The following is a 112,463-nucleotide window of genomic DNA, read 5'->3' on the forward strand; positions in this document are numbered from 1 at the left end:
ACTGCCGACACTCTCGAACCGATCCCGTTCTTACCCCGCCCCGTCGGGCGACCGGCGGGGGAAGCGCACCAAATGAGTCGCGCAGCCCGAACCCCAGACGCGGGTCGGGCCCCTCGCCATGCCCACCTCCAAGGGACCCCAACGCACACCAGTCACCGATCACCGGCTCCCGGCTCCCGGCTCCCGGCTCCCGGCTCCCGGCTCCCGGCTCCCGGCTCCCGGCTCCCGGCTCCCGGCTCCCGGCTCCCGAAGATCCTGAACCGATCCGACCCCAGGCCCACACCCCACCACCATCCCCAGCTCACCGTCGCCGCCCGACTGAACCCCGACCCGACCCTGCGGAACTGCCGGCAACCGACCCCGACACACCACCTACCGCGCCGTCGCCGCCTGATCGAACCTTCGCCCGCTCCGGCCCGACAGTCCGAGTCCGACCTTCCCGGTCGGTTCCGTCCTCGTCCCTCCAGGCTCCTATAGGGAAGCCAGGTACTCCTCCAGTGACGCCGCATAGGCGACCGGGTCCTCGTTCCAGGAGGCGGTGTGGCCAGAGGCGGTGGTGACTACGGTGGCCCGCTCCGGCGGCAGGAGCTCAGCGAAGTCGAGCGTGGCGGTGTGGTCGACCGTCTCGTCGGCGGTGTCCACGAACAGCAGCACGGGCAGGTCGAACTCGTCGGCGAAGTTGCGCTGGTCTAGGTCGTCGAGGTCGATGTCGGCGCGGAACTCGACGATCCGCTTGGCGGCCCAGGTGATCGGGGCGATCACGTCGCGGTCCTCGGCCTGCATGTCGAGGGTGGAGTTCCAGTCCATGACCGGCGAGTCCAGGACCAGGCCCCTGACCACGTCGGTCCCGGCCAGGTCGCGGACGGCGACCGAGACGGCGGCCCCGCCCATGGACCAGCCGTGGAGGACGACGTCCTCGGCCCCGTTGTCCAGCGCGTACTCGACCGCGTCGACCACGTCGTCGGCCTCGTGCTCGCCGAGGCTGTGCTTCCCGTTCGGCGCGTCGGGCGCGCCCTCGTCGTTGCGGTAGCTGACCGCCAGGACCGGATAGCCGAGCTTGCTGTAGACCTCCACGCCGCGGAGGGTCTCGCCGGGGGAGGCGTTGCGGCCGTGGACGGTGATGACCCAGGTCGACTCGCTCCCGGGCAGGTACCAGGCGGGCATGTCGCCCAGCTCGGTGGGGACGTCGACGTCCTCGTACTCCAGCCCCATCGCGGCCGGGTCGGGGCCGTAGGTCCACTTGTCGATGCGGACGGCGGTGCCCTCGGCCAGCTCTCCGGACTGGACGGCCTCCAGCGAGCGGGTCACGGTCTCCTCGTCGGAGGAGACGACCTCGCCGAGTACGGCCCGGCCGTCCTCCCATTCGAGCCCCCAGACTCCCGGCCTCTCGGTGTCGTCGTCCAACGGCAGCGTCACCGTCTCCTCGTCGACGGCCTCGACGGTCAGCGAGTACGAATCGGGCCCGTGCTCGACGTCGATGACCTCCCCGGAGAAGTACCACCCGGCGCCGAACAGCGCCCCCAGTGCCAGCACGAGGACCACCGCGAGGGTGATGAGCCACGGCAGCAGCCGACGGCGCCGGGGAGCGGGGACTTCGGTCTCGGTCTTCGTCGTCACAACGGGTCCTCTGGGATCGAAGGGGCTGCAACCCGATCATAATCCCGCTCCGCGCACTCGGGATCCCTTGGGAGCTGCCGTTCTCGGCTATCGTCGCTTTCTGAGAACGGCGAGTTCCACCGCGGAGACCCATGTCCGACGGCTCCGGCCACATCCTCATTCGACGCGGTCGAAGAACTCGGTCAGGTCGGCGGCGATCAGCTCCGGGTACTCGCCGTTGACCGCGTGGGAGGCGTCCGGGTAGACCTCGACCGTCGCCTCCGGAAGCGTCTCGCGGGCGACCTCGGCGGCCTCCTCGGCATCGTGCATCCCCGACTCCTCCGCCAACACGACCAGCGTGGGGACCTCCATACGCTCGAGCTGCTCGGCAGACGGCCGGACCGGCGGGGAGAGTTTGAGGACATAGGACTGCATCCCGGCCTCGATCATCCGGGCGATCGGCTCGTCCTCCACGGGAGCGCCGCCCGCGGTCCAGCTGGTGAAGCCGTCGCGCCACGACTTGGGGAACCAGTGGACGCTGGCCGGGATCGAGCGCACCACGGCCTCGCCGGACAGGTCGGCGAAGGTCATCACCGGATCGAGCAGTGAGAGACTGGCGACCTTTTGCGGAAGGTGGACGGCCAGGTTCATCGAGGTCCAGCCGCCGATCGAGAGCCCGAGCAGGTGGACGCGCTCCTCGGGCAGTTCCATGAGCACCTCGTGCAGCCATTGCGCGTGGTCCTCGGCCGAGGTGATCGGACGCTGCTGGACGCTCATGCCCGGCTCGCCGAGCAGGTCGACGGTGTAGACGCTGCGGATCTGGAGCAGGTCGGGCAGGTTGTCGGCCCACACCGGCGAGGCCGAGGCCCGGCCCGGCAGCAGCAGGAGCGGCGCGGCTTCGGGCTCGGCGCCCTCGAAGTGGTAGAGGCGCACCACCCCGTAGTCGGTGCGCACGTCCAGCGTCCGGTCGGGCTCGGGCAGTTCGGCCATGGCCTCGTCGTAGGCGGCCATGAAGTCGTCTTCGGCCTCGGCGGACCGGAAGTAGCCGACCGGCGACGGGTCGCGGAGGAGATAGGCGAGGCCGAGGACCAGCACGGCCAGTACCGCCGCGGTGATGCGGACGGTCCGGCTCCGCCGCATCCGAGAGAGCATTCTGCGCATTGTGGAGTTCCTTCCTGGGTTCGACTGCACCATGATACTAACCGATTGGTATAATTTCTGACCATGCGGTAAGTTGCTATTGTCGGGGACACCGTGCCGAGAGGGGAACGATGTCAGCCAAGGCAGCCGGGCGGGACCGGCCCACGCTCACCGAGCGGGCCCGCCGCGCCCAGTTCATCCAGGTGACGATCGACCTCGTCGCCCGCCACGGCTACGCGGGGACCTCGCTGGCGAAGATCGCCGAGGCCGCCGGGGTGTCCAAGGCCGCCGTGCTCTACCACTTCCCCACCAAGAACGCGGTCGTCCAGGCCGCCTACGCAGAGGTGATCGAGGCGCTCACGGACCACGTCGGAACCGAGCTGTCGGCCCGTTCGGGCGCGGCGGCGCTGGAGACCTACGTGCGCTCGCTGGTGTCGTACATGACCGCGCACCACGGCCACGCTCGGATGATCATCGCGGCCATCACCGAGGACAGCGGCGTCGGCGACGGCACGACCTCGGCCAGCCGCTGGCAGAACGTCGGCCTCCTGATAGACGCGGCCAAGGGCGCCGGCGACTACCGGCCCGAGATCGACTCGCGGGCGACCGCCGTCATCGCCAACGGGGCGGTCGACGCGATCGTGGCCCAATGGCTGGAAGATCCCGGCTTCGACGCCGCCGCGGCGGCCGAGGCGCTGGTCGAAATGCTCGACCGGTCCTTGCGGGTCTGAACCGGTAGGATCGGCCCCGAATAGGAAGGGTCTTCATGCGCCGTCATCCGCTGCTCCTCGTTCCTCTGCTCGCCTCGGCGCTCCTGCTCGCCTCCTGCGGGCAGGGACAGGCCGGAAGCGAGGGCGGGTCGGCACAGCGGACCGGCTGCACCGAGGACGGCGTCAGCGTCTCCGTCACCGACATCGGCCAGGTCGAGGACACCGGATTCCTGACGATCGGCCTGTCCAACTGCGGCGAGGAGACGGTGCTGCTCGACAGCCGCCCGAACGTCGGGGTCTTCGGCGGCGACGTCGTGTTCAGCCGCGACGGGAACGAGCCCGAGTCCTTCCCGATCGAGGCCGGGCAGACGGCGTTCGCCACCGCCTCCTGGGGAGCGGTCGATCCCGAGGCGGAAACGGTCACCGTCGACCGGCTGCTGATCAACGCGCCGCCGCTGGCCGCCGCGTTCGAAGTGGACGTCGCCGAGCCCTTCGAACTGAACTCCGACCAGCGCGCCGACCTGACCGCCTGGCAACTCGCCGGGCCCGACGCTCCAGTCGACGAGACCGAACCGACCGAGCCCGCCGAGACCGAGGAGCCCGACGCCGCGACCTGCCCCGAAGAGGGCTTCCGCGTCACCGTCAGCGGCATGGACGCGGCCATGGGTCTCCGCGCCACCGGCATCGAGCTGGTCAACTGCGGCTCCGCGGACATCGAGGTCAACGGCTACCCCGTCATCGAGATCCCCGGGGCGGACGTCGAGGTCCGCGAAGGCTCGGACACGCTCGAAGACGCAGGCCCGACCCCCATCACCGTCGCCCCGGGCGAGTCGGTCAACGCCGGGATGATGTGGCGCAACAAGGTCGAGTCGGCCAACTCGGAAGACGTGGTCGACGCGACCGAGATCTACGTGGGCTACGCCGAGGACTCCCCGACCCAGCTCGTCGAACCCGAGCACTCCATCGACCTGGGCACCGAACGGTCCCTGGAGGTCACCGCCTGGCGCTGACCTACCAGGCCGCGGCCGTCGAGCCGAGGGCCAGCGCGAGGTACGCCCCGGGGAAGTGGATGTTGTAGAAGACCCGCGCCCGGATGTGGGCGATCATCGCGCCGACGAAGAACAGGGCCAGCCCGATCGCGGCGGCCAGACCGACGAAGGGGACGCCGAGCAGGCCGAGCAGCAGGCCCGCCGCCCCGGCCGCCTTCAGCGCGCCCATGGCCGGCAGCCAGGACTCGGGCACCCCGACCTCCGACGAGTTGGCCAGGACGAACTTCGCCCTCAGCAGGTCGGCGACGGCCATGCCCCCGTTCGCCAGGATCGTGGCCGCGATGACCGCGGTCGCTGCGATTTCCATGCGGTGCTCCCTCTCAGTTCCAAGGCGCCTCGGTGCGCTCTCGATTCCACGACGAAGGCCGGGGCGCGAACGTGAGGAGCCGCGCGCCGACTCACATTCCCGCGCGCCCGTTCGTCGTAGAGTCATGGGAGATCTGTTGTTGGGAGCACGAATGGCGTCCGAACGGGAAGCCGACCGGGGCCTGCTGCTGAACGTGGCCTACCGGATGCTCGGCTCGGTCGCCGAGGCCGAGGACGCCGTACAGGAGGCGTACGCGCGCTGGTTCGCGATGGACCCCGGCCGCCGCGACGCGGTCGAGCGGCCCACGGCGTGGCTGGTGACGACCGTCGGCCGCGTGTGCCTGGACGTGCTGGGCTCGGCGCGGCACCGCCGCGTGCGCTACGTGGGCCCGTGGCTGCCCGAACCGGTCTCGGGTTCGGCATCGTGGACCAGCCGCGCCGGGGCGCAGCGCGCGCAGGACCCGGCCGAGTTGGTCTCGCTTGACGAGTCGCTCGGCTTCGCGATGCTGGTCGTGCTGGAGTCGATGACCCCCGCTGAGCGGGTGGCGTTCGTCCTGCACGACGTCTTCGGCTACCCCTTCGACGACATCGCGGCGATCGTGGGCCGCTCGAACGCGGCCTGCCGCCGGCTGGCGTCCTCGGCGCGGCGGCGGGTCCGCGAGGGGCGGCGGCGCGAGGTCGCCGGACCCGAGGCCGGCCGCGCGGTCGAGGCGCTCAAGTCCGCCTGGCGGACCGGCGACCCGGACGCCCTGATCGCGCTGCTCGACCCGGAGGCCGCCGCGGTCGCGGACGGCGGCGGCAAGGTCACCGCCACCCTCCATCCGGTGCGGAGAGCGGCGAACGTGGCCGCCCTGCTGCTCGGCGTCCGGCGCCGGGAGCCCGGGCTGACTCTGGAGTCGGCCGAGGTCAACGCCGGTCCGGGGCTGGTCGCCCGCGATCGGGACGGCCGGGTGGCCGCGGTCGTCGCGGTCGACTGCGACCGCGGGACCGTTCACCGCCTCTGGGTGATGCGCAACCCCGACAAGCTGAGTATGTGGCGGTGAAGGGCGCCGAGCTGGGCGTGGCGCGCCGGTCCCCTCCTGCGGTGCGCGCCCGCGTAGAGCGGATGGGCGCGGTAGGCCCGTACCCCCAGCGCGGCCAGCGCGGCGGCCGCGGGGACGGCGATGATCGCGATCCACGGGAGCCCCGCGAACTCGCTCGGCGCGGCCGAGAGTTCGGCGCTCTCGCCGCCGCAGTCCTCGGGCAGGCCCTGGCCGCGCAGGTAGGCGCAGGCGACGGTCCCGGCCTCGCGGCCCAGAGGCAGGTCTTCTGAGAGGTGGACCGTGGTCTCCACGGTGGTCTCGGACTCGGCGGGGACGTCGACCGTCCACACGATCCAGCCGTCTACGACCTCGCCTCCCGGCGAGCTCGCCGACTGGTACTCCTTGGGGAGGCGCTGCTCCAGCCGCAGGTCCTCCAGGCCCTGCCCGCTGCGGTTGCGGACCGTGACGGTGTAGACCACCTCGTCTCCGGTCACGGCCCGCTCGATCCCGTCGTCGACCCGGACCGAGAGTCCCGGCTCCTCGGCCTCTGCCGTGCCGGGCGCGGCCGAGGCGGCCGCCAGCACGGCGAGGGCGAGGGTGAGCTGCCGGGCACGCCTCCGATTCGCCATGGAACCGAACGTAAGGGCCCCGGGGACGAAACCGGGGGAACCGGGCGCGGGCGGCGTCCCGGTTCCCCCGAACGAGTCGGCGGTAAGTGAATCACGCGTTCCCGGCGCCGGCTTTGAACTTCACCAGCCACGGCACGGCCCAGGCCGGGTGGATCCGGCCGTGGAACTCGGGCCCGCGGTCGACCTCGCCGCTCATGGGGTCGTCCGGGTACGCCTCGTTGTAGGCGTCCAGGAGGTCGGTGCGGCGGCCGTTGAAGAGGCTGCCCTCGATGTGGACGGCGTCGCCGCCCCAGTTGCGGAGGACGTCCCCGGCTTCGACCGAGGGCATGTAGAAGGCGTTGTTCTCCGCGTAGACCGCCGAGTGCGCCCCCGCCCCGATGGAGTAGAAGTACGGGTACCCCGAGTCAGGGTCGTAGGTGTAGAAGTTGTTGTAGACGTGGTTCTGGCCGTAGCGCAGGCGCGGGGCGCGCTGGCTGATGTTCTCGAACCAGTTGTGGTGGATGGTGACCCGCAGCTCGTCCCACTCGTCGTAGCGGTCGGAGTCGGTGTTGCCGATGAGCATGGTCTTGTCGTGGGTGTCGATGTGGTTCCACGAGACGGTGATCATGTCCGAGGCCCGCACGATGTCGATCGCGCCGTCGAGGCGCTCGACCCGGGCGTCCCAGATGACCGGGGCGTCCTCGTGGTCGTTGTAGTCGCCGTCGGAGATGTCCAGGTGGTCGAGCCAGACGTGGGTGGCGCCGGACAGTTCGAAGTTGTCGAACTGGGAGTCCCAGGAGTCGCCCTCCCAGCTGGGGAAGCAGTCGTAGGCGTTGTGGACGCCCAGGTTGCGGACGATGACGTTGTCGACGCCGCTGAGGTAGAAGGAGCCGTGGGTGACCGAGGCGCCGCGCTTGCCCACGATGGTGGTGTTGGAGCCGATGTCCAGCAGAATGTGCTCGCGGAATGCCTGGTAGGAGCGGTCGCGGGCGTCTTCGACCGGGCCCGAGGGCTCGTTCCACCCCCAGACCTCGGGGTCGTAGGTCTCCAGGTACAGCTCCCAGCTGTACTCGGGGTCGTTGAAGTCGTCGCAGGTGAGGGCATTGCCGTCCGCGTCGGTCCAGGCGTCGATGTCGCCCTCGACGTAGACGATCTTGGATTCGTCGCCCTGGACGGCCTCCTTGAGCTCGGACCAGGTCTCGACGGTGAAGACGTTCTCGTCGTCGGCGTCGGAGCCGCCGGTGGTGCCGCCTTCGGCGGCGGCCCAGCCGTCGTCGGAGTCGAGCGTCTGGCGGCCGAGGTCGCGGTCGGGGTGGTGGGGGTGCGCCTGGGCCGCCCCGGCGAGGGCGGTGGCCGCCAGCGCCGCGACCGCGGCGGCGCCGACTAGGCGTCGAGCAGGACCGTTCATCATCGAATGCGTCCTTTCGAGGGTTGATCAGGGGGTTGCTGGCAAACGGTTGTGCAACCGCTTGCTACAGCCTCTCGAATACATTCCGAGATGTCAATACCAATTTATGGCTCGCAAGCTTCGCCAAGAGTGCCCAGACAGAGAAAAACGCCGCCGGAGCCGGTCCAGCGGCGTGAAATGTTGACTGTGTACGGATTTATCCGGCGAGCTCGGCCAGCGCCTTTCGCCAGGCGCCCTGGTCGCGGGCGTCTCCGGGCAGGTTCATCTCGCTGAACCTGACCACGCCGGTCTTGTCGATGACGAAGGTGCCGCGGTTGGCCATGCCCTTCTCCTCATTGAAGACCCCGTAGGCCTGGGCCACCGCGCCGTGCGGCCAGAAGTCGCTCAGCAGCGGGAACTCGAAGCCCTCGCGCTGGGCCCACACCTTGTGGGCGAACGGCGAGTCGATCGAGACGCTGAGGACCTGGACCTCGTCGGTCTGGTAGGTGTCGAGGTCGTCGCGGATCCCGCACAGCTCGCCCTCGCACACTCCGGTGAACGCGAACGGGTAGAACACCAGCAGGACGTGCTTCTCTCCGCGGAAGTCCGCGAGCGAGACCTCCTGGTTGTTCTGGTCCTTGAGCGTGAAGTCGGGGGCGAGTTTTCCGGGTTCGATCGGCATGGACGCTCCTTGCTATGCCCTCGCGCGGAGGGCGCTCGGCGGTTTGACGGGCTCGACGTTAGCGCCGGGACACCGCCATCCGGGAGGCGACCCAGCCCGGGGAGATGTTGAGCGTCTTGGTGGACTTGAGTCCGGCCAGTTCGGCCGATTCATCGACCGTGACCGGGTCGATGTGGCCCTCGCGCCCGGATTTGGGGGTCAGCAGCCAGACGATGCCGCCGTCCGCCAGGGGATCGCGGGCGTCGAGCAGGAGGTCGACCAGGTCGCCGTCGTCGTCCCGGCACCACGCCAGGACCACGTCCACGATCTCGTCGGATTCCTCGTCGAGGAGTTCGCCCACCGCTTCGATCACGGCGGAACGCAAGGTCGCGTCGACGTCGGTGTCGAAGCCGATCTCGATGACGGCGTCCACGCCGTCGAGTCCGAGCCGTTGGGCCAAGCTGGTCGCGTCCACCGGGCTGCCCGGAGCGTTCACGTCGTCGCCTCCATCTGTAGTGATTCTTGTCTGAGCTTGTAGCACAGCATATGAACTAGAGCATATGAGGTGAAGCATATGGGCCTCATGCGCGCCGCGGAGCACGACTCCGAATCGTCCCCGGGTACGCACCTTCGCCGGGAGCTGAGGTGAGCGCACCTTCACAGGACTGTGATCTTGACTGCGGGCCCGTCGGCAAGCGATTCCCCAGGTAGGCGACGGGGAACGCCCCCGCAGGTGTGGGCGTCGCCGCTCCGAGCCGGGTGGCCACAAGATGGTCGCGGTAGATTCGAGGGAGGATGGTAAAAAGCCATTGCACATCTCTGCCCTACTGCCAACACGAACGCAACGCGCAGTCTAAGAACGAGGGATCGCCCGTGACCACGGAACAGAACCGGCCGCCCATCAGTGACGGATTGCCGACCCAAGTGCCGGACACTGACCCAGACGAGACCAGCGAATGGCTGGAGTCTCTCGACGGCCTCCTCGACAGCGGCGGGCGAACTCGGGCCCGATACGTCGTGCAGCGACTGCTGGAGCACGCGCGCAAGCGACAGATCGCCGTGCCGGCCTCGACCACGACCGACTACGTCAACTCCATTCCGGTCGAGGGCGAGCCCCACTACCCCGGGGACGAGGAGATCGAGCACCGCATCCGCGCCTTCGTGCGCTGGAACGCGGCCATGACCGTGCACCGGGCTCAGCGGCCCGGCATCGGCGTGGGAGGCCACATCTCCACTTACGCCTCGGCCGCCAACCTCTACGAGGTCGGCTACAACCACTTCTTCCGCGGCCGCTCCCACCCCGGCGGCGGCGACCAGGTCTTCTTCCAGGGCCACGCCTCCCCCGGCATGTACGCCCGCTCCTTCGTGGAAGGGCGCCTGACGGCCGACCAGCTCGACGGCTTCCGCCAGGAGGTCTCCCGCCCGCAGGGCGGCCTGCCCTCCTACCCCCACCCCCGGCTGATGCCCGACTACTGGCAGTTCCCGACCGTCTCGATGGGCATCGGCCCGATCAACGCGATCTACCAGGCGCTGTTCAACCGGTACATGCAGGACCGGGGCATCAAGGACACCTCGCAGCAGCATGTGTGGGCGTTCCTCGGCGACGGCGAGATGGACGAGGTCGAATCGCGGGGAGCGCTCCAGTGGGCCGCCGGAGCCGAGCTCGACAACCTCACCTTCGTCATCAACTGCAACCTCCAGCGCCTCGACGGCCCGGTCCGCGGCAACGGCAAGATCGTCCAGGAGCTCGAGGCGTACTTCCGCGGCGCGGGCTGGAACGTCATCAAGGTCATCTGGGGCCGCGAGTGGGACCCGCTCCTGGCCGCCGACAACGACGGTGCGCTGGTCAACCTCATGAACACCACGCCCGACGGCGACTTCCAGACCTTCAAGGCCGAGTCCGGCGCGTTCATCCGCGAGCACTTCTTCGGCCGCGACACCCGCACCAAGGCCATGGCCCAGCACCTCAGCGACGACCAGATCTGGGACCTGCGGCGCGGCGGCCACGACGACCGGAAGATCTTCGCGGCCTACCGGGCCGCCATGGAGCACGAGGGCCAGCCGACGGTCATCCTCGCGCACACCATCAAGGGCTACCGGCTCGGATCGAGCTTCGAGGGCCGCAACGCCACCCACCAGATGAAGAAGCTGACGCTTGACGACCTCAAGGGCTTCCGCGACTCGCTCGACATGCCGGTGGAGGACGAGCAGCTCGAGGCCGACCCGTACCTGCCGCCGTACATCAAGCCCGAGGAGGGCAGCCCGGAGGCCGAGTACCTCGCCGAGCGGAACGCCCAGCTCGGCGGGTCGATCCCCTCGCGCCGGAACACGGTCATCCCGCTGAACCTGCCGGGCGAGGACGCCTACAAGTCGGTCAAGCGCGGCTCGGGCAAGCAGAAGGTCGCCACCACCATGGCGCTGGTTCGCCTGCTCAAGGACCTCATGCGCGACAAGGAGACCGGCAAGCGCTGGGTGCCGATCATCCCCGACGAGGCGCGCACCTTCGGCATGGACGCGATGTTCCCGACCGCGAAGATCTACTCTCCGCAGGGGCAGCAGTACCTCTCGGTCGACCGCGACCTGTTCCTGTCCTACAAGGAGTCCGAGCAGGGCCAGCTGCTGCACCTGGGCATCAACGAGGCCGGCTCGATGGCCGCGTTCACCGCCGCCGGGACCGCCGGCGACACGCTCGACGAGCCGATGATCCCGTTCTACATCTTCTACTCGATGTTCGGGTTCCAGCGCACCGCCGACGCGATCTGGGCGGCCGCCGACCAGCTGTCGAACGGCTTCCTGGTCGGGGCGACCGCCGGGCGCACCACGCTCAACGGCGAGGGCCTCCAGCACGAGGACGGCCACTCGATCCTCATGGCCCACACCAACCCGGCCGTGCTCTCCTACGACCCGGCCTTCGGCTACGAGGCAGGGCACATCGTGAAGGACGGCCTGCGCCGCATGTACGGCGACGGCGAGCACGTCTTCTACTACCTGACCGTCTACAACGAGCCGATCGTGCAGCCGGCCGAGCCGGAGGGCGTCGACGTCGACGGCATCCTCAGGGGCATCTACCGGCTCTCCGAGTCCTCGGCCCAGGGCCCGCGCGTCCAGCTGCTGGCCTCCGGCTCGGGCATGCCGTGGGCGCAGAAGGCCGCCGAGCTGCTCGAGTCGGACTGGGGCGTGGCCGCCGACGTCTGGTCGGTCACCTCGTGGTCCGAGCTCAACCGCGACGCGGTCGAGGCCGAGAAGCACAACCTGCGCCACCCGGAGGCCGAGAAGCGGATCCCGTACGTGACCGAGAAGCTCTCGGGGGCCCAGGGGCCGTTCGTGGCCGTCAGCGACTACATGCGCGCGGTACCTGACCTGATCTCCCGGTGGGTACCCGGCGACTACACCTCGCTCGGCACCGACGGCTTCGGCCACTCCGACACGCGCGGGGCGCTGCGCCGCCACTTCAACGTCGACGGCGAGTCGGTCGCGGTGGCGGCCCTCCAGCAGCTCGCCGCCCGAGGCGAGGCCAAGCCGGAACTGGCCGCCCAGGCGGCGGCCAAATACCAGATCACCGACCCGACCGCCGCCGAAGCCGGCGAAGCGGGCGGCGACTCCTGAGAAACGCTGAAATGGGGGCCGGGAGCTTCGCTCCGGGCCCCCATTTCATGCGTCGACTATGAGGTGCTCGCCGGATCTGGAGACGCAGGGGTAGAAGTACGGGGCGCCGTCGGGGGCGTTCGGTTCGGGGACGTGGGGCGGGTTCTCGGGGTGGCCTTCGAGGACGCGGAGGCGGCAGGTGCCACACGCGCCGATCTCGCAGGAGGAGGGGACGTCGACGCCCCCGGCGTTGAGGGCGTCGAGGGCGCTCTGCTGGACGCCGACCTCGACGGCGGTGCCGGTGCGTTCGGCGAGGATCTCGAAGCGCTCGCGGACTCCCGAGCCGGAGGAGAAGCGCTCGGTGCGGAGTTCGATGTGGGGCGCGGCCCGGCCGATGGTGCCGGCGAGCGCGTTCAGGAGGCGGTCGGGGCCGCAGGCGTAGACGCCGGTGGCGCTCGGGAGCCCGGCGACCTCGGCGACCAGGTTCGGGCGTCCGGCCGTGGCGGTCGGGTAGAGGACCACGTTGCCGGGCCAGGTGGTCGCCAGTTGGTCGGCGAAGGCCATCCTCGATCGCGTCCTGCCGGTGTAGACCAGTCGCCACGGCAGCCCGGCCCGTTCGACCTGGAGGATCATCGAGACGATCGGGGTGATGCCGATGCCTCCGGCCACGAACAGGTAGTACGGGTGCAGTCCGAGATAGAACATGTTGCGCGGCAGCGAGAGCCGGACGACGTCGCCGGGCCGCAGCCGGTGGGCCTCGCGGGAGCCCCCTTGACCGGCGTCCTCGCGGAGCACCGCGATCCGGTAGGCGAGCCGGTCGGCGGAGTCCGAGCACAGCGAGTAGTGCCGCACCAGGCCCGAGGGCAGTTCGACCTCGATGTGGGCGCCCGCTTCGAACGGCGGCAGGAGTCGGTTGTGCAGTCCCGCCAGTTCGATCGAGCGGACCTTCTCGGCCAGGTCGGCGACCCTGCGCACCCGCACTTCGAAGCGGCCGTCGTCCTGCGGGCGCTCGACCGCCGGCCTGACCGGGCCCCACGGGCGCGCGTATGAGACCACCGCTGCGAAGGCCAGCAGCGCGAAGGCGAGCGCGACGCCGACGGTGAGCGTGAGGTGGGCGGTGCGGTGCGTGCCGCCGACGGCCACGAGGTGGTCGCCCAGGTAGGTCGCGCTCGGCCGCAGCACGAGCAGGCCGCCGACGATGACGGCCACGGCCGCTCCGAGCTTGGCGATCACCCACCAGTGGCGGACCAGGCCCCACCTGGTCGACAGGCCCAGCGCGACGCCGGTGCCCAGAACCACGAACGAGACGACTCCGGCGCCCAGGTCGTTGAAGACCTTGACGGCCATCCACACCTCCCCGGCCAGTACCGGGTCGTCGGCGAAGTAGACGTAGACGGCCAGTACCAGCACGAACGTCACATAGGCCAGCCAGCCGACCGAGGCCAGGACGTGGCACGCGACCAGGGCCCGGCGCGCGGGCTCGGGGAGCCGGATGCGGGGCCGGTGGCTTCGGCGGGATTTCGGGGCGCGTTCGGTCGGCACTGCGATCTCCTCGACGAGAATCGACTTCCGTTGCTGACCTTCGCTTCAAAGTAGCATGTGAGCAGAGCGGACAAACCCGGGCGGGTGCGCACGGAACGCACCCGCCCGGTCACGAGTATGCGGTTGTCCCCCCTCGGCCGGACGCCTAGTGGGAGTGCTCCTCGGCGGACTGGCCCTCTTGAGCCTCCTCCTTGGCGATCTGCTCGCGGACTTCGTCCATGTCGAGCGCCTTGACCTGCTTGATCACCTCTTCGAGCGCCTCTCCGGGCAGGGCCCCCGGCTGGTTGAACAGGAGGATGCCGTCCCGGAAGGCCATCAGCGTCGGGATGGACTGGATTCCGGCCGCGGCCGACAGCTCCTGCTGGTCCTCGGTATCGATCTTCCCGAAGACGATGTCGTCGTGCTTCTCGCTGGAGGTCTCGTAGGTCGGCGCGAACTGCTTGCAGGGTCCGCACCAGTCGGCCCACCAGTCGACCAGCACGATGTCGTTGCCGGTGACGGTTTCCTCGAAGGTGTCCTTGGTAAGTGCAACCGTGGCCATGAATGGCCGCCTCTCTCTTTCGGCTCTTCTGGTGCTACTCGACCAACGATAGTGGCCCCTTCGGTATTCCGACCGACGTCGGCGCGCGGCCGGGTCCGCGTCTGGCAGGCTAGGGGGCATGGATCTGGCCTCCACCATTCAGAACATCGAGCGCTCCTCGTCGGCGCTGACGACCCAGTCGCTCGCCCGAATGGACGAGCGCCTCCCCTGGTTCCGCGATCTGCCGGCAGAGCAGCGTTCGATGGTGACCTTGGTCGCCCAGGCCGGAGTGCGGCAGTTCCTGGAGTGGCTGCGCGAGGGCGGCCGGGATCTGACCACTTCCGACATGGTGTTCGAGGCCGCCCCGGTCGAGTTGGCCCGCGCCATCAGCCTCCAGCACACGGTGGCGCTGATCCAGGTCGTCATCGACGTGGTCGAGGAGCAGGTCCCGGCCCTGGCCGCCGAGGGTGAGAAGGAGGCGCTGCGGGAGTCGGTGCTGCTGTTCAGCCGCGAGATCGCCTTCGCCGCGGCGCGCGTCTACGCGCGAGCGGCCGAGACCCGCGGCGCCTGGGACGCGCGCCTCCAGGCGATGCTGGTGGACGCGCTGCTGCGCGGCGATTCGCCCGACGAGCTGGTCGGGCGCGCCGCGGCGCTCGGCTGGTCGGAGTCGCAGTCGATCACGGTGGTGTGCGGGAGCTCTCCCGGCGGGGAGTCGACGCTGGTCCTTCACAGCGTCCAGCGCGCCGCCCGCCGGCTCGGGCTGGACATCCTGGCGGGCGTCCACGGCGCGCGCCTGGTGCTGCTGCTGGGCGGGGTGAACGCGCCGATGGAGATCGTGGAGAAGCTCACCGGCCAGTTCGGCGAGGGCCCGATCGTGGTCGGGCCCAGCGTGACCGGCCTGGCCGATGCCTCGGCTTCGGCGATCGCGGCCGTGTCCGGGTACCGGTCGGCCGCGGCCTGGCCGGAGGCGCCGCGTCCGGTCTCGGCTACGCAGCTGCTGCCCGAGCGCGCCGTCGCCGGGGAGGAGGCGGCCCGCCGCCAGTTGCGCGAGGGCGTTTACGTGACGCTGCGGCGCGCCGGCGGGGAGCTGCTGGAGACCATGGACGCGTTCATCGCCTCCGGCGGGGTCCTGGAGGGCACCGCCCGCGAGTTGTACGTGCACCCCAACACGGTCCGGTACCGCCTGCGCCGCATCCAGGAGGTGACCGGTTTCTCCCCTACCGATCCGCATGAGGCCTTCGTTCTGCGTGTGGGTTTGACCATAGGGCGGCTCGACAACGCCCCCGCGAGCCTGCGTTCCCGCAGTTGACAACGAACGTTGTAGGATTCCTCCAAGAACAGGGCGGGCTTTCAGTCCTCCCACCGCTCCCGTTTCGGGTGTTCACTGAGCGAAAGTCTTAGATGTGCTTGCCATAGTCGCTCCCGGGCAGGGTTCGCAGAAGCCCGGGTTCCTCACTCCGTGGATCGAAGCCGACCCCGCCGCCGCCGAGCGGTTGCACGAGTGGTCCGAGCTGATCGATCTCGATCTCGTGCGCCTCGGCACCGAGGCCGACCAGGCCGAGATCACCGACACTGCCAACACGCAGCCGCTGCTGGTCGCCGCGGGCCTCCTGGCCGCCGGGAAACTGCCGGTGGGCGCCGCGAGCGTCGTAGCCGGGCACTCGGTCGGCGAGCTGACCGCCGCCGCCCTGGCCGGGATCCTCACTCCCGAGGCCGCGGTCCGGCTGGCCGCCGTGCGCGGCCGCGAGATGGCCGCCGCCTGCGGCATCGAGCCGACCACGATGGCCGCCGTCCTCGGCGGGGTCGAGGACGAGGTCCTGGCCGCCATCGAGACCGCCGGGGCCTGGCCGGCCAACCGCAACGGCGCCGGCCAGATCGTCGCCGCCGGGCCGGTGGCCGCGATCGAGAAGCTCACCGAGAACGCCCCCGAGCGGGCCCGCATCATTCCGCTCAAGGTCGCCGGGGCCTTCCACACTCCGCACATGGCGCCCGCCCAGGAGGCCCTGGAGTCGGTCGCCGGGGACGTCCCCACCGCCGACCCCGAGCGGACCTTCCTGTCGAATCGCGACGGAAAGGCCGTCGAGACCGGCGCCCAGGCGCTGCGCCAACTGGTGGAGCAGGTCACCTCTCCGGTCCGCTGGGACGCCTGCATGAGTACGCTTGGAACACTGGGCGTCACCGCAGTGATCGAGCTGCCCCCGGCGGGGACGCTCACCGGGCTGGCCAAGCGGGCTCTCAAGGGCGTCGAGCGACTGGGCGTCAACACCCCCGAGGACCTCGAGGCCGCCGCCGAACTCGCCGCCAGTGAAGGAGTCAAGTGAGCATCGGTTCTCGTGTGATCAGTCTCGGCCACTACCAGCCGGAGAAGATCCTCACCAATGACGACCTCGCGAAGATGGTCGACACCAGCGACGAGTGGATCGTCAGCCGCGTCGGCATCAAGGAGCGGCGCATCGCAGCCGAGGACGAGAAGGTCGCCGACCTGGCGGTCCGTGCCGCCCGCCAGGCCCTGGAGAACTCCGGCCACGGTCCCGGCGACATCGACATGGTCGTGGTCGCCACCGTCTCGGCCAAGGACGTCTGCCCCAACACCGCCTGCCGCGTCGCCGACGAGCTCGGCATCGCCACGCCCGCCGCGATCGACGTCAACACCGCCTGCTCGGGCTTCGAGTACGCGCTGGCCCAGGCCGACATGGCGATCCGGATCGGTTCCGCCGAGCGGGCCCTGGTCATCGGCGCCGAGAAGCTCACCGCCGTGACCGACTGGGACGACCGCTCCTCGTGCGTCCTGTTCGGCGACGGCGCCGGCGCGGTCGTGGTGGAGGGCACCGACGACCCGGAGCTGGCCATCAGCCCGGTCGTGTGGGGCTCGGAGCCGTCGATGAGCGACGTCATCCGCATCGAGGAGGACGTACCGTACATCAAGCAGGCCGGACAGACTGTGTTCCGTTGGGCCACTACGCAACTGGCCCCGCTGATCGAGCAGGTCGCCGACCGGGCCGGAGTGAAGATCAACGAGCTGGCGGCCTTCGTCCCCCACCAGGCGAACCTGCGGATCATCCAGGGCATCGCCAAACGCCTCGACTTCAGCGAGGACTGCGTCGTCGCCGAGGACATCGTCTATTCCGGCAACACTTCGGCGGCTTCGGTGCCGCTGGCGTTGTCGAAACTCGTACAGGATGGCAATATCGCCTCCGGCGCCCCGATCCTGCTGTTCGGGTTCGGCGGCGGGCTCACCTATGCCGGGCAAGTCATCCGCTGCCCGTAACTATCGAGAGGAAACTACTCATGGCTGAACTGTCTCGTGACGAGATCCGCGAAGGTCTTGCGGACATTCTCGAAGAGGTCGCGGGCGTCAACCCCGACGACGTCGCCGACGGCAAGTCGTTCACCGAGGATCTTGACGTCGACTCGCTGGCCATGGTCGAGGTCGTCGTGGCCGCCGAGGAGAAGTTCGGTGTGAAGATCCCCGACGACGAGGTCGCCAACCTGAAGACGGTCGGGGACGCCGTCTCCTACATCGAGAAGGGCTGACGTTGACTGAGGTAGTCGTCACCGGACTCGGCGCGACCACACCGCTCGGCGGGGACGTGGCGTCGACATGGGAAGGACTCGTGGCCGGGAGGTCGGGCGTCGTCGCTCTCACCGAGGAGTGGGCGCAGGAGCTTCCGTCGCGCATCGCGGCGCAGCTGGTCGTCGATCCCTCGGAGGTGCTGCCCAGGGTGCGGCTCCGCCGCCTCGACCGCTCCGAGCAGATCGCGCTCATCGCCTCGCAGCAGGCGTGGGACGACGCGGGGCTGAGCGACGACCTCGACAAGGAGCGGCTCGGGGTGGTGTTCGGCTCCGGTATCGGCGGTGCGCTGACGCTGCTGGAGCAGGACGACATCCTCGAGGAGAAGGGCCCGCGGCGGGTCTCGCCGTTCACCGTGCCCATGCTCATGCCCAACGGACCGGCGGCCGTGGTCGGACTGGAGTTCGGCGCCCAGGCCGGGGTGCACGCCCCGACCAGCGCCTGCGCCACCTCGGCGGAGGCGATCTCGTGGGCGGCCGACATGATCCGCGCCGGCCGTGCCGACGTGGCCGTCGCCGGCGGCTCCGAAGCGGTCATCGGCGGCCTGCCGATGGCCGGGTTCGCCTCGATGAAGGCCATGTCCACCCGCAACGACGAGCCCGAGCGGGCCTCGCGTCCCTGGGACGCCGACCGCGACGGCTTCGTCATGGGCGAGGGCGCCGGGGCGCTGGTGCTGGAGCGCCGCGAGCACGCTGAGGCGCGCGGCGCCCGGATCTACGCGGTCGTGGCCGGTTCGGGTCTGACCTCGGACGGCTTCGACATCGTGCAGCCCGATCCGGAGTGCAACGGCGGCGGTCGCGCGATGCGCGCGGCCATCCGCCAGGCCGGGATCGACCGGAAGGACGTCGGACACGTCAACGCCCACGCCACCTCGACTCCGGTCGGCGACATGGCGGAGATCAAGGGCGTCAAGCGGGAGATCGGCGAGCACCCGGTGCTCACCGGGACCAAGTCGATGACCGGGCACCTGCTCGGCGGGGCCGGCGCGGTCGAGTCGATCGCGACGATCATGGCCCTGGTCGAGGGCGTGATCCCTCCGACGATCAACCTGGAGAACCCGGACCCCGAGCTCGACCTGGACGTGGCCGCGAACGAGGCCCGCAAGGTCGACCTGGTCGCCGCCATGAACACCGGCTTCGGCTTCGGCGGGCACAACGCCGCCATCTTGTTCACCAAGCCGTAGGCGGAGTGAACCTGAAGTAGAGCACCGAGCCGTAGGTTCCCTTTTTTCGGGCCCCATCGCGAAAGCGGTGGGGCCCTTGGCGTCCCTGCGGTCGCCGTCCTCGCTCTCGGAGCTCGGCCGCTCCGGGCATGCCACCGCCGCGACGGGACTCCGGTGCGGTCCGCGAAACCTTAGACTGGGGGGCAGGAAACCCTTACACCGCATTTTGGAGCCGATCATGGCCACCGCATCCGGGCCGACGGCGGAAGCCGCCGCGCCCACTCCCCCGACCTCCATATCCAAATCGGAGCGCTCGCTGGCGCCCGACATCGCGCGCGGCGCGATGCTGCTGTTCATCGCCCTCGCCAACGTCCCGATCTACCTGCACGGCCGTTCGCTCGACGACCACAACCACATCGCCGACTCCAGCACGGCCGACACGATCGCCCTGTTCATCGAGCAGCTGTTCATCGCCGAACGCTCCCGGCCGATGTTCGCGATCCTCTACGGTTTCGGCATCGCCGTGATGGCCTCGCGCATGTTCTCGCGCGGCATGGAGGCCAAGGGCGTCCGCAAGATCCTCCGCCGCCGCTCCTGGTGGCTGATCGCGTTCGGCTTCGTCCACGCCACGCTCCTGTTCTTCGGCGACATCCTCGCCCCCTACGGCGCGACCGGGCTGATCGCGCTGGGCTTCGTCCACCTGTCGAACCGCGCGCTGCGCCGCTGGCTGTGGGGCAGCGCCATCTACTTCGCGGTCGTCGGCACTCCGCTGTTCTCGATCATGCTCACCAGCGCCGGGTCCGAGCCTCCCGGCGTCGAGGGACTACCGCCCTATGTGGATCAATTGGTGACCGGGTCGATCGCCTCGGTGGCGGTCGTGTTCATCTCGGTCCTGACGGCGTGGTTCATTCCGCTCGTGATCGTGGGCATGATGATCCAGCGCGCCGGGTGGATCGACCACCCCGAGGAGCACCTGCTGCGGCTCAAGCGCGTCTTCGTCTCCGGGATGGCCGTCAACGTCGCCAGCTCCCTGCCGATCTCGTTGATCGCCCTCGGCGCCTGGGACGCCTCACCGAGCATGCACTCGGTCTCCTACGGGGTGACGATGCTCGGCGGCATGTACGCCGGGCTCGGCTACATCTGCGGGTTCGCGCTGCTGGCCCACCGCTGGCGCTCGCGCGGGCGGCGCGGCGTGCCCGGCGCGCTCGCGGCGGTCGGCGAGCGCTCGCTGACCTGCTACCTGACGCAGTCGATCATCATGGCCCCGCTGCTGTCGGCCTGGGCCTTCGGGCTCGGCGACGGCATGGGCTACCTGGCCGCCTTCGTGGTCGCCATGGGCACCTGGGCGACGACGATCCTGATCGCGGTCCTGCTCGACAGGGCAGGCAGGCGCGGACCGTTCGAGGTGCTGCTGCGGCGGCTGACCTACGGCAAGGGGCGTCCCGCGCGGACGTGAGAGAATGCTCGGGTGCATGTGAGGCAGGCACCCTTCCGGCTGTACCGATCGGCCGTGTTCGCGGCCGTGACGGTGTCGGCCTCGGCCCTGCTGCACATCTGGGGCGGCGGGGCCGTCCCGCGCCCGGCTCCCTTCGCCGGTGCGCTGATCCTGGCCTTCGTGCTCGCGTTCGCGGTGGGCGGCCGCGAGCACGGCTTCGGCTCACTGGCACCGCTGTGCCTGGCGATCCAGGTGGGCATGCACGTCTTCTTCCAGTCCGGGGCGGTCACCGGCGAGCTCCATGACCACGGCTCGGGCGTGGCGATGCTCTCGGCCCACCTGATCGCGGGGCTGACGCAGGCGGCCTGGCTGGCGCGCGGCGAGGCCGCGCTGGCGGCCCTGCTGGACCTGCTGACACTGTTCTTCGCGCGGGTGCTGCGGCTCCGCCAGTCTCGCACGCTCGTGGTCGTCCGTCCGCGGACGGCGCCGCCCGGACCGGCGCCCCTGCGGCGCCTGGAGTGGGTCGCGGTCGCGATCCCGCGCCGCGGTCCACCCGTTCCCGCTCTCTGAACCCCCGTCAGTCCCCTCGGCGCTTCGGCGCCGCTTCGTCATGCCCGAGCACCTCGGGCACCTCAGAGAGTGAGCCATGTCCAACACCAGAGTTCCGGCTGCCCTGCGGCAGCTGCTGCTCCGGCTGCATTTCTACGCCGGAGTGTTCATATCCCCGTTCCTTGTCATAGCGGCCCTCACCGGGCTGCTGTACGCCTCCGCATACGCCGTCGAGGACGTCCTCTACGACGACCTGCGCACCGTCGCCGGCTCCGGCGGCGAACCGGTGCCGCTGGCCGACCAGGTGCGCGCCGCCGCCGAGGCCCACCCCGAATGGGCCGTCACCGGCGTGCGGCCCGGCCACGAGCCCGACGACTCCACCGGCGTCCTGATGGACGACGGCGTCGCCCGCGAGACCGGCGCGGTCGCCATCGTCTACGTCGACCCCTACACCGGCGAGGTGCAAGGGGACTCGACCACCTACGGCAGCTCCCAGGCGGGACCGTTCCGCGAGTGGGTCGCCACCTTCCACCGGACCCTCCACCTCGGGGACCTCGGGCGCAACTACAGCGAACTGGCCGCGAGCTGGCTGTGGGTCATCGTCGGGGCCGGGCTGGTCCTGTGGCTGTGGCGCAAGCGCCGCCAGAGCGAACTTACGGCTCGCAAGCGTCGCCGAGGGGGCAGGCTCCTGTGGCCCCGGCGGGGCGCGAGCGGCCGCACGAAGTCGCTGTCCTGGCACGGGCCGATCGGCCTGTGGCTGGCGGTGCTGCTGCTGTTCCTGTCGGCCACCGGCCTGACCTGGTCGCGCTTCGCCGGTGAGCACATCGGCGAGCTGCGGCAGCAGCTGTCGTGGACGACGCCGTCGCTGGAGGCCGCAGGCGGCGGAGAGCACGCCGCCCACGGCGGCCACGACCACGCCCACAACGAGGCCGGGATGCTCCCGGTCGACTCCCTCGACACGGTGTACGAGACCGCTCGCGACGCCGGCCTGGAGGGCCCGCTGGAGCTGACGCTGCCGACCGGCGAGAGCGGCGAGTTCGTCGCGTCCGAGACCCAGCGGTCCTATCCGGTGCAGCAGGACAAGATCGCCGTCACCGTCGACGAGACCGGGGCCGCGCAGGTCACCGAGGAGCTCCGCTTCGCCGACTGGCCGTTCATGGCCCAGGCGACCAGCGTCGCCATCGCCCTGCACATGGGTCTGCTGTTCGGTCCGGCCAACCAGATCTTCCTGGCGGCGGCGATGTCGGCGTTCCTGACCCTGATCTTCCTGGGCTACCGCATGTGGTGGCAGCGCCGCACCACCGACTCGATGCTCGGCAGGCCCTACCCGCCAGGGGCGCTGCGCTCGCTGCCGTGGTGGATGGTCGCCGCCGCCGTCCCGGCGGTCGCGCTCGTCGGCTGGTTCCTGCCACTGTTCGGCATCCCGCTGCTGGCCTTCCTGATCGCCGACGTGCTCATCGGCCTGTGGCGGCGCCGCCGACCCGAGCCCGACCGGGAACCGAGCGAGGGCGTCACGCGCCGCACCGCGCTGGGAGCGGCCACGGCCACCGCCGCGGTCGCCGGGGGCTTCGGATACAGCCTCGACTCGAACCACGAGCACGAGGACGCCGACGGCGCCCACGACCACGCCGCCGGGGGCGGGGCCGAGCCGTTCTTCGGCGAACGCCAGAGCGGCATCGCCACTCCGGCGCAGGCCCACGCGATGTTCGTCGCCTTCGACCTCGCCGGAGACTCCTCCCCGGACACGCTCAAGAGTCTGCTCCAGCAGTGGTCGGCGGTCGCAGACGCGCTCATGCGCGGCGAGGCCCCGCCGCCGACCGCCTACGACACCGAGGAGCACTTCGACGCCGAGGCCGTGGCGGCCGGGCTCGACCCGGCGCGGCTGACGGTCACGTTCGGGCTGGGTCCGAGCGCGTTCACCAAGACCGGGCTGGAGTCGGCGCAGCCGACGCGGCTGGTCGAGCTCCCCGAGTTCGACGGCGACCGGCTCAACCCGGCCTGGTCCGGCGGGGACCTGATCATCCAGGTCTGCGGCGACGACCTCCAGGTCGTCTCCAACGCGTTCCTGGAGCTGCGCAAGCGCGCGGTCGGCCTGGCCACGCTGCGGTGGATGCAGCAGGGCTTCATCTCGACCCCCGCCGACGGCGGCACGCCCCGCAACCTCATGGGCTTCAAGGACGGCACGCTCAACCCCGAGCTCGGCGGCGTCGAGTTCGACGAGCGGGTCTGGGCGGGAGACTCAGAGCCCGACTGGTTCTCCGGCGGCACCTTCCTGGTGTTCCGGAAGATCCGGATGCGGCTGCCGAACTGGTCGATGGCCACCGCCGAGGAGCAGAACCTGACCATCGGCAAGGACCGCGACACCGGGGCGCCGCTGAGCGGCGGCGGCGAGTTCGCCCACCCGGACTTCGAGGCGGACGACGGCAGCGGGCTCCCGGCGGTCCCGCCGGACTCGCATCTGGCGCTGACGCACATGGCGAAGATGTTCCGGCGCGGATACAACTACGACTACGGGTATCTGACCCAGGGGGACGTCTCCTCGGACGCGGTCGAGCACGAGCATGCGCCGGGCACGCCCGACGACGATCACGCCGAGCATCCCTATGACGCGGGGCTGCTGTTCGCGTCCTTCCAGGCCGATCCGCAGGTCTTCATCGACACGCAGGAGAAGATGGCCGGCGGGGACCGCCTGATGGAGTTCATCGTCGCCGAGGGGAGCGGGATCTACGCGGTCCCGCCCGGCGCGTCCGAGGGCGGCTTCGTGGGCGAGGGCCTGTTCACCGAGTGACGGTCCGGGCCGTTCCCTGCCCGCGCGGGGGCGGCCCCCTCCCGAACCAGGCGGCCGCCTGCTGCGGAGTGGCGCTGAGCTGCCCGTACCAGAGGCAGAAGGTCAGGACCGCCCCGATCTTGCGGGCGTTGTCGCGGCGGCGGTCTGGGCGGCCACGTCGATCTCCTGTGCCGCTCCGGGGTCGGTGAAGTGCGCGGTGAAGGTGAGGATGTTCGGGTTGACCTCCCGGGCCAGGGCGACCACGGCGGTCGAGTCGATGCCGCGGTCCTGCCGGTCGCCGGTGCGCACCTGGCCATCGCTGCCGGCGGCGGTCACCAGCGCCGCCCGGTGAGGCGCTCGTACGCCTCGACGTATTTGGCGCGGGTGGCCTCGACGACCTCGGCGGGGATCTCGGGGGCGGGCCCGGCGTCGGGCTTCCAGCCGGTCGAGGAGGCCCAGTCGCGCACGAACTGCTTGTCGAACGACGGCGGCGGACGGCCGGGCTCCCACTTCGCGGCGTCCCAGAACCGCGAGGAGTCGGAGGTGAGGACCTCGTCGGCTAGGCGGAGGGTCCCCTCGGCGTCGGTTCCGAACTCGAGCTTGGTGTCGGCGATGATGATGCCGCACTCGGCGGCGATCTCGGCGCCGCGCCGGTAGACGGCCAGGGTCAGCTCGCGCACCCGCTCGGCGGTCTCGGCCCCGAGGTCGGCGGCCACGTGGTCGAAGCTGACGGCCTCGTCGTGCTCGCCGACCGGGGCCTTGGTGGTGGGGGTGTAGATCGGCTCGGGCAGCCGCGAGCCGTCGACCAGGCCGGGCGGGAGCGCGATGCCGCAGACGGCGCCGGTCGCGTTGTAGTCGGCAAGGCCCGAGCCGGTGAGGTAGCCGCGGGCGATGGACTCGACCTTGAGCATGTCCAGGCGCATGACCCGCACCGCGCGCCCGGCGAACTCGGCCGGCACGTCCTCAGTAGAGACGATCTGGTTGGGCACCAGGTCGGCCAGCCGCTCGAACCACCACGCGCTCAACGCCGTCAGCAGTGCGCCCTTGTCGGGGATCTCGGTGGGGAGGACGACGTCGTAGACGCTCACCCGGTTGGAGGCGACGAGGATCAAGTCGTCGCCGTCGGCGTACAGGTCGCGGACCTTGCCTTGGTAGATCAATTCCACCGTGTCATTACAGCAGCCGGGCATTCATCCCACAACTCGTTCGCGGCGCCGCTGTGCCCAGCGACACCTGCCGCCGCCCGGACCCGCGGCGTACCCTAGGCACCGTGACTTCCGAACAGCCCAAGGAACGCCGCATGCTGCGCCTGGAGGCGCGCAACGCCGAGACTCCGATCGAGAAGAAACCCTCTTGGATCAAGGTCAAGGCGAAGACCGGCCCGGAGTACACCGAACTGCGGAGCCTGGTCAAGAGCGAGGGACTCCACACGGTCTGCCAGGAGGCGGGCTGTCCCAACATCTACGAGTGCTGGGAGGACCGGGAGGCCACGTTCCTCATCGGCGGCTCCCAGTGCACCCGCCGCTGCGACTTCTGCCAGATCGACACCGGCAAGCCCAGTCCGCTGGACCGGGCCGAGCCGATGAAGGTCGCCGACTCGGTGAAGACGATGGGCCTGAAGTACGCCACGGTCACCGGCGTCGCCCGCGACGACCTCGAGGACGGCGGGGCCTGGCTCTACGCCGAGACCGTGCGGCAGATCCACGCGGCCGTCCCCGGCTGCGGGGTCGAGCTGCTCATCCCCGACTTCAACGCCGAGCCAGACCAGCTCGCCGAGGTCTTCTCCTCGCGCCCCGAGGTGCTGGCCCACAACGTCGAGACCGTGCCGCGCATCTTCAAGCGGATCCGCCCCGCCTTCACCTACGAGCGCTCGCTCGGGGTCATCACCAGCGCCCGCGAGGACGGCCTGGTCACCAAGTCGAACCTGATCCTCGGCATGGGCGAGACCCGCGAGGAGATCTCGCAGGCCCTGCGCGACCTGTATGAGGCCGGGTGCGAGCTGATCACCATCACCCAGTACCTGCGCCCGACCAAGCGGCACCACCCGGTCGACCGGTGGGTCAAGCCCGAGGAGTTCGTGGAGCTGAGCGCCGAGGCCGAGGAGATCGGCTTCGCCGGGGTCATGAGCGGCCCGCTGGTCCGCTCCTCCTACCGGGCCGGACGCCTCTACCAGCAGGCGGTCGAGGCCCGGTCCCAAGCCGCCTCGGCTCGGCAGATTTACGCCTCGCAAACTTCGGCGAGCGGGCTTGCGAGCCGTTGATCGGCCCATCTCTCGAACCCGCGGGTCGCACACTAGAATTGAGCACATGGCAAAGCAGCAGGAGAAAGAGACATTCGGGTCACGGCTGAAGACCATCGGCATGGCCATCAAGTTCACGGCCAAGCGGGACAAATGGTTCCTGCCGTTGGAGGCCGCGGCGATTCTGCTGCCGTTCATCGCCGTCACCGCTCTGGTGATCTTCGCCGGGTTCTCGCTGCTGTGGTTCGTCAGCTCGCTGTTCGTCGCGCTCCTGGCCGGGATGATCGTGCTGAACATGCGCACCAGCAAGGTGGTGAACCGGGAGGCCGTCGGCCGCCCGGGCGCCGCTTACGCGCTCATCGACGGGATGCGCGGCTGGACCGTCACGGCGGGGGTGGCCGCGGTCTCGGAGACCCAGATGGTGCACCGCGCGGTCGGCAAGCCGGGCGTGGTGCTGCTGGGCGAGGGCGGCGGCAAGGTGAAGAAGCTCCTCGGGCAGGAGAAGAAGCGGATCTCGCGGGTGGTCGGCTCGACGCCGATCTACACGTTCATGGTCGGCGAGACCCCGAACGACGACTTCTCGGTGACCGAGGTCCGCAAGCGCCTGACGAAGCTGCCGCGGAACATCAACTCCAAGGACGCCAACCACGTCGCCAAGCGCCTCGACGCGCTCGGCCTGGGCATGGCGATCCCGAAGGGCCCCATGCCCACCAGCGCCAACCAGGGCCGTGCCGCCCGGCGGGCTATGCTGCGCGGCCGCTGAGCCGCGGAGATCGAAGAGACGAAAACAGCGGGTCGAGCTTCACGGCTCGGCCCGCTTCTCCATTCGGTCCAAGATTCAAGAGCGGTTCAGAACAGGTCCCCGCCGTCGCGGCGTCGGCGCCAGCGCTCCTCCATGCGGGAGGTGAAGCCGCCCGGCTTCGGGGCGCCCTTCGCGCGGCCGCCTCCACCGGTGGTGCGGCTGGCCTTGCCGTCGACGGCCGTCAGCTTGCCGGTCGTGCCGCGGCGCTGGGCCATGAGCCCGATGATGAGACCGCCGAACATGAGCACCGCGCCGATCGGAGCGCCCCAATTCGCGGCACCGGCGATGACGGTGCCGACGACGACGCCAATTCCGATGACGGTGACGATGCCGGCCAGGATGAGCCTGCGACGGGTGACGTGCGCCGGGTCGTGGTTGCGCACAGCAGAGGCGAACTGCGGGTCTTCGGACAAGGACTGCTCGATTTCTTCGAACAGGCGTTGTTCGTGGTCGGAGAGCGGCACGACACTCCTCCTGCGCTAGTCTCGGCAGGTCCGCCGCTCCGGCGGGCCTAGGTGCTTGTGCTTCAAGTCTACGAGGCTTTCGCCCGAGGCGGAAGGCAGTTCGTCCTCGAATCTACGTGTTCCCGCCAGCCTGGAGCGGATACCCACGGGAACCCGGTTCCAAGCATGCCACGGGCCACTCTCCTTTATCTACTCACGAGTCGGTTTTCCGGAGCCGCCCGGCCGACCGGATCGTGCCCTTGCCGAACTTGGCGGCCGCGTCGTCGATGGCGGTCTCGATGTCGCGCCAGCCGTGGTCGGGCTCGCCGAGTGCGACCTGCCTCCCGACGCTCGCGGATTCGACCAGATGATCGAGCTTGACACCTATGAGCCGAACCGGCGCGGTGGCCGCGGCGTCGGCCATCTCGCGGGCGGCGGCGTGGATCTCGTGGCCGACGTCGGTCGGGGCGGCGAGCATCCGGGAGCGGGTGATGGTCTTGAAGTCCCCGAATCGGATCTTCACTGTCACGCCGCGTCCGGCCCATCCGGCCGAGCGGGCGCGGGCGGCGACCTTGCGGGACAGCTCCAGCAGGACCGGGCCCCAGACCGAGGCGTCGGGCGCGTCGTGGCCGAAGGTGGTCTCGTTGCTGATGGACTTCTCGACCCGCTCGGGCCGGACCGGGCGGGTGTCGATGTTCCGAGCGAGTGCGTACAGGTGTTCTGCATTGGCGGATCCGACCGAAGCGGTGAGGCGGTCGACCGAGAGCCCGGCGATGTCGCCGACGGTCCGCATGCCGAGCCGGTTCAGTTTCTGGGCGGTCTTCTCGCCGATGCCCCAGACCGCGCGTATGGGCAGCGGATGGAGGAACCGGAGCTCGGTCTCGGCCGGGACGACGCCGAGGCCGTCAGGTTTGGCATGCTCTGAGGCCAACTTCGCCAGGAACTTCGTGGAGGCGATGCCGACGGTGCAGGTGATGCCGTGCTCCTCGCGCACCCGGCGGCGGATCTCGCGGGCGATGTGAGCGGGGCTGCCGACGAAGCGGCGGGCCCCGGAGACGTCGAGGAACGCCTCGTCGACCGAGATGGGCTGGACGTGCGGGGTGTACTCGCGGAACATCGCCATGACCTGCTGCGATATCTCCCGGTAGGGGCCGCTGGGGGTGATGAACACCCCGTGCGGGCAGCGGCGGCGGGCGATCGCGGTCGGCAGCGCGGAGTGGACGCCGTACTCGCGGGCCTCGTAGGAGGCGGCCGAGACGACCCCGCGCGGCCCGAGACCGCCCACGATGACCGGTTTGCCGCGCAGGCTGGGGTCGCGAGCGATCTCGACGGACGCGAAGAACGCGTCCATGTCGACATGCATGATTCCAAGCCCGTCATCGGACAGATCGGGCCCGATGAACTCCGACTCAACCCCGGCCACACCCGTAGGCTAACCGGCTCCCCCGACAATCCGGTCTAGGTCCGGTACGTCCACAGCGGGACGGCCATCTCGGCGCCGGTCAGGCCGCCGTGCTGGCCGATCAGGCGCGCCACGTGCGGCGGCTCCCCCTCGACCCCGACCACGGCGAAGGTGTCTTTGCAGGCCACGACCAGGTCGCCGATCCGCCTCCGGTTCTCGTCGGTGACCGTGGGGCCGTACCAGCCTCGGCCCACCGCCTCGTCCCGGGTCAGGATCTCGGCCCGGCCGCCCACGGCCTCGCCCCAGGTCGCGGCGACGTCCTCGATCGCCCCGGGCACGGCGTGCAGGTACCGCATCCGTCCGTCCCCGGCGATCGCCTCGACCCCGTGCAGCAGCTCCGGGTGCTCGTCCACGCGGAGCCGCTCGGTGAGGTTGACCATCCCGTGGTCGGCGGTCACCAGCAGCGCCGCGTCGCGCGGCAGGTACGTCAGCAGGTCGTCGACGGTCTTGGCCACGGTCGCGACCGCGTCCAGCCACTGCGCCGAGCCGATCCCGTAGAAGTGCCCGGCCGTGTCGACGTTCGGCAGGTAGGCGTAGACCAGGCTCCGCTCCCCGCGCGCGAGCGCGTTGATCGTCCCTTCGGCGACCTCCTCGGGCGTGGCCGCCGGGAGCCAGTCGGCGCCGCGGTAGATGGCCCTGGTCAGGCCCGTGTCGCGGAAGGCGCCGTCCGAGACGACCGTGCACACGACACCGTCGGCGGCGGCCCGCTCGAACGCGGTCGGCTCCCGCTGCCACAGCTCGGGGTCGGGCGCGCCGTCCCACCGGATGTGCGTGACCAGCTCGCCGGACTCGGGCACCCGCAATGTGAAACCGATGATTCCATGATTCCCCGGCGGCGTACCGCACGCCAAGGACGCCAGGCTGATCGGTGTCGACGACGGCACGGTCGCGGTGATCGCGGTGAGCCGCCCGAGCTCCCCGTTGTGGATGGCCTCCACGGTCGCGCTCGCCTGCGCGGCCTGCCGGAGCAGGTGGTATCCGAAGCCGTCCAGCAGCAGCACCGCGATCCGCCGTGCACCGGCCAGTTCCCCGGCCCGCAACGGCATCGCGTCGTCTGAGACCGAAACCCCAAGCGCCGCTAGGGCGGTAGGCATGACATCGGCGAGGGTTCCGGCGCCGTAAGCGGGTCGGACCGGTTCCAGATGCGCCTGAGAAGACATGCCACGAGGCTAGCGGCTCGCCACGACCGACGCCAGGTGCCGGAGTGTCACGGCTCGGGGATCTCCAGGCCGCTGCGGTAGGCGATGGCGACCAGGCCCGCACGGTCCCGGGATTCGAGCTTCGACAGCAGGCGGCCCACGTGGGTGCGGACCGTGGCGGGGCTGATGTAGAGGTGGCGGCCGATCTCGTCGTTGGTCAGGCCGGTGGCGACCCAGCGGAGGATCTCCAGTTCGCGCTCGGTCAGCTCGCCCAGTCGCGGGTGCGGGCGGGCGGTGCCGGTCTTGCCTTCGGCGTAGGCGTCGATGACCTTGCGGGTCACGTCCGGGGACAGCAGGGAGTCGCCGGCGGCGGCGAGGCGGACGGCCTTGAGGATCTCGGCCGGGTCGGTGTCCTTCATGACGAACCCGGCCGCGCCGTTCGAGAGCGCGTCGAAGATGTAGGAGTCGATCTCGAAGGTCGTCATCATGACCACCCGGGTCGCGTCGAGGTTCGAGTCGCGGCTGATGCGGCGCAGCACCTCCAGGCCGTCGATGCCGGGCATCCTGATGTCGAGCAGGGCCACGTCCGGGCCGATCTCGCGGATCAGCCGCCACGCCTGCTCGCCGTCGGTGGCCTCGGCGGCCAGTCGCAGGTCCGGCTCGTCGGCGATCAGGGTCCGAAGCGCCATCCGGATCAGGCTCTGGTCGTCGGCTACGACGAGTTCGATCATGCGCTCTCCTCCAGGTGCCGTCAGCTGCCGGTGTACGGGATCTCGGCGTGGACGGCGAAGCCGCCGCCGGGGGCCGGTCCGGCGCCGAACGTCCCGCCTTGGGCCTCGACTCGTTCGATCATGCCCGCCAGGCCCTGGCCGGGCCGGTCCGGGTCGACCTCTCCCCCGCGGCCGTCGTCGGTCACCTCGATCGTCAGCGACGCCTCGCCGCACTCGAGGCGCGCGGTCGCCCGGCTCGCGGCGGCGTGCCGGATCACGTTCGTCAGCGACTCCTGCACCACCCGGTAGGCCGCCGCGGCCACCCGCCCCGGGACCTGGGCGGCGTCGCCGGTCTGCCGGTAGTCGACGGTCAGGCCGCCCTTGCCGATGTCGGCGACCAGCGCCGGGATGTCGTCGAGCGTGCGGGTCGGCCTCAGCTCGGGGGCCTGCCCGTCGCGCAGCGGGGCCAGCGTGGAGCGCAGGTCGTCCAGCGCGCGCGTCGAGGTGTCGCGGATCGCCCGCAGGTTCTCGACCACGCCGGGGTCCGCCTCGGGGCGCTTCTCGAGCATGTGGAGGGCCACTCCGGCGTTCATGCTCACCACCGCGAGGCTGTGGCCGACCACGTCGTGGATCTCGCGGGCCATCGCCACACGCTCGTCGGCGCGGTGGCGTTCGCGGTTCGCGGCGGCGGCCTGGGCGCGCGCGTTCCGGGCCTCGCGGGCGATCACGCCGCCGACGGTGGGGATGGACAGGTAGATGGCGGTGAGGGCGATGTTCACCAGCAGGCGGTCCCGGTCGTGGAGTATGAGCTCGTAGAAGACCGGGAACGCCACCAGCAGCGCGCCGACGAAGATCAGGCTGTGCTTGAGGGGGCGGGCCATGACGTAGGAGAACACCGCCACCGCGGGCAGGAGATAGACCGGCCCCTCCTGGTAGCCCAGGGCCAGGTAGTACCACAGGACGAGCATGGAGCCGATCAGGGACGCCTCGGGCCACAGGCGCCGGACCGACAGCGTCGCCGCGCACAGCCAGATCAGGGCGAACGCGCCCGCTCCGGGGTGCTGCCCGCCGCCGGCTCCGATCGTCCCGGCCGACACCAGGGCGGCCAGCACCACGGCGATCGCCGCGTCGGCCGCGGTCCGCCACAGCCTGGCGCGGGAATCGTTTCGGTGCGTGGTCACCGGTTCAGCCTACGGTCGCGGCGGGCGCCCGGCCTCGGTGCGAGACCGTACTCTCCGCTACGCCTGAGCGCGTACGGGCTTGCGGGCCAGCAGGTGGATCTGGGTGGCGATGTCCCTGAACGGGATCCTCGCGGCCGTGGCCAGTTCGAACTCACGCAGCTCCTCCTCCGCTCCGGCCTCGGCCTCGGCCGCCGAGGCGGGGATGAGGTCGCCGACCACGCCGACCCCGTGGACCTGCTCGGTCACCAGGCCGGAGCGGCCGATCAGGGCGGTCAGGGTGGCCGTCTCGAAGCGGCGCTTGAGGGTGTCCGTGCCGTCGACGATGCCGTCGACGTCGGCCAGCAGGTCGAGCGCGGTCGTGAACTGCCCGGTGAGGGCCTTGCCGAGGACGGCGGCGATGCGGTTGGCCACGAGGATGCTGACCGCTCCGCCTTGGGCGCAGGCGCCCGCCAGTGCCTCGATGGCCAGCTCGGGGTCGTCGATCATCTCCAGCACCGAGTGGCACAGCACCAGGTCCGCCGATTCGGGCTCGATCACCTCGGGGATCTCGTCGGCGTCGGCCTGGACGGCGGTCACCCGGTCGGTAACGCCCGCGTCGGCCGCCCGCTGGCGCAGCGAGGCGAGCGCATTGGCGCTGGGTTCGACGACGGTGACGTCGTGTCCGAGCTCGGCCAAGGGCACCGCGAAGCCGCCGGAGCCGCCGCCGACGTCGATGATCCGCAGCCGCGCGCCGGTCCCGGCCGCGAACCGCTCGATCTCGGACGACAGCACCGACCACACCACGGCTACGCGCGGGTGGTGGGTCTTCTCGGCGCTCTCCTTGGGTATGTCGACCATGGCCAAAGCCTATCGTCGAGGGGGTGCCCGGTCTGATCCACCGGGCACCCCCTTAGTCGCGAAGGTGAGGGGGATTGCGGCGGATCGCCCGCAGATAGGCGGGGTTGTTGCGGAAGTAGCGTCGCCACAGCCGCTTCGGTTCCTTGGTGAGCCGGTAGAACCACTCGAGGCCGTTGCGCTGCATCCACGGCGGCGCCTGCGGGACGAGCCCGGCGTGGAAGTCGAAGGCGGCGCCGACGCCGAACATGGCGGGGGCGGCCAGCCGGTCGCGGTGCGCGGCCATCCAGCGCTCCTGCTTGGGCGTGGACAGCCCCACCCACACCAGTTGGGCGCCGGAGTCGTTGATGCGCTGGACGATCTCGTCGTCCTCGGCCTCGGTCAGGGGACGGAACGGCGGCGAGTAGGAACCGGCGATCTTGACCCCGGGGATGCGCTCGGAGAGCTTCTTGGACAGCAGCTCGGGCACGCCCTCCTTGCCGCCGTACAGGAACGACGACCAGCCGCGCTCGGCGGCGCGCTGGAGCACGTTGAGCATCAGATCGGGCCCGTAGACGCGGTCCATCCACTCCGCGCCGGCCTTGCGGCCGGCCCAGACCATCGGCATCCCGTCGGGGGTGGTGAGCCCGGAGCGGTTGTGGATCTCCTTGAGCTCGGGGTCGCGCTGGGACTCCATGACGCCGTGGACGCCGGTGACGCACACGTAGTGGCGCTCCCGGGAGTCGATCCAGCGCGTGACCTCGGCCAGGGCCATGGCCTGGTTGACGGTGGACACGCCGACGCCGAGGACGTCGACGCGGCGGAGCTTGGGATCGGCCATCAGCGGTTGAGTTTGGCCTTGACCTGGTCGTAGACCCACTCGTAGGTCTTCGCCATGCCCTCGCGCAGGCTGATCGAGGGCTCCCAGCCGTAGTACTTCTGAATGAGCGTGTTGTCGGAGTTGCGGCCCCGCACGCCCAGCGGCCCGTCGATGTGCTTGAGGGTGATGTCGATCCCGGCGATGTCGGCGACCAGGTAGTAGAGGTTGTTGATGGTCGTCAGCTCGGAGGAGCCGAGGTTGAGCGGCTCGGTGACGTCGCCGCGGGTGAGCATCTTGGAGCCGTGGACGCAGTCGTCGATGTAGGTGAACGAGCGGGTCTGCTCGCCGTCGCCCCAGATCTCGACCTCGGTCTCGCCGGTGAGGGCGGCGACGGCGATCTTGCGGCAGGTGGCGGCGGGGGCCTTCTCGCGGCCGCCGTCCCATGTGCCCTCGGGGCCGTAGATGTTGTGGTAGCGGGCTATGCGGGTCTGGAGCCCGAAGTCCTCGCGGAAGTGGCGGCACATGCGCTCGGAGAACAGCTTCTCCCAGCCGTAGCCGTCCTCGGCGTCGGCCGGGTAGGCGTCCTCTTCCTTCAGCGGGGCGATGTCGGCCTCGGTCTGCTTGTAGCCGGCGTAGACGCAGGCCGAGGAGGAGTAGAAGAAGCGGCCGACCTCGGCGTCCTTGGAGGCCATGAGCATGTGGGTCGAGGGCAGGACCGAGAGCATGCACAGGGCCTTGTTGTTCTCGATGAAGCCCATGCCGCCCATGTTGCAGGCGAGGTTGTAGACCTCGGCGGCGCCGTCGCCGACCGCCTCGCGGCAGTTGCCGAGGTCGGCCAGGTCGCGCTCGAGGTTCTCGACCTCGCCGTGGACCTGGTACCACTGGTCGAGGGGTTTGATGTCGACGGCGCGCACGGTCTTGCCCTCGTCGAGGAGGTTCTTGACCAGGTGCCCGCCGATGAATCCGCCGGCTCCGGCCACTACCGCGTCCACGCTTGCCGCCATCGTCGCTCCTCATGCTCTCGGCTACGGGGAAAGGGAGTCTTCAGCCTACCCGCCGCCCGGGCGCGTCCGCCCAGCGGGAATCGCGCTCTATGTCACTCTCTGAGTAGAAGTTCCGGGCCCACTCGGAACAGGTCCGGGTCGGGGTCGGCGGCGATCGCCGGGTCGACTCTGGGGGCGATGCAGTACAGGCGCACGGGCGGGTCGCCGAGCAGGCGCTTGATGTAGCGCAGCCGCTTGAGCTGGCGTTCGCGCATGCGCAGGCCCCAGCGGACGGTGCCGATCGCGACCAGGCCGCCCTGCTCGTCCCAGGCGGCGAGTTCGAGGGTGCGCATCTGCCGGTACTCGGGGTCGGGGACGAGGATGCGGGTGGTCGTGGCGGTGCGGGGGTCGCCCAGGGCCCATTCGCGGGCCAGGGAGACGAACTCCGGGCGGCAGCAGTAGCGCCGGAAGCGGGCGCGCGTCCATCCCCACAGCCTGTCGGCGATGTAGCCGCGCCGCCACTGGGGCAGGTAGCGCTCCATCACCGCGTAGTAGAAGCGGGCGGGCCGGTGGCCCATGGTCCAGAACGGCAGCTCGGGTTCGAGCGGGTTCGGGTCGGTGCGGGCCAGCCCGGCCTCGGCCAGGCGCTCCAGCTCCCCGGCGAAGTCCTCGCGTTTGGTGATGCGCGCGATCTCAGGCACGGTGCGGGGGCGGACGGCCAGCAGCCGCAGCAGGCGCTCGGTCTCCTCTTCGGGCTTCTCCCCGAGCGCGATGGGGACGGCGTTCTCGAACTGCTCGAACAGCGTGCCCTTGCCGTTGAGGACGGTCGACTTGATCCAGGCCGGGAACGCGTCCGGAGTCTGCGGCAGGTCGCCGGTGTGGGCCAGCACGGCCGGGTCGGAGCCGATGGCACTGTGGGCGGCGATCGCGGTCTCGGGGTGCGGGATGCCCAGGGAGCGAATGGATTGGCGGAGTGCGCTCATAACTTGAGAAGCCTATACATCAGGTGCATCCCGACCAGTCCGCGGACCGGGTGGCGGAAGCCGTCGGGGATGACCGCGAGCGTCTCGAACCCGAGCGAGTGCCACAGTTGCACGGCCCGCTCGTTGGTCTCGACCACGGCGTTGAACTGCATGGCGTGGAAGCCGTCGCGGGCGGCCCGCTCGATCGCGGCCTCGCCGAGCGCGCGGCCCAGGCCCCGGCCGCCGAAGGCCGGGTCGACCATGAACCCGGCGTTGGCGACGTGGGCGCCCTGGCCGGGCAGGTTCGGGTGGATCTCGACGGTGCCCGCGATCCGGCCGTCGATCTCGGCGACCAGGCGCGAGGCGGGTTCGGGCCGCTCTATCCAGTACGCCCGCGCCCACTCCTCGGTCGTGTCCGGCGGCCACGGGTAGGTCTCGGCGGCCTCGATGATCGGCTTCATGAAGGCCCACATGGCGGGCCAGTCGCCCGGCTCGGCGTCTCGGATGAGCATGGTCATACGATATTTGGTCAGCGCGGCGGCTGCCAGTCCGCCAGGGACACCGCGCGGCTGGTCAGCCACGAGTCGGGCATGGCCCGCAGGATGCCGCGGGCGACGCCGGGGCCGCCGGAGGCGACCAGGTGGGCGCGGCGGCACAGCCGGGCGACCTTGCGGATGCGGCCGGCCCGGGCCCGGTCGTAGGCGTGGAGGGCGTCGGGGACCGATTCGGGGTGGTGCCGCAGCGCCCAACCGAGGGTGACCGCGTCCTCCAGGGCCAGGCTCGCGCCGTGGGCGAGGACCGGGGCGGTCCCGTGGGCGGCGTCGCCGGTCAGGACCAGTCCCCTGTCGCCGTCGGTGTGGTAGACCTTCGCCGGGAGCGGCCAGACGAAGCGCACCGCCTGCTGGGTCAGCTCGGTCGGCCGGGTGGCGGCGATGAACTTGCCCACCGGCGCGGGCCAGTCGCCGAACCACCGGTTGATCAACTCGTGCTGGATCTGCGGGGACTCCGGGCGCATCCCGCCGGGCACGGTGGCCCACCAGCAGGCCCCGGAATGGCCGAGGTCGGCGTAGCCGAAGCGCCGCCGGTCGGGCCCGTAGATCTCGACGGCCTCGCTGCCGCGCTCGGGGGCGCGGTGGGCCGGGATGGTGGCGCGGAAGGCCACGACCCCGGCGTCGACGGTCGGGGCGCCGGAGGTGATGAGCGCGCGGGTGGGCGAGTCGACGCCGTCGGCGGCGACGATCAGGTCGGCGTCCCAGCGTCTGGTGGCGTCCCCGGCGGCGAGGTCGACCAGGTCGATCCGGGAGACCTGGGTGTCGGGGTGGACCTCGACGTCGCGGCCGAGGTGGCTGACGAGCGCCTCGTAGAGCACGGCGTTGTGGATCATGACCGACGGCGCGCCGTCGTCGGCGCCGACGGCGGCCGCCGAGAAGGACCCGACCTGCCGTTCGTCGGTGCGGATCTCGAAGTGGTGGACGGGCGTCCCGCCCGCGTCGAGGGCGGCGTCGATGCCGAGGGCGCGCAGCGCGCGCACGCCCGAGGCCCACAGGACCATTCCGACGTTGTCGCCGCGCAACCGCTCGCGCCGCTCCAGCAGCGCCACCCGCCAGCCCAGTTTGGAGAGCATGATGGCGCTGGCCAGGCCGGCTATGCCGGCGCCGACGACTACGGCTCTACGGTTATGCACGTTGCACCTGCCCGGGGGAAGCGGTGGCGGTCAGCGGTCGTCGCGGATGCGGCCCGCCTCAATATACGTCTCCTCGGCCCCGTCCTTTGGATTCTCCGTCTCGTTCCCGTTTCGGGGGCTCGTCGTCGGAATCCCCGGACTCGCCGGGTTCGTCCTCGTCATCGGACTCCTCGGAGTCCTCCTCGAGCTTCGGCTCGGTCCCGGCGGGCAGGGCCCCGCCGACGTATCCGGCGGACTTCGCCTCGGAGGAGTCCCAGTCGAACGGCACGAGGGTCTCGCCGTCGAGCAGCAGGACCTGCCGCTTGCCGCGCGAGCGCAGCAGGTAGATGATCGCGCCGACGATGATGGCCAGGCTCATCCACTGGTTGAGCCGCATCCCGCCGAATGCCTCGGCCGGGTCGATGCGCATGGCCTCGATCCAGAACCGTCCGACGCCGTACAGCAGGACGTAGATGGCGAAGGCCCGCCCGGCCCCGAACCTGAACCTGCGGTCGGCGGCCCACACGACCAGCGCGACGCCGACGTTCCACAGCGCCTCGTACAGGAACGTCGGGTGGAAGGTGGCGTACTGGGCGTAGCCCTCGATTCGGTGCTCGGGGTCGATCTCGAGCGCCCACCAGACCTCGGTGGGCTTGCCGTACAGCTCCTGGTTGAACCAGTTGCCGAGCCGCCCGATCGCCTGCGCGACCGGCAGGCCGGGGGCGAGGGCGTCGGCGACCATCGTGAACGGCAGGCCGAGCTGGCGGCAGGCGAACCAGACGCCGACGCCGCCGAGAACGACGGCGCCGGGGATGCCCAGGCCGCCCTCCCAGACCGCGAGGATCTTCCAGGGGTCGCCGTCGGCCCCGAAGTAGGCGTCGGGGCTGGTGAAGACGTGGTAGAGGCGGCCGCCGACGACGCCGAAGGGCACCGCCCACACGGCGATGTCGAGCACCGCCCATTTGGGGGCTCCGCGGGAGCGCATCCGCGCCTCGGTGATCCAGCAGGCCGCGACGATGCCCGCGATCAGGGCCAACGCGTAGGCGCGGATGGGGATCGGGCCCAGGTGCCAGACGGATTCGCTGGGACTGGGTATGAATGCGAGGTCCACGACGATAAACCGTATCGGACGGCTATCGGGCCACTCCCTCGGCCAGGTCGGTTGTCAGTTCGGCCAGGCGGCGGTGCCCTGCGGGGACGTCGTCGGTCTCCAGGTAGCAGTTCACGATGGCCGAGCCGACGATGACGGCGTCGCCGTAGGCGGCGACCTCGGCGGCCTGGTCGCCGTCGCGCACACCTAGGCCGACGCCGATGGGCAGGCCGGTGTGGGCGCGGGCCCGCTCGACCAGTTTCGGGGCGGCCGCCGAGGTGGCGGCGCGGGCGCCGGTGACGCCCATGACCGACTGGGCGTAGACGAAGCCGCGGCAGGCCGCGACGGTAGCGGCGATCCGCTCCTCGGTCGAAGAGGGCGCGACCAGGAAGACCCGGTCGAGGTCGTGCGCGTCGGAGGCGGCGATCCAGTCCACGGCCTCCTCGGGGATCAGGTCGGGGGTGATGAGCCCGGCCCCTCCTGCGGCGGCGAAGTCGCGGGCGAAGGCGTCGACGCCGTAGTGCTCGACGAGGTTCCAGTAGGTCATCGACAGGATCGGGACGCGCCCGGCGACGGCCTCGACGACCTCGAAGACCTGCCTGGTCCGGAATCCGGCCGCCAGCGCCCGGTCGGCGGCCCGCTGGATGGCCGGGCCGTCCATGACCGGGTCGGAGTAGGGCATGCCGACCTCGATGAGGTCGGCGCCGTGGTCGATGAGGATGTCGATGGCCTTGATGGAGTCGGCCAGGGTCGGGAAGCCCGCCGGGAGGTAGCCGACCAGGGCGGCGCGGCCTTCAGCTTTGGTCTTCGCGAATGCGTCGGCGCTCTTCATCACTCGGTTCCCTTGTCGCTGGGCTTCTTGGTGAAGTCGAAGTAGTCCACGACGGTGCCCATGTCCTTGTCGCCGCGGCCGGACAGGTTGATCAGCACCAGCGATCCGGGGGCGAGGTCCTTGGCGGCCCGCAGGGCGCCGGCGACGGCGTGGGCGGACTCGATGGCGCAGATGATGCCCTCGGTGCGGGCCAGCTGCGCGAGCGCGTCCATCGCCTCGGCGTCGGTGACCGCCTCGTAGGTGACGCGGCCGGTGGCGTGCAGGTGGGCGTGCTCGGGGCCGACGGCCGGGTAGTCCAGGCCCGCCGAGATCGAGTGCGACTCCTTGGTCTGGCCGTCCTCGTCCTGGAGGACGTAGGTGCGGGCGCCGTGGAGGACGCCGAGGCCGCCGGAGTTGATCGCGGCGGCGGTGCGGTCGGTGTCGGCGCCGTCGCCTCCGGCTTCGAAGCCGTAGAGCTTGACGTCGTCGTCGAGGAACGCGGTGAAGGTCCCCATCGCGTTCGAGCCGCCGCCGACGCAGGCGGCCACGAGGTCGGGCAGGCGGCCGACCCGGTCGAGGATCTGCGCGCGGGCCTCGTCGCCGATGCCGCGGCACAGGTCGCGCACGACCTTGGGGAACGGGTGGGGCCCGCCGACCGAGCCGATCAGGTAGTGGGTGTCGTCGACGGTGGCGACCCAGTCGCGGAGCGCCTCGTTCATGGCGTCCTTGAGGGTGCGCGAGCCGGTCGTGACGGGCACGACCTCGGCGCCGAGCAGGCGCATGCGGGCGACGTTGAGCGACTGGCGGCGGGTGTCCTCCTCGCCCATGAAGACCGTGCACTCGAAGCCGAAGTAGGCAGCGGCGGTGGCGGCGGCGACGCCGTGCTGGCCCGCGCCGGTCTCGGCGATGACCCGGGTCTTGCCCATCCGCTTGGTGAGCAGGGCCTGGCCGAGCACGTTGCGGATCTTGTGCGCGCCGGTGTGGTTGAGGTCCTCGCGCTTGAGCCAGATCTCGACCCCGGCCTCCTCGGAGAGCCGCTCGGCCTTGTAGAGCGGCGAGGGCAGGTTGCCGTACTCGCTCGACAGCTTGGCGAACTCGGCCTGGAACTCGGGGTCCTCCATCGCCTTGTTGTGGACGGTCTCGAGCTCCTCGAGCGCGGCGATGAGCGCCTCGGGGACGAACCTGCCCCCGAATGCACCCCAATGCCCGTTGAGGTCAGGGTTGGTCACGATGGTTCCCCTCTTAGATCGGTCGTGGCGTGGCCGGGTGCGACCCGGCGGTGACCAGTTCGGCGACGGCCTCGCGCGGGCTCCGCTGCTTCACGACGCCCTCGCCCACGAGCACGGCGTCGGCCCCGGAGGAGGCGTAGCGGATGAGGTCGCGGGTGCCGCGGACGCCCGATTCGGCGATCTTGACGACGTCGCGGGGCAGGCCCGGGGCGATCCGCTCGAACACCGAGCGGTCCACTTGGAGCGTAGTCAGGTCGCGGGCGTTGACGCCAATGACTTTCGCCCCGGCGGCCAGCGCCCGGTCGGCCTCGGCCTCGGTGTGGACCTCGACCAGGGCGGTCATGCCCAGGCCGGTGACGCGCTCGTGGAGGGACACGAGGGTGTCCTGGTCGAGGGCCGCGACGATGAGCAGGACGACGTCCGCGCCGTGGGCGCGGGCCTCGAGCACCTGGTAGGGCGAGACGACGAAGTCCTTTCGCAGCAGGGGGACATCGACCCTGGCGCGGACGGCGTCGAGGTCGTCCAGGCTGCCTTTGAAGTAGTTGGGCTCGGTCAGGACGCTGATGACCGCGGCGCCCCCGGCGGCGTACTCCGCGGCGAGGTCGGCCGGGTCGGGGATGTCGGCGAGGGAGCCTTTGGAGGGGGAGGCGCGCTTGACTTCGGCGATGACGCTCACGCCGCCGCCGTTGAGCGCGGCGTAGCCGTCCAGGGGGGCCGCGGCGCGTTCGGCGGCCTCGCGGATCGCCTCGAGCGGCACCTCGTTCTCCCGCCGCTCGAGATCGGCGCGGACATCGGTGATGATCTGCTCCAGCACGTTCACCTAAGATCGTCCCTTCTCCTGCGCCGCTGCCGTGATATTAGGCGACGAGGGGTCCTGACCGGAGTCGAGGGCGTTCCACAGCTTGGCCGGGTCCTCTGCTATGGCGTCGCCATCGACGGGATTCGAATCGTAGCGGGCTGACGGCTCGGGCCAGCGACCGGAGCGGAGCACCGCGGCGGCCCCGGCGAGGGCGATGAGGAGCCCGGCGGCGGCCAGGCCGATCGGGGCGAGCCCTTCGGCGGCGTAGAGGGCCCCGGCGAGGACGACGGCGAGCCCGGCGAGGGCGGCCACGACCCCGAGGGCCCGGCGGGTGCGGCGGCCGACGACGAGCATGGCGAGGAAGGCCGCTCCGGCGGCGAGCGCGCAGCCCAGGCCCCACGGGGCGAGCTCGGTGCCCGGCTGGGAGGCGGTGGAGGCGATGCCGACGGCGTTCTCGACGGTCTCGGAGGTCCAGTCGCGGGTGGCGGCCAGCGCGGCGCCGCCGGTCGCGGCGAGCCCGAACAGCACGGTCCGGGCCCTCTCTGCCGACCCGTTCATACGATCCGCCTTCCGGTGAAGCAGGTGCGGGTGCCGGTGTGGCAGGCCGGGCCGGTCTGGTCGACCTGGAGCAGCACGGTGTCGCCGTCGCAGTCGATCGAGACGGACTTGACCTCTTGGCGGTTCCCGGAGGTGGCGCCCTTGACCCACAGTTCGCCGCGGCTGCGCGACCAGTAGGTCCCCTCCCGGGTGTCGACGGTGCGGCGCAGCGCCTCGGCGTTCATCCACGCGAGCATGAGGACCTCCCCGGTGTCGTGCTGCTGGGCGATCGCGGGCACCAGGCCCTGCTCGTTGAACTTGACGCCCGCTAGGGCGTCCTCGCTGCTCTGTCGGCCTTCCACGTTTAATGATTGTGACCGCTGCCGTGACCGGACCGCCACTCGGGCCCGGGTCGGCGCAGATCATGGGATGCTCGTGTCGTGAATCGTCCCTATGTGATCGTTTCGGCCGCGATGAGCATCGACGGCTTTCTCGACGACGACTCGGACAAGCGGCTGACACTCTCGAACGCGGCCGACCTGGACCGGGTGGACGAGCTGCGGGCGAGCGTGGACGCGATCGCGGTCGGCGCGGGCACGGTCCGGGCCGACGATCCGCGGCTGCTGGTGCGCTCGCCGGAGCGGCTGGCGCTGCGCCGGGCGGCCGGGCGGGAGCCGACGCCGATGCGGGTGGTCTTCTCCCCCTCCGGCGAGCTCGACCCGCAGGCGCGCCTGTTCAACACCGGCGACCCGGTGCCGATCGTCTACACCAGCGAGGCCGGGGCCGTGTCGTGCCCGCTGCGGCCGGGGTCGTCGGTGCTGGTGCCGGTCGGTGAGGACTCGGTGGACCTGACGCGGGCGCTGGCCGACCTGTCCCGGCGCGGGGTCGGGCGGCTGCTGGTCGAGGGCGGCGGGGTGGTGCACACCGCGTTCCTCTCGCAGGGGCTGGTCGACGAGATGCAGTTGGCGTTCGCGCCGTTCCTGCTGGGGGTGTGGGGCGGGGCCCGGTTCGTGCAGCCGGCGGAGTTCCCCCAGTCGCCGCGGAACCCGATGGAGCTGGCGGAGGTCCGGCGGATCGGCGATATCGCGCTGGCGGTGTACCGCACCAGGGACGACCTCGGGTTATCGGTGGGCCGTGTGTGCGGAGGAGCCCGGCGTACCGGACAGGGCCGCTGATACGTTGTTCCTTGTCTCCGGCGGAAGGATTGGTCATGAAGGCGATCGTGGTCGAGCAGACCGGCGGCCCCAACGTGATGCGGCTGCTCGAGGGCGAGGACCCCGGCCCCGGGCCGGGCCGGATCTCGGTCCGGGTGGCGGCCGCCGGGGTCAACTACATCGACACCTACCACCGATCCGGGCAGTATCCGGTCCCGCTGCCGTTCACTCCGGGCTTGGAGGGCGGCGGCACGGTCGCGGCCGTCGGCGAGGGCGTCACCGAGTTCAAGCCCGGCGACGAGGTGGCCTGGCCGCAGGTGCCGGGCTCTTACGCCGACATCGTGATCGGCCCGCCCGAGGAGTTCGTTCCGGTGCCGCCCAAGGTGTCCCCGGAGACCGCGGCGGCGGTGATCCTGCAGGGGCTCACCGCCCACTACCTGTGCAACTCGGTCCACGACGTGCAGCCGGGCGAGACCGTCCTGGTCCACGCCGCGGCCGGGGGCGTGGGGCTGCTGCTGACGCAGATGATCAAGTACAAGGGCGGCACGGTCATCGGCACGGTCTCGACCGATGCGAAGGCCGAGCTGGCCCGCTCCAACGGCTGCGACCATGTGCTGTTCTACGAGGACTTCGCCGAGCGGGCCAGGGAGCTGACCGGCGGCGAGGGCGTGGCGGCGGTGTACGACGGGGTCGGCAAGGCCACGTTCGAGGCCGGACTGGACGCTTTGCGGCCCAGGGGCATGATGGCCCTGTTCGGGCAGGCGAGCGGGGCGGTCGAGCCGTTCGATCCGCAGCTGCTCAACGCGAAGGGCTCGCTGTTCCTGACCCGGCCCACGCTCAAGCACTACATGGCCGATCGCGAGGAGTACCTCTCGCGCGCCGCCGACGTGTTCGGGATGATCGAGGACAACAACCTGCATGTGAGGGTCCATGAGACGTTCCGCCTGGACGAGGCCGTCGAGGCCCACCAGGCACTGGAGTCGCGCAAGACCACCGGCAAACTGATCCTCGTTCCGTAGGGGCCCGGCGCGATGGCGAAACTGGTGCTGGACCTGCACGACATCTACAACCGGGGCGACCAGATCGAGAAGGCGCTGCGGGAGATCATCGACGAGGCGGTCGCGAAGAAGATCGACCTGGTCGAGATCATCCCGGGCAAGGGCTCGGGGCAGCTCAAGAAGAAGGTCCTGCGGTTCTTGGACCAGAAGGACATCAAGGCCCTGTACCACCGGGTGGACAAGGACTCCAAGAACTTCGGCCGACTGTTCGTCCACTTCCAACATGGGCACGGCCAGCACAGTAGGGGCCAGGGCAAACGCCGCAAGCGCTAGCACGGCAGCCGTAATCTGTTGTGTCGCCACCGGTGCGCTGACCGAGCCCCGCTTGGCCGAGGCCATGATCGGCCGCGCACTCGCGGCCGGGCTCGAGGCCGGCTGGGTTGCGGCCGACTCGGTCTACGGCCGCGACGGGCGGTTCCGGTCCTTCCTGGAAGCCCGCCGGATGCCATATATGGTCGAGGTGCCGGCCGGGCAGACCGTGGCCGACCTCGACGGCGACCGGCGGGTCGACACCCTCATCGCTCGTGCCCGCGACCAGTCTGGTCAGGTCGGCCGGAATCGCCGAGGTGCGATCGTCGCCGCGACTCCTGTGGCCAGCAGCCCCAAAGCGAGATACGCCGACCACACGTGCCCCGACTCCGTGTTGATCCATGACCACGGGAGCAGCCGTCCGTCGGGAGTTCTTCCAAACGAGACCGAAAGGAGCACGACCACTGTCATCAGCGTATTCGCGGTCCTTCCGGCGAAAATTCGCAAGAGGATGAGTGAATATCCGATGACGCCCGCCAGGTTCCGCACCGCCCGGTCCCACAGCTCGGCATCGGCACCGTCGCCGAGGACCGCACCCGAGACTGCCGTGACTACCAGCACGGTCGCGACCACTGCCAGGTTCAGCGCGGTCAGCGGTCGCGCCGCAGCCCCCTCCACGTTCTTGTCGGCCGGCTCCATGCTCGAGATCAGCGCGACCGCGACCAACAGGGGCAACACCGTCACCAGTGGGATCGCCGATGCCGCGCCAACCACCGGTAGCGGAATCGTCCGGGAGCCCACTAGCTCGACTCCCGCGCAGAACACCGCCATCGCCGCCGCGACTGACCACAGACGGCGGGACTTCACCCACCAGATCACCGTTGCCGCTCCTCAGCCGATCCGGTTCCAGGGCATTCGGCCAGTTCCGCTGCCGCCGAGTCGAACCACGCACCCTGGTCAGCGGCGGGCTGGGAAAGCAGATCTTCGAGAGCCGACTTCTGGTCGGGGCCGAGCCTGAAGTCATCGGCGGCCTCGTCCGGTGTGACTTCCGCGAGCACAACCTGGATCCATGCGGTCGAGAGGATCTGCATAGCGTAGAACCTGTCTTGGGGGTCGTCGCAGTGGGTGCTGCTCGGTTGAAGGGCCGAGATCATTGACTTGCGCATCAGATCGGCGTTGAAATCCTCGCGTATGACGAATCTCCACTGGCCGGGTACCGCGCGGTTTCCTTGCCGGAACCCGTTGGAGAGGTCGACTTCGTACGGCTCGAGTTCCGACGCGATCTGGTCGGCGGTCTGGACCGCCAGCGGCAGAAGTTCGCGGGATTCGGGCCAGACGCAGACCTCGACACGTGAGGTCTCGCAGGTGAGATCGTCGTCGTCGCGTGCGACGACCGGTATGTATCCCAGTCCGGAAGCGGCGGGGAACGCGATTGCTCCGGCGGTGGCCACGGCGGCCACGGCGCCGAGTCCGCGCGTCCAGAACCGCCCCAGATCGGACAGCACCAGGATCGCGGCCAGTGCGAACGCGAGAGCCAAAGGCAGTGAAGCCCATATCAGGGTCGGATCCGGCTGCTGGTCGACCGTGCAGCATTCGGACCATGAGTAGCCGGTCAGGTGACGCCACTTCGGGTCGGTGAGCGCCGCGGAGCCCGAATAGAGAACGTACCCGCCTATGGCCGCGGCAGGGGCGGCGGCGACTGGCGGTAGATACGCACCCGCTGCTGCACCTACGAGTGTCCATGCGGAGAGCACCGCCAAGGAGACGACCAACGGCGCGAGATTGAACGAATCGAACGGGTCATCGGCCATTCGCATGGCCGCGGTCAGCATCACCGCCACGGTCCAGAGACCGCAGGCCCACCCGGGGAGGGTCATTTGGGCCAGGACTCGGAGCCGATTGCGAGCGGGAGCCGTCCTCAGCAGTCCGGATTGGCGCAGCCGTCCTATGTCCCAGGCGGCCGTAGCCGCCGCGGGCAGGATGGCGAACGGCAGGGAAGCCGCGACATGGCTGGTGACTCCCGGGAAACCGTCGAATCCGGGTGGCTCCAGGGCGGTCGTGAGGTACCAGCCGAGCAGGGCGAGGATCGGCAGTAGATACAGGCTCGGGGAGGAGGTCCACAGCGTCTTCGCTCGCACGTCAGGACTCCTGTACCAAGGAACGGTATGCGGCGGCCGCGCGAGCCGAGTCGCTCCCGTCCCGCTCAGCCAGCTCCATGAAGTCCTTCGTAGTGCCCTGGAAGCGCACTGAGCCGCCTGCCAGGACCACGACGTGGTCATACTGGGAGCCCATGTCGTCGGTATCGTGGGTGGACACGATGAGGTCGGCGTGCTCGCCGGTCTGAGCGAGCGTGACTCTCAGATCCTCCCGTTGAAGAGGGTCGAGTCCTGCCGAGGGCTCGTCGAGCATGAGGACCTTCGCGCGATGGACCAGTCCCATTGCGATGCCCAGGCGTCGGTTCTGACCGCCGGACAACGCCTTGGACGGGCGTTCGGCCAGGTCGGCAAGGCCGACCTTCTCGATCGCGGGCATCGCCGCATCCCAGGCATCGTGTTTGGGCATGTCCTTGAGCCATCCGGCGTAGGCGACCTGCTCTCGCACGTTGAGACCCGGCATGGCGTTGACGCGCTGCGGGACCCAGCCGACGTTGCGGCGGAAAGCCGCCTGTTCCCGACGGCGAGACGGTCGCAGTTCTCCGAAGTACACCTGCCCCTCTTTGGGCATGACGGCTGAGGCCAGGAGGGCCATCATCGTGGATTTTCCGGCCCCATTTGGCCCCAGTAGAAGCGTGCGTCCCGTGTCGAACTGAACGGAAAGCCCGTCGAACACGCGATGCTCTCGGAACAGGGGACGGTACGAGAATCGGCAGTCACGCATACCGAATTCCAAAGTGTCGTTCCTCTCAGTATGTATGGTGTAGGTCCCGGCTGCTCGATGAGCAGCCGGGACCTGTACTGGGACGGGTCCTCAGTAGCTCACATCGTGCGTGTCGGCGCTGGCTACGACGCCGCCTATGATGTCATCGAATGTGATGTGGAAGTCGCCCTCGCTTCCGGGATCCCAGCTCACCGAGTCAGAGGAGCTGTCGCAGTCCGATGTCAGATCCCCGTAGCTGACATCGGGCCGGAGGCTCCGCTCGCGGTACAGGATCTGCTCGATCGAGCCGTATTTGTAGTCCCCGTCGCTGTCACGGACCTCGCAGTTGTCGATCGTCGACACCGTGTTGACGCTGTCGCTCTGGTTGTCGTGCCACGACCGAGTCTCGAACCCGTCCCGGACGCCGTTGAAGTAGCTGTCCCAGCTGCCCTCGGCCATGGCCGGAGAGGCGAAGCCTGCGACAGCTACCGCGACTGAAGTCGAGAAGAGCCCCACTCTGAGCTTGTTGCGCATGCATGTCCTTTCGCTTGGGCGGACGAGGACGGCGGCGTTGCTACGATCTCGTTGAGAACAGGTGCCGACGTCGTTCGTCCGAGCGCTGTCTCGGTCAACCTGGCGAGGCGTTCGGGAGAACTCAGCGCCAGGTTGACACCACCGACACGGGTCGGTGACCAATCGAGCGTGACGTCGTCACTGCCAGTTGACAAGCGGCGCATGCAAATCTGTCAAATAGGGGCATAGTTTGGCGTTTTTGCGACATTCCATGGCGGTTGCATACCGTAGGTAGTCATCTCAACTCGGAAAGATGGTCATCTCTGATCACGCCGACTCGATACGCCTCGAGCACGACCGCCGTGCGCGTCGGCATCTCGAGGGCCTCGCAGGCTTCCTTCACGTCGCGGTCTACTGAGCGTCTTGAGACGAACAGGCGGTCGGCGATCTGCCGGTTGGTCAGTCCAGCGGCCGCGTAGATGAGGACCTGCTTCACGCGGGCCGACAGGTGATCGCTTGGCTCGAGGTGTGGACCGGGGGAGTGCATGGAGTTGTTCCTTCGCAATTCCGGGGTTCCTGGGGGAAGGAACTAACATCACTTTCCGGACGAAATTCTATCATGACAGCCGTAATTTGTTGTGCTGCTTGAGGTTTCGCTGTTAGTGAGACTTGCGTGCGCGGGTTTGATGGCGGCGTCGCCAGTGGGCAACCGCGAGAGCGTCGGTGAGGGTGCGGGCGGGGTGGGGCACTATCGCCAGGAGACGAGGAGCCGTTCCGCCCTAATAGTCGAATTGGGACGGCGGTGCCTCGGTGGTCCACAGTGCCGAGATGGGGAGGCAGCGGAGCCGGTCCCCGAATGACAACGAGTTGCCGCCGCAGTACAGGACGAACCCGGCTAGGAATCGATCTCCAAGCCTATCGCGGAGCAATTCCAACCCACGAAGGTCGTCCTTGCGAACCGTTTCACCGGCCTTTACCTCGATGCCGATGATGTTTCCTCCCCAGTCCTCAAGCATCAGGTCAACTTCATTCTGGCGACGGTCGCGGAAATGGAACATCTCGAATCGTTCCTCTGCCCAGGTGGCCTGCTTGCCGATCTCGGCAACGACAAAGTTTTCCAAGAGTCCACCGTCTAGGCCGTCGGACTTCTGTCCCCCGGCTACGTGTCCAGCGAATCCCGTATCGGTGAAGGCGATCTTCGGCGCTGACACCGTTCGGGCCACCGCGCCCGAAGACCAGGCAGGAATCCTCCTGACCAGGAAGATCAGTTCCAGAATGTCGAGATAGGACTGGACTGTATGCACATTCAAGTCGAGACGCCGCGCGAGCGCGCTGTAGTTGACCAATCCGCATACCTGCCCGGCCAGGAGACTGATCAGATGCTTCACCTCAGACGCCCGCCTTACATCGGCCACCTGCTTCACATCCCTGTTGATGATGTCGGCGAAGTAGCTGTCGAAGAAGTCCCTGCGTCGCTTCGGCGACTCCCTTCGGACAGCCTCGGGGAATCCTCCGCGACACATTCGATCGAAGTAGTCCCGCTTGCGCAGCCCAAGGTCGACGGCCGTGATATCCGGGCCGTGCGCGAAACAGGCGTCGACGAAGCCATCTGGAGCGCTGTCGATCTCACCCTGTGACAAGGGCCATAGTTCAATGGTCTGATTGCGTCCTACCAGTGAGTCCGGCAGCTCTTTCATCGCCAGAAGACGCGCGGACCCCGTCAGTAGGAACTGGCCTGGTCGCGGGTCTTGATCGACCAGGTACTTCATAGTGAGCCACAGGTCGGGCACTCGCTGAACCTCGTCGATCAGCATCAGGCCCTCATGCCGGGCGAAGCTAAGCGGATCGCCCTCTGCCGCCAGTCGGGTCTCGGCATCGTCAAGATACCGGCTGACGCTGTCCGGGCGATCCTTGGTAGCACGCTGAGCCAACGTGCTCTTGCCTACTTGTCTCGCACCGTTGATCACCACGATGCGGGTATCGTCAAGTGCCTCGTTTACCAGCTCAAACGCTCGCCTCGGGCGATATCCAGGTACTTTCACCATGGCCAGGACTCTACCAGCTAATGACAAATCCGCCGCCGCCAAACCGCAAATCCGCCAGATCCTAATTACAAATCTGCCAAGGCTCAATCGCAAATCTGCCACTCCCACGGCGCAAATCCGCCAGCTTCGCGCTCCAGATCTGCACCCGGTGGCCACCACGAACAGCGGGGTCGGGAACCGTACGGCTCCCGACCCCGGACGCAGGCTGAGGACTGCGGGGTTGGTCGGAGGTCGCTAGTTCGCGGCAGCGGCAACGAAGCCGCGCCAGGTGTCCGGGGAGACATCGAGGATCGGGGACTCTTCGCCGAGCTTGGTGTCACGGACCTGGACCGCACCGGCGAGGGCCCGGGCCTCCACACACTGGTCATTCGCGCCGCCGGAGCTGCGGCTAGACTTCCGCCACTCGCTGGACAGGAAGCGAGCTTCCACGCACTGGTCATTCGAACCGGCGCCGCTGCGGCTAGATTTCCGCCACTCGTTTGTCAGCATTTACGTACGCTCCTAGCTCTATACACTCGCGCAAGGTGACTTTGAAGAGCGTACGACACTGGCCTATCAGGCTCGTATCCTCCACCCAGCTCGCTCCGGCGATCGACGGCACGTAGGCGAGCTCGAACCCTTCCGGATGGTCAAACCCCATAATCGTGAACGACCCCATGTACGCTGCGTGGATTCCCTTCGCTACCGGCAGGATGTAGACGCCGATCCCATACCGCTCAATCAAGCCGAGCATGTGTTCGATCTGCGGTTCGTAGAGCGCCGAGTTCGCGATCCTGAGCAAACTTTGCTCGTTGAGGATCACTCTCATTTCAGGAGGATCTCCCTCTTCGAAGGCGAGCTGCTGGCGTTCGAGCTTGTTCTCGACCGAGTTGAGTGGACGCCTAGGTGCACCATCATGGTGAACCCGAACAAGCTCCTCCATGTACTCACGTGTCTGTAGGAGTCCATTGACTAGGCCCTCCTCATAGACGTCCATCCGCTTGGCAGCCAGCTCGATCAAGCCGAACGGCGAATCCTTCGCAGGCACACTCGTCCCTGGTGACTCCTGGAAGCCCGAGGCGTTCGTGACATGAGTCTGCGCTGCCAGCTCGAAGAGCTGCTGTGCTACACCTATCGGCGCACCGAGCCGGATCGCCATGCCTTGCACCCTGCTCGGATCGAACTGCTTCGTGGTCCCGTCGAGCGCCCTGGCTAGCGTGTCCTTGTGCATCACCAAGAACCGGGCACCCTCCCGAAGAGACGGAAAGTCGTGCTTCTCGTAGAGCCGGTTCAGGGTGTTGACAATGACCCAAGCGTCAAACCTCGGATTCGATGGCATGCCGGTCATGATGGCATATGGTGCGTTGTCTCACATCCCCCACTTGAACCACCTGTCGCAAATCAGTGGCGCACAGTGGCCATCTCAATGAGACACCGGTTCCGCGGCCGAGCCGTTCGGTCGGGACACGACCGCAGATGAGATCTGGTTCTGGCTATTGACCTGCGAATACGGTGGCTTCGTCAACGGGAGGAGAACCGACATGACTGACATCCACCGATCAAGATCAATGGCTCCGGCCGGGCTCGACCGCGGGCGGTTCAGCGACGGCGTCCGCCGCTTCACCGTCCGGGCCTCCGGCCCGGACGCTCCGGACTCATTCCAGGTCCATGCGGACGGCAATCGTGCCGAGGTGGTGCTCGTGGTCTCGGGCATCAACACCGGAGAACTCCGCGCCACCTGGGGTCCGCACTGGCGCACCGCGTCCGAGTCCTGGCGGGACTGGTTCGAGGCCAGTTCCTTCATGGTCTTCTACAACGGCCAGGGCCCAGCGGCCGGAAGCGTGAGGCTGTGCAGTGGCTGAAGCCGACATGATCGACTCCTATATGGGCGAGTTCCGGCGCGGCCCGGCCGTCTTCGTCGTCTTCCGGTTCGACCCGGACTCCTACCGGGTCGACTGCGATGACGGCAACGGCCCGTCCCAGGTCTGCCGCATCCCCGCCGACCGAACCGAGGCGATCCGCTGGCATGGGCCCTGGAACGGCGACCGCTGGTGCTCCTGGATCGCGGCCGAGGCCCGCAAGATCATCACCGACCCCGAAACCGGATAACCGGCCACCGGGCCACTGGGCTGCCAAGCTCGGGTGCGGCGGTGGGGCCATGCCGTTGTTCGCGTCCCTGCCGGACGCAGGTCCTCCACAGCACCGCCGCACCCGACCCGACTCCGCGCACGCCCAAGTAGGTAGTCCCGTGTCCGGTATGGGGTTGTTGGCTCCCTTCATGAGTCGGCCGAAGCAGGTCATGGCGGCAGCGAGGGTGCCCATGGCCAGGTAGTCGTGGCTGCGGCGTTCGTATCGAGGGCTCAAGCGGCGGAAGCCGGTCAGCCAGGAGAACGTGCGCTCGATGACCCACCGGTGGCGGCCCGGGCGCTGGGACGATTCGATCTCCTTCCGGGCCATCCGGGGGGGGTGATGCCCCGCTTCCGCAGCGCGGCGCGGCAATCATCGTAGTCGTATCCCTTGTCACCGTGGAGTTTGTCCGGGCAGTGCCATGGCCTGCCGAAACGCTGCCTGATGGGACCGATCTTATCGACCGTGCGCCCCAGGAGGCGCTTGTCGCGGACGCCTGCGGCGCTGACCTCGACACTGAGAGGCAGGCCGATTCGGTCGGTCGTGGCGTGGATTTTCGCGGCTCTTCTTACTTAGGGTTCTTCGACGAACAAGTTGACCTCGATGGGTGTCGCTTCCGGCGCAGCGCCGCTGAACCGCAGATCCGAGAGGTCAAGTAACTCTTCCAAGAGCCCTGACCGACCCGGTATCACAGCCGGGGCGATTCATACGGCTCGCCCTGCATGCACACCCGCGAACCCTCACCGAGTTCCCCGGTGACGGCGACCTCGCGGCCGATGTACCACGGGTTCACGGTGCCGATGAGCACGTACTCCCGGGTATCGGTGCGCAGGAAGGATTCACACGCGTGCGGTGATCCAAGCCCGACACTCACGCGCCCTTGCACGAGTCTCGTACGAATGCCGGACGGCCGACTGATGTCCCGCCGATGACGCTCTCGTGCGAATCTATTGCACATTTCATGCACACCCCACTGAGGATCGGTCGGAAAACCCACTTCATCAGAAGGAGCCGAGCCCATGGACGACATACGCGCCTGGAAGCGTCCGGAGGAGCGAACCGCCGCAGCGGACGGCACTCACCCCGCAGGATTGGTCGATCTCGACGAAGATCTCGCCGAGCGGGCTTTGGGCGGCGGCACGGTCAATGCGACCGCGACGCTGAGCCCGCTCTGCGGCACCGCGACACCGCTCTGCGCCTCCACGAGCCTGAACCTCACCTGCGCCTGATCCCCACGCTCGAATACCACGGGTACCTAACTGAGGAGCATCTCACATCTTCCGCGCTGCAATAGAACCGTCGGTTCCAGAGGCGGCCGTTGCGGAACTGATGCAAATCTCTTGCCACATCCGCTGAAGATCAGATCCATCGGACCCATCGGGACGACGACAGAAGGCGTTCCGATCGGACCGATGCGAGCGGGGATGGACCGTTCCCTCTGACCGGGGGTCCATCCCCTCCCACGGGCCCTACCAAGGGTTCGTGGCCATACCACCCTACCTCGAGAAAGAGGTCGTCACATGAACGACATTCGCGCTTGGAAGGACCCCGAACGCCGGCACGAGCTGGGCGGCGACGTCCAGGACAACCCGGCCGGCCTGGTGGATCTCAACGACGACGCCGTCCTCGACGTCACCGGCGGCACCTCGTGGTGGTGCGCCACGGTCGCCCTCACCGCCACCTTCTGCTCTCCCACCGGAACCATGTGCGGCAGCTGCCAATTCGGCACCCGCGGCTGCTGCTGATCCAGAAAGGACATCGCATGGACACCGTGCGCGCTTGGAAAGAACCCGAGTACCGCCGTTCCCTAGGCGAAACGGCCCCCGAGCACCCCGCCGGGACCGGCTTGACGGAAATCGACGAGCTCGCTCTCGGCGAGGTCGCCGGTGCCGCCGGAACCCATCACATCTGGACCGGAGGCTGCTGCTGGTGCCTTCCCTGGTACTCGGGCATCACCGTCTGCGGCTTGGCCTGCGACGTGCCTACCTGCACGTAGCGACCACAAGAGGGGCGGCGGTGCGCCGACCGCCGCCCCGGCCATCGAGACACCGACCGCCTTCCCACAACTTGGATTGGAACCGCCATGGACCGCATACCGCCCCAAGGTCCCGAGCTCCCCTGGCACCTTGCCGCGACACTGCCCGAGCGTCTCGAGTGGGGAACAGAGCCAAGCGAGAGCGACTACCAGCGTGCGGTGCGCCGTCTGGAGATGTGGGCCGAACTCAAGTGTTTCAGGGAGGAGGGGCGCGGAATCGCCGAGTGGTTGGACTCCGCGGGCCTGACGTTGGAGGACTTCAGCGGTCTCCTGGGGGAGACTGAGGTGTCGTTGCGGGCGCGTCGACCCGAAGAGCCCGATTGGCATCAGTCATTTCGGCGCTGGTGGAGCAGCGGTCGGCAGGCTGAGGCACGTCGGGTCCACGGCGACTTGCGGATGCTCGAGTGGGCCCGGCCGCTTCTCGAAGGCGCTCTCGAAGAGCTCGAGGCCAGGCTCGCCGCGATCGTGACCGAGCAGAACGACCCGGTCTTCGCGGACGCACATGTCGTCGAGCGCTTCTTGGAGACCGTGCCACTCAAGCACCTCCAGAGGTACATGCAGCGGGTATCCGTTCTGGAGCTCAACGTGTTCCGGGTCGAAGGGCGCCTTTCCGGCGACGACCCCTCCGCCCGCTTCGCAGATTTCTGCCGTCAGTTGTCAGAGGACGCCGCAGCGGTGCCGCTGTGGGAGGAGTACGTCGTACTCGCACGCCTGGTCGTCACGCAACTACGGTACTGGATGGAGACCCAGGTCGAACTGCTCACACACCTTGCGGACGACCTCGACACGATCCGCACTGGCATTCCAAGCCTGAAGGACGCCGCGCGGCTCGAGTCCATCGGCATCGGCGAGGGCGACCGCCACCACCACGGCCGCTCGGTGTGCATCCTCCACTTCGACCAGGGCTCGGTCGTCTACAAGCCGCGATCCCTCACCATGGACATGGCGTACAACGGCCTCATCGACTGGATCAACGCGCAAGGCCTCAGACTCGACCTGGCCGCCGTCACTACCGTCGACCGCGGCGACCACGGCTGGGTGCGATTCCTGCGGTCCGATCGAACCGTCGGCACCGACGGTGTCGACCGTTTCGCCTGGCGCACCGGCGCGCTCGCCGCGATCCTCTACGCGCTGCACGCCACCGACTTCCACTTCGAGAACGTCATCGCCGACGGCGAGTACCCGGTCCTGGTGGACTTGGAGACGCTCCTCCACTCCGACAAGACCGATGCCGTGGCCAAAGTGGAGGGCACCAGCGACGCCGCGGCCGTAGCGCTCGCCCAGTCGGTCCACTCGACCGGACTGCTCCCCAATCCGATCGTCATGCGCGATCGCGACGGCACCCACGCGCTCGACATGTCGGGCGCCTCCGGCCACGGAGGCCAGCTCACCCCGATGCCCGTGCCGGACTGGGATGGCGCCGAAACCGACACGATGAGACTGGTCAAGCGCCGCATGGAGATGGACGCCGAAAACAATCTCGCCGTCGCCGAGGATGGATCCAGTATCGACATAGCCCAGCGCCGCGGCGCCGTCTCCGCAGGGTTCAGCGAGGTCTACGACCTCCTGCAGCGGCGCGCGGCGGAACTCCTCGCCGACGGCGGGCCGATCGCGGCATTCGAGTCCCTGCACACCAGGCACATCGCCCGAGCCACGCACGTCTACGGCACCGTGCTGCTCGAGAGCACACACCCCGACTTCCTCCGCGACGGACTCGACCGCGACCGGTCCCTCGCGCGGCTCCGCACCGGCCACGAGTCTCGGCCCGAGCAGAACGCCATGATCGCCGCCGAGACAGCCGAACTCGCCAACGGGGACGTGCCCGTGTTCACGATCGAAACCTCGACGGGAACTCTGTACGGGGGTACCCCGCCACGGCCGATCGGCGAACGGGGGCGTCCGATCGAGGCGGTCCGGAAGCGCATCGGCGGGCTCGCCGAGGCCGACCACCTGCGCCAGAAGTGGATCATCGACGCCGCGCTCGCCGCCACCACCATGACCGGCAAGGAGGCCCGCTGGCCGAACTGGTCTCAGCCGCTGCCCTCCGAGCCCGCAGAGGCGGGAGACTTCGAGGAAACGGCGCTCACCGTCGCGAAGCGCATCCAATCGCTCCTCATCCGCGGGGACGACACTATTGGCTGGCTCGGCCTGGACCTCTACGACGAGCAGCACTGGATGGTCGCCCCCACGCCACTCGGGCTTTACAATGGCGTCAGTGGGATCACCCACGCCCTCGACGCTGTCGCCACGGTCACCGGCAACCGCGCCCTCACCGATGAGGTGCAGCGGCTCGACGACTACCTTGTCGCACGCGCCCATCTGCTCGGCCGTATCGTCGACGATCCCGAGACGGCGCCCGACATCAAGTTGACCCCGATAGGCGCGTTCAACGAGACGGCCGGGACCGTGTACGCGCTCGCCCACGCCGCCGTCAGGCATGGCCGCGAGGACTGCGCCGAGGCCGCGATGAAACTGGCACCGATCCTCGACCTCCTAGTGGACCAGGACGTCAGTTTCGACATCGTCTCAGGGGCCGCGGGCCTGATCCTCGTCATGGAGTCCCTGGAAGCCGCCGCCCCAGGGCGCGGCGCGCTCGACCTCGCCCGCAAGGCCGGCGAACGCCTGCTCGAAGCCCGACTCGACCTCGGCGACGACGGCTGGGCCTGGGCGGGCCCGTCCAACGGCGGCGTCCCCCTCAACGGGTTCTCGCACGGCACCGCCGGCATCGCCGCCGCGTTCGCCCGGCTCAACGCGATCAGTCCCGACGAGCGGTACCCGGAGGCGATCGAGCGCGCGCTCGCCTACGAAGCCTCCACGTTCGACCGCGAGAACGGGGTGTGGACAGATCTGCGGATCGACAACCCCGGCGGCCGCACCGTCATGAACGCCTGGTGCCACGGCGCGCCGGGCATCGGGCTCGCCCGCAGGATGATCCGCGACGCCGGAGGCCACGGGCTCGACCTCGAGCGGCTCCGGTCCGAACAGGACCGGGCGGCTGTGATTCTCAACGCCGCCGGCTGGGACGGAGACCCCGTTACCGGGACCGGCAACCACTCGATTTGCCACGGCGACGTCGGCAACCTGCTCATCCTCGACACCATCGTCGATGACGACAGCATCCGCGAGCGCCTGCCCCGCCTCTGGAAGGCCATCATCGCCGACGGGACCGGCAACGGCTGGCTCTGCGGCGTCCCGCACGGGGTCGAGACACCAGGACTCATGACGGGCCTCGCCGGCATAGCCTGGGGACTCGCCCGCAAGGCGGACCCGACGCTCGTCCCCGACCTGCTCCGGCTCGAGGCCCCGGTGGTGCGGGATGACCGATAATGAGCGGCCCGGACTCTACCGGCAGGAGGCGGTAGACGCCTACACGCGCCTCGACGGACGCGACGCCGCGCCGGATTTCGACCCGGGTGCGGCGATGCCGCGACGCCGCTCGATCGTCGCCGGAGTCCTGTGCATGGCGGCGCTCGTCGCGAGCGGACTCGCTTACCGTGTCGACCGCGGGCCCGGCGCCATGGTCGTCTACACCGACGAGGAGTCCATCGTCCTCGCTTTCACCGAGCCGCCACCGGACCTGGTGGGCGAACGGGTCGTCATGACGCTTCCCGACGGCGGCGAGATCGAGGGCACCGGCGTCCAGAGCGAGCAGGCCACCGCAGGTGGGGGCATCACCGCGACCACGGTCATGGTCGAACTCGACTCTCCCGGCTCCGCCGACAGCAGCTACGGCGAGACCGTCCTGGTCAACGCCGAAGCGGTGCCGCTGCTGCTGGACCTGTTCGACGACGAGGAAGGGGCCTGAACGTGCGCCGTCCGAAGGTCCCGCTCCAACTCCAAGCCTCGCAGACCGAATGCGGCGCCGCCGCGCTCGCGATGGTCCTCGGCTACTACGGCCGGCACACACGGACCTCTGAGATCCGCGATGCCCTGGGCTTGGCTCGCGACGGTGCCAGCGCGGCCCAGATCCTCGCGCAGGCCCGCGAACACGGCTTGAGGACGAAGTCCTACCGGGCAGAGCCCGATGCACTCCGTGAGCTCGTCATCCCGATGATCGTGCACTGGGAGATGAGCCATTTCGTGATTCTGGAGTCGTTCACGGACGACGGCGTCGTCATCGTCGACCCCGCCCAGGGCCGCCTCCGTCTCACCGACGCCGAGTTCAGTGCCAAGTTCACTGGGATCGTCTTGGAGATGTACCCCGACGAGGGCTTCGAGTTCCGGCGACGCAAGGGCTTCGGGGCGTTGTCGTTCATCCTGCCACACCTGCCGCGCAACCCGGGCGTTCTGGGCCTGATCGTCTTCGCTTCAGCCGCGCTGACGCTGCTCGGGCTCTTTCCGGCCTTCCTCACTGGATACGTCATCGATCGGGTGTTGCCCACGCGCGCCGAGGATCTGCTGTGGGTGCTAGCGGGCGGCGCCATCACCTTCGCGCTGACGCATGGTCTGGTCACGCTGGCCCGGTCCGAGCTGCTGCTGTGGATGCAGACACGCACCGACTGGTCCATGATGACCGGCTTCCTGCGCCACCTCATGTCGCTGCCATATCGGTTCTTCCAGATCCGTTCCAGCGGTGACATCATCGTGCGTGTCTCCTCGACCTCGTTCGTCCGAGACCTGCTCAGCAGCCAGATCCTCGCGATCGCACTCGACCTGGTCCTCCTGGTCGTCTACCTCGCGGTGATCGGGCTCCATTCGCTCCTGTTCGTGGGGATCCTCCTAACGGTGGCAGTCGCGCAACTCGCGCTCATGGCCGCCACCGCGGGGAAGGCTCAGCGACTGACCGAACGCGAACTGCATTACCTGGGCGAGGCGCAGTCTACGATGTTCGAAGCAGTCGGCAGCGCCGAGACGGTGAAGGCGTCCGGCGCCGAGGCCGTCATGGTCCGTCGCTGGTCGCACCGCTTCGCGTCGCAGCTCCAGGCATCGCTGCGCCGCCAGCGACTCGACAACGTGATCGACGCCACCATGACGCTCATCGCCGTCCTCACGCCGATGCTGCTGCTCACCTCCGGTGCGGCACTCGCGTTCCAGGGAATCCTGTCGGTCGGCACACTGATGACACTCATCGCCTTGTCGGCCGCTGCACTGTCGCCTGTCACGCAGCTCGGCCGCAATTTCAAGAACTTCCAGATCGTGCGCGTCCACCTCGACCGACTCCGCGATGTCCTCGAAGAACCGCCCGAACAGGACGGCGCCGACCGGCCCGCACCGGATCTGAACGCGCCCATCGAGGTTGCGAAAGTCGCCTTCAGCTATTCTGGAAACGGGCCCCTCGTCCTCCGGGACATCGCCTTCACGCTCGAACCGGGCACCACCACTGCGATCGTCGGGGGCACCGGGGCCGGTAAATCCACGCTCGCCCGGATCGTCCTCGGTCTCTACAAGCCGACCGAGGGAGCGATCCGATTCGGCGAGCTCGACCTGGAAAGCGCAGACCTGGCAGAACTGCGCCGGCGCACCGGGATCGTCACCCAGGATACCGATCTGTTCAGCGGTACGATCCTGTCGAACCTCACCATCGGCGCCGAGGCCACCGAATTCGGCGATGTCGTCGCGGCCGCGCGGCTCGCATGCGTCCACGACGACATCGTCACCGCGCCGATGGCGTACGACACGGTTCTCGGCGAGGGCGGCTCAGGCCTGTCCGGCGGGCAGCGACAGCGGCTCGCGCTCGCCCGCGCGCTCGTGCGGCGACCCCGGCTGCTCCTGCTCGACGAAGCAACCTCACACCTCGACGCGGTTACCGAGCAGCGCGTGCACACCAACTTGCGCACACTGGACTGCACCAAGGTGATCATCGCGCATCGTCTCTCCACCGTGCGCGACGCGGACACCATCCTCGCGCTCGACAGGGGACGGATCGTGGAATCGGGGACGCACGACGAACTGGTCGCGCGCGGCGGCGTGTACGCCGAGCTCATCGAACGACAGCTTCAGACCGTATGAAGGACAGGACATGCCGCTGCAAGTGATGGATCGGCTCCGCCACGAGAGCGCGAACGCCGCCGGAGCCGCGCTGACCGTCTGGTTGACGTTGAGGATGCCGGCCACAGTCGGGCACGATGCCGTGACGGCGCCGATGGCGGCGGCGTTCGTCGCGCCACTGGTGGTCGTCTCGATCCACTTCGGCGCCGAATCCCGCCGAATGGTGCAGCAGACCCGTCCAAGGGACACGCGCCTGCTGCGGCTCGCCTGGGCTCTCTGCGTCGCACTTGTTCTCGGCGCGGTCGCCGATCTTGCCTGGAGATGGTCCGCGCTCGGCGGCGTGGAGCGGTTCTCGACCATGTCGGTCATGATTGGAGCGGCGCTGTCCTATGTCGGCTGCTTCCACCGCCGGATCGCGTGGACTTCAGCGGGCCGCCCGCGACTTGCGCGGAGTTCGATCCGCCAGCGGATCGACAGGGGAACGACGTCGCGGTCGAGTCGATCCTGACCGTTCGGGTGCTCGTGAAACGCATCATCGGACGATGTCGCACAACGGTGCTTCGGCACCTGCGATTACAGTCGCGTGAGCACTTCTCGGACCACCGCGGCGGTTCCGGGCGCGTCCCCTTCGAGGATCGCCGTCTGGAGGCGCTGAACCGTCGAGGGGAGACCCACGCCGTAGTCCCGGTGGCGGTGCAGCAGTCGCTGGATCCCGTCGAGCGAGCTGAGCCGGTCGCCCGCGAGGAAGCTTGCAGCGACCGCGAGCTCGGCGAGCTGCGGGTCCTCGCCGGTGCCGGCCCGAGCCTCCGAATGAGCTTCCTGGTAGGACCCGATGACGATGTGCAGCGCGACCGAGAGCCGCCGCAGGGACCGCCGCGTGTTCGCGAGGGAGGTCTTGACTCCCGTGAACCAGTTCGTCGCGGGGAAGTCCACGCCGAAGCCCTCCAAGTCGAGCGCCAGCAGGTCCCGGCAGCCGGCGAGAGCCACCACAGGATCCTCGGAGACTCGCCCCCGCACTGTCCTCAGCCGGTGCTCCAATGCCAGAAGATCCACATGGGACGGATCGATCTCCAGGCTGTAGCCGCCCTCACCGCCCCAGGCCGCACGATGCGTTACCACCCGCACCTCGTTCCCCAAACTGGCCGACTGAGTCGCAGACCGGACCCGCGCGACGAGGGTGCGGACATTGGCACGCGCGGTCACCGGAGGCTCGTCCCAGAGGACGTGCGCGAGCTTGGTCTGCGTGACCACGTGGCTCGGCTGGAGTGCGAGCACCGCCAGGAGCGCCCTCGCCCGAGCGGGCCGCAGCGTCTCGGCACCATCGCGACCCATGAGGCTCACGGGCGGCAGGAGCTGGACGAGAAACGGACGGACAAGAGACTCAGGCAAGGGGTCTCCTTCATCGATGATGGGCCTTCAAAGATGAGGTCAGCAGGCTCGGTTCGAGGGGCATTCGGGGATCATGCTCGAACATCGTTCGGATTCTATTGCGACCTGCCTGAATCTAGAGCCCCAGCGCACAGATCAAGCACGAGTTATGCACGGATCCTCCCCGCCTGCTCGGCGCACTGGCGGTACTCGCCACCGGAGGCATCGTTCTATGGAGACCCGGGTCATTGGTGCGTGGAACTGAGGCACGCTCGACCACCTCGCTACGACGGTGTGGTTACCCGGTTCTGTCGGAATGTCTTGCGGTACACCGATGGGGAGACGCCCAGGGTCGCCCTCAGGTGCTGGCGCAGGGAGACGGCGGTGCCGAAGCCGGTCTTCCCGGCGATCTGGTCGACCGAGAGGTCGCTGGATTCCAGCAGCCGTTTGGCGTGCTCCACTCGCTGCTGCGCCAGCCAGCGCGCCGGGCTCATTCCCGTCTCCTCGCGGAACCTCCTCGTGAAGGTCCTCCTGCTCATTCTCGCGCGGCGGGACAGCTCGTCGATCGACAGCGGACGGTCCAAGTGCTCCAGTGCCCAGGCTCTGGCTTCGGCGGTCCCGGCCCGGTCGTCCCCGGGGACCGGCCGGTCGATGAACTGGGCCTGGCCGCCCTCCCGCCACGGCGGCAGCACGCATCGGCGCGCGGCCGCGTTGGCGACCTCGCTCCCCCAGTCGAGCCGCACCATGTGCAGGCACAGATCCACCGCCGCGCCGGCTCCGGCCGAGGTCAGGATCCTGCCCTCGTCGACGAACAGCACGTCCGGATCGACCTTCAAATCCGGGAAGCGCCGTTGGAGCTCGTCGGTCATCACCCAGTGGGTCGTCGCCGTCTGTCCCTCCAGCAGGCCGAGTTCGGCCAGCAGGAACGCCGCGGTGCAGAACGACACGATCCGCGTCCGCTCGCCGATCCGCGCGAAGGCATCGCGCAGGCCCTCGGGAGCCCGCGGGACCTCGCACCCCGAGCCGGGCCGCTCGGTGGTCGGCACGATCACGGTGTCGACCTCTTCGAGCAGTTCAGGACCGTGGTCGACCTGGATCGAGAAGCCGCTCGCCGACCGGACCGGGCCGCCGTCGAGCGAGCACACCCGGACCTCGTAGCGCGGGGTCGAATCGTCACGGCCCGCCGCGGCGAAGACCCGGTGCGGGACGCCGAGTTCGAACGCGATGACGTCTTCCAGAGCCAGAACAGCGATCTTGCGGGATAGCGTCATGGCCCGATTCTTTCACATCATGACCTTCAGGCCACTGGGCGGGACCGGCGGAACCCCGAAGACTGGAAGCCGTTCACCCGCAGACCGCAGAAAGGGAGACCCGATGGCAGCTACGATGCGCGCCGTGATCCAGCACAGGCTCGGAGGCCCGGAGGTCCTCGAGCTCGCCGAGGTACCGCGCCCCGAGCCCGGCCCCACCGAGGTCATGGTCCGGGTCCGCGCCGCGGGCACCAACCCCGTCGACTTCAAGACCCGCGAGTCCGGCGGCCTGCGCGGCAGCGAGCCGCCGTTCACCGTCGGCTGGGACGTCTCGGGGACGGTCGAGGCGGTCGGTCCCGGCGTCCGGATCCTCGAACCGGGCGACGAGGTCTACGGCATGCCCCGGTTCCCGCACCTCGCGGGCGGCTACGCCGAGTTCGTGACCGCACCGGCCCGGCACTTCCACCGCAAGCCCGCCGGACTCGGCCACGTCGAGGCCGCGGCGCTGCCGCTGGCCGGGCTGACCGCGCACCAGGCGCTGGTCGACATCGCGCGGGTCCGCGGCGGACAGCGGGTCCTGGTCCACGCGGCCGCGGGCGGTGTCGGGCATCTAGCGGTCCAGATCGCGAAGGCCAAAGGCGCGTTCGTCATCGGCACCGCCAGTGCCGCCAAGCACGACTACTTGGACTCGATCGGCGTCGACCGGGCCGTCGACTACCGGACCGAGGACTTCACCGAGTCGCTGAGCGACCTCGACATCGTGGTCGACCCGATCGGCGGGGAGTACGCCGCCCGCTCGGCCTCGGTCCTCAAGGACGGCGGCTTCCTGATGTCGGTCATTCCCGGCGAGCTCCCCGAGGCCGAGGAGCGGCGGCTCTCGGCCGGATTCATGCTCGTCGAGCCCGACCTGGCCGGACTGGCGGCCCTGAGCGCCATGGTCGAGGCCGGGCAGATCGCGCCCACGGTGTCGCAGACCTTCCCCCTCGCCGAGGCGGGGAAGGCCCACGAGGCGCTGGCGTCGGGGCGGACGACGGGCAAGATCGTCCTGACCGTCGACTGACTCGAGCGGGCCCGCTCGGGCCACGAGCCATGGAGGTCGGGCTGTGGTGCTCCGCGCATACAATGTCCACCGGCATCGGCATCACCACAGCGACAATGAGCGAGGAGGGCCGTGGACATGGACAAGACCGCGGGACCGCGTCCGACACCGCCCTCGACCCGGCGCGGACTCCTCATCGGTGTCGTGATCGGCCTCTGCGGCACGCTCGTCCTGGTGCTCGCGGCGGCGTGGATGCTCGGGTGGCTCGACGAGGATTCCTCCTCCATCGCCGATTCCTCGTCCGACTCCTCCGAACACACCGTGTCCATCGACACCGAGCATCTGGCGGTGGAACTGACCGTCCCGGGCGACGTCGCCATCAACCACGTGGACGTGGGCCCCATTCAGCACCCCGAGCTCGACTGCCGCACCGTCCGGTACGAATTCGGCGGCGGCCTGACCGTCGAGGCGTTCGCGGCCGACTGCGAGGTCGACGCCTCGCAGCAGATCCAAAACGGCTGGCACGGCGCCTACCGGACGCTGGAGGACGTGCCGGACCCGGTCGACGTGACCGACATGGCGACCGGGGCCGGTCCCGCCGAGATCTTCGTCCAGGAATACGCCGAGTACACCAACTCCAGCAACTTCTGGGACGAACCGGTCGCGATCGTGCTGCTCACCGAGCCGGTCGACGCCGACTTCCCGACCTTGGTGCTGCGCAGCGATAAAGGGGAGCTCTCACGGGAGGAGCTCACCGATATCGTCTTCTCGCTCAGCACGATCGAGAACTACTCCGACTGACACGGCGGCGCTCGGCGCGTCAAACCCTGATCAACGGGGTCGCCTCGTTGGCCGGGCGTGTTTCGAAGTCCGGGCACGCCCACGTAGGTAGTCCCTGGGGACCCCTTGGCTCAAGGATGCCACTGGGGTCCGACAGGGAGTCTCAGCCGATCGGTTCGGCCTCCTTTCGGGCGCTCTCGTCCTCCTCGTCCACATCGCGGTCGTGAGCTGGTTCGGTGGGCCGCGCGGGCTCCGTCGCCACCGCGATCGCCGCGCCGATCCACACGACCTCGATGAGCGTCCGGATCCACAGCGGCTCGGGCGAGTCCCCGTTGAACTCGATGCCGTTGAGGGTCGCGTAGATGTTGGCGGGGAACATCGCGAGCATCAGCAGCGCCAGGCACACCGCCGCGGCGCGGCGGAACGGCCCGACCCACAGTCCGACGGCGCCGGCCAATTCCAGTACGCCGGTCGCCGCCACCAGCGCCTCCGGCCACGGCAGGACCGGTGGCACCATGGCCACCATGCTCTCCCGATAGCCCGGCACGAAATGCACGACTCCGGTCATCGCGAACATCACGCTCAGGCCGCCGCGCATTGAGGGACGCCAGGCGTTGAACCGGGCGAACCTGACGCGGCCGAGCAGTCGGAGCACCAGTGTGGTCGCGGCGAATCCGATCAGGGGCTCCATGAACCCACCTCCAAATCTAGACATCGTCAAGTTACCGCCGGACCGGCAATCTTGTCAATGGAAAGTTCAGGTCAGTGACCCAACCCTCGTTCACACGCCGTGCCACGGCGCTCGGCCACAGACGGCCGAGACCGGGTCAGCTCGAGCGGGTCTGCTCGATCCAGGAGCCGTGGAGGCCGGCGTAGACCGAGCCCCCCTCGGCGGCCAGGTCGGCGTGGTTGCCGTGCTGGACCAGGTTGCCTGAGTCGAAGACCAGGACCTCGTCGGAGGTCTCGGCCGTCGAGAGCCGGTGGGCGATGATGACGGTGGTGCGGCCCCTCGTGACCGCGTCCAGCGCGGCCGAGAGCCGCAGTTCGGTGGCCGGGTCGACGGCGCTGGTGGCCTCGTCGAGGACCAGCAGGTCGGGGTCGGCGATGTAGGCGCGGACCAGGGAGACGAGCTGGCGTTCGCCGACGCTGAGGTTCGCGCCGCCCTCGCCCAGTTCGGTGTCGAGCCCGTGCGGGAGCGAGTCGACCCAGTCGGTCAGGCCCAGCTCGGAGAAGGCCACGTAGATCTCGGCCTCGTCGGCCTCGGGCCGCGCGAAGCGGACGTTGTGGGCGAGGGTGCCGTTGAACAGGAAACCCTCCTGCGGAACCATCGCCACGCGCCGCCGCAGCGAGGAGAACTTGACCTCGGTGAGCGGCGTCCCGGAGAGCGTGACGCGGCCCGAGGTCGGGTCCATCAGGCGGGTCAGGAGCTTGGCGAAGGTGGTCTTGCCCGAGCCGGTCTCTCCTACCACGGCGACTTTGGAGTGGGGGCGGATCTCGACGTCGATGCCGTGGAGGACCTCCTCGCCGCCCGGGTAGGCGAAGCGGACGTCTTCGAAGCGGGCCCCCAGTGGGCCCTCGGGCAGGTCTACGCCGTCCTCGGGGTCGGCCACGTCCGGTTCGGTGTCGAGCACGTCGAGCACGCGCCGCCAGCCCGAGACGGCGTTCTGGGCCTCGTTGAGCATCTCGGTGGCCGTCACCACCGGCATGACGAACAGCACCACCAGGAACAGGAACGCCGTGAGCTGGCCGACCGACATGGAGCCGTCGGCGACCAGGAAGGCGCCCAGGACGATCACGACCGAGTAGACGCCGAAGTTGACGATCTCGCCGGCGCCGAAGGAGAACGCCGAGCGGCGGATGGCCTTGGCCTGGTCCCGGCGGTGGTCCTCGATGGACTCGTCGAGGCGGCGGGAGGTGCGGCCGCCGACGCCGTAGGCGCGGATGACCCCGGCCCCGACCACGGACTCCGAGACGGCCGAGAGCATGCGCGCGACCGATTTGCGCACGTTGGTGTAGGCGTTGGCCAGATGGGTCTGGAGCCACTTGATCAGCCAGGTGACAGGCACGAACACGATCCACACCGCGAGCGCGAGCTGCCAGGAGTAGACGAACATGACCACCGTGGCCACCAGGATCTGGGCGCTGGAGGTCACCAGCTGCATGCCGCCCTGCTGGAGGAACTGGCTGACGGTGTCGACGTCGGTGGTGACGCGGGCGGTCAGGGCGCCGCGCCGCTCGGACTGCTGGTGCAGCATCGACAGGTCGTGGATGTGGCGGAAGGTGCGCCGCCGCAGGTTCGCCAGCGCGGTCTCAGTGACCACGAACAGGCGCCGGTTCATCCAGTAGTTTGCGGTGGTGGTGACGACCAGGACGGCGGCGCCGACGACGGTGACGGCGAAGACGTAGGACACGTCGGGGCCGTCGTCGGCGAACAGGCCGTTGTCGAGCGCCTGTTGGGCGGCGATGGGCACGACCAGGCGTCCCACGGAGGTGACTGCGGCCAACACGATGGTGAACGCGAGTCCGCGCCGCAGTTCGGGGGAGAGCCTGAGGCCGCGGGCGAGGGTCTCGAACGGGCCCGGTTCTTTCCGGTCGGTGGTCTGGTCGTTCACGACGCGGTCTCCTCGTCGAATTCGCGTTCGGCCTCGGCCTGCTCGTAGGCGGTGACCAGGTCGGCGTAGGGCCGGTGGCGCTCCAGCAGCTCGGCGTGGGTGCCGCGGGCGGTGATGCGACCGCCGTCGAGGAAGACGACCTCGTCGGCCAGGGCGATGGTGGCGCGCCGGTAGGCGACGACCAGGACGCTGGCGGCGTCGGCGCTGTCCTTGAGCCCGGCGAGGATCTTCGACTCCACCTTGGGGTCGACGGCGCTGGTGGCGTCGTCGAGGATCAGCAGGCGCGGGTGTCCTGCCAGGGCGCGCGCGAGGGTGAGCCGCTGGCGCTGGCCTCCCGAGAGGGTGGTGCCGCGCTCGCCGACCTCGGTGTCGAGGCCCCCGTCGAGGTCGCCGACGAACTTGTCGGCTCCGGCCGCGGCCAGGGCCTCCCACAGGCGGGCGTCGTCGACGCCGTCGCGGTCGAGGGCCAGGTTGGCGCGGACGGTGTCGTCGAAGACGAACGGGATCTGCTGGACCAGGGCGATGTCGGCGGCGAGCCTGGCATGGGTGAGTTCGCGCAGGTCGACGCCGTCGAGGCGGACGGCTCCGGCGCTGGGGTCGGTGAGGCGGGCGGCCAGGTGGGCGAGGGTGGACTTGCCCGATCCGGTGGCGCCGACGAGCGCGACGGTGCGTCCGGGCTCGACGGTGAAGGAGACGTCGCCGATGGCTTGGCCGCCGTCGGGGTAGGTGTAGGCGACCGAGTCGAATTCGAGGGCGGCCGGGCCGTCGCGGCGGGTGTCGGTCTCGCCGTAGGCCATGTCTCCGGTCGCGGCCAGGACGTTGTCGACGCGTTTGCGGCCGACCACGGAGGTGGGCAGGTCGCCCAGGACCCAGCCGATGGCCCGGATCGGGAACGACAGGATGGAGAACATGAATGAGACCGTGACCAGCTGTTCGAGGCTGAGCGAGCCGGCCTGGTAGCGGGAGAGGCCGACCAGGAGGGCCACCAGGACTCCCAGGTCGGGCAGTCCTTGGATGAGCGGTTCGAAGCCGGCGCGGAGGCGGCCGACACCGATCATGGCGTCGCGCAGCCTTCCGGCGGTCTCGGTGAAGCGCTCGGTCTCGTGGCGCTCGCGGCCCATGGCCTTGACGACCAGCGCGCCGTCGAAGGATTCGTGGGCGACCGCGGAGGCTTCGGCGCGCAGCTCCTGGGCGCGCTTGGCGCGGGGGGCCATGCGGGTGGCGAAGACGGCGTTGAGGACCAGCAGGCTCGGGAACATGGCCACGGCGACCAGGGCGATGGCCCAGTCGATGAAGAAGAACACGGCCATGGAGACGATGATCATGAAGATCGTTCCGCAGGCGAACGGCAGCGGCGCCAGGGGCCTGGTGGCGGCCTCCACGTCGGCGTTGGCGTTCGACAGGAGCGTGCCGGTGGGGTGCTTCTGGTGCCAGGAGACGGGCAGGGCGATGTAGCGGCGGGTGACCTTGCGCCGCCAGTGAGCCTGCACCTGGAACATTTGTGTGCCCGAGCCGATGCGGCGGGCGCACATGCTGGAGAAGCGCACGACCGACAGGCCGAGGAGCGCGCCGACGCCGAGGGCGACCGAGCCGATCGCGACCTCGCCGTTCTCGTAGGCGGGGACGGCGACGCGGGCGACGACCCAGCCGACTATGAAGGACACCGAGAGCTGCATGGCGGTGTTGACCATGGCGCCGGTGACCGCGATCGTGAAGCGCTTCGGCTCGATCCTGATCATGTCGCCGATGTTGCGCAGCCCCGAACGGAGGATGTTCGCCTCGGCGGCAGCGTCTGTCATGGGGACTCCGGAGGTCGGGTGGCGGGCGGATCCGCTTGCCGTGCGGCAGGCAAGCGGCCGCCTGCAATCATGCCTCGCGGCTGCGACAGTTGCCAACCGCTTTGCCGCCGCCCCGACCGGATCGCCGAGGGCCGCTCGCCACTCGGCCGTACATCTCGCACAAACGATTGTCGTAAACCCGACACCACCTATTCGGGACCTATGTCCCTATCCCGCACAAACTATATTGGAACCAACAGCGAGCACCCCCTCACGCACTGCTCGAATCAATTCCCCGAGTGACAAACAGGTGACCCATGATACGGGTGCTACTCCGACAACCCCCTTCGCTGCTCGGGACCGCGCTCGAGCGCGTGATCTCATCGGAGCCGGACATGCTTCTGGCCGAGAGGATCGAGTCCGGCGCGGACCTCGCTCCGGCCGTGCGACGGCTCCTGCCCGACGTCGTCGTCGACGGCTGCCGGGAATCGGGCGGGATCGAAACCGAATACTCGGTGCTGCGCCGGGCGCTGCCCGACGCGAGCATGCTGGTGATGATGTGCGCGGAAGCTCCGAGGGTTCGGCCGGAGTTGACGCGGCTGGCCCCGAAAGTCGGCTTCGTCAGCACCGACGAGAGCTGCGACCGGTTCACCGAGGCCATTCGGCGGCTGGCCGACGGCGGCGCGGTGATCGGACCCGACGTGGCGCTGTCCACGTTGAAGGCCAAGGACAATCCGCTGACAGTTCGGGAGCGCGAAGTGCTGGGCCTGGTGCTGACCGGTGCTTCGACCCGGGAGATCGCCGACCGGCTCTGCCTGAGGGTGGGGACCGTCCGCAACTACCTGTCGAACTCGATCGCCAAGGTCGGGGCCCGGACCCGGGTCGACGCGGTCCGTATCGCTCAGGACGAGGGCTGGATCTGAGCGGGCTCCTGTTCGCGCAGGACCGCGCCTCGCCCGTCGAGGGTGAGGACCCGGCGCGCCCGCTCGGTCGAGCCGAGGCGGTGTGCGATGACGATGAGCGTTCCACCGCGCCGGGCGAACGCCGCTTCGGCGGTCCGCTCGGCGGCGGGATCGAGATGGCAGGTGGCCTCGTCGAGTACGCAGATCGGGGCCGGTGAGAGGTAGGCGCGGACCAGCGCGAGCCGCTGTCGTTCACCGGCCGACAGCCGTGACGGTTCGACCGCCCCCGCCAGGCCGCCGAGGCGTTCGACCAGGGCGCCGGCGCCGATGGCGTCGACGGCCGCGGCGATCCGGCCGGGCCCGGCCTCGGGGTCGAGGTAGGCGAGGTTGTCGCGGACGGTTCCGGCGAAGACGTAGGCCTCCTGCGGAATGAGCACGCGGTGGCGGGCCTGGTCGGCCGGCGGCATCGACGTCAGTTCGCGCCCGCCGGCGGTGACCGTGCCCGCGTCGGGGCGGAGCAGGCCGCACAGCAGGCTCGCGAGCGTGGACTTGCCGATGCCGCTGGGACCGGCGACGGCCAGGTGGTCGCCGGCCGGGATCCGCAGATCGAGGTCCTCCACGATCGGTTCGGAGTAGGGGCCGTAGGCGAAGGTGAGGCCGCGAGCCTCCAAGTCGAGCGGTTCGACGGGGGCCGCCCCCGCGGCGCGCGGCGGCTCGGGGGCCCCTGACGCGTCGAGGATCCGCCCGAGGGTGACCACGAACCGCAGGCCGCTGCTGCCGACCCCCGAGATGAGGCTGTTCAGGGCGGGCTGGAGCCCGTAGAGGACATAGAGCAGCGCGCCGGTGATCGTCCCGGCGGTGAGGCCGCGGTCGATCAGCCACGGGGCCGCCGCCAGGACGGCGATGAGCGGCAGCCAGCCGCCGACGACGAAGCACAGCGACCGCAGCGCGGCCACCCAGGCCAGCGACCGCTCGGCTCGGGCCTGGTCCCTGATCGGCCCGGCGGTCAGGGACCGGCCTTGGGCCTCGGCGCCGCACGCGCTCAGGTCGGCGGCTCCGGCCAGGACCGATCCGACCCGGTCGGCCAGCCGTTCGTCGGCGTGTACCGCGCGCCGGTGGCGGGCGGCCGCGATGCCGAGGGTCGCCGCGAACAGCGCGAGACCGAGCGCGAACGGCGGCAGAACGACCGCGGCCAGGAGCGGCGCCAGTGAGAGAAGCCCGGCGGTGACGCCGACGGCGGTGACCGCGAAACCGCGGACGGCGACGATGAGGCCCGCATAGGAGTCCCGCACGATCTCCAGTTGGCGGGTCAGCAGCGCCACCGCGCCGCTCCCCCGGTCGGTGCCGGTGACGGCCGCGCGCAGCGACCCGGAGACCACGCGGTCGGCGAGCCGGTCGCGGAACGGTTCGACCAGGCCGCCGACGGTCGCGTAGACCATGCGGGTGCCGATCGCGCCGATCCCGGCGGCCAGGAGCAGTCCGGCCAGCCAGGCGACTCCGGTCCACGGTCGCCCGGCGAGGAACCCGTCGTCGACCGCCCTGGCCAGGACCAGTCCGGAGATCGAGGCGGGCAGCGCCTGCGGGACCGACCAGGCGGCCAGGGCCGCCAGCGGCCGGGGCCGCAGCCCCGACAGGCCGTAGCGGATCTCGCGCTTCATCCGAATGCCTCCCGGTAGTCGGGGTCGTCCCACAGCCGCCGATGCGGCGCGATCGCTCTGACTCGACCGGCGTCGAGCCACACCACCAGGTCGGCGCGGGCGGCGGTGCCGGGGCGGTGGGTGACCAGCAGGCGGGTACGGGTGGGCTCGCCGGCGGTGAGGGCGTCGATGACGCGCCGCTCGGTGATGACGTCGAGGCTGGAGGTGGCGTCGTCGAGGACCAGCAGCCGTTCGGCGTGCCAGGCGCGGGCCAGGCCGACCCGCTGGGCCTCGCCCCCGGACATGGGCGTGTCCTCCAACGGCGTGTCGTAGCCGCTGGGCAGCCGGGATATGAAGGCGTCGGCGTCGGCCGCGCGGGCGGTCTCACGAACGGACCCGTAGGATCCGATGGCCTCGCCCACGGTCGCGCCGACCAGGACAGGCCGTTCCGGGGCCCATCCGACGGCCGCCCGCAGGGCCCGGTGGCCGAGGCGGTGCAGGGGCGTGCCGTCAAGGAGCACTTCTCCGGTGTCCGGGTCTCGCAGTCGGGCCGCCAGTTCGGCCAGGACCGACTTTCCCGCCCCGGAGGCGCCGACGACCGCGACCACGGTACCGCCCGGGACGACCAGGTCGACGGCTTCGAGGAGCGGTTCGTCGTCCTCGTACGCGGACACGCCGCGGAACTCCAGACGGCCGGTCCCGGGGGGCAGGTCGGCGTCGCCGTATTCGAGGGCGGGCGCCTCGGCGACCTCGCTGAGACGACGAACGCCCGCGCGGGCCCGAGCGAGCGCGGCGAACACACCGGTCAGGGCCCCGATGCCGGCGCCTGCCATCGCGTACTGGGCCGAGGCGAGCATTTCACCGGGGCTGAGCCGACCGGTGGACACGGCGACGCCGGCGGCGATGAGGACGCCGACCGTGGTCAGCGGTCCCACGAGCGCTGCCTGGGCGCCGGCCGAAGCGAGCACCTTCCAGGTCTCGGCACCGTGGCCGCGCAGGACCGGCAGGTCGGCCAGCACGCGACGCCGCTCGTCCTCGACGGTCCCGGCGGCGGCGATGGTGCGCCGGCCGGTCAGGGCCTCGGACAGGCGGGCGGCGATACGGCCTTGTATTCGCTGGTAGGCGGCGATGGCCGCGGTCGTGCGTGCGGTGAGCAGCCGCAGCACCAGCGCGACGAGCGCAAGCCCGGCGAGGAATGCCGCGGCCAGGGTCCAGTCGAGGTAGGCCAGCATCGCGAGGCTGCCGAGGGAGGGCAGCAGGGCCGTGGCCGCGCCGACCGCGGCGGGTCCGGCCGAGGCCGCGTCGGCGGCGCCGGCGGAGACGCGGGCGACCAGGTCGCCGGTCTCGAATCGGCGCGACCGGGCCCCGCCGATGGCCAGGGCCCGCCGCACCAGGTCGCCGCGCAGCCGGGCGGTGGCTCCGGCCGTGGCCGCGGCTTCGGCGAAGGTCTCGGCCAGTTCGCAGACCACGCTGACCGCGATCAGTCCGGCCGCCAGAGCCAGCGGCCCGCCCACGGCGTCCCCGGCGACGGCGGAGTCGACGGCGTCGGCCAGGACCAGCGGCAGAGCCAACCCGGCCAGAGCGCCGCAGACCGAGGCCAGGCAGATGAGCGGCAGCCAGCGGCGGGTCCGGGCGACGGCGTCCCCGAAGGACAGCCCTCGCCCGGACCCGTTCATCGCTATCAGTGGCAGAGCAGCAGGCTCAGGCCGCTGGAGCCGTCGCACAGTGCGGCGCTCAGGTTGCTCGGGCAGCTGTGGCCGCTGGCGCTGCTGCCGGCGGTGGACATCTCGTCCTTGCTCTCCATGCCCTGGAGGTCCAGAAGTGCCATGAGTGTCTCCTTTCTCGTTCTTCGGGATTACCGGGTTGCCGACGCGCTCGGCGTCGGCACCCGTTGAGCCGCCATGCGCGGGTCCGGCAGCAGCGGCAGCCCGGCCGGGTCGGTGTGGAGCACCGATCCGAGCGCGAGCAGGATGCCGGCTCCGCCGGTCGCCAGGTCCATCGACAGCCGCAGCAGGCCCGTGCCGGGGAAGGCCATGCCGTCCCCGTACGGCAGGGCATGCCAGGACAGGCCGCGGATCTGGTGGCGGACAACGGGGTCTTGCAGCGGAGCCGGGGTGCGGCCCGCCAGGTACAGGAGAATGCCGGCTCGGCCGGTGAACACTCCGGGGACGATGTACATAGGGGAGGCCGCCGCCGCGGCGATGCGGTCGGCGGCGTCGGCGAACGGGCCGTGGTCGCGGCGGCGCAGGAACTCCTCTATGGCGACGCCGATGCCGACGCTTCCGGTCTCCAGGTAGGGCATGGTGCGCCAGCCCTCGTTGACCTCCATCGAGCCGTTCTCGCGGACCACGCAGCGGCGCAGGTCGGCCTCGATAGCGCGTTCGGCCGCGTCGAGGAAGGAGGCGTCGCCGGTCTCGTCGGCCGCGCGCATCAGCAGCAGCGCCCGGCCCGATCCCCCGCGCATCAGTCCGGCGAAGGGTTCGCGCCCGCCGGAGACCTCGCCGACGGTCTCAGAGGACAGGCGCTCGGCGACCAGCTCGGCGCAGCGCAGCCCGGCGGCGTGCAGCTCGGGTTCGTCGTCGGTCGCCGCGCCCGCGAGGTGCAGCAGGTTCAATCCGGCCCCGGACAGGCCCCCGGCCAGGTCGGTGCCGAGCCGCTCCCAGTCCTCGGCCAGGAACACGTCGACGATGTCGAGCGCCTCCTGCCGGTGGCCGAGGCGGTCGAGGGTGAAGGCCGCGCCGTGCAGGCCGTCGTACAGGCCCATCCTGGTGCCGGGGGCGGGGGCGAGCGCGCGGTCGAGCAGCCACTGCTCGAAACGCTCCCAACGTCCGGCGCCGGTGGCCTCGAGCGCGTACAGGACTCCGGCCGCCCCGTAGGCGAGGCCGAGTCCGCCGGTGGCGAACTGCTGGATGTCGCCGGGGAAGAGCCGGTCGTCCCGGTCGGGGGTGGCGCTGGCGACGATGGCGCGGGCGATGCTCCCGCGCAGCCGGGGCCAGTCGTCGGGTTCGGGTTCGGTGGCCGGGAAGGGTTCGGCGGGGACGCTGGAGGGGGCGATGAGTTCGACCGCGTCGTCGAGGTAGCCGGCCGGGACCGGGAAGTGCTCCTCGATGATCGCGGCGAAGTGCCGGGCCTTGAGGCGGTGGAGGCCGATCAGGTTCGTCATCGGAAGGAACAGGGCGAGCTTGAGGCAGGCTAGGGAGTAGCGGTCGGCGTCGGCGCCGGTCATCGAGCGGGGCGCCGCGAACCCCTGGTTGCCGAGCCCGGCGTGCCTGGTCGCGTCGGCCTCGTCGGCGACTTCGAAGTCGAGCAGGCACAGCCCGCCCTCGGTCCGTTCGATCACGTTGAACAGGTGCAGGTCGCCGTAGGCGATGCCGCGGTCGTGGACGGCCCGGAGGGTCCGTTCGACTTGGCGATGGACGTCCATGGCCCAGTCGGTGAAGCGCCGGTAGTCGTCCCCGGTCGCGGTCGAGTCGATCAGGGGGTAGCCGGTGACGACGGCTTTGCTCAGGACCTGGCCGTCGATGTACTCCATCGCCAGGAACCGGTGCTCGCCGAGCCAGAACAGTTCGTGCGCGCGGGGCACGCCGGGTATGCCGTCGAGGCGGTTCAGAATCTCGTACTCGTGCTCGACGCGCTCGACCGCGTCCTTGCCCCAGAAGTCGAGACCGGCGTGGGGGCGGCCCTCCTTGAGGACCACCGCCTCGCCGGTGCGTTCGTCGCGGGCGAGGTAGATGCCGCCGCCGTTGGAGAAGTGCAGGACCCGTTCGATGTCGTAGGGCAGGTCCGCGACGGTGACGGCGTTGCGGGCGGCCAGGTGCGGGGCGAGGAAGTCGGGCAGGGAGATCCAGTCGGGGACGCGGAAGACCGGCTCGCGCCGGTCGGGCACCAGGGCGCCGTCCGGGCCCTCCATGGCCGGGACGACGGTGCCGGAGTCGTCGACGGTGTAGCGGTTGGAGAAGGCGCCGTAGCGCACGTGCAGGGGCCCGTCGCCCCAGCGCAGGTCGCTGAGGATGTAGGGGTTCGCGGTGCCCTTCAGTTCGTCGCCGAGCTCTTCGAGGATGCGCCGGCAGGCGTCCTGGTCGGGCGGGTACACGGTGACGAGCTTGCCGCTGGAGCCGCGGGGGGCGTATTTGGACAGCCGCGCGGTCAGGGCGGCTGGCGAGCGCAGGAACTTGAACTGGATGCCGCGCTCGACGCAGTAGTCCCACACCGCTTCGAGGACGCGTTCGGCGCTGTCGGGTGCGGCCGAGGCGTGGATCTTCCAGCCCTGGGCCGGGAGCGGCTCGTCCGAACGGACGGTCAGCCAGTCGTCCTGCTCGGCGCATTCCCAGCCCTCGGGGAGGGGCCGATCGGCGATCGCGAACGAGGCCCCCGCCGAGGTCTCGGAGTGCATGGCGTCGTAGAAGGTCGGGTCGGCCATGCTGTAGGTCTCGTAGCGATCGACCATTCGTGCTCGCCCTTTCGCCGGAATCAGTGGATCTCATCCTGTCTGACGACGAAAGATCACGGATAGCCCAGTTCGTCACCAAGTGACAGTGAATTTCTCACGGGGTCGGCCGTGAGCGGCGCACGGTGGCCCAGGTCGGGCTGCGAGTCAGCGCACGGGGTGGCCGGTGGTGGCCAGTTCGCGTTTGACCTCGCCGATCGCGACCTCGCCGAAGTGGAAGATGGAGGCGGCCAGGACCGCGTCGGCCCCGGCGTCGACCGCGGGCGGGAAGTCGGCGGCCTTGCCGGCGCCGCCGGAGGCGATGACGGGGATGTCGACCTCGGCGCGGACGGCGGCGATGAGCGGCAGGTCGAAACCGGCCTTGGTGCCGTCGGCGTCGATGGAGTTGAGCAGGATCTCTCCGGCGCCGAGCTCGGCGGCGCGGGCGCACCAGGCGACGGCGTCGATGCCGGTGCGCTTGCGTCCGCCGTGGGTGGTGACCTCCCAGCCGGACTCGGTCTCAGCCCCGGAGGCGACGTCGGCGGACAGGACCAGGACCTGGTTGCCGAAGCGCTCGGCGATCTCGGAGATGACCTCGGGCCGGGCGATGGCGGCGGTGTTGACCCCGACCTTGTCGGCCCCGGCGCGCAGGAGCCGGTCGACGTCGTCGGGGGTGCGGACGCCGCCGCCGACGGTCAGGGGGATGAAGACCTGCTCGGCGGTGCGGGCCACGACGTCGTACATGGTCTCGCGCCCGCCGGAGGAGGCGGTGACGTCGAGGAAGGTCAACTCGTCGGCCCCGGCCGCGTCATAGGCGGCGGCCAGCTCGACCGGGTCCCCGGCGTCGCGGAGATTCTCGAAATTGACGCCCTTGACCACACGCCCGGCATCGACGTCCAGGCAGGGAATGACACGCACCGCAACACTCACGCCGCAAGCCTACCGGGCCAGGCGTTTCGCAGCGAAGCCGAATTCGGATCGCCGTAATGCGGAGCATCACCGTCCAGATCTCGGATACCGCCCATCGGCGGCTCAAGGAAGCCGCCGAGCGCGAGGGAACGACGCCCGCCGCACTCGCCGGCCGCGCGCTCGAACAAGCGGCATACGCCGCCGCCCTCGCGAAGTGCACACCCAAGGATGACGGCCCCTTCCACGAGAGCGCCTGATACCGAGCAGAGCCTCGAAGCGGCCGCACGACTGTGCCGTGCGCGACAATACCGCCACCGAGTTGAACACGTTCAATAATTCAGTGTAGCGTCGACCATAAATTGAACATGTTCAACTCGGAATCGCCCCCGACCGGAACGGAGATTCGCCATGGACATGGCAGTCGTCGGATACATCGCCTACCTTCTCGTCGCCATCCCCTTGACCGTCTGGGTGGCCCGCACCCTCGGCACCAACGGATACCACTTCATCAAGGACGTCTTCGCCGGAGACGAGCAGCTCGCCCATGCGGTCAATCGGCTGCTCCAGGTCGGCTTCTACCTGCTCAACTTCGGTTTCGTGGCCCTGTGGCTGCGCACGGCCGATCCGGTTCCCGACGCCCGCGGCGTCTTCGAGACCGTGGCGGTCAAGATCGGCGCGGTCCTGCTGGTGCTCGGCATCCTCCACGTCATCAACGTCGTGGTCCTCAACGGATTCCGTAAGCGGGCCCACGTCGACGCCCGGACCCTGGCCATGATGGAGCCGCCGCAGCGGCCCGAGCCGAACGGCGCCTGAGCCGAGTAGGATCGGCCCGTGAGCTCATCGGCTTCGGACGACGCGTCCGCTCGGCCCGCTTCCAAGGGCGAGCGGACGCGGCAGCGCATCCTCGAGACGGCCCTGTCCATGTTCGCCGAGCGCGGATACGACAAGACGACGATGCGGGCGATCGCCGGCGAGGCTGGGGTCTCGGTCGGGAACGCCTACTACTACTTCAAGTCCAAAGAGCACCTGATCCAGGGCTTCTACGAGCAGGCCACCATGCGGCACGCCGAGCTCGCGCCCGCGGTGCTCGAAGGGCAGGCCACGCTCGCCGACCGGATAGAGGCCGCGCTGCTGGCCTGGCTGGACATCGCCGGGCCGTACCACGACTTCGCCGGCCAGTTCTTCCGGAACGCGGCCGACCCCTCCAGTCCGCTCAGCCCGTTCTCCGAGGAGTCGGCCGAGAGCCGGGAGCGGGACATCGCGCTCTACCGGGAGGTCCTGGAGGGTTCGAAGACCAAGGTGCCGGGGGACATGGCCGACATCCTGCCGGAGATGCTGTGGCTGCACCAGATGGTCGTGGTCCTGTACTGGGTCTACGACGACTCCCCGGACCAGGAGAAGTCGAGGGAGCTGGCCCGCCGCACCGCGCCGCTGGTGGCCCGGGTGGTGGCGCTGTCTCGCCTGAAGATCCTGCGTCCCCTGGTCAAGCAGGGCGAGGAGTTGATCCGGGACTTCCTGATCACCCGCCGCCCGAAATAGACCGGCGAGGGCGGGCGCATTGCCTCGCCCCTCCCCCGCCGGTGTCTCCCTGGGGGCTGCTCAGCAGTCGCGCAGTTCAGGCGACTGGTTGAGCAGTTGGCCGCGCGGGGAGATGAAGGCCCGGTAGGTGTCCGAGTCGACCTCGCTGAGCGGGAACGCCGCCACGCGGTGGCAGTTCTGGAAGGCCAGCTTCACACCGAAGTGGCGCTCCAGCGCGCCCCGCATGGAGTCCGAAGCCAGGACGCGCAGCAGCTGGCCGCGCGCCTGCTCGTCCGGCGGCGGAGTGGTGTTGTCGGCGAACCGCGCCGAGCCGGTCGAGGCCGCCACCCCGTTCTTCAGGTCGCCCACGACCTTGCTGATGAGCTCCCAGGCGAACGGGAGCGACTGCTTCACGCATTCGATGAAGTCGGCGTCGCCGACCTCGCCCCGTTCGGCCTTGTTGAGCAGGTCCTCTGAGACGTCGAGGGACATGCGGATCTCCTTGATCGTTGTGTTTGGCTCGGCCCCTTCGGGGCCGGTTGGTGGGAAGTGCCGTCGCGTCGATCGGATGACCCATTGTGCACGAGAGGGTGACCGACCGCTGTCGGGAAGTCGACGCAGGCAAGTCTCATCTGCAACCGGTTGATGCAGTCTCCGTGTGCAGCAGGTGCTCGCCGAGCACGAAGTCGGACACGATCTGCTCGGCCAGGTCCACCCCGGCCCGGTCGTTGCCCCAGGCCGCGGCGGCCTTGCGGTGGAATTCGTGGGCCTGCCGCGTGAACTTGGCCCAGTCCTTGCCGGCCGCCCGCGCCCTCTCGCGGGCGGCGTCGAGCACGGCCAGGTTCTCGGCCTCCAGCTCTTCGACCGGGCCGACCTTGCCGCGCTCGGCGGCCTTGACGTAGCGCGAGCGGCCGCACCAGCCCAGCAGGGCGTCGCCGACGTGCTCGCGCAGGAACTCCACGTCGTCCTCGTCGTCGATCTTGTTGCCGATGACGGCGATGTTGACGTCGTAGTCGGCCGCGTAGCCGGCGTACTGCTTGTAGACGCCGACGCTGCGCAGGGTCGGCTCGCAGACCAGGAACGTGTGGTCGAAGCGGGTGAACATGCCCGAGGCGAACGCCTCGGCCCCGGCGACCATGTCGACGACGACGAACTCGTCGCGCGTGTCGATCAGGTGGTTGAGCATGAGCTCGACCGCCCCGACCTTGGAGTGGTAGCAGGCCACGCCGAGGTCGTCGTCCACGAAGCCGCCGGTGGCCGCGAAGCGGATGCCCTCGGTCTCGGTGAAGACCTCCTCGTACAGCGGGTTGGTCTCGCCGACGGTCAGCAGCCGCGAGCCCGGTCCGGGCGGCGTGGTCTTGAGCATGAGCTCGGCCGACGGGATCAGCGGGTTGTCCCCGCGCAGGTAGTCCTTGATGTCGGCCATGCGCTCGCCGAGCACCGGCCCCATCGCGGCGGCCTCGGGGTCGAGCCCGAGCGCGGCGGCGAGGTGCTGGTTGATGTCGGCGTCGACGGCCATGACCGGGTGACCGAGGGCGGCCGCGCGCCGGGCGAACAGCGAGGCCAACGTGGTCTTCCCCGAGCCGCCCTTGCCGACGAAGGCGAGTTTCACTGTGGAACTCCTCAAGCTTCTTGAAAATGATTGTTGATTTCAAGTGAGGTTAGCAGAACCGGAAAGTGATTGACCCTCATACAGAAAGCGGCCCCGTCCGGATTCCGGACGGGGCCGCCGAGGGCTCGATTCTTCGCTAGTCGGCCGAGGTCGCGGGCTCAGCGGTCGCGACCTCGGGCTCGCCCGAGTCGTCACCGCGGCTGTAGCGCAGGTACTGCAGCAGCACGATCACCGCACCCGCGGCGATGCCGCCGAGGCTGGCCGTCGCCGACGGGCTCAGCGCGAACAGCGCGGCGATGAACAGCACGACCCGCTCCCAGAGGAACAGCCGCGCCTGGAGCTGCCCGGCCACCGAGGCGCCCAGCAGGAACGCCGCCGCGATCGCCGTCGCGATCGAGATCGCCAGACTCGTCACGTCGTCGCCGAGCAGCAGCAGCTGTGGAGAGAACACGAAGGCGTAGGGCACGACGAAGCCCGATATCGCCAATCTGACCGACTGCACGCCCGTCAGGATCGGATTGCCTCCCGATATGCCGGAGGCGGCGAACGCGGCCAGGCACACCGGTGGAGTGATGTCGGCCAGCACCCCGAAGTAGAGCACGAACATGTGCGCGATCAGGTAGTACTGCCAGGCAGTCTGTCCGGTTTCGGAAGCGGCGGGCAGGCCGATGCCGGTGTAGGTGCCGTCGATCAGGTTGATGATCGCCGGGGCGGCGACCACCGACATGACCACGTAGTTCGCGGTAGTCGGCAGGCCGATGCCGAGGATGAGGCAGGCGATCATGGTGAAGAACATGACCAGCATCAGCTCGGCGCCGTCGAACGGCAGCACCGAGGAGATGCTCGTGCCCAGCGAGATCAGGCCGTCGGCGATCTTCAGGCCCAGGCCGGTGTTGTTGATCGCGCCGGAGATGATGCCGGCCGCGGCGGTGGCCGCCACGATCGGCAGCGCCATCTTCGCGCCGTCGACCAGGGCGTCCAGGAGCGTCCGGGGCGTGAGCTTGTCGGACATGGACTTCCAGCCCGAGACCCCGCGGAAGGCCAGCATGAGCAGCTGCACCAGCACGTTCAGGGCCACCGTCGCCAGGACGGCGCGGAAGGCCGCCGTCATCGGAGTCAGGCCGATCGACAGCAGCACGAAGATGATCGCCAGCGGCAGCAGCAGGTACCCCTGCTTGAGCAGCAGCGGCAAGAGCTTGGGCAGCTGGTCCTTGGGCAGGCCCACGATGCCCTCGCGCCGGGAGACGAAGTGGACCACGATGTACTGCGAGCCGAAGAACAGGATCGCCGGGATCAGCGCCGCCAGCATGATGTCGATATAGCTGATGCCGTTGCCGATCGTCTCCAGCATGATGAACGCCGCCGCGCCCATGATCGGCGGCATGATCTGCCCGCCGGTCGAGGAGGCGGCCTCGACGGCGCCGGCGAACTCCTTCTTGTAGCCCGAGCGCTTCATCATCGGGATGGTGAACGCGCCGTTGGAGACCGTGTTGGCCACCGAGGAGCCGGTGATGGTCCCCGAGAAGACCGAGGTGATGACGCCCACCTTGGCGGTGCCGCCGACCCGGCCGCCGGCGATGCTGAGGGCCAGGTTGGTGAAGAACCGCTCCATCCCGGTGCGCTGCAGCAGGGCCGCGAAGATCATGAACAGGAAGATGAAGGTCGCCGAGGTGTTCAGCGGGATGCCGAACACGCCCTTGGTGCCCAGCCAGGCGTCGGTGAGGATCCGGTCGGGGTTCAGGCCGCCGAACCACAGGAAGCCCGGCATGTAGGAGCCGTAGAGCATGTAGGCGATCATCACGACGCAGACCACGGTCAGCGCCATGCCGACCGCGCGCGCCGAGGCGACCAGGACCAGGAGCACGCCGATGGCGGCGGCCGCGATGCCCGCCGCCGGCCAGGATCCGCCGACGTACTGGTTGAAGTCCCCGGCGTTGGCGAAGACCCACCAGTTCGCCCACACGGCCATGCCCGCGAGCACGACGTCCGGCAGCGGCATGCCGCCGATCTCGAGCTTGATGTACCGGGTCACCTGGACCAGCACCAGGATCAGCACGGCGGGCAGCAGAATCGCCGGATCGGAGACGCCGACCGCCGCGAAGTAGCCGAGCAGGGCGATACCCAGGCCGGTCCAGATCAGGCCGTTGCGCTTCTCCTTCTCGGGGTTGCGCTTGGAGTTGTAGACCAGGAAGATCAGCGCCAGGCCGAAGGCCAGGTGCACGACGGGCTGCCGTGGAGTGGAGAGGATGCCCTTCCAGGCGGTCCAGAGGTGGAAGGCCGACATCGCGACCGCCAGGCCCGCGATGAGCCACTTCCAGCCCCAGTGCAGTCCGGTGCGCTCCGGGCCGACCACGGTGCTGATCGGCTCGGCCTCGGACATCGCCTTGATGTCGGCGGCGGCCTGATCGTGGTCGTAGGCGACTGCCGTCGGGCTGGACGACTGCTTCTCGCTCATGTGCGGTGGTGCCTCTCGGGGACGCGGGCTCGGGGGGGTTCGCCAGAGGATGGCCGCGGCGGCGGACCGGCGGGTGCCGGCCCGCCGCCGCGGGTTCGATTACAGGACGCCCTGCTCCGAGAAGTACTTCTCGGCTCCGGCGTGGTATTCGACGTCGACGACGCCTTCGGTCGCGGTGTCGATCGAGATCGAGCCGGCGACGGCGTGGTCGACGTCCCCGGTGTTCTCGTACAGGGTCTTGACCAGCTCGTAGACCTGGTCCTCGTTCAGCGAGGGCAGCGCGTACAGCGAGGCCCAGTTGGTGACCGTGGTGGCGTCCTGGTCGATGCCCGGGTACGTGCCGCCGGGAATCGGCAGGGACGACATGGTCGCGTCAGCGTCGAGGAGCGTGGCCACGACGTCATCGGGAATCGAGACCAGGACCAGGTCGGCGTTCTGGGCGGCCTCGGTCAGCGAAGCGGCCGGCAGCGCCAGGACACCGAAGGCGGCGTCGATCTGGCCGTCGCGCAGCTTCGAGGCCGCGTCGCCGAAGCCGTCGGCGAACGTCTCGCCCGGCTCGACCCCGGCGGCGTCGAGGATCGTCTGGGTCAGGCCCTGGGTGCCGGACCCGTCCGGGCCGATCGCCACCCGCATGCCCGCGAGGTCGGTAACGGTCTCGATGCCCGAGTCGGCGGTCGCGACGATCTGCATGACCTCGGGGTAGATGTTCCCCAGGAAAGCCAGCTCGATCTCCTCGCCCTCGAAGTCGCCCTCGCCGTTCACCGCCTGCGTGGCGGTGCCGTTGATCGACATGGCCAGCTGGATCTCGTCGTCCTGCAGCAACTTGATGTTCTCGACCGACGCGCCGGTCGCCTGGGTCGAGACCCGGAGACCGTCGATGGCGCCGCTCCACATCTGGGCGATGCCCCCGCCCAGCGGGTAGTAGGTGCCGCCGACCGAGCCGGTGCCGAGCACCATCTCAGAGCGCTCGCCGCCTTCGTCGCCGTTGTCGTCACCGGCGTCAGAGCCGACACCGCAAGCGGAAGCGGCCAAGAGGGCACCGCCGGCGACCGGTGCGGAAAGGATCGTTCTCCTGAGCATTGCGCAACTCCATTCATCGCAAGTTTCTATGCGCCGCATGGACGCGAGGCAGGGGCATAGTCCGTTACAGGGATGAGAGCACTCTACGATGCCATGTCGACACGAACACGCTCTCAGTCCGTCATGACGCCACATAGTAGCCGAACCGTTATCTTCGCCTTCCGGCCGACATTCCCGCGTCACAAAGTGAGCTCCACGTCATCGGTTGTCCGCCTGCCGGACGCGGTCTAGCGTTGAGGAATGAGCGCAACAACGCGGATCGGTCCGCTCACGGTCGAACGCCGAGGACTGGTCGAATACCAGGAGGCCTGGGACTACCAGAAGGAGCTTCAGCAGCGCCGCATCGACGACGAGATCGGCGACACCGTGCTGCTGCTGGAGCACCCGAGCGTCTACACCGCCGGCAAGCGCACCGAGACCTGGGCGCTGCCGCAGGACGGCACCCCGGTCGTCACCGTCGACCGCGGCGGCCAGATCACCTGGCACGGACCGGGCCAGATCGTCGGATACCCCATCGTCAAGATGCGCGGGAAGGTCGACGTGGTCGCCTACGTGCGGCGCGTGGAGGACATGATCTCGGCGGTCTGCCACGAGTTCGGGGTGACCTCGGCCCGCGGGCGGCTGCGCGACCGCACCGGGGTGTGGCTCCCGGCCGACGACAACGGCCCCGAGCGGAAGATCTGCGCGATCGGCGTGCGGGTGCGGTGGGCGACGACCATGCACGGCTTCGCGCTCAACTGCAATCCGGACATGAGCGCCTGGGAGCGCATCGCGCCGTGCGCGATCACCGACGCCGACGTCACGAGTCTGTCGCGCGAGCTGGGCCGCGAGGTCACCGTCGACGAGGTGATGCCGGTGGTCGAGAAGCACCTGCCGATGCTGCTCGAGACCGGCTAACAACCGTCGATCGGGGCCGGCTGGTCGTCGTCCAGCTCCGGCTCCTGACCGAGCAGGACCGCCAGGATGTTGTTCCACGCGTCCGACTCGGGGTAGAAGATCTCGGAGTGGGAGTGGACGCCCTCGACCTCCTTGCCCGAGATGCCCCGGTCGATCAGGAGGGTGCCGGTGTCGTCGACCGCGTCGGGCGCGTCGGGGAGGTAGCCGGGGTAGAGGTTCTTCACGCCCGGGAAGTCGTCCGGGTCGGCGCCGTGGCCCAGCAGCGGCACGTACGGCATCCCCTGGATGTACGAGATCGGGTCGCCGGGGGCGGTGATGGAGTACCGGGGGCGGCACGGCTCGTCGAGGTCCTCGGGATCGTAGACGTCGTTGCCCATTCCGGCCGAGGCGATGTGCAGGACGCGGTCGACGGCCAGGTCCTGGGTCTCGGCCAGGCCGATGACGGCGCCGCCGTAGGAGTGCCCGACGAGGGTGACCGGCACGTCGGGGCCGATCTGGGAGCGCAGGTCGAAGGTGAACGAGGCCAGGCTCTCGGAGGCCACGGCCGCCCACGACGCCCAGGACTCCTCGATCCAGCCCGAGGGCCAGGAGGCCCCGGCCCAGACCACCACGGCCAGCTCCCCGTCGGCGGCGTCGACGAAGCTCTGGGCCCGCTGGTAGTAGATGTCGAAGTTGTCGCTGGTGAGGACCGCCGAGCCTCCGGGGACGAGCACGCTGACCGTCTCGGCGGTCTCCAGGTCGCCGACGACCTCGATCCAGGAGCCGTCGCCGGCGTTGTTGTAGGGGTCTATGTAGACGAACTGGCGGCCCGAGCCGATGAGCTCGGTCACCTCTTCGCGGGGCGGTCGCTCGACCTCGGCGTTCCAGGGCCGTTCGGGGCTGTCGGGCTGGGTCGTGTCGTAGGAGGCGGCGGTCAGCAGGATCTGGTTGGCCGCCTCCCGCGCCTCGAACGGCGCCCCGGGCAGGCTGCCGAGCACCGCGGGGTACATGACGGCGAGCCACGAGGCCGAGTCGGTGCCGAGTCTCTCGTCGAGATCGTCGAAGAAGCCGCCGACCTCGACCGGGTCGAACTCTCCGGCGGCCTCGGAGAGGGTCGCCAGCGCCGCCGACAGCTCCCCGGTCCGGGGGTCGGGGGCGCCGGAGGCGAGCTCCGAGGCGTATTCGGGGTCGGTGACGGCCGCTTCCTGGGCCTCGTCGAGGCGGTCGCTGGCGAGCAGGGCCCACTTGAGGCCGGTGAACTCGTCCTCGACGTCGCCTTCGACGGCGGGCGGAGTGCGGAGGGAGTCGGCCTCGGCTTCACCGAGCTGTGTGACGCCAGCCACGTAGACCAGGGCCAGCATTACGACCCCGACGAGACTGAACCTCCGCCACCACCCTCGATTCACGCGCAACAGCGTATCCGAGGGAGGCTTTCGTTGCGAGCCGAACGCCCTCGCCATGGCTTAGGCGGCGACCGCCGAGTAACGGCCCCCGTTCGCGCTCAGCGTGAGCGGGAGCCCGAAGGCTTTCGACAAGGTCTCCGAGGTCAGAGCCTCGTCGAGGGGCCCGGCGGCGACCACCGAGCCGGCCGAGAGCACCAGCGCGTGGGTGAAGCCCGGCGGGATCTCCTCGACGTGGTGCGTGACCAGGATCAAGGCGGGAGAGCCCTCGTCGGCGGCGAGGCCCCCGAGGGTCGCCACCAGGGCCTCGCGCGCGCCCAGGTCGAGCCCGGCCGCCGGCTCGTCGAGCATGAGCAGTTCGGGGTCGGTCATCAGGGCGCGTGCGATGAGGACGCGCTTGCGCTCGCCCTCGGAGAGGGTGGCGAAGCGCCGCTCGGCCAGCTGCGCGATGCCGAGCCATCGCAGCAGCCCTTCGGCGCGCTCGTTGTCGAGCTCGTCGTAGTCCTCGGTCCAGCGGCCGACCCGACCCCAGGCGGCGGTGCGGACCACGTCGATGGCGGCCTCGCCGCCCGGCAGGGACTCGGCGACGGCGGTGGTGGTCAGTCCGATGCGCGGGCGCAGCTCGAACACGTCGACCTTGCCGAGCCGCTCGCCGAGCACCTCGACGGTGCCTGAGGTGGGATGGTTCCGGGCGGCGGCGAGGTTCAGCAGCGTGGTCTTCCCGGCGCCGTTGGGGCCGAGGACCACCCAGCGCTGATCCGCGTCGACTTGCCAGTCGACCTTGTCGAGAAGCCGGTTGCCGCCGCGCACCACGGTGACGCCTGATAGGTCGAGTACTCGCTCTGACTGTGCCACGGCTCTAATGAAACCACGGGCCAGGACCGCCGCCGACCTCGCGGGCGGCCGGTCCTGTGCCGCGCCACTATACCCGGTATATTATGCAACGCTGCCGCTTCGAGCAGCGTCCCAAGGGCAATACCCGTCCCCAACTCGGAATTGAGCAGATGCCCCCAGTCATTCAGATTTCGGGGCTGCGCAAGACCTATCGCAGGATCGCGCGCCAGCCCCACCACGCACTCGACGGCCTCGACATGGAGGTCAGCGCGGGCGAGGTCCACGGTTTCCTGGGGCCCAACGGGTCCGGCAAGACCACCACGCTCCGGGCGCTGCTGGGCCTCATCGGCACCGACGGCGGCGACATGCGGATCTTCGGCGAGCACGTCCCCGAGCGCCTGCCACGGGTGGTCTCGCGCATCGGCGCGGTCGTGGAGTCGCCGCAGTTCTTCAAGCACTTCTCCGGGCGTCTGACCCTCCAACTGCTGGCCGAGAGCGCCGGTATCGCGAGGACCCGGGTCGACGAGGTCCTGGAGCAGGTCGGCCTGCGCGACCAGGCCAAGCAGTCGGTCAAGGGCTACTCGCTGGGCATGCGGCAGCGGCTCGCGGTGGCCCAGGCGCTGCTCAAGCAGCCCGAACTGCTGATCCTCGACGAGCCGGCCAACGGCCTGGACCCGGCCGGCATCCACCACATGCGGGCCCTGCTCCAGTGGCTCGCCCACGATCAGGGCGTCACCGTCGTGGTCTCCTCCCACCTGCTGTCCGAAGTGCAGCAACTGTGCGAGACGATGACGATCGTCTCTAGGGGACGGCGCATCATCGACGGCCGTGTCCGCGACATCATCGACGGCCACTCCGGTACACGCCTGAGCGTCCGCTTCGCCGACGCCGGGGAGTTGACGGCCGCCTCGGAGGCCCTCACCGAGGCTGAGGCCAAGGTCTCGGTCACCGCCGAGCGCGACCGCCTGCTGGTGGCCGGCGCACCCGACGCGGCCTGGGTGACCAAGACCCTGGCCGACCGCGAGCTCTACCTGACCGAGCTGACCACCGAGTCCCGGAACCTCGAATCGGTGTTCCTGGAGCTGACCGGCACCGCCCCGCATGAGGGCCAGGCCGTCCAGGTCGGACAGCCGGCCCCCCAGGCCCAGGAGAGCGCCGGGCAGCCCGGCAAGATCGAACTGCCCATCGGAGGCGACCAGTGAAGCTCTACCGCACCGAACTGCGCCGCATCCTGCGCCGACGCCTGGCGCTCGTCTTCGGCATCCTGATCGCCGCGGGCACCCTCCTGCTCGCCGGGATCGTCTGGTTCGCCTCGAGCTCGGGCCCGACCGAGGCCGAAATCGAGACCGCCCGCCCAGAGATCGCCGCCGAACACCCCGAGTACGCCGAATGCCTGCGCAACGAGGAATTCTTCGAGCAGGAGTGGGGCTGGGACGAGAACGACCCCATGCTCCAGGACCAGACCCACGAGGAGCTGTGCGACGAGTTCATTGCCCCCTGGGAGGCCCAGGAGCAGCTCGGCAACAACGTCTACACCTTCGACTTCGAGGCCGAGGGCGTCTGGTTCCTGGTGGGCCTGAGCATCGTGGTCGGCCTGGTGACCATGTTCCTGGCGGCCTCGTCGATCGGGGCCGAATGGAACAGCGGCAGCATGGCCAATCTGCTGCTGTGGCACCCGAACCGCCTCAAGGTCTGGGGCGTCAAGCTCGGCGCGGCCGTCACCGTCACCGCCGCCGTGATCGTGGCCGTAGTGGTGCTGGAGTTCCTGCTGCTCTACCCGGCCGCGGCCGTGCGCGGCGAGGTCGGGACGCTCGACGCCGACTGGTGGTCCGACACGCTCGGCATCTTGGTCCGCACCCTGGTCCTGGTCGCGGGCATGGCAGTCTTCGGCGCCTCGCTGGCCATGCTGGGCCGCCACACCGCGATCGCCGGGGGCCTCATCGCCGGGTACCTCATCGTCGGGGAACTGATCGTGTGGTACCTGACCACGGCGGCCAACATCAGCTACCCCGATCGGTTCTCGCTCTACACCTGGGTCGGCGCGTGGATCACCGGCAAGACGGAGCTGTACGACTTGAGCGGACAGGCGGCCGAGACGGAGACGATGATCATCACCTCCACCGACTCCGCGCTGCTGCTCGGCGGCATCATCGCGGTGTTCGCCGCGCTGGCGACCTGGGCGTTCGCCAAGCGCGACACATAGCTCAATCGAAGAGGCCGGCGCGGACCGCATCCAGGCCGAGCAGGATCGCCCCGCGCATCACCGGCTCGTCCGGGACCGTGCCGGCCACCACGCTCGGGTTGACGGGCGCCAGCTGCGTCGTGTGCGCGGCCACGCGCCCGGCCAGCTCCAGGCCCCCGGCGTAGCCGACCGGGCCGCCGAGGACGACCACGGTCGGATCGAGCAGGACGCAGGAGGCGACGATGCCCAGGGCCATGCCCTGGGCCACCTCGTCGAGGAAGGCCGCGCCCTCGGGACCGGCCGCCACCGCGGCGGCGACCACCTCCTCGGGCTCGGACCCGCCGAAGCCGTGCTTCGCGCCGATCTCGACGACCGCGTCCCCGCCGACCACGCGCTGGTAGGAGCCCTTCGAGAGCCTGGTGACGACCCCGCCGGTGGGCAGCTCGCCGCCGGGGACCGGCAGGAACCCGATCTCGCCGGCCGCGCCGGTCGCGCCCCGGTACAACTGCCCGCCGAGGATGACCCCCAGGCCCAGGCCGCCGCCGTACCAGGCATAGACGAAGTCGGCCGCTCCCCCGGCCCCGCCCGAGCGCTGCTCGGCGACGGTCGCCAGGTTGACGTCGTTCTCGATGGTGACCGTGGGCGCCAGCTCCTCGTTCAGAGCCGTTCGCAGCCCCCGGTGCCAGGCCGGGAGGTTCCAGGAGAAGCCGATCTCGCCGCTGGTCGGGTCGATGACGCCCGGGGTGCCCAGGACGACGCGCTCGACGCCGCCCATCTCGACCCCGGCGTCGGCGACCGCGTCGGTCACCACCCGCCGCACCACCGCGACCGGGTCGGCGGACCCGGCCACGTCGGTCTCGGCGCGGCCGACGATCCTCCCGGTGAAGTCGGCGCAGGCGCCCTTGGTGGTCACCGGTCCGACCTCGACGCCGACGACGTAGGCGAAGGACGGCACGGCGGCGTACAGGGACGCGTTCGGGCCGCGTCCGCCGGACTTGGACCCGACGACTTCGACCAGGCCGCGCTCCTGGAGCCGCTCGACCATCTGCGAGGCGGTCACCTTCGACATGGAGGTGCGCTCGGCGAGTTGGGCTCTGGTCTGGGGGCCCTCGTCCAGCAGGAGTTTGAGGGCCGCCTGGTCGTTGAGGACCCGCAGCAGTTTGGGCACGCCCGGGGTGTGGCTTTTCGGCATGGCAAGTAAGCCTATTCCAAATGTGGCTCGATCGGTCGACATGGCAAGAGAGCCTAGTCGAACTCGGGCTCGACCAGACCGCGGATCTGGCGAAGCGCCACAGAAAGGACCGCGAGCTTCTCCTCGGAGCGCTCGGCCTCCTCGGCGGCGGCGTGGATCCGGTCGATCTCGTCGCGGTTGCGCTCGTACCAGGTCTCGACCTGCTCGTCGGGCGAGGCGCCGGACTCGGTCTGGATCGCGGCGGTGGTCAGGGCCGCCATCGCGCCGTACAGGTCGTAACGCAGGGCCGAGCGGGCCAGGGTCTGCCAGCGGTTGCGCCTGGGCAGCGCCGATATCTGGTTGAGGATCTCGTCGAGGTGGATCTTCGCGGCGATCCCGTAGTAGACCTTGGCGGTCTCGTCCAGGCCGTGACCGAGGACGCGCGCGCACTCGACGATGTCGACCAGACCGAACCCGAAGATCGGGGCCGAGACGTCGACCGCGAGCGCGGCCGGGACGCCCTGCTCGGCGAGCTGGGCGCAGAAGTTCTCGAAGCCGATCGCCTCGGACTCGGTGAGCAGCCGCGGCAGTTCGGGCTTGAGGGCGGTCAGGCCGGGCCGGAGCCGCTCGATCTCGCCGGCCACGTCGAGTGGGCCCCGCCGGTGCTGGAGGATCCAGCGGACGCCGCGGTCCAGCAGGCGGCGGGTGACCAGCAGGGCCGAGACCTGCGCCGACTGCGGGATGCGGTTGTCGAGCTCCTCGATGCGCCGCCACAGCTCGGGCAGGCCGAACGAGTCGCGGATGACCACGTAGGCGCGGATGACCTCGACGACGTCGGCGTTGGTCTCGTCGGAGATGCGGAACAGGAAGGTCGTGCCGCCGCGGTTGACCGCCTCGCCGACCACGGCGGTGGTGACGATCTCGCGGCGCAGCGGGTGGCCGTCCATGAGGTCGGCGTAGTCCTGGCGCAGCGGGGCCGGGAAGTAGTCGCGCAGTACCGGCTCGGTCCACGCCTCGTCGGGGAGCCCGGAGTCGAGAACGGCGCGCTTGGCCCAGATCTTGACGTAGGACAGCAGCACCGACAGCTCGGGCTCGGTCAGGCCGGCCCCGGCGGCGGTGCGTTCGCGCAGCTGCTTGTCGCCGGGCAGGCCCTCGATCTCGCGGTCGAGGCCGACGACCTTCTCCAGGTGCTTCATCAGCCGGATGTGGACCGGGAGGAGCCGCTGGTTGAGCTTGGAGGCGTTGGCCAGGGCCATGTTCTGGCCGTAGTTGTCGTCCAGGACCGCCTCGGCGACCGAGTCGGCCATGTCCATGAACAGGCGGTCGCGGCTTTCGGAGTCGATCCGGCCGGACAGGGCCGCCGAGCGCAGGAGGATCTTGATGTTGACCTCGTGGTCGGAGGTGTCGACGCCGGCCGAGTTGTCGATGAAGTCGGTGTTGATCTCGCCGCCCTTCTGGGCGAACTCGATGCGGCCCAGCTGGGTGAAGCCGAGGTTGCCGCCCTCGCCGACGACCTTGCAGCGCAGGTCGGCGCCGTCGACTCGGACGGCGTCGTTGGCCTTGTCGCCGGCGGCGGCGTCGGTCTCGGTCGATGCCTTCACGTAGGTCCCGATGCCGCCGTTCCACAGCAGGTCGACCGGGGCGGCCAAGATCGCGCGGATCAGCTCGGGCGGGGTGAGCTCCTTGATGTCGTCCTCGATGCCGAGCGCGGCGCGGACCTCCTGCGAGACCGGGATGGACTTGACCGAGCGTTCCCACACGCCGCCCCCGGCGGAGATGAGCTCCGGGTCGTAGTCGGTCCAGGTCGAGCGCGGCAGCTCGAACAGGCGCCGCCGCTCGGCGAACGAGGTCGCCGCGTCCGGGTCGGGGTCGATGAAGATGTGCAGGTGGTTGAAGGCCGCGACCAGGCGGATGTGCTCGCTCAGCAGCATCCCGTTGCCGAAGACGTCGCCGGACATGTCGCCGATGCCCACGACGGTGAAGTCCTGGGACTGGGTGTCGACGCCCATCCCCCTGAAGTGCCGCTTGACCGACTCCCACGCGCCACGGGCGGTGATGCCCATCTTCTTGTGGTCGTAGCCGACCGAGCCGCCGGAGGCGAAGGCGTCGCCGAGCCAGAAGCCGTAGTCGGCGGCGACCTCGTTGGCGATGTCGGAGAAGGTCGCGGTGCCCTTGTCGGCGGCCACGACCAGGTAGGGGTCGTCGCCGTCGTGGCGGACGACCTCGGGCGGGGGCACGACGTTGTTGGCCGCGTCGCGGTTGTCGGTGATGTCGAGCAGGGACGAGATGAACTCCCGGTACCGCCGCACGCCCTCCTCGCGGAAGGCGGCCCGGTCGGGGAAGTCGGTGCGCCCCAGCACGAACCCGCCCTTGGCGCCGACCGGGGAGATCACGGTGTTCTTGACCTCCTGGGCCTTGACCAGGCCGAGGATCTCGGTGCGGAAGTCCTCGCGGCGGTCGGACCAGCGCAGGCCGCCGCGGGCGACCTTGCCGTAGCGCATGTGGACGCCCTCGAAGTGGGGCGAGTAGACCCAGACCTCGAACATCGGGCGGGGCCGGGGCAGGAAGTCGAGTTCGCGGGCGTCGAATTTGAACGACACGTACTCCTTGGGGCGGCCCGAGGGCGCCTTCTGGAAGTACGAGGTGCGCAGCGTCGACCGGATCAGGGTCAGGAACGCCCGCAGGATGCGGTCGGCGTCCAGGCTGGGGACCTCGGCCAGCTCCTCGGCCAGGGCCTTGTCGATGCGCTCGACGGCGGTGGCGCGGTCGTCGCCGACGCGCGGGTCGAAGCGGGCCTCGAACAGCCACACCAGGTTCCCGGCGATCTCGGGGTAGTCGCACAGGGTGTCGGCGATGAAGTCCTGGGAGAACACGAAGCCGGCCTGCCGCAGGTACTTCGACAGGGCCCGCAGCACCACCACCTGCCGCCAGGTGAGCCCGGCCTGGAGGACCAGCTCGTTGAACCGGTCCGAGGCCGCCTCGCCCGACCAGGCGGCGCGGAAGGCGTTCTCGAAGCGCACCCGCATCTGCGGGACCGCCTCGGCGGCGCGGCCCGGCAGCTTCAACCCGAAGTCGTGCAGGAAGATCTGGCCGTCGGCGCGGTCGATGTGGTACGGACGCTCCTCGCCGACCATGACGCCGAGGCACTTGAGGACAGGCAGCGCCTCGGAGAGCCCGATCGGGCTCTCGAACGAGTAGATCTTGAAGTGGACGTCGGTGTTGTCGCCGCCGCGGCGGAACAGCTGGAGCTCCATGTCGCTGGTCTCGTGGAGCATCTCGAGCCTGGCGATGTCCTTGGCCGCGTCGATCGGGGAGTGCTCGGCCTTGTAGGCGGCCGGGAATCCGTCCACGTAGGAGCGGTAAAGGGTCCGTGCCTGGCCCTCGCCGACGTGGTGGTCCAGTTGCAGGGCCAGGTCGGCGTCCCAGGACCTGGTGGCCTCGGCCAGTTCGGCCTGGATGCTCTGGACGTCGACCGGTTCGGCGTCGACGTAGGGGTCGATGCGGATGACGAAGTGCAGCCGGGCCAGGACCGACTCGGTCACCCGGGTGTCGTAGTCGACGCCGATGCCGCCGAGCCGCCGGTAGAGGATGTCCTGGATCTTGAGCCGGTTCTCGGTGTTGAACCGGTCGCGCGGCAGGTAGACCAGGCACGAGTAGAAGCGGCCGTAGACGTCGCGGCGCAGGAACAGGCGCAGTCGGCGCCGCCCGGCCAGGCGCAGCACGCCCATGGCGGTCTCGAACAGGTCGTCGGTGCGGGCCTGGAACAGCTCGTCTCTCGGGTAGGTCTCCAGGGCCGTGACCAGGTCCTTGCCCGAGTGGGAGGAGCGGGTGACGCCGGAGCGGTCCAGGACTTCGGCGACCTTGCGCTTGACCACCGGCAGGTCGGTGACGCTCGAGAGGTAGGCCGCGGAGGTGAACAGGCCGAGGAAGCGCAGCTCGCCGTCGGGTTCGCCGTTCTCGTCGAAGGTCTTGACGCCGATGTAGTCCATGAAGGAGGTGCGGTGGACCGTGGAGCGGGCGTTGGACTTGGTGATCACCAGCAGCCGCCTGGTGCCGATCTGGCCGCGGGCGTCGGCGTTGAACGTCGTCAGCGGCCGCGGCGCGAGCGGGGCCTTGCGCAGCAGGCCCAGTCCGGTCTCCTCGACCGGCGTCAGGGCCTTGTCGTCGCCGGTTCCGGTGAGCTTGTAGCGGCGGAAGCCCAGGAACGTGAACCGGTCGTCGGCCAGCCAGCGCAGGAGCTCGACGGTGTCGTCGATGTCCTTGTCGGGGACCGGCAGCCCGGTCTCGGCGGCGAGGTCGTCGGCGATCTCGAGGGCCTTGCCGCGCATGGCCTGCCAGTCTGAGACGCACACGCTCACGTCGTCGAGGACGGAATGGATCTCCGCTTCGAGCGCGGTCAGGAAGTCCGGGTCGGTCACGCGCTGGAGTTCGATGTGCATCCAGGACTCGGCGGCGACGGCCCCGGAGTCGTCGTTCCGGTCGGCGGGGACCTGTTCGAGGGTGCCGTCCTCGGCGCGAGCGACCGGCACGATCGGGTGTACGAACACGTTGATGTCGATGGCGTGCTTGCTGAACACGCCGGTGAGGGAGTCGACCAGGAACGGGGCGTCGTCGCACACGATGTCGACCCGGGTGCCCGAGGCGGCGTCGGGGCCCTCGGCGTCCTCGGGGCAGTCGACCTCCAGGCACACCTCGCCGGGTTTGCGGTTCGCGGCGAGACGGCGGTGGTGGTCGGTCGTGTCGATCAGCTGCTGGGCGCTGCGGCCGACGATGTCGTCGTCGGAGACCAGGCTCCAATACAACTCGACGAGCCGCGCGAGGGATTCGTCGGACCCTGCCAGACCGGCCGCTTCGGTCAGGAGTTCCTCCCGGTCGGGGAGGGTTTCGCGGAACTCTTCGTCACCGATGAACGCCAACACGTCTCGTCTCCAGGTCGAATCGACTCGGCCCACGTCCTTGTGAACCGCCTCCAGGCTAAATCCTACGGGCCTCACGCGTCTCCGGGGTTACAGCGAAGTGCCGGGACCGACTGTAGAGTGAGTGATCAAGGAAACCATCCCCCGAACGTGAAGGCGACCGCCATGACCCCGCTCTTGTGGATCGTGCTCATCGCCCTGCTCGTGGTCGCGGCCTGGTGGCTGTGGCGGCGCAGCAGGCAACTCCGGGAGGAGGCCGCTCCGGCCGAGCCGGGTCCGCCGACCGATCCCTTCGCCGACGCAGACAGCGACGTCCTGCGGGGCGACCCGCGCCGCGTCAAGGCCGGCGACCTGGTCGAGGCCTACGGCAAGACCCTCGCGGTGCGAGGCTCGCTGCGCCTCAAGGAGGGCGGCTACTCCTGGGCCGAGCACTTCCTGGACACCGGGGCCGGCGTCAAGCGGTGGCTGTCGGTCGAGGCCGACCCCGACCTCGAACTGGTGCTGTGGGAAGAGGTCCCCGGTACCGACCTGCGGCCCGGCCCGCGCGAGCTGAGCCTGGAGGGCGTCTCCTACCGTTCCCACGAGGAGGGCACGGCCCGCTACACCAGCGAGGCCACCACGGGGCTGGACCCGACCGGCTCGGTCCGCTACCACGACTACGAGGGCCCCGACGGGCAGTGGCTGTCCTTCGAGTCCTTCGGCGACGGCGGCAAGTGGGAGTTGGCGAAGGGTCTTACCCTGGACCGGAATCAGATCACCATCTACCACCAGAACGAATCTTGATCACCTCGCTGGCGATCCCCTACGTCGACGTGTCGGCAGGGTCCTTGACCTTCCGCCCCGACGCTCCCTCCATGCCCGTCCTCGACCGCCTCGAGCGCGACGCGGGTCCGCTGCGGTTGTCGCTGCGCCTGCTGGGCGCCAGCCACCAGGCGGTGGTGGCCACGCCCGACGGGCTCATCGCCGAGACCCTCGCCTACCGGGACGGCCTCGGTCCCGACCTGCCCGACGAGTTCAACCAGCGGGTCGGTTCCTGGCGGCACCGGTACACGTGCGCCGTCGAGGAGCTGACCGTTCCCGAACTGCGCGGCCGGGTCCGGGACCTGCGCGCCCGGTCCGAATCCGAGTATCTCCTCATGGGCGTCTTCGGCGACCGGCCGGACGCGGTCACGGCCCTCGAGATCGTCGGCACCGAGCCGCTGACCTGGCGGACCGTCCACACCTACCCCCAGCACGGGCAGGTCGTCACCACCACCGGCGGTGTCGAACCCGTAGGCTGAGCACCGATCCCCGAGCCGAAGGACTCCCGATGTACAACGCCCCAGATGACGAGCGGCGACCCCGGCCGCCTCTCCAGAGCGGCCTGAACTGGAAGCACTGGGCCGCGATCCTGGCGGTCGTCGCCCTCTGCTGCGGCGGATTCGCGTTCACCCGGATCGACTTCAGCAATCCCGAGGACCACATCAAGGGCAACTACGAGCGCGCGAGCACCCTCGACGAGGACCGGGGCCGCGCCTACACCTCCACCCTGCCGCCCGCCACCGTGGCCGACCGGATCGACGAGGCCGCGGACGCGCGCAGCCGGCGTCAGGACGGCGACACCTATTTCCTCCAGTACAAGGACGACATCGTGTCCGTCGAGCCCCACCAGGGCGGATCGAAGATCCTGCTGTTCGACTACCGCGACGGCTACAACCACTATTCCTCGCATTTCCTGTTGTGGGGCTGGTCGGCCTCCCCGCCCTCACCGTTCCGGGGCGGCGGCCCCGGCAGCGGCAAATAAGCAAGCCCGAACCGAAAGGCAGCCTCAATGTTCGAAGACTTCGGCAACGCCGTGGCCGGTGCCCTGGCCTACAGCGCGATCGGGATCGTCCTGATGGTGCTCGGCTACTTCATCGTCGACTGGCTCACCCCCGGCAAGCTCGGCGAGCTGATCTGGACCAAACGCAACCGCAACGCCGCGCTCCTGCTGTCCTCCAACACCCTCGGGGTCGGGCTGATCGTCGTCGGCGCGATCTGGGCCTCCTCGGGGAACCTGGTCGAGGGAGTCGTCTCCACGCTGGTGTTCGGGTTGATCGGCCTGGCGGCGATGGCGGTCGCCTTCGTCGTCCTCGACCTGCTCACTCCCGGCAAGCTCGGCGAGATCTGCACTTCCGAGGAACCGCAGCCGGCGGTCTGGGTCAACTCGGCGATGCACGTCGCCCTGGGCGGGGTCATCGCGATGGCGCTGTCTTGAGCTCGCAGGCCGCCACGGTCGAGCGGACGCCTCGAAGCGTCCGCGCGGCCCGTGCCGGACTGCTGGCGACGGTGTTCGTCGTCGCCGCCTGCGGGCTGGTCTACGAGCTGGCGCTGATCACGCTCGGCTCGTACCTGGTCGGCAACACCGCCACACAGGCGTCGATCGTGCTGGCGGTCATGGTGTTCGCCATGGGCCTGGGCGCGTTGGCGGCCAAGCCGCTGCAGCGGCGTCCGGCGCTGGCGTTCGCCGTCGTCGAGCTGGCGCTGGCGGTGCTGGGCGGGTTCAGCGTGCTGATCCTCTACGCGGCGTTCGCGTGGACCTCGCTCTACAACCTGCCGCTGGTGGTCATCGCCTTCGCGATCGGGCTGCTGGTGGGCGCGGAGATCCCGCTGCTGATGGAGCTGCTCCAGCGCATCCGGACGCAGGCGGCCGGGTCGGCGGTGGCGGATCTGAACGCCGCCGACTACCTGGGCGGGCTTATCGGCGGCCTGGCGTTCCCGTTCGTTCTGCTGCCGGTGTTCGGCCAGATCCAGGGCGCGCTGCTGGTCGGGGCGGTCAACGCGGTGGCGGGGATCGTGCTGGTGTTCACCGTCTTCCGCCCGGATCTGTCGAAGGCGGGCCGCCAGCTGCTGGCGGTGGCTGCGGGAGGGATCGCCCTCCTGCTGGCGGTGGCGTTCGTCTACACCGACCGGTTCGAGGTGGCGGCGAGGCAGGCGCTGTACGCCGACCCGATCGTCTACAGCGAGGACACCCCGTACCAGCAGATAGTGCTGACCGAGTCGGCCGGGCCGTTCGGGGACCAGGACTTCCGGTTGTACCTCAACGGCGACCTCCAGTTCTCGTCGGTGGACGAGTACCGGTACCACGAGGCGCTGGTCCACCCGGTGATGGACGGCCCCAGGGAGGACGTGCTGGTCCTGGGCGGCGGGGACGCGCTGGCGGTGCGGGAGATCCTCCGCTACGACGACGTCGAGTCGGTGACGCTGGTGGACCTGGACCCGGCGGTGACCGAGCTGGCGCGCAGCTTCGACGACCTGGTGGAGCTGAACGGCGGCGCCCTGAGCGACCCGAGGGTCGAGGCGGTCAACGAGGACGCCTTCACGTGGCTGCGGGAGCACTCCGGCGAGTTCGACACGATCGTGGTCGACATGCCGGACCCTGACGCGACCGAGACGGCCAAGCTGTACTCGGTCGAGTTCTACGCGATGGCGGCGGCGCACCTGAACGAGACCGGCCGAATGGTCGTCCAGGGCGGATCGCCGTACTTCGCGCCGAAGACCTATTGGACGATTGCGGCGACGCTGGAAGAGGCCGGGTACGAGCCGGCGCCGTACCAGGTCTCGGTGCCGTCCTTCGGGGACTGGGGCTTCCTCGCGGTCGGCGCCGACGGGGCGGCCCCGGAGCTGTCGCTGGACGAGACGGTGGGCGACTTCCGGTCGCTGACTCCCGAACTGCTGGAAGCGGCCCAGGTCTTCCCCCCGGACCGGGCCAGAATGGACATGCGACCGTCGACCCTGATGCACCCGGTGATCCTCGACCAGGTGCAGTCCGAATGGCGGAACTACTGAGTCGCTAGGCCGTCGTCGACCGCGAGCGCGGCCAGGGCCCGTCCGGCGGTTTCTCGCAGGCGCGGATCGGCGGCGAGTTCCCGGTGCGTCACCTCTCTTCCAAGGACCGGCGACAGCAGTCCGAGGGCGACCGACTGGGCTCCGGCCGGGATCGCCCGGCCCTCGCGGTCGCCGATCACGCCCCAGCGGCCCCGGTACAGCCTCGCCCGGCGCCGCCCGGCCCGCACCGTCACCGGCTCGTAGTTCGGCTCGGTCGCGTCCAGCTCGCTGATCTGCTCGGCGTCGAGCCAGAGCAGGTGGAAGCGCCGCGGCCGTCCCCCGGCGACCGCGATCGGGGCCCACGGCACGTATCCGGGCCTCGACACGCACGCGTGGAAGGCCGGGGCGATCCCGGTCAGTTCGACGACGGACACCGGCACCGCCCAGTTGCCGCCGCCGAACTTCCGGCGCAGCTGCGCGGCCGAGCCGTTCGAGCCTATGGCCAGGACCGGCCGGCGGCCCGGCTCGTTCCCCACCGGCCTCGGTTCCCAGGCTTCGGCGGTCAGGACGCCGGGCCCTTCGATCGGCCGGCCGGGATAGGCGGCCGGGTCATCTATCGGCGAGGACTGCATGGGTCTCATTGGTACCCGAGCGGACCGGGCGGCGCGCCAGCATCACCGCCGCGCCGACCGCCCAGACGTAGGTCGGCCAGATCACCGCCCGCTGGAACAGTCCCCCGGGTCCGTCGATGAACGGCGACGCGACCAGCCCGGCCATGCCGATCAGGTGCACGGCCAACGCCGCGCCGGTCCAGGCCGCGAACGCCGTCCGATGTCCCCGCAGCGCCCGGGCGAGCAGGATCCACGCGGGGATCTGGAGGAACATGCCCGGAAGCGCCAGGATCGTGTGCCAGAGCAGGTCGAGATCGGCCGGAATGAATCCGGAGGTGGTGTAGCTCAAGCCGATGCCCGCGAGCATCCACGCCGCGACGGTGACCCGCCGCTCGGCCGGAAGCTGGGCGCGCAGGCAGAGGGCGCCGACCGCGATCGCCATGCCGGTGAGGGTGAAGGTCCAGTTCATCAGCGGGTGCCACGGAGAGCAGACGACGTCCCCGACCACCGGATTCGGCTCGCTGTCGCAGGTGGTGACCCCCAGGGCGCTCACCACCTGCCGCATCGGGTCGTACGGGACCGCCGAGGCGTTGACGACCGCCAGCTCCAGCGGTATGTAGGCGGCCAGGGCCAGCCAGGAGGCGATCCCGACCGCTCGGGCCGCCTTGCCTCTCCGCACGGCGAGCGCGGCGGGCACCGCCAGTGCGCTCAGGGCCGCCATACCAAGGTATTGATATTGGTCCATCTTCAGCTCCGATCGGTCGGTGCGATTCGAAGCTATGCCGATACGGGGCCTCAGACCTCGCACCGCGGACCGATATCCGGGTGCGACCTAAGTTGCAGACAGCGCGAGATACGAGAGGCCGGCTCCGCTCTCCTAGGCTGGGTCCCGGATCTCATGGCCTCGCGTCCCGGCGTGTGGCGACGGAACGGTGGACGGCGGGTCGGGTCGGTCGTGGTGGCCATGTCCGTGTCACCTCCGTTCCGCTGGCCGCTGGTTTCCGCCGGCCGCCGTTCGTGCAACTCGGCCGGTGCCGTGTGGATCGCTTCGGGGCGTGGGCGGTCGGTGCCCTCCCCCGCGTTCCCTCCTTTCGGTGATGCCCTCCTCGGCTGCTTCGGCGGTGCTGCGCGTGGTGCGGGCAGCGGCCATCGCGGGCCAGGTGCGGGTGTCTTTGCGGTGTGCACGCGGCCCCACGCAGCAGGAGCACTACGAGTGCTGGTGGTGGTGGTGCGTTTGCTGGTTGGTCGCGCGGTTCCGGCTATGGTCGGCGTTGCGCCGCGCGTCCGGTGTGCCTCGTTCGGAGCACTCGCGGCCGGGTCAGGGTGATCCCGACCGGGCCATCTCCCACCCAATCACGCCGGTATCGGCGTAGAACGCTGCGGGACCCGATAGCACCAGGGGACTGCAACCCCCGTGCCCCTCTTCATCTCGGGGGCCGGTGGTCTCGGCATCGGTCAGGTTGCCGGATCGGCCAGAGGCTTGTCGCAGTCTGCTTGCACCTGTCCGACTCCTGATCGAATGCCATATCCCTGTGCGTATCTCTATTGTCCCTCGTCCAGGCCCTGGCCGCATCACCCGACCGGGGCGAAGACATTCACATTCGGCACCGGACCCACACGGCTGCAAAAGGATCAGGCCGCTCCGTGCCCCGCGGTCGGGAGTGTCGCCGCACCGAGTCCCCCGGTTCGACCGTGCCCGACAGGCACGACACCACACACCGAGGACGGACCGCCGAGCGCCGAGCTCCGAACACCAGACGGCCCGGCCCAATCGAACCCATTGGCCCTAGGCGCTCGCGGGTTCCCGGGACTCCTCGGCCAGGTCGACGGTCTCGCGCAGCCGCACCCGGCTCAGGCACAGCGCCGCGAGAACCCCGACCGCCGCGATGCTCGCCGAGATCAGGAACAGGTGGCCGGTGGCGTCGCCGTAGGAGGCGCGGACGACCTCCTGGACCGGCGCCGGCATCGAGGCGATGTCGAGGGTGGAGGCGTCGCCTCCGGTCCCGGCGCCGGTGTCGACGCCGAGCGCGGCCAGTCCGCTCGCGATCTTGTCGGCGACCTGGTTGGCCAGGACGGCACCGAGGACGGAGACGCCGACCGCGCCCCCGAGGGTCCGGAAGAACGTGATCGCGCCCGAGGCCGCGCCCAGTTCGCGCAGCGGCACCGAGTTCTGTACGACCAGGACCAGGTTCTGCATGGTCATGCCGACTCCGCAGCCGACCAGCAGCATGCCGAAGCCGATGTAGACAAGGTTCGTGGTGTGGTCGATCTGCGAGAGCAGCGCGAACCCGAGCGTCAGCACGATCGCTCCGGCCACGATGTACCGCTTGACCGCGCCCGAGCGCGAGACCATTCTCCCGGCCACGGCCGAGGCGACCAGGACCCCGAGCATCATCGGGATGGTCAGCAGTCCGGCCTCGGTCGGGGAGTAGCCGCGGGAGATCTGGAAGTACTGGCCGAGGAAGACCGCGCCGCCGAACATGGCCATGCCGACCGCGAGGCTGGCGACGACGGCCAGGGCCGGGTCGCGGCGGGCGATGACGCGCACCGGGACGACCGGCTGGTCGACCTTGAGCTCGGTCCAGGCGGCCGCGGCGAGCAGGACCAGCGCGCCGCCGGCCATGAGCCCGGTCTGCCAGGAGACCCAGTCGAAGTCGGAGTCGACGAAGGTGACCCACAGCAGCAGGAGGCTGACGCCGGAGGCGATGAGGACGGCGCCGACGTAGTCGACCTTGGTCTCGGGGCGGCGGGCCTCCTCGAGGTGGAGGGTGCGCACGAGCATGATCAGCGCGACGACGGTCAGGGGCACCGCGAGGAAGAAGCACGAGCGCCAGCCGAGCCAGTCGGTGTCGGTGATGACCCCGCCGAGCAGCGGGCCGCCGACGGTGGCGACGGCCATGACGCCGCCGAGGTAGCCGTTGTAGCGTCCGCGTTCCTTCGGGGAGACCATCGTGCCGATGATGACCTGCACCAGGACCTGGAGGGCGCCCATGCCCAGGCCCTGGACGGCGCGCAGCGCGATGAGCTGGGCGGTGTTCTGGACCAGTCCGCACAGTAGCGAAGCGGTCGCGAACAGGAGGATCGCGATGATGAGCAGGCGCTTCTTGTCGAACAGGTCGGCGAGCCTGCCCCAGACCGGAGTGGAGGCGGTGGAGGCCAGGAGCATGGCGGTGACGACCCAGGTGTACTGGGACTGGCTGCCGTGCAGGGAGCCGATGATCTGGGGCAGTGCCACCGAGACGACGGTGCTGGAGATCATCGCGGCGAACAGGACGATGAGGAGGCCGCTGAGGGCCCGCAGGACCTCGCGGTGGGTCATCGGCTCGCGCTGCGGGGCCTGGGCGTCTACTTCGGTGGTCACAGACGGCCTCCTAGGGGGTCGCGGGTGTCGGACCGGTCGCGGGCGGCCCCGCTCGGCCGGTAAGAATGGCGGTGCCTCGATGCGGAGCGTTAGTGAACGCGCCGTCTATTAAAGCTAGCATTTAGTGAACGTGACGTTCACTATTGAAGGGATGCCTCGTGACCGATTCCACACCCGGCCGCAGGCGCGGGGACGACCTCGAGCGCGCCATCTTCGAGGCCACCCTCGAGGAGCTGTCCGAGGTCGGGTACGCGAACCTGCGCATGGAGAGCGTCGCGGCCCGTGCCAGGGCCGGGAAGGCCTCCCTCTACAAGCGCTGGCCGAGCCGCGCCCACTTGGTGCGGGCCGCCGCGAGGCACCTGGGATCGGCCACGCAGACGGCCTTCGAGACCACCGGCGACGTCCGCACCGACCTCGCGCGCGTCGCCCAGCGCATCGCCGACTTCGAGTCCGGGCCGTACGGCGAGGCGATCCGCGGCTTCGTCGGGGAACTGCGGGCCGTGCCCGAGGACGAGGACGAGGAGCTGCGACTCCAGATCGAGCGCCCGCGCAGCCTCGTGGTCGCCAAGGTCTTCGAGGCCGGGGTCGCCGCCGGGACCGTGCGTCCCGAGGCCCTCGAACCGCGCGTGGTCAACCTGCTCCCGGCGCTGATGACCCACTACTTCCTGACCCGGGGCCGCCCCGCCCCGCCCGAGGTGACCGACGAGTTCATCGACCTGATCGTGATGCCGCTGATCAGCCTGGACTAGTCACTGGAGCGTCTCGACCAGCAGGTCGGTCAGGGCGCGGGCGTACTCGCCCTCGGGGTCGTAGTCGGGGTCGAACACGGTCAGGTCCATGCCGGCGCAGCGCTCGTCGGCCGCGCAGGTGGCGATGATCTGCGACAGCTCCCCCATCGAGATCCCGCCGGGGGCCGGCCCGTCGACCGCGGGCATGACCGAGGGGTCGAGCGCGTCGGCGTCGACGTGCAGCCAGAACGTGGCCACGTCCCCGACCGCCTCCAGGGCCCACTCGGCCGCGCGCGCGGTGCCGCTCGCGCGCAGCTCGGGGACGGTCCTGAGCGAGACCCCGGTGGCCTCCAGCTCGACGCGGTGCGGGTCGTCGGTGCGCAGCCCGAGCATCACCAGATGATCGGTGTCCACATAGGGCCTTAGGCCGCCGATGTCGGTCAGGTCCGGCTGGCCGCGGCCGGTGGCCAGCGCCAGCTCCTCGGCGGCGGCGGCGCCGACGTACTTGGAGTTGCCGGGGTGGCGGAAGTCGGAATGGGCGTCGACGAACACCAGCCCGCGCGCCTTGCTGTCGCGCTCGGTGCGCCGCCGCGCGGCCAGCGTCGGGCCCAGCAGGATCGAGCAGTCGCCGCCGAGCACGAGCGGGAAGCGCCGCTCGCGCCACAGCCGCTCGATCCGGTCGGCCAGCTGCCGGGTGTACTCGGCGATGGCCCCCGCCTGCCCGACCCCGTCGCCGGGGCGCCACCCGGCGGCGTCGAAGCGCGGCGGGGTCAGGCAACCGGCGTCGACCGCATTCAGCCTCGCCACGAGGCGGTGGTCGCGCAGCGCGCCGGGCGCCTTCGCGCAACCGGGGACGGTGTGCGGGGTGGGCGGGCGCAGTCCGAGGTTCGAAGGCGCGTCGAGCACGGCGACACGCCTGGACCTGGTAGCCACCTAGCGCTCACCTCCCCCGCTGCCGCGCCGGCTCGTCAGAACAGCACGGTGCTGAGTTTGCGGCGGGCTGCCGCCACGTCCGGGTCGTCGGGCCCGGCCACCGAGAACAGCTCGACCAGGCGCTTGCGGACCCGCTCGCGGTCGTCGCCCGCCAGGCGCCGCACCTGTGCGATGAGCCGATCGTATGCATCGGCCGCCGCTCCGGCGAGGATCTGGAGGTCGGCCGCGGCCAGCGCGGCGTCGAGGTTCTCGGGGTCGGCGTCGGCGATGCGGACCGCGTCCTGCGGCAGCGCGCCGGCGCGGCGCAGGAGCCGCACCTGGGCGAGCCCTGCCTCGGCCTCGCCGGAGGCGGGGTTGTTCTTGAGGTACTTGTCGTAGGCGGCCTCGGCCGCGTCAAGTTCGCCGTCGAGCATCTTCTGCTCGGCGGCGGCCAGCTCGGGGTCGACCTGCTCGGTGACCTCCAGACCCGCGGCCTGCGCGATCTTGCCGATCCACTGGCGCAGCGCCTGCTCGGGCTGCGCGCCCTGGATCAGGTCGACCGGGCGGCCCCCGGCGAGCGCGACGACGGCCGGGATGGCCTGGAGCTGGAGGGCCGCGGCCAGCTGCTGGTTGTGCTGGACGTCGGCCTTGGCCAGGGTCCAGGCGCCGCCGTCCTCGGAGGCCAGGCGCTGGAGCAGGTCGCGCATCTGGACCGACTCGGGCGACTGCTCGGCCCAGAAGACCACGACCACGAGCGAGTTGAGCGACCGCTCGAGGACCTCGGTCTGCACGGTCGCGTCGGTGACGTCGAGCGCCACCACGCCGCTCGGAGCGCCGCCCTGCGGGGGCGCCGCCTGCGGAGGCGCGGACGGGGCCGACTGCTGTTGCTGTTGCTGCTGCTGCTGGGCGAGGGCGCTCAGATCGACGGCGCTGCCGGAGAATCGGGACGGTACGTTGTCGCTCATGCTCGCAATTTTTCCATTCCGGTTGGTGTCCTGCCACTGGGGATGCTGCCCAGCACGGTGATCAGCGTCGCGCGCGCCCGGCCGCGCCGGCGGCCTCGTCGCGGCCCTTGACCGCGAGCCGGTCGGCGCGCTCGTTGCCGGGGTCTCCGGAGTGGCCCCTGACCCAGTGCCACTCGACGTCGTGCTCGGCGGCGGCCTGGTCGAGCCGCCGCCACAGGTCGGCGTTCTTGACCGGCTCCTTCTTGGCGTTCTTCCAGCCGTTGCGCTTCCAGCCGGCGATCCAGGAGAGGATGCCGTTGCGGACGTACGAGGAGTCGGTGAACAGGTCGACCTTCATGGGCCGCTTGAGGCTCTCCAGGGCCATGATGGCGGCGGTGAGCTCCATGCGGTTGTTGGTGGTGACCTTCTCGGCGCCGTAGAGCTCCTTCTCGTGGTCCCCCCATTTGAAGTACACGCCCCAGCCGCCTGGACCGGGGTTGCCTGAGCAGGCCCCGTCGGTGTAGATGACGGCGGTCTCCTGGAGTTCGTCCGTTTTCGGCATGGTGGCAAGCCTAGCCCGCTCAGGGGAGCAGACGGGGGACGGCTTCGGCGAGCAGGACGAGGCCGAGGGCGATGAAGATCGCGGCCGAGCCCCAGCGGACGGCCTTCTCGGGCAGCTTCTTGGAGATCCAGGCTCCGGCGAAGACGGCCAGGAGGTCGGCGGCGACCATGCCGGCGGTCGCGCCGAGCCAAACGCCCCACGGGTTGTACTGGCTGCCCAGGCCGATGGCGAAGAGCATGGTCTTGTCGCCGAACTCGGCCAGGACGATCGCCCCGATGACGGTCAGCAGCCCGGATTTGCGCTCCTTGACCTGGTGTCCCTCCTCCTCGCCGCCGCGGAGGGTCCACAGGCCGAAGCCGAGGAACAGGATCGCGGCCGCGAGTTTGATCCAGTCGGTCGGCAGCAGGTGGCCGACGGTCGCGCCGACGCCGACCGAGACGGCGAACAGCAGGCCGGTGGCGATGACGAGGCCGATCACGACGCTGCGGAGCTTGTAGCGGGCGGCGAAGGACATGGCCATCAGCTGGCTCTTGTCGCCCATCTCGCCGACGAATATCAATCCGAAGCTGAGCGCGGCGGCGGCGAAGAATGCTTCCATGAGGTTCGGTGTTCTCCCAGTTCGGGCCGGGAGAGGGCAGCACAGACCTCGACCCGGCGCATGGCCAGTGGTCGAAGGTCTCGCTCGCCTCGCAGAGGCCGCGCGGCCGGGCCCCCTTGGCGAAGCTAACGAGCCGTGAATTCGCCCAGGAGCCAGTGTGTCGACCGCGTCATTGAGAGCTACTCCCCTTCAGCGCCCGCAACTATACGTCGTCGCCGGATGCCGCCGCACCGACCGGTTCGGGACGTGATCTGCGATGCCCGAGCAGGCGGGCGACGGCGACCGGGCCGGCCAGGGCGATGACCACCGCCAGCGCCGTGGGGACGATGAGGCCCACGGTGAGGCTGGTGGCCTCGGCCAGGTAGCCGACGATGGCCGGGCACAGCAGGTAGGCGGCCGAGCCGCACATGGTCATGACCGCGAGGTTTGAGCTGGTGCCGCCGGCGGCGCCGAGGGCGCTGTACATGACCGGGACGAGCACGGCCGAGCCGATTCCGGCCAGGATCCAGCCGGTCCAGGCCAGGGCGAGGCCGCCCGCGGCCGCCGAGGCGAGGACGAGCGAATAGCCGGCCAGCGTGAACGCCCCGGCCAGGAGGAGGGACCGCCGCGGTCCGAGGCGGCCGCGGATGGGGTCGCCGAGGAGGCGGAAGACGGTCATGGCGACCAGGTAGACGGTGTAGGACAGGGGCGCGAGGGACTCCTCGGCGTGCAGGACGCGGGCGGAGTGGAGGTTGGCCCAGTCGGCCGCGCCGGCCTCGACGAACGCCGCGCTGAAGACGATCACGGCGGCTCCGGCCAGGAGGATCGCCCCGAGGCGGACGGGCCTGCCGTCGCCGTCGGCGTGCGCGGTCTCGGCCGGCGGCGGCCCCAGCAGCGGCACGGTGAAGCAGGCGAAGACGACCGCGGCGGCGACACCGGTGCCGACCAGCAGGGTCTGGTAGTCGACGCCGAGGCTGAACAGGAAGACGGCCAGGGCCCCGGCGGCCGCGCCGCCGAGCGCCCAGAAGCCGTGGAAGGAGGACACGATCGGGCGCCCGTAGCGGCGTTCGAGCTCGACCGACTGGGCGTTCATGGAGACCTCGACGAAGCCGATGCCGAGGCCGTAGATCACCGCGCAGCCCAGAAGGGTCTCGTAGCTCGGCGCGATCGCGGGCACCACCAGCAGCGCTTGGGCGGCCGTGCCGCCGTAGCGGATGACGGCGCGGCTGGAGAACCGGTCGCTCAGCCGCCCGGAGACGACCATGGAGGCCAGGCAGGCGAGCTCGACCAGCAGGAGCACGGTGCCGAGCCGGGCCTCGCCGAGGTCGAGGCGGGACTCGATCGCGGGGTAGGCGGCCGGCCAGGCGCCCATGACGAAGCCTGAGGTGGCGAAGCATCCGAACACGCCGACCCTGGCGCGCCGCAGCTCAGCGGGCGTGGTGTCCATCGGGCTCCTCACCGGACGGGAAAAGGCTTACCCGACCAGGGTGGCGTCCTCCTCACTTGCGGTCGCAGCCGGGGTGGGACGTTTCAACAAGCGGCGCATCGTGATCGGTCCGGCCACCGCGATGAACACCGCCAGGGCCGCCGGGACCATGAGGCCGACCGTCAAGTCGGTGCCCTCGGCGATGTAGCCGATGGCGGCCGGGCCGAGCAGGAGCCCGGTCGAGCCCGAGATCGAGATCAGGGCGATGTTCGACGAGGAGCCTCCCGCCTCGCCCATGGCGCTGAACAGGACCGGGACGATCACGGCGATGCCGCTGCCGGCCAGTATCCATCCAGTCCAGGCCAGTTGGATGCCGCCGACGGCCCCTGAGGCCAGGACGGCCGCGTAGCCGACGGCGGCCAGCGTCCCGGCCGCCAGGAGGGCCCGGCCGGGGCCGAGCTTGGCGCGGATCGGGTCCCCCAGCAGGCGGAAGACCGTCATCGCGCAGGCGAACACAGTGTAGGACAGGGGGGCCAGGGCGTCGTCGGCCTCCAGGACGCGGGCGGCGTGCAGATTGGCCCAGTCGATCGCGCCGGACTCGATGAGGTGCCCGCCCAGGCCGAGGACGAACATGGCCGCCAGCACGAGCGCGCCGATGCGGACGGTCCCCGAGGGGGCGCCGCCGCTGCCGCCGATAGCTTGACCCGGAGGCGGCAGCAGCGGACGAGTGAAGTAGGCGAACACGGCGGTCGAGGCGAGCGCGGTGATCGCCAGCATGGTCTGGCCGCCCAGTCCGGCGGACAGGCCCAGCGAGGTCAGGGCCCCGGCCAGGGCGCCGCCGAGGCTCCAGAAGCCGTGGAAGGAGGACACGATCGGGCGGCGGTAGTACCGCTCCAGCTCCACCGAGTGGGCGTTCATGCCGACCTCGACGAAGCCGACGCCCACGCCGTAGACGGCCGCGGCGGCCAGGAGGGTCTCGAAGCTCGGGGCCAGGGCCGGGGCGAGCAGGACCAGCTGCGTGAACGGCCCGATGCGGCGCAGCAGCCTCCGGGTGGTGATCCGGTCGGCCAGTTTCCCGGCGGCGAACATGGTGACCAGGCCGACGACCTGGATGAGCAGGAGCACGGTGCCGAGCCGGGCCTCGCCGAGGCCGAGGCGGGCGTCCACCGCCGGGAGGGCGGCGGCCCAGGCGCCCATGACGAAGCCGGAGGTCGCGAAGGCGCCGAAGACGCCGATGCGGGCCCGGCGCAGGGTGTGTGGGTCGGGGGTCATGTCCGTCCTTGCCTAAGGTTTTTGTTCGCCTCAAGAACTTAACAGCATCCGGCCCGGGCGTCAACGATTTTGTTTTCGGTGATCACATAAAATTCGGCGGCTGGCATAATCCTCGCCATGCCGACCATGACGAGCGCCGATCTGCGCGTGCACAACCAGGTGCGGCTGCTGCGCGCCGTCCACGACTCCCCCGGGCCGCTGACGCGGGCCGAGGCGGCGCGGCGGCTGGACGTCGGCCGCAACACCGCCGCCGCGCTCGTCGGCGAGTTGGAGGAGGCCGGGCTGCTCCACGAGGTCCCGGCGGCCGCCTCCGGGCGCGGGCGGCCGACGACGAACCTGGTCCCCCATTCCGGCGGCCCGGTCGTCTACGCCGCCGACGTCCGCGAGGACTCCTGGATGCTCGCCGCCTTCGGGCTGGGCGGGGCCATGACCGAGCTCGAGCGCGGCGAGCACGACCGGACCCCCGCGGTCTTCGCCGACCTCCGGCGGGCCGTGGCGGCGCACGCGACCGCCCGGCTCGCGGCGGTCGGCCTCGCGATCGCCGGCCCGATCCTGGACGGGCGCCTGCTGCACATCTCCCACCTCGGCTGGGACGAAGTGGACCTCGACCGGCACCTCGGATCCGACTGGCCGAGCGCGGTGGCCGGCAACGACGCGCGCCTGGCCGGGCTCGCCGAGGCCCGGCGCGGAGTCCTGCGCGGGACCGGGACCGCCATGCACTTCCACATCGACTTCGACATCGGCGGGACACTCCTGCTGGACGGCCGCGCCCAGCCCGGGGCGCACGGCATCGCAGGGGAGTTCGGCCACATGCCGCTGACCGGCTCCCCCTTGGAGTGCATGTGCGGCGTGCGGGGCTGCTGGAGCCTGGATGTGGGCACGAATGCGCTGGCGAGGCGCTTCGGAGGAGAGCCCGGCTACGGGTCGGGCCGCAGGCTCGGGCGCGAGATCCTGGCGAGCGCCGAGGCCGGTTACGTCGAGGCGGGCCGGGCGATCGACGACAACGCCGCGGCCCTGGGCCGGGGCCTCGGCGCGCTGGCGAACGCGGTCGACCCCGAGGCGATCAGCCTGTCGGGCCTGGGGATAGACCTGCTGCGGCTGCGGCGCGATCTCATCGAGGCCGAACTGGCCGCCGGTTTGATGGCGTTCCGCCGGTCACGGCCACCGCGGCTCCTGGCCGGGACGGTGGGCGAGATGGGCCCGCTGAGGGGCGCCGCGGAGATCGCCTGGGATGCGATCCTGACCCCTGAATGGGTCGGAGCGCGACTTTAGCGCCGCTCGGGGAAGGGCCGACACCGGAGACCCCGAGGCGATCGGGGAGCTCGGTCGGCCCTGGCTCTTTAGAGTATAGTGCATGGTACTCTACTGCGTTACCGTACCAAATCTGTGAGTACCAGACACTATACTTTCCTCGGAGGTGCACGATCGCCTGGCGCGGGCGGGCGGTCGAGCCGCTGGTGCGGGAGTCGTTGGCCCGGTTGGTCCCTGATGAGCAGGCCGATTGGGCGAATCCGGATCGGACAGTGGAGGTCGGTGGGTATTGGACCCGCACGAACGATGTCGAGATCGACCTGGTCGGGGCCGACCGGGGCCCGATTGCGGGGCGCATCGGCTACCTCGGGTCAGTCAAGTGGCATGAGACGGCCCCGATCGCGCGCAAGGACTTCACCGCGCTGGCCGCCGTAGCCAACCGAGTGCCAGGAGCGACTGACGAGACCCCGTTCATCGGCGTGTCCAGAGCCCGCAGCGAACTCGGCCCGTGGTCGGCGGTCTACTCCGCCGAAGACCTCGTCGATGCCTGGCGATAACGTTCGAACCCAGGCCACGGCCCGCACTGCGGAAACCTGACCGCTCGGTACTGACCGAGGATTGGCTGCGAGGCCGCCTATAGCGGGCGCGACCGGCCCTCTGCACCGAACGGACTGGTGCGCACCTGACCCGAACGTTTAAGCTCGTGGCTCGATTCTGTTGTATTGGAGCGTTGTCGTGAGTTTTCTCGTTACCAGTGCCGAGGGCGGACTGGTATGACCGTTGCGCTCGTGTCCGGAGCCTCCCGCGGTCTCGGCGCCGCCATCGCCGAGCAGCTGGCAGCCGACGGCTTCGCCGTCGCCGTCAACTACGCATCGAGCAGGTCGGGGGCCGAGCGGGTCGTCGCCGACATCCGCGCGGCCGGCGGAACCGCCGAGGCCTTCGGCGCCGATGTCACCGACGAGTCGGCGGTGGAAGACCTCGCAGGCCGGGTTCGCGCCGCGTTGGGACCGGTGGAGGTGCTGGTAGCCAACGCCACCGGCCCGCAGCCGGAGGTTCCGCTGGACCGGCTCGACTGGCGTGACCATCTCGACCAGCTGGAATTCTTCGTCAAGAGTCCCACCCTGCTGCTCCGCGCGGTCCTGACGGACATGCGGACGGCAGGAAACGGCCGGGTGATTCAAATCGGGTCGGACGTCTTCGAGCGCGCACTGCCCGGTATGTCGGCGTACGCGGCGGCGAAGGGCGCGCAATGGGGACTGACCCGCACCTGGGCCCGGGAACTGGGTGCCGACGGGATCACCGTGAACCTGGTGGCGCCGGGCTGGGTGCCCGTCGAACGGCACGGCGAACTCACGGACGCCGACCTGGCCGGATATCTGTCCGACGTCCCGTTGGGCCGTATCGGCGACCCCGCGGACGTGGCCGCCGCGGTCTCCTACCTGGCGTCCGACGCCGCGAGTTTCGTCACCGGGCAGCGGATCACCGTCAACGGCGGCCACAACATGGATTAGACGACGAGCAAGGGGCGGGCCCGCGGAGGCCCGCCCCTTGCTTCGTTTCGCGCTTAGAGCGCGCCCTCCAGGTGGTGGTAGACCTGGTTCCAGCGCAGTTGCTGCTTGAAGTCGCGGGTCGTGGTGCCCTCGCCGATGGTGACCAGTTCGATTCCGGCGATCTCGGCGAAGTCCTCCATCACCTCGCGACCGAAGGCCATGGTGTACGAGGTGTGGTGGGGCCCGCCGGCGGTCAGCCAGGATTCGGCGGAGGTCTCCAGGTCCGGGCGCGGCTCCCACACGGCGCGCGCGACCGGCAGGTTCGGCAGGTCCTGCTCGGGTTCGACCGTGTCGACCTCGTTGGCCACCAGGCGCAGCCGGGTGCCCAGGTCCATCATGCCCACCGCGAGGGCCGGTCCGGGCGGAGCGGTGAAGACCAGGCGCACCGGGTCCTCGCGGTCGCCGATGCCCAGCGGGTGGATCTCGCAGGTCGGCTTCTCGGCCGCGATCGAGGGGCACACCTCGAGCATGTGCGCGCCGAGGATCTGCGGGGACTCGGCGCCCAGGTTGTAGGTGTAGTCCTCCATGAACGACGTGCCGCCTTCGAGTCCGGTCGCCATGACCTTCATCAGGCGCACCAGGACCGCGGTCTTCCAGTCGCCCTCGCCGCCGAAGCCGTAGCCCTCGGCCATCAGCCGCTGCACGGCGATGCCCGGAAGCTGCTTGAGCTCGCCCAGGTCCTCGAAGGTGTCGGTGAACGCCTTCGCGCCCTGCTCCTCGAGCACCGACCGCAGTCCCAGCTCGATGCGGGCGGCGTCGCGCAGCGAGGAGTGCCGCTCGCCGCCGGCGCGCAGCCCGGGCACCACGTCGTAGGCGTCCTCGTACTCGGCGACCAGCTCGTCGACGGCCTTCTCCTGGACCTGCGCGACGCGCTCGGCCAGGTCGTTGACGCCCCAGGTGTTGACCTCGACGCCGAGGCGGATCTGGGCCTCGACCTTGTCGCCCTCGGTGACGCCCACGTTGCGCATGTTGTCGCCGAAGCGGACCAGTTTGAGGTTCTGGACCTCGTTCCACCCCAGGGCCGCGCGCGCCCAGTCGCCGACGCGCCGCTGGACCTTCGGGTCCTGCCAGTGGCCGACGACGGTCTTGCGGCGGTTGCGCAGGCGGGTGAGCATGTACCCGAACTCGCGGTCGCCGTGGGCGGCCTGGTTCAGGTTCATGAAGTCCATGTCGATGTCGGCCCACGGCAGGTCGCGGTTGTGCTGCGTGTGCAGGTGCAGCAGCGGCTTGGACAGCGCACCGAGCCCGGAGATCCACATCTTGGACGGCGAGAAGGTGTGCATCCACGCGATCACGCCGATGCAGTCGTCGTCCCCGTTCGCCTCCAGCAGGACCTTCCGGATCTCGTCGGCGGTGGTCAGGACCGGCTTGGCCACGACCTGGACCGGGATGTCACCGGCCGCGTCGAGCCCGGCGACGATGTCCGCCGAGTTGGCCGCGACCTGTTCGATGGCCTCGGGGCCGTACAGGTGCTGGCTGCCGGTGACGAACCACAGTTGCT

General features: G+C 69.8%; 109 protein-coding genes and 3 pseudogenes (1 of these 112 running past the window's edge). 45 read left to right on the plus strand and 67 right to left on the minus strand.

The features are described 5' to 3' along the window. Window positions 1–471 precede the first annotated feature (471 nt). Complete coding sequence (locus JFB92_RS26520) at window positions 472–1,617, minus strand: alpha/beta hydrolase family protein (RefSeq protein WP_199036743.1); 1,146 nt, start codon at window positions 1,615–1,617, stop codon at window positions 472–474. 156 nt (window positions 1,618–1,773) lie between these two features. Beyond that, on the minus strand, window positions 1,774–2,757 hold the full coding sequence (locus tag JFB92_RS07845; RefSeq protein WP_199036745.1) for an alpha/beta fold hydrolase: 984 nt from the start codon (window positions 2,755–2,757) through the stop codon (window positions 1,774–1,776). A 110-nt stretch (window positions 2,758–2,867) separates the two neighbouring features. On the opposite strand from JFB92_RS07845, the gene JFB92_RS07850 reads away from it, so the two are divergent. Then, the gene (locus tag JFB92_RS07850; protein ID WP_199036747.1) at window positions 2,868–3,467 is read left to right on the plus strand and encodes a TetR/AcrR family transcriptional regulator; all 600 of its coding nucleotides are present in this window, start codon (window positions 2,868–2,870) and stop codon (window positions 3,465–3,467) included. Window positions 3,468–3,502: 35 nt separating this feature from the next. Further along, entirely contained in the window at window positions 3,503–4,456 is a 954-nt protein-coding gene (locus JFB92_RS07855; RefSeq protein ID WP_199036749.1) for a DUF4232 domain-containing protein, read from the plus strand. A 1-nt stretch (window position 4,457) separates the two neighbouring features. Here the strand turns inward: JFB92_RS07855 and JFB92_RS07860 are convergent, their stop codons facing one another. After that, complete coding sequence (locus tag JFB92_RS07860) at window positions 4,458–4,802, minus strand: DoxX family protein (RefSeq protein ID WP_199036751.1); 345 nt, start codon at window positions 4,800–4,802, stop codon at window positions 4,458–4,460. 151 nt (window positions 4,803–4,953) lie between these two features. On the opposite strand from JFB92_RS07860, the gene sigJ reads away from it, so the two are divergent. Then, complete coding sequence (gene sigJ, locus JFB92_RS07865; RefSeq protein ID WP_199036753.1) at window positions 4,954–5,844, plus strand: RNA polymerase sigma factor SigJ; 891 nt, start codon at window positions 4,954–4,956, stop codon at window positions 5,842–5,844. Here the strand turns inward: sigJ and JFB92_RS07870 are convergent. The 4 genes from JFB92_RS07870 to JFB92_RS07885 all read right to left on the minus strand — a co-directional run bounded on the left by JFB92_RS07870 (window position 5,793) and on the right by JFB92_RS07885 (window position 8,975). Then, the gene (locus tag JFB92_RS07870; RefSeq protein WP_199036755.1) at window positions 5,793–6,452 is read right to left on the minus strand and encodes a DUF11 domain-containing protein; all 660 of its coding nucleotides are present in this window, start codon (window positions 6,450–6,452) and stop codon (window positions 5,793–5,795) included. The two genes, sigJ and JFB92_RS07870, sit on opposite strands and share 52 nt — an antisense overlap. A 91-nt stretch (window positions 6,453–6,543) precedes the next feature. Then, on the minus strand, window positions 6,544–7,842 hold the full coding sequence (locus tag JFB92_RS07875) for a pectate lyase family protein (RefSeq protein WP_199036757.1): 1,299 nt from the start codon (window positions 7,840–7,842) through the stop codon (window positions 6,544–6,546). A 193-nt stretch (window positions 7,843–8,035) separates the two neighbouring features. Next, window positions 8,036–8,500, minus strand: coding sequence for a peroxiredoxin (locus JFB92_RS07880; RefSeq protein ID WP_199036759.1), 465 nt, complete (start codon window positions 8,498–8,500; stop codon window positions 8,036–8,038). A 58-nt stretch (window positions 8,501–8,558) separates the two neighbouring features. Next, window positions 8,559–8,975 (minus strand): DUF3052 family protein, encoded by a 417-nt coding sequence (locus JFB92_RS07885; RefSeq protein WP_307789058.1) that lies wholly within the window; start codon window positions 8,973–8,975, stop codon window positions 8,559–8,561. Window positions 8,976–9,352: 377 nt separating this feature from the next. Here JFB92_RS07885 and aceE point away from each other — a divergent pair, with 377 nt between their 5' ends. Next, the gene (gene aceE / locus JFB92_RS07890) at window positions 9,353–12,085 is read left to right on the plus strand and encodes a pyruvate dehydrogenase (acetyl-transferring), homodimeric type (RefSeq protein ID WP_372451595.1); all 2,733 of its coding nucleotides are present in this window, start codon (window positions 9,353–9,355) and stop codon (window positions 12,083–12,085) included. Between the two features lie 45 nt (window positions 12,086–12,130). Here the strand turns inward: aceE and JFB92_RS26525 are convergent, their stop codons facing one another. Further along, window positions 12,131–13,606, minus strand: a complete 1,476-nt coding sequence (locus JFB92_RS26525) for a PDR/VanB family oxidoreductase (RefSeq protein ID WP_199036765.1) — start codon at window positions 13,604–13,606, stop codon at window positions 12,131–12,133. A gap of 145 nt (window positions 13,607–13,751) precedes the next feature. Next, window positions 13,752–14,147 carry a thioredoxin gene (trxA, locus tag JFB92_RS07900; protein ID WP_199036767.1) on the minus strand — a complete coding sequence of 132 codons (396 nt, stop codon included), beginning with the start codon at window positions 14,145–14,147 and terminating at the stop codon, window positions 13,752–13,754. A gap of 118 nt (window positions 14,148–14,265) precedes the next feature. Between trxA and JFB92_RS07905 the strand changes: the two genes are divergently transcribed. From JFB92_RS07905 to JFB92_RS07940, 8 genes and pseudogenes are all read left to right on the plus strand, one after another. After that, a complete protein-coding gene (locus JFB92_RS07905; protein ID WP_199036769.1) occupies window positions 14,266–15,435 on the plus strand; it encodes a PucR family transcriptional regulator in 1,170 nt (389 codons plus the stop codon). A 94-nt stretch (window positions 15,436–15,529) separates the two neighbouring features. Next, window positions 15,530–16,429: pseudogene (locus tag JFB92_RS07910) on the plus strand (ACP S-malonyltransferase); the annotation flags it as partial. Between the two features lie 14 nt (window positions 16,430–16,443). Continuing rightward, window positions 16,444–17,394 (plus strand): beta-ketoacyl-ACP synthase III, encoded by a 951-nt coding sequence (locus JFB92_RS07915; RefSeq protein ID WP_199036772.1) that lies wholly within the window; start codon window positions 16,444–16,446, stop codon window positions 17,392–17,394. 29 nt (window positions 17,395–17,423) lie between these two features. Continuing rightward, on the plus strand, window positions 17,424–17,660 hold the full coding sequence (locus JFB92_RS07920) for an acyl carrier protein (RefSeq protein WP_233162651.1): 237 nt from the start codon (window positions 17,424–17,426) through the stop codon (window positions 17,658–17,660). Continuing rightward, window positions 17,657–18,880 carry a beta-ketoacyl-ACP synthase II gene (gene fabF, locus JFB92_RS07925; RefSeq protein WP_372451600.1) on the plus strand — a complete coding sequence of 408 codons (1,224 nt, stop codon included), beginning with the start codon at window positions 17,657–17,659 and terminating at the stop codon, window positions 18,878–18,880. Before JFB92_RS07920 ends, fabF begins: the two co-directional genes overlap by 4 nt. Before the next feature lie 217 nt (window positions 18,881–19,097). Continuing rightward, window positions 19,098–20,315 carry a DUF418 domain-containing protein gene (locus JFB92_RS07930; protein ID WP_199036778.1) on the plus strand — a complete coding sequence of 406 codons (1,218 nt, stop codon included), beginning with the start codon at window positions 19,098–19,100 and terminating at the stop codon, window positions 20,313–20,315. A gap of 18 nt (window positions 20,316–20,333) precedes the next feature. Next, a complete protein-coding gene (locus JFB92_RS07935; RefSeq protein WP_199036780.1) occupies window positions 20,334–20,864 on the plus strand; it encodes a hypothetical protein in 531 nt (176 codons plus the stop codon). A gap of 76 nt (window positions 20,865–20,940) precedes the next feature. Next, complete coding sequence (locus tag JFB92_RS07940; protein WP_199036782.1) at window positions 20,941–23,631, plus strand: Dyp-type peroxidase; 2,691 nt, start codon at window positions 20,941–20,943, stop codon at window positions 23,629–23,631. Window positions 23,632–23,733: 102 nt separating this feature from the next. Here JFB92_RS07940 and JFB92_RS07945 read toward each other — a convergent pair whose 3' ends face one another. Next, window positions 23,734–23,946 (minus strand): asparagine synthase-related protein, encoded by a 213-nt coding sequence (locus JFB92_RS07945; protein WP_199036784.1) that lies wholly within the window; start codon window positions 23,944–23,946, stop codon window positions 23,734–23,736. After that, entirely contained in the window at window positions 23,943–24,776 is an 834-nt protein-coding gene (locus JFB92_RS07950; RefSeq protein WP_307789062.1) for a phosphoribosylaminoimidazolesuccinocarboxamide synthase, read from the minus strand. The genes JFB92_RS07945 and JFB92_RS07950 overlap by 4 nt, the downstream gene beginning before the upstream one ends. A gap of 134 nt (window positions 24,777–24,910) precedes the next feature. Between JFB92_RS07950 and lipA the strand changes: the two genes are divergently transcribed. Further along, window positions 24,911–25,870: a lipoyl synthase gene (lipA, locus tag JFB92_RS07955; RefSeq protein WP_199036953.1), complete on the plus strand. Its 960-nt coding sequence runs from the start codon at window positions 24,911–24,913 to the stop codon at window positions 25,868–25,870. Window positions 25,871–25,916: 46 nt separating this feature from the next. Beyond that, entirely contained in the window at window positions 25,917–26,612 is a 696-nt protein-coding gene (locus JFB92_RS07960) for a DUF4191 family protein (RefSeq protein WP_199036788.1), read from the plus strand. Window positions 26,613–26,698: 86 nt separating this feature from the next. On the opposite strand, the gene JFB92_RS07965 is transcribed toward JFB92_RS07960, so the two are convergent. The 17 genes from JFB92_RS07965 to hisI all read right to left on the minus strand — a co-directional run bounded on the left by JFB92_RS07965 (window position 26,699) and on the right by hisI (window position 41,655). After that, on the minus strand, window positions 26,699–27,115 hold the full coding sequence (locus JFB92_RS07965; protein WP_199036790.1) for an SCO2097 family morphological protein: 417 nt from the start codon (window positions 27,113–27,115) through the stop codon (window positions 26,699–26,701). Between the two features lie 193 nt (window positions 27,116–27,308). Further along, window positions 27,309–28,457, minus strand: a complete 1,149-nt coding sequence (dinB, locus tag JFB92_RS07970; RefSeq protein WP_199036961.1) for a DNA polymerase IV — start codon at window positions 28,455–28,457, stop codon at window positions 27,309–27,311. 95 nt (window positions 28,458–28,552) lie between these two features. After that, window positions 28,553–29,716, minus strand: coding sequence for an alkaline phosphatase family protein (locus tag JFB92_RS07975; protein WP_199036792.1), 1,164 nt, complete (start codon window positions 29,714–29,716; stop codon window positions 28,553–28,555). 47 nt (window positions 29,717–29,763) lie between these two features. Continuing rightward, the gene (locus JFB92_RS07980) at window positions 29,764–30,426 is read right to left on the minus strand and encodes a response regulator (protein ID WP_199036794.1); all 663 of its coding nucleotides are present in this window, start codon (window positions 30,424–30,426) and stop codon (window positions 29,764–29,766) included. 20 nt (window positions 30,427–30,446) lie between these two features. Then, window positions 30,447–31,586 (minus strand): sensor histidine kinase, encoded by a 1,140-nt coding sequence (locus tag JFB92_RS26530; RefSeq protein WP_199036796.1) that lies wholly within the window; start codon window positions 31,584–31,586, stop codon window positions 30,447–30,449. A 57-nt stretch (window positions 31,587–31,643) separates the two neighbouring features. Next, on the minus strand, window positions 31,644–32,423 hold the full coding sequence (locus JFB92_RS07990; protein ID WP_199036798.1) for a methyltransferase domain-containing protein: 780 nt from the start codon (window positions 32,421–32,423) through the stop codon (window positions 31,644–31,646). A 52-nt stretch (window positions 32,424–32,475) separates the two neighbouring features. Next, complete coding sequence (locus JFB92_RS07995) at window positions 32,476–33,240, minus strand: WecB/TagA/CpsF family glycosyltransferase (RefSeq protein ID WP_199036800.1); 765 nt, start codon at window positions 33,238–33,240, stop codon at window positions 32,476–32,478. Beyond that, window positions 33,240–34,223 (minus strand): NAD-dependent epimerase/dehydratase family protein, encoded by a 984-nt coding sequence (locus JFB92_RS08000; protein WP_199036801.1) that lies wholly within the window; start codon window positions 34,221–34,223, stop codon window positions 33,240–33,242. The genes JFB92_RS07995 and JFB92_RS08000 overlap by 1 nt, the downstream gene beginning before the upstream one ends. A 92-nt stretch (window positions 34,224–34,315) precedes the next feature. Next, complete coding sequence (locus tag JFB92_RS08005) at window positions 34,316–35,185, minus strand: hypothetical protein (protein ID WP_199036803.1); 870 nt, start codon at window positions 35,183–35,185, stop codon at window positions 34,316–34,318. Further along, entirely contained in the window at window positions 35,182–35,676 is a 495-nt protein-coding gene (locus JFB92_RS08010; protein WP_199036805.1) for a GNAT family N-acetyltransferase, read from the minus strand. Before JFB92_RS08010 ends, JFB92_RS08005 begins: the two co-directional genes overlap by 4 nt. A gap of 17 nt (window positions 35,677–35,693) precedes the next feature. After that, window positions 35,694–36,848: an FAD-dependent oxidoreductase gene (locus JFB92_RS26535; RefSeq protein WP_199036807.1), complete on the minus strand. Its 1,155-nt coding sequence runs from the start codon at window positions 36,846–36,848 to the stop codon at window positions 35,694–35,696. Between the two features lie 58 nt (window positions 36,849–36,906). Further along, window positions 36,907–37,938: a prolipoprotein diacylglyceryl transferase gene (gene lgt / locus JFB92_RS08020; RefSeq protein WP_199036809.1), complete on the minus strand. Its 1,032-nt coding sequence runs from the start codon at window positions 37,936–37,938 to the stop codon at window positions 36,907–36,909. Between the two features lie 22 nt (window positions 37,939–37,960). Further along, a complete protein-coding gene (gene trpA, locus JFB92_RS08025; protein ID WP_199036811.1) occupies window positions 37,961–38,749 on the minus strand; it encodes a tryptophan synthase subunit alpha in 789 nt (262 codons plus the stop codon). Continuing rightward, window positions 38,749–39,957 (minus strand): tryptophan synthase subunit beta, encoded by a 1,209-nt coding sequence (gene trpB / locus JFB92_RS08030; RefSeq protein WP_372451596.1) that lies wholly within the window; start codon window positions 39,955–39,957, stop codon window positions 38,749–38,751. Before trpB ends, trpA begins: the two co-directional genes overlap by 1 nt. Before the next feature lie 13 nt (window positions 39,958–39,970). Then, window positions 39,971–40,771 (minus strand): indole-3-glycerol phosphate synthase TrpC, encoded by an 801-nt coding sequence (trpC, locus tag JFB92_RS08035; protein WP_372451601.1) that lies wholly within the window; start codon window positions 40,769–40,771, stop codon window positions 39,971–39,973. A 6-nt stretch (window positions 40,772–40,777) separates the two neighbouring features. After that, entirely contained in the window at window positions 40,778–41,314 is a 537-nt protein-coding gene (locus tag JFB92_RS08040; RefSeq protein WP_199036815.1) for a Trp biosynthesis-associated membrane protein, read from the minus strand. Continuing rightward, window positions 41,311–41,655, minus strand: a complete 345-nt coding sequence (gene hisI, locus JFB92_RS08045; protein WP_199036817.1) for a phosphoribosyl-AMP cyclohydrolase — start codon at window positions 41,653–41,655, stop codon at window positions 41,311–41,313. The genes JFB92_RS08040 and hisI overlap by 4 nt, the downstream gene beginning before the upstream one ends. Before the next feature lie 78 nt (window positions 41,656–41,733). On the opposite strand from hisI, the gene JFB92_RS08050 reads away from it, so the two are divergent. From JFB92_RS08050 to JFB92_RS26895, 4 genes and pseudogenes are all read left to right on the plus strand, one after another. Next, window positions 41,734–42,468 (plus strand): RibD family protein, encoded by a 735-nt coding sequence (locus JFB92_RS08050; protein ID WP_307789065.1) that lies wholly within the window; start codon window positions 41,734–41,736, stop codon window positions 42,466–42,468. A 35-nt stretch (window positions 42,469–42,503) separates the two neighbouring features. Next, window positions 42,504–43,466, plus strand: a complete 963-nt coding sequence (locus tag JFB92_RS08055) for a quinone oxidoreductase family protein (RefSeq protein ID WP_199036819.1) — start codon at window positions 42,504–42,506, stop codon at window positions 43,464–43,466. 12 nt (window positions 43,467–43,478) lie between these two features. Beyond that, the gene (locus JFB92_RS08060) at window positions 43,479–43,778 is read left to right on the plus strand and encodes a Smr/MutS family protein (RefSeq protein WP_199036821.1); all 300 of its coding nucleotides are present in this window, start codon (window positions 43,479–43,481) and stop codon (window positions 43,776–43,778) included. A 31-nt stretch (window positions 43,779–43,809) separates the two neighbouring features. Beyond that, window positions 43,810–44,034: pseudogene (locus tag JFB92_RS26895) on the plus strand (transposase); the annotation flags it as partial. Between the two features lie 14 nt (window positions 44,035–44,048). On the opposite strand, the gene JFB92_RS25415 reads toward JFB92_RS26895, so the two are convergent. The 8 genes from JFB92_RS25415 to JFB92_RS08095 form a co-directional block, all read right to left on the minus strand. Continuing rightward, complete coding sequence (locus JFB92_RS25415; RefSeq protein WP_233162635.1) at window positions 44,049–44,633, minus strand: hypothetical protein; 585 nt, start codon at window positions 44,631–44,633, stop codon at window positions 44,049–44,051. Then, window positions 44,630–45,586 carry a DUF7224 domain-containing protein gene (locus tag JFB92_RS25420; RefSeq protein WP_233162637.1) on the minus strand — a complete coding sequence of 319 codons (957 nt, stop codon included), beginning with the start codon at window positions 45,584–45,586 and terminating at the stop codon, window positions 44,630–44,632. Before JFB92_RS25420 ends, JFB92_RS25415 begins: the two co-directional genes overlap by 4 nt. A 307-nt stretch (window positions 45,587–45,893) precedes the next feature. Further along, entirely contained in the window at window positions 45,894–46,631 is a 738-nt protein-coding gene (locus JFB92_RS08070) for an ATP-binding cassette domain-containing protein (RefSeq protein WP_233162663.1), read from the minus strand. A gap of 90 nt (window positions 46,632–46,721) precedes the next feature. Beyond that, the gene (locus JFB92_RS08075) at window positions 46,722–47,144 is read right to left on the minus strand and encodes a hypothetical protein (protein WP_199036826.1); all 423 of its coding nucleotides are present in this window, start codon (window positions 47,142–47,144) and stop codon (window positions 46,722–46,724) included. A 274-nt stretch (window positions 47,145–47,418) separates the two neighbouring features. Beyond that, window positions 47,419–47,670 carry a helix-turn-helix domain-containing protein gene (locus tag JFB92_RS08080; protein WP_199036828.1) on the minus strand — a complete coding sequence of 84 codons (252 nt, stop codon included), beginning with the start codon at window positions 47,668–47,670 and terminating at the stop codon, window positions 47,419–47,421. Window positions 47,671–47,902: 232 nt separating this feature from the next. Beyond that, window positions 47,903–49,168 (minus strand): ATP-binding protein, encoded by a 1,266-nt coding sequence (locus JFB92_RS08085; protein WP_199036830.1) that lies wholly within the window; start codon window positions 49,166–49,168, stop codon window positions 47,903–47,905. Window positions 49,169–49,402: 234 nt separating this feature from the next. After that, window positions 49,403–49,597, minus strand: coding sequence for a DUF397 domain-containing protein (locus tag JFB92_RS08090; RefSeq protein WP_307789066.1), 195 nt, complete (start codon window positions 49,595–49,597; stop codon window positions 49,403–49,405). Window positions 49,598–49,628: 31 nt separating this feature from the next. Then, on the minus strand, window positions 49,629–50,495 hold the full coding sequence (locus tag JFB92_RS08095) for a Scr1 family TA system antitoxin-like transcriptional regulator (RefSeq protein ID WP_199036834.1): 867 nt from the start codon (window positions 50,493–50,495) through the stop codon (window positions 49,629–49,631). Window positions 50,496–50,688: 193 nt separating this feature from the next. Between JFB92_RS08095 and JFB92_RS08100 the strand changes: the two genes are divergently transcribed. Together JFB92_RS08100 and JFB92_RS25425 are read left to right on the plus strand one after the other, a co-directional pair. Then, window positions 50,689–51,009 carry a hypothetical protein gene (locus JFB92_RS08100; protein WP_199036836.1) on the plus strand — a complete coding sequence of 107 codons (321 nt, stop codon included), beginning with the start codon at window positions 50,689–50,691 and terminating at the stop codon, window positions 51,007–51,009. After that, entirely contained in the window at window positions 51,002–51,256 is a 255-nt protein-coding gene (locus JFB92_RS25425) for a hypothetical protein (protein WP_233162639.1), read from the plus strand. Before JFB92_RS08100 ends, JFB92_RS25425 begins: the two co-directional genes overlap by 8 nt. 201 nt (window positions 51,257–51,457) lie before the next feature. Here JFB92_RS25425 and JFB92_RS26900 read toward each other — a convergent pair. The 3 genes and pseudogenes from JFB92_RS26900 to JFB92_RS08115 all read right to left on the minus strand — a co-directional run. Further along, a pseudogene (locus tag JFB92_RS26900) lies at window positions 51,458–51,589 on the minus strand (transposase); the annotation flags it as partial. Next, window positions 51,526–51,828 (minus strand): transposase, encoded by a 303-nt coding sequence (locus tag JFB92_RS26905; protein ID WP_199036967.1) that lies wholly within the window; start codon window positions 51,826–51,828, stop codon window positions 51,526–51,528. The pseudogene JFB92_RS26900 and the gene JFB92_RS26905, both read right to left, overlap by 64 nt. Window positions 51,829–51,962: 134 nt before the next feature. After that, window positions 51,963–52,148, minus strand: coding sequence for a hypothetical protein (locus JFB92_RS08115; protein WP_199036839.1), 186 nt, complete (start codon window positions 52,146–52,148; stop codon window positions 51,963–51,965). Window positions 52,149–52,293: 145 nt separating this feature from the next. On the opposite strand from JFB92_RS08115, the gene JFB92_RS08120 reads away from it, so the two are divergent. The 7 genes from JFB92_RS08120 (at window position 52,294) to JFB92_RS08150 (ending at window position 59,745) form a co-directional block, all read left to right on the plus strand. Next, window positions 52,294–52,503: a hypothetical protein gene (locus tag JFB92_RS08120; protein ID WP_199036840.1), complete on the plus strand. Its 210-nt coding sequence runs from the start codon at window positions 52,294–52,296 to the stop codon at window positions 52,501–52,503. Between the two features lie 291 nt (window positions 52,504–52,794). Continuing rightward, on the plus strand, window positions 52,795–53,019 hold the full coding sequence (locus JFB92_RS08125; RefSeq protein ID WP_199036841.1) for a mersacidin/lichenicidin family type 2 lantibiotic: 225 nt from the start codon (window positions 52,795–52,797) through the stop codon (window positions 53,017–53,019). A gap of 17 nt (window positions 53,020–53,036) precedes the next feature. Further along, window positions 53,037–53,270 carry a mersacidin/lichenicidin family type 2 lantibiotic gene (locus JFB92_RS08130; RefSeq protein WP_199036842.1) on the plus strand — a complete coding sequence of 78 codons (234 nt, stop codon included), beginning with the start codon at window positions 53,037–53,039 and terminating at the stop codon, window positions 53,268–53,270. 435 nt (window positions 53,271–53,705) lie between these two features. Then, the gene (locus JFB92_RS08135; RefSeq protein ID WP_199036843.1) at window positions 53,706–56,636 is read left to right on the plus strand and encodes a type 2 lanthipeptide synthetase LanM family protein; all 2,931 of its coding nucleotides are present in this window, start codon (window positions 53,706–53,708) and stop codon (window positions 56,634–56,636) included. Further along, on the plus strand, window positions 56,626–57,114 hold the full coding sequence (locus JFB92_RS08140) for a hypothetical protein (protein ID WP_199036844.1): 489 nt from the start codon (window positions 56,626–56,628) through the stop codon (window positions 57,112–57,114). The genes JFB92_RS08135 and JFB92_RS08140 overlap by 11 nt, the downstream gene beginning before the upstream one ends. A 2-nt stretch (window positions 57,115–57,116) precedes the next feature. Then, entirely contained in the window at window positions 57,117–59,258 is a 2,142-nt protein-coding gene (locus JFB92_RS08145; RefSeq protein ID WP_199036845.1) for a peptidase domain-containing ABC transporter, read from the plus strand. Between the two features lie 10 nt (window positions 59,259–59,268). Next, window positions 59,269–59,745: a hypothetical protein gene (locus JFB92_RS08150; RefSeq protein ID WP_199036847.1), complete on the plus strand. Its 477-nt coding sequence runs from the start codon at window positions 59,269–59,271 to the stop codon at window positions 59,743–59,745. A gap of 65 nt (window positions 59,746–59,810) precedes the next feature. Here the strand turns inward: JFB92_RS08150 and JFB92_RS08155 are convergent, their stop codons facing one another. After that, complete coding sequence (locus tag JFB92_RS08155; protein WP_199036849.1) at window positions 59,811–60,626, minus strand: AfsR/SARP family transcriptional regulator; 816 nt, start codon at window positions 60,624–60,626, stop codon at window positions 59,811–59,813. 263 nt (window positions 60,627–60,889) lie between these two features. Then, on the minus strand, window positions 60,890–61,876 hold the full coding sequence (locus JFB92_RS08160) for a GlxA family transcriptional regulator (RefSeq protein WP_199036851.1): 987 nt from the start codon (window positions 61,874–61,876) through the stop codon (window positions 60,890–60,892). A 103-nt stretch (window positions 61,877–61,979) separates the two neighbouring features. Between JFB92_RS08160 and JFB92_RS08165 the strand changes: the two genes are divergently transcribed. Then, the gene (locus JFB92_RS08165; protein ID WP_199036853.1) at window positions 61,980–62,915 is read left to right on the plus strand and encodes an NADP-dependent oxidoreductase; all 936 of its coding nucleotides are present in this window, start codon (window positions 61,980–61,982) and stop codon (window positions 62,913–62,915) included. Between the two features lie 117 nt (window positions 62,916–63,032). Next, window positions 63,033–63,695: a hypothetical protein gene (locus JFB92_RS08170; RefSeq protein ID WP_199036855.1), complete on the plus strand. Its 663-nt coding sequence runs from the start codon at window positions 63,033–63,035 to the stop codon at window positions 63,693–63,695. 142 nt (window positions 63,696–63,837) lie between these two features. Here the strand turns inward: JFB92_RS08170 and JFB92_RS08175 are convergent, their stop codons facing one another. The 3 genes from JFB92_RS08175 to JFB92_RS08185 all read right to left on the minus strand — a co-directional run bounded on the left by JFB92_RS08175 (window position 63,838) and on the right by JFB92_RS08185 (window position 68,085). After that, the gene (locus JFB92_RS08175) at window positions 63,838–64,365 is read right to left on the minus strand and encodes a DoxX family protein (RefSeq protein ID WP_199036857.1); all 528 of its coding nucleotides are present in this window, start codon (window positions 64,363–64,365) and stop codon (window positions 63,838–63,840) included. 136 nt (window positions 64,366–64,501) lie between these two features. Further along, the gene (locus tag JFB92_RS08180) at window positions 64,502–66,286 is read right to left on the minus strand and encodes an ABC transporter ATP-binding protein (RefSeq protein WP_199036859.1); all 1,785 of its coding nucleotides are present in this window, start codon (window positions 66,284–66,286) and stop codon (window positions 64,502–64,504) included. Continuing rightward, on the minus strand, window positions 66,283–68,085 hold the full coding sequence (locus JFB92_RS08185; RefSeq protein WP_199036861.1) for an ABC transporter ATP-binding protein: 1,803 nt from the start codon (window positions 68,083–68,085) through the stop codon (window positions 66,283–66,285). The genes JFB92_RS08180 and JFB92_RS08185 overlap by 4 nt, the downstream gene beginning before the upstream one ends. A 374-nt stretch (window positions 68,086–68,459) precedes the next feature. On the opposite strand from JFB92_RS08185, the gene JFB92_RS08190 reads away from it, so the two are divergent. Then, complete coding sequence (locus JFB92_RS08190) at window positions 68,460–68,987, plus strand: response regulator transcription factor (RefSeq protein ID WP_199036863.1); 528 nt, start codon at window positions 68,460–68,462, stop codon at window positions 68,985–68,987. On the opposite strand, the gene JFB92_RS08195 is transcribed toward JFB92_RS08190, so the two are convergent. The 5 genes from JFB92_RS08195 to hisF all read right to left on the minus strand — a co-directional run bounded on the left by JFB92_RS08195 (window position 68,966) and on the right by hisF (window position 75,959). After that, on the minus strand, window positions 68,966–70,624 hold the full coding sequence (locus JFB92_RS08195; protein WP_199036865.1) for an ATP-binding cassette domain-containing protein: 1,659 nt from the start codon (window positions 70,622–70,624) through the stop codon (window positions 68,966–68,968). The genes JFB92_RS08190 and JFB92_RS08195 overlap by 22 nt on opposite strands. Beyond that, window positions 70,621–72,279, minus strand: a complete 1,659-nt coding sequence (locus JFB92_RS08200) for an ABC transporter ATP-binding protein (protein ID WP_199036867.1) — start codon at window positions 72,277–72,279, stop codon at window positions 70,621–70,623. The genes JFB92_RS08195 and JFB92_RS08200 overlap by 4 nt, the downstream gene beginning before the upstream one ends. Before the next feature lie 5 nt (window positions 72,280–72,284). Then, the gene (locus JFB92_RS08205) at window positions 72,285–72,431 is read right to left on the minus strand and encodes a SapB/AmfS family lanthipeptide (protein ID WP_199036869.1); all 147 of its coding nucleotides are present in this window, start codon (window positions 72,429–72,431) and stop codon (window positions 72,285–72,287) included. A 27-nt stretch (window positions 72,432–72,458) separates the two neighbouring features. Beyond that, window positions 72,459–75,050 (minus strand): class III lanthionine synthetase LanKC, encoded by a 2,592-nt coding sequence (gene lanKC / locus JFB92_RS08210; RefSeq protein ID WP_199036870.1) that lies wholly within the window; start codon window positions 75,048–75,050, stop codon window positions 72,459–72,461. A 147-nt stretch (window positions 75,051–75,197) separates the two neighbouring features. Next, window positions 75,198–75,959, minus strand: coding sequence for an imidazole glycerol phosphate synthase subunit HisF (gene hisF, locus JFB92_RS08215; protein WP_199036872.1), 762 nt, complete (start codon window positions 75,957–75,959; stop codon window positions 75,198–75,200). A 56-nt stretch (window positions 75,960–76,015) separates the two neighbouring features. On the opposite strand from hisF, the gene JFB92_RS08220 reads away from it, so the two are divergent. The 3 genes from JFB92_RS08220 (at window position 76,016) to JFB92_RS08230 (ending at window position 77,477) form a co-directional block, all read left to right on the plus strand. Next, on the plus strand, window positions 76,016–76,195 hold the full coding sequence (locus JFB92_RS08220; RefSeq protein WP_199036874.1) for a hypothetical protein: 180 nt from the start codon (window positions 76,016–76,018) through the stop codon (window positions 76,193–76,195). A gap of 151 nt (window positions 76,196–76,346) precedes the next feature. Beyond that, the gene (locus tag JFB92_RS08225) at window positions 76,347–76,751 is read left to right on the plus strand and encodes a hypothetical protein (protein WP_199036876.1); all 405 of its coding nucleotides are present in this window, start codon (window positions 76,347–76,349) and stop codon (window positions 76,749–76,751) included. 18 nt (window positions 76,752–76,769) lie between these two features. Continuing rightward, window positions 76,770–77,477: a TetR/AcrR family transcriptional regulator gene (locus JFB92_RS08230; RefSeq protein ID WP_199036878.1), complete on the plus strand. Its 708-nt coding sequence runs from the start codon at window positions 76,770–76,772 to the stop codon at window positions 77,475–77,477. Between the two features lie 60 nt (window positions 77,478–77,537). On the opposite strand, the gene JFB92_RS08235 is transcribed toward JFB92_RS08230, so the two are convergent. From JFB92_RS08235 to JFB92_RS08250, 4 genes are all read right to left on the minus strand, one after another. Further along, window positions 77,538–77,948 (minus strand): SCO5389 family protein, encoded by a 411-nt coding sequence (locus JFB92_RS08235; RefSeq protein WP_199036880.1) that lies wholly within the window; start codon window positions 77,946–77,948, stop codon window positions 77,538–77,540. A 136-nt stretch (window positions 77,949–78,084) separates the two neighbouring features. Further along, window positions 78,085–79,068, minus strand: a complete 984-nt coding sequence (locus JFB92_RS08240; RefSeq protein WP_199036882.1) for an ATP-binding protein — start codon at window positions 79,066–79,068, stop codon at window positions 78,085–78,087. A gap of 136 nt (window positions 79,069–79,204) precedes the next feature. After that, on the minus strand, window positions 79,205–81,523 hold the full coding sequence (locus tag JFB92_RS08245) for a TRAP transporter permease (protein WP_199036884.1): 2,319 nt from the start codon (window positions 81,521–81,523) through the stop codon (window positions 79,205–79,207). A 99-nt stretch (window positions 81,524–81,622) separates the two neighbouring features. Then, on the minus strand, window positions 81,623–82,603 hold the full coding sequence (locus tag JFB92_RS08250) for a TAXI family TRAP transporter solute-binding subunit (protein WP_199036886.1): 981 nt from the start codon (window positions 82,601–82,603) through the stop codon (window positions 81,623–81,625). 240 nt (window positions 82,604–82,843) lie between these two features. Here JFB92_RS08250 and lipB point away from each other — a divergent pair, with 240 nt between their 5' ends. Then, on the plus strand, window positions 82,844–83,500 hold the full coding sequence (lipB, locus tag JFB92_RS08255; protein WP_199036888.1) for a lipoyl(octanoyl) transferase LipB: 657 nt from the start codon (window positions 82,844–82,846) through the stop codon (window positions 83,498–83,500). Here lipB and JFB92_RS08260 read toward each other — a convergent pair. Together JFB92_RS08260 and JFB92_RS08265 are read right to left on the minus strand one after the other, a co-directional pair. After that, window positions 83,497–84,885: an alpha/beta hydrolase gene (locus JFB92_RS08260; RefSeq protein WP_199036890.1), complete on the minus strand. Its 1,389-nt coding sequence runs from the start codon at window positions 84,883–84,885 to the stop codon at window positions 83,497–83,499. The genes lipB and JFB92_RS08260 overlap by 4 nt on opposite strands. Window positions 84,886–84,942: 57 nt before the next feature. Then, window positions 84,943–85,758 (minus strand): ABC transporter ATP-binding protein, encoded by an 816-nt coding sequence (locus JFB92_RS08265; protein WP_233162678.1) that lies wholly within the window; start codon window positions 85,756–85,758, stop codon window positions 84,943–84,945. A 125-nt stretch (window positions 85,759–85,883) separates the two neighbouring features. Here JFB92_RS08265 and JFB92_RS08270 point away from each other — a divergent pair, with 125 nt between their 5' ends. Both JFB92_RS08270 and JFB92_RS08275 read left to right on the plus strand, forming a co-directional pair. Then, window positions 85,884–86,915, plus strand: coding sequence for an ABC transporter ATP-binding protein (locus JFB92_RS08270; RefSeq protein WP_199036892.1), 1,032 nt, complete (start codon window positions 85,884–85,886; stop codon window positions 86,913–86,915). Beyond that, window positions 86,912–87,916 (plus strand): ABC transporter permease subunit, encoded by a 1,005-nt coding sequence (locus tag JFB92_RS08275; protein ID WP_199036894.1) that lies wholly within the window; start codon window positions 86,912–86,914, stop codon window positions 87,914–87,916. The genes JFB92_RS08270 and JFB92_RS08275 overlap by 4 nt, the downstream gene beginning before the upstream one ends. A gap of 1 nt (window position 87,917) precedes the next feature. Here the strand turns inward: JFB92_RS08275 and JFB92_RS08280 are convergent, their stop codons facing one another. Both JFB92_RS08280 and JFB92_RS08285 read right to left on the minus strand, forming a co-directional pair. After that, window positions 87,918–89,087 (minus strand): ROK family transcriptional regulator, encoded by a 1,170-nt coding sequence (locus JFB92_RS08280; protein WP_199036896.1) that lies wholly within the window; start codon window positions 89,085–89,087, stop codon window positions 87,918–87,920. 53 nt (window positions 89,088–89,140) lie between these two features. Continuing rightward, window positions 89,141–93,985, minus strand: coding sequence for an NAD-glutamate dehydrogenase (locus tag JFB92_RS08285; RefSeq protein WP_199036898.1), 4,845 nt, complete (start codon window positions 93,983–93,985; stop codon window positions 89,141–89,143). A 162-nt stretch (window positions 93,986–94,147) separates the two neighbouring features. Here JFB92_RS08285 and JFB92_RS08290 point away from each other — a divergent pair, with 162 nt between their 5' ends. From JFB92_RS08290 to JFB92_RS08310, 5 genes are read left to right on the plus strand one after another with little or no spacing between them, the layout of a single operon-like run. Further along, on the plus strand, window positions 94,148–94,765 hold the full coding sequence (locus JFB92_RS08290; RefSeq protein WP_199036899.1) for a DUF4178 domain-containing protein: 618 nt from the start codon (window positions 94,148–94,150) through the stop codon (window positions 94,763–94,765). Further along, window positions 94,762–95,262, plus strand: a complete 501-nt coding sequence (locus JFB92_RS08295; protein ID WP_199036901.1) for a DUF2617 family protein — start codon at window positions 94,762–94,764, stop codon at window positions 95,260–95,262. Before JFB92_RS08290 ends, JFB92_RS08295 begins: the two co-directional genes overlap by 4 nt. A 29-nt stretch (window positions 95,263–95,291) precedes the next feature. Continuing rightward, complete coding sequence (locus JFB92_RS08300; protein ID WP_199036903.1) at window positions 95,292–95,765, plus strand: DUF4247 domain-containing protein; 474 nt, start codon at window positions 95,292–95,294, stop codon at window positions 95,763–95,765. Between the two features lie 27 nt (window positions 95,766–95,792). After that, entirely contained in the window at window positions 95,793–96,218 is a 426-nt protein-coding gene (locus tag JFB92_RS08305; protein WP_199036905.1) for a DUF350 domain-containing protein, read from the plus strand. After that, a complete protein-coding gene (locus tag JFB92_RS08310) occupies window positions 96,215–97,789 on the plus strand; it encodes a polyamine aminopropyltransferase (RefSeq protein WP_199036907.1) in 1,575 nt (524 codons plus the stop codon). Before JFB92_RS08305 ends, JFB92_RS08310 begins: the two co-directional genes overlap by 4 nt. Here JFB92_RS08310 and JFB92_RS08315 read toward each other — a convergent pair. The 3 genes from JFB92_RS08315 to JFB92_RS08325 form a co-directional block, all read right to left on the minus strand. Beyond that, window positions 97,783–98,400 (minus strand): hypothetical protein, encoded by a 618-nt coding sequence (locus JFB92_RS08315; protein ID WP_199036909.1) that lies wholly within the window; start codon window positions 98,398–98,400, stop codon window positions 97,783–97,785. The genes JFB92_RS08310 and JFB92_RS08315 overlap by 7 nt on opposite strands. Continuing rightward, window positions 98,378–99,124 carry a DUF998 domain-containing protein gene (locus JFB92_RS08320; protein ID WP_199036911.1) on the minus strand — a complete coding sequence of 249 codons (747 nt, stop codon included), beginning with the start codon at window positions 99,122–99,124 and terminating at the stop codon, window positions 98,378–98,380. Before JFB92_RS08320 ends, JFB92_RS08315 begins: the two co-directional genes overlap by 23 nt. A 1,041-nt stretch (window positions 99,125–100,165) precedes the next feature. After that, window positions 100,166–101,698: an MDR family MFS transporter gene (locus JFB92_RS08325; RefSeq protein ID WP_269847864.1), complete on the minus strand. Its 1,533-nt coding sequence runs from the start codon at window positions 101,696–101,698 to the stop codon at window positions 100,166–100,168. 200 nt (window positions 101,699–101,898) lie between these two features. Here JFB92_RS08325 and JFB92_RS08330 point away from each other — a divergent pair, with 200 nt between their 5' ends. Next, a complete protein-coding gene (locus JFB92_RS08330) occupies window positions 101,899–102,489 on the plus strand; it encodes a TetR/AcrR family transcriptional regulator (protein WP_199036915.1) in 591 nt (196 codons plus the stop codon). Here JFB92_RS08330 and JFB92_RS08335 read toward each other — a convergent pair whose 3' ends face one another. The 6 genes from JFB92_RS08335 to JFB92_RS08360 form a co-directional block, all read right to left on the minus strand. Next, a complete protein-coding gene (locus tag JFB92_RS08335; protein ID WP_307789068.1) occupies window positions 102,490–103,401 on the minus strand; it encodes an arginase family protein in 912 nt (303 codons plus the stop codon). Between the two features lie 35 nt (window positions 103,402–103,436). Further along, entirely contained in the window at window positions 103,437–104,345 is a 909-nt protein-coding gene (locus tag JFB92_RS08340; protein WP_199036917.1) for a tetratricopeptide repeat protein, read from the minus strand. Window positions 104,346–104,406: 61 nt separating this feature from the next. Continuing rightward, window positions 104,407–104,886 carry a ribonuclease HI gene (gene rnhA, locus JFB92_RS08345; RefSeq protein WP_199036919.1) on the minus strand — a complete coding sequence of 160 codons (480 nt, stop codon included), beginning with the start codon at window positions 104,884–104,886 and terminating at the stop codon, window positions 104,407–104,409. Window positions 104,887–104,905: 19 nt separating this feature from the next. Then, a complete protein-coding gene (locus tag JFB92_RS08350) occupies window positions 104,906–105,484 on the minus strand; it encodes a TMEM165/GDT1 family protein (RefSeq protein WP_199036921.1) in 579 nt (192 codons plus the stop codon). Window positions 105,485–105,686: 202 nt separating this feature from the next. Continuing rightward, window positions 105,687–106,910, minus strand: a complete 1,224-nt coding sequence (locus JFB92_RS08355) for an MFS transporter (RefSeq protein ID WP_233162641.1) — start codon at window positions 106,908–106,910, stop codon at window positions 105,687–105,689. Between the two features lie 27 nt (window positions 106,911–106,937). Next, window positions 106,938–108,161, minus strand: coding sequence for an MFS transporter (locus JFB92_RS08360; protein WP_199036925.1), 1,224 nt, complete (start codon window positions 108,159–108,161; stop codon window positions 106,938–106,940). A 117-nt stretch (window positions 108,162–108,278) separates the two neighbouring features. On the opposite strand from JFB92_RS08360, the gene JFB92_RS08365 reads away from it, so the two are divergent. The 3 genes from JFB92_RS08365 to JFB92_RS08375 all read left to right on the plus strand — a co-directional run bounded on the left by JFB92_RS08365 (window position 108,279) and on the right by JFB92_RS08375 (window position 110,923). Further along, on the plus strand, window positions 108,279–109,433 hold the full coding sequence (locus JFB92_RS08365) for an ROK family transcriptional regulator (protein ID WP_199036927.1): 1,155 nt from the start codon (window positions 108,279–108,281) through the stop codon (window positions 109,431–109,433). Between the two features lie 251 nt (window positions 109,434–109,684). Continuing rightward, entirely contained in the window at window positions 109,685–109,969 is a 285-nt protein-coding gene (locus JFB92_RS08370) for a hypothetical protein (RefSeq protein WP_199036929.1), read from the plus strand. Between the two features lie 216 nt (window positions 109,970–110,185). Beyond that, on the plus strand, window positions 110,186–110,923 hold the full coding sequence (locus JFB92_RS08375) for an SDR family oxidoreductase (protein WP_199036931.1): 738 nt from the start codon (window positions 110,186–110,188) through the stop codon (window positions 110,921–110,923). 53 nt (window positions 110,924–110,976) lie between these two features. On the opposite strand, the gene araA is transcribed toward JFB92_RS08375, so the two are convergent. Further along, a protein-coding gene (gene araA / locus JFB92_RS08380; protein WP_199036932.1) for an L-arabinose isomerase crosses the window boundary here: on the minus strand, window positions 110,977–112,463 show its 3' portion. The gene runs 10 nt beyond the window's last position; the window shows 1,487 of its 1,497 coding nt (coding positions 11–1,497); the start codon falls outside the window, past its right edge; its stop codon occupies window positions 110,977–110,979.

This window comes from Glycomyces salinus, from assembly GCF_016428645.1.
Classification (GTDB): Bacteria; Actinomycetota; Actinomycetes; order Mycobacteriales; family Micromonosporaceae; genus Glycomyces; species Glycomyces salinus.

Excerpts from the sequence above, each read along its gene's own strand:
- JFB92_RS07845 (WP_199036745.1), bottom strand. The coding sequence starts at position 2,757 with ATGCGCAGAATGCTCTCTCGGATGCGGCGGAGCCGGACCGTCCGCATC.
- JFB92_RS07850 (WP_199036747.1), top strand. The coding sequence starts at position 2,868 with ATGTCAGCCAAGGCAGCCGGGCGGGACCGGCCCACGCTCACCGAGCGG.
- JFB92_RS07855 (WP_199036749.1), top strand. The coding sequence starts at position 3,503 with ATGCGCCGTCATCCGCTGCTCCTCGTTCCTCTGCTCGCCTCGGCGCTC.
- JFB92_RS07860 (WP_199036751.1), bottom strand. The coding sequence starts at position 4,802 with ATGGAAATCGCAGCGACCGCGGTCATCGCGGCCACGATCCTGGCGAAC.
- sigJ (WP_199036753.1), top strand. The coding sequence starts at position 4,954 with ATGGCGTCCGAACGGGAAGCCGACCGGGGCCTGCTGCTGAACGTGGCC.
- JFB92_RS07870 (WP_199036755.1), bottom strand. The coding sequence starts at position 6,452 with ATGGCGAATCGGAGGCGTGCCCGGCAGCTCACCCTCGCCCTCGCCGTG.
- JFB92_RS07875 (WP_199036757.1), bottom strand. The coding sequence starts at position 7,842 with ATGATGAACGGTCCTGCTCGACGCCTAGTCGGCGCCGCCGCGGTCGCG.
- JFB92_RS07880 (WP_199036759.1), bottom strand. The coding sequence starts at position 8,500 with ATGCCGATCGAACCCGGAAAACTCGCCCCCGACTTCACGCTCAAGGAC.
- trxA (WP_199036767.1), bottom strand. The coding sequence starts at position 14,147 with ATGGCCACGGTTGCACTTACCAAGGACACCTTCGAGGAAACCGTCACC.
- JFB92_RS07905 (WP_199036769.1), top strand. The coding sequence starts at position 14,266 with ATGGATCTGGCCTCCACCATTCAGAACATCGAGCGCTCCTCGTCGGCG.
- JFB92_RS07930 (WP_199036778.1), top strand. The coding sequence starts at position 19,098 with ATGGCCACCGCATCCGGGCCGACGGCGGAAGCCGCCGCGCCCACTCCC.
- JFB92_RS07940 (WP_199036782.1), top strand. The coding sequence starts at position 20,941 with ATGTCCAACACCAGAGTTCCGGCTGCCCTGCGGCAGCTGCTGCTCCGG.
- lipA (WP_199036953.1), top strand. The coding sequence starts at position 24,911 with ATGCTGCGCCTGGAGGCGCGCAACGCCGAGACTCCGATCGAGAAGAAA.
- JFB92_RS07960 (WP_199036788.1), top strand. The coding sequence starts at position 25,917 with ATGGCAAAGCAGCAGGAGAAAGAGACATTCGGGTCACGGCTGAAGACC.
- dinB (WP_199036961.1), bottom strand. The coding sequence starts at position 28,457 with ATGCATGTCGACATGGACGCGTTCTTCGCGTCCGTCGAGATCGCTCGC.
- JFB92_RS07975 (WP_199036792.1), bottom strand. The coding sequence starts at position 29,716 with ATGTCTTCTCAGGCGCATCTGGAACCGGTCCGACCCGCTTACGGCGCC.
- JFB92_RS07980 (WP_199036794.1), bottom strand. The coding sequence starts at position 30,426 with ATGATCGAACTCGTCGTAGCCGACGACCAGAGCCTGATCCGGATGGCG.
- JFB92_RS07990 (WP_199036798.1), bottom strand. The coding sequence starts at position 32,423 with ATGGTCGACATACCCAAGGAGAGCGCCGAGAAGACCCACCACCCGCGC.
- JFB92_RS07995 (WP_199036800.1), bottom strand. The coding sequence starts at position 33,240 with ATGGCCGATCCCAAGCTCCGCCGCGTCGACGTCCTCGGCGTCGGCGTG.
- JFB92_RS08000 (WP_199036801.1), bottom strand. The coding sequence starts at position 34,223 with ATGGCGGCAAGCGTGGACGCGGTAGTGGCCGGAGCCGGCGGATTCATC.
- JFB92_RS08005 (WP_199036803.1), bottom strand. The coding sequence starts at position 35,185 with ATGAGCGCACTCCGCCAATCCATTCGCTCCCTGGGCATCCCGCACCCC.
- JFB92_RS08010 (WP_199036805.1), bottom strand. The coding sequence starts at position 35,676 with ATGCTCATCCGAGACGCCGAGCCGGGCGACTGGCCCGCCATGTGGGCC.
- trpA (WP_199036811.1), bottom strand. The coding sequence starts at position 38,749 with ATGAAGAGCGCCGACGCATTCGCGAAGACCAAAGCTGAAGGCCGCGCC.
- JFB92_RS08040 (WP_199036815.1), bottom strand. The coding sequence starts at position 41,314 with ATGAACGGGTCGGCAGAGAGGGCCCGGACCGTGCTGTTCGGGCTCGCC.
- JFB92_RS08055 (WP_199036819.1), top strand. The coding sequence starts at position 42,504 with ATGAAGGCGATCGTGGTCGAGCAGACCGGCGGCCCCAACGTGATGCGG.
- JFB92_RS08060 (WP_199036821.1), top strand. The coding sequence starts at position 43,479 with ATGGCGAAACTGGTGCTGGACCTGCACGACATCTACAACCGGGGCGAC.
- JFB92_RS25420 (WP_233162637.1), bottom strand. The coding sequence starts at position 45,586 with ATGCTGACCGCGGCCATGCGAATGGCCGATGACCCGTTCGATTCGTTC.
- JFB92_RS08070 (WP_233162663.1), bottom strand. The coding sequence starts at position 46,631 with ATGCGTGACTGCCGATTCTCGTACCGTCCCCTGTTCCGAGAGCATCGC.
- JFB92_RS08075 (WP_199036826.1), bottom strand. The coding sequence starts at position 47,144 with ATGCGCAACAAGCTCAGAGTGGGGCTCTTCTCGACTTCAGTCGCGGTA.
- JFB92_RS08080 (WP_199036828.1), bottom strand. The coding sequence starts at position 47,670 with ATGCACTCCCCCGGTCCACACCTCGAGCCAAGCGATCACCTGTCGGCC.
- JFB92_RS08085 (WP_199036830.1), bottom strand. The coding sequence starts at position 49,168 with ATGGTGAAAGTACCTGGATATCGCCCGAGGCGAGCGTTTGAGCTGGTA.
- JFB92_RS08095 (WP_199036834.1), bottom strand. The coding sequence starts at position 50,495 with ATGACCGGCATGCCATCGAATCCGAGGTTTGACGCTTGGGTCATTGTC.
- JFB92_RS08100 (WP_199036836.1), top strand. The coding sequence starts at position 50,689 with ATGACTGACATCCACCGATCAAGATCAATGGCTCCGGCCGGGCTCGAC.
- JFB92_RS08120 (WP_199036840.1), top strand. The coding sequence starts at position 52,294 with ATGGACGACATACGCGCCTGGAAGCGTCCGGAGGAGCGAACCGCCGCA.
- JFB92_RS08125 (WP_199036841.1), top strand. The coding sequence starts at position 52,795 with ATGAACGACATTCGCGCTTGGAAGGACCCCGAACGCCGGCACGAGCTG.
- JFB92_RS08130 (WP_199036842.1), top strand. The coding sequence starts at position 53,037 with ATGGACACCGTGCGCGCTTGGAAAGAACCCGAGTACCGCCGTTCCCTA.
- JFB92_RS08135 (WP_199036843.1), top strand. The coding sequence starts at position 53,706 with ATGCTCGAGTGGGCCCGGCCGCTTCTCGAAGGCGCTCTCGAAGAGCTC.
- JFB92_RS08140 (WP_199036844.1), top strand. The coding sequence starts at position 56,626 with ATGACCGATAATGAGCGGCCCGGACTCTACCGGCAGGAGGCGGTAGAC.
- JFB92_RS08150 (WP_199036847.1), top strand. The coding sequence starts at position 59,269 with ATGCCGCTGCAAGTGATGGATCGGCTCCGCCACGAGAGCGCGAACGCC.
- JFB92_RS08160 (WP_199036851.1), bottom strand. The coding sequence starts at position 61,876 with ATGACGCTATCCCGCAAGATCGCTGTTCTGGCTCTGGAAGACGTCATC.
- JFB92_RS08165 (WP_199036853.1), top strand. The coding sequence starts at position 61,980 with ATGGCAGCTACGATGCGCGCCGTGATCCAGCACAGGCTCGGAGGCCCG.
- JFB92_RS08170 (WP_199036855.1), top strand. The coding sequence starts at position 63,033 with ATGGACAAGACCGCGGGACCGCGTCCGACACCGCCCTCGACCCGGCGC.
- JFB92_RS08175 (WP_199036857.1), bottom strand. The coding sequence starts at position 64,365 with ATGGAGCCCCTGATCGGATTCGCCGCGACCACACTGGTGCTCCGACTG.
- JFB92_RS08185 (WP_199036861.1), bottom strand. The coding sequence starts at position 68,085 with ATGACAGACGCTGCCGCCGAGGCGAACATCCTCCGTTCGGGGCTGCGC.
- JFB92_RS08190 (WP_199036863.1), top strand. The coding sequence starts at position 68,460 with ATGCTTCTGGCCGAGAGGATCGAGTCCGGCGCGGACCTCGCTCCGGCC.
- JFB92_RS08195 (WP_199036865.1), bottom strand. The coding sequence starts at position 70,624 with ATGAAGCGCGAGATCCGCTACGGCCTGTCGGGGCTGCGGCCCCGGCCG.
- JFB92_RS08200 (WP_199036867.1), bottom strand. The coding sequence starts at position 72,279 with ATGAACGGGTCCGGGCGAGGGCTGTCCTTCGGGGACGCCGTCGCCCGG.
- JFB92_RS08205 (WP_199036869.1), bottom strand. The coding sequence starts at position 72,431 with ATGGCACTTCTGGACCTCCAGGGCATGGAGAGCAAGGACGAGATGTCC.
- lanKC (WP_199036870.1), bottom strand. The coding sequence starts at position 75,050 with ATGGTCGATCGCTACGAGACCTACAGCATGGCCGACCCGACCTTCTAC.
- JFB92_RS08220 (WP_199036874.1), top strand. The coding sequence starts at position 76,016 with ATGCGGAGCATCACCGTCCAGATCTCGGATACCGCCCATCGGCGGCTC.
- JFB92_RS08225 (WP_199036876.1), top strand. The coding sequence starts at position 76,347 with ATGGACATGGCAGTCGTCGGATACATCGCCTACCTTCTCGTCGCCATC.
- JFB92_RS08235 (WP_199036880.1), bottom strand. The coding sequence starts at position 77,948 with ATGTCCCTCGACGTCTCAGAGGACCTGCTCAACAAGGCCGAACGGGGC.
- JFB92_RS08245 (WP_199036884.1), bottom strand. The coding sequence starts at position 81,523 with ATGAGCGAGAAGCAGTCGTCCAGCCCGACGGCAGTCGCCTACGACCAC.
- JFB92_RS08250 (WP_199036886.1), bottom strand. The coding sequence starts at position 82,603 with ATGCTCAGGAGAACGATCCTTTCCGCACCGGTCGCCGGCGGTGCCCTC.
- lipB (WP_199036888.1), top strand. The coding sequence starts at position 82,844 with ATGAGCGCAACAACGCGGATCGGTCCGCTCACGGTCGAACGCCGAGGA.
- JFB92_RS08270 (WP_199036892.1), top strand. The coding sequence starts at position 85,884 with ATGCCCCCAGTCATTCAGATTTCGGGGCTGCGCAAGACCTATCGCAGG.
- JFB92_RS08280 (WP_199036896.1), bottom strand. The coding sequence starts at position 89,087 with ATGCCGAAAAGCCACACCCCGGGCGTGCCCAAACTGCTGCGGGTCCTC.
- JFB92_RS08290 (WP_199036899.1), top strand. The coding sequence starts at position 94,148 with ATGACCCCGCTCTTGTGGATCGTGCTCATCGCCCTGCTCGTGGTCGCG.
- JFB92_RS08300 (WP_199036903.1), top strand. The coding sequence starts at position 95,292 with ATGTACAACGCCCCAGATGACGAGCGGCGACCCCGGCCGCCTCTCCAG.
- JFB92_RS08305 (WP_199036905.1), top strand. The coding sequence starts at position 95,793 with ATGTTCGAAGACTTCGGCAACGCCGTGGCCGGTGCCCTGGCCTACAGC.
- JFB92_RS08315 (WP_199036909.1), bottom strand. The coding sequence starts at position 98,400 with ATGCAGTCCTCGCCGATAGATGACCCGGCCGCCTATCCCGGCCGGCCG.
- JFB92_RS08320 (WP_199036911.1), bottom strand. The coding sequence starts at position 99,124 with ATGGACCAATATCAATACCTTGGTATGGCGGCCCTGAGCGCACTGGCG.
- JFB92_RS08325 (WP_269847864.1), bottom strand. The coding sequence starts at position 101,698 with ATGACCCACCGCGAGGTCCTGCGGGCCCTCAGCGGCCTCCTCATCGTC.
- JFB92_RS08340 (WP_199036917.1), bottom strand. The coding sequence starts at position 104,345 with ATGAGCGACAACGTACCGTCCCGATTCTCCGGCAGCGCCGTCGATCTG.
- rnhA (WP_199036919.1), bottom strand. The coding sequence starts at position 104,886 with ATGCCGAAAACGGACGAACTCCAGGAGACCGCCGTCATCTACACCGAC.
- JFB92_RS08350 (WP_199036921.1), bottom strand. The coding sequence starts at position 105,484 with ATGGAAGCATTCTTCGCCGCCGCCGCGCTCAGCTTCGGATTGATATTC.
- JFB92_RS08355 (WP_233162641.1), bottom strand. The coding sequence starts at position 106,910 with ATGGACACCACGCCCGCTGAGCTGCGGCGCGCCAGGGTCGGCGTGTTC.
- JFB92_RS08360 (WP_199036925.1), bottom strand. The coding sequence starts at position 108,161 with ATGACCCCCGACCCACACACCCTGCGCCGGGCCCGCATCGGCGTCTTC.
- JFB92_RS08365 (WP_199036927.1), top strand. The coding sequence starts at position 108,279 with ATGCCGACCATGACGAGCGCCGATCTGCGCGTGCACAACCAGGTGCGG.
- JFB92_RS08375 (WP_199036931.1), top strand. The coding sequence starts at position 110,186 with ATGACCGTTGCGCTCGTGTCCGGAGCCTCCCGCGGTCTCGGCGCCGCC.